The organism is Streptomyces sp. NPDC051219, assembly GCF_040682335.1.
In the GTDB taxonomy this organism is placed as follows: domain Bacteria; phylum Actinomycetota; class Actinomycetes; order Streptomycetales; family Streptomycetaceae; genus Streptomyces.
The window spans coordinates 108,418-209,880 of the sequence record NZ_JBFBAS010000010.1 but is presented as its reverse complement, the minus strand read 5'-3'; the positions used below and the strand labels follow the sequence as shown (position 1 = coordinate 209,880).

97 protein-coding genes, 7 pseudogenes and 1 riboswitch (1 of these 105 only partly in view) are annotated in these 101,463 nt (G+C 68.2%); of the genes and pseudogenes, 54 read left to right on the top strand and 50 right to left on the bottom strand.

All coding sequences use genetic code 11. The annotated features are described in order from the left end of the window. Positions 1-182: 182 nt before the first annotated feature. The 10 genes from AB0M62_RS15145 (at position 183) to AB0M62_RS15100 (ending at position 10,215) form a co-directional block, all read left to right on the top strand. Positions 183-791: a CDP-alcohol phosphatidyltransferase family protein gene (locus AB0M62_RS15145; RefSeq protein ID WP_366074620.1), complete on the top strand. Its 609-nt coding sequence runs from the start codon at positions 183-185 to the stop codon at positions 789-791. Between the two features lie 114 nt (positions 792-905). Continuing rightward, entirely contained in the window at positions 906-3,401 is a 2,496-nt protein-coding gene (locus tag AB0M62_RS15140; protein WP_366074619.1) for a mannose-1-phosphate guanyltransferase, read from the top strand. 97 nt (positions 3,402-3,498) lie between these two features. Next, entirely contained in the window at positions 3,499-4,419 is a 921-nt protein-coding gene (locus AB0M62_RS15135) for a DUF881 domain-containing protein (RefSeq protein WP_366074618.1), read from the top strand. Next, positions 4,416-4,748 carry a small basic family protein gene (locus AB0M62_RS15130; RefSeq protein WP_003970459.1) on the top strand — a complete coding sequence of 111 codons (333 nt, stop codon included), beginning with the start codon at positions 4,416-4,418 and terminating at the stop codon, positions 4,746-4,748. The genes AB0M62_RS15135 and AB0M62_RS15130 overlap by 4 nt, the downstream gene beginning before the upstream one ends. 5 nt (positions 4,749-4,753) lie before the next feature. Continuing rightward, positions 4,754-5,521, top strand: a complete 768-nt coding sequence (locus AB0M62_RS15125) for a DUF881 domain-containing protein (RefSeq protein ID WP_366074617.1) — start codon at positions 4,754-4,756, stop codon at positions 5,519-5,521. 130 nt (positions 5,522-5,651) lie between these two features. Beyond that, complete coding sequence (locus AB0M62_RS15120) at positions 5,652-6,560, top strand: FHA domain-containing protein (protein ID WP_366074615.1); 909 nt, start codon at positions 5,652-5,654, stop codon at positions 6,558-6,560. 17 nt (positions 6,561-6,577) lie between these two features. Continuing rightward, positions 6,578-7,315 (top strand): MerR family transcriptional regulator, encoded by a 738-nt coding sequence (locus tag AB0M62_RS15115; protein WP_366074614.1) that lies wholly within the window; start codon positions 6,578-6,580, stop codon positions 7,313-7,315. Positions 7,316-7,368: 53 nt separating this feature from the next. After that, a complete protein-coding gene (locus AB0M62_RS15110) occupies positions 7,369-7,842 on the top strand; it encodes a bifunctional nuclease family protein (RefSeq protein ID WP_006123076.1) in 474 nt (157 codons plus the stop codon). Positions 7,843-8,010: 168 nt separating this feature from the next. Beyond that, positions 8,011-8,655: a MerR family transcriptional regulator gene (locus AB0M62_RS15105; protein WP_366074613.1), complete on the top strand. Its 645-nt coding sequence runs from the start codon at positions 8,011-8,013 to the stop codon at positions 8,653-8,655. A gap of 54 nt (positions 8,656-8,709) precedes the next feature. Further along, a complete protein-coding gene (locus AB0M62_RS15100) occupies positions 8,710-10,215 on the top strand; it encodes a DNA polymerase IV (protein WP_366074612.1) in 1,506 nt (501 codons plus the stop codon). On the opposite strand, the gene AB0M62_RS15095 is transcribed toward AB0M62_RS15100, so the two are convergent. Then, the gene (locus tag AB0M62_RS15095) at positions 10,104-10,520 is read right to left on the bottom strand and encodes a PRC-barrel domain-containing protein (RefSeq protein WP_366074629.1); all 417 of its coding nucleotides are present in this window, start codon (positions 10,518-10,520) and stop codon (positions 10,104-10,106) included. The two genes, AB0M62_RS15100 and AB0M62_RS15095, sit on opposite strands and share 112 nt — an antisense overlap. Before the next feature lie 101 nt (positions 10,521-10,621). Beyond that, a riboswitch (glycine riboswitch) is annotated at positions 10,622-10,720 on the top strand. A 186-nt stretch (positions 10,721-10,906) separates the two neighbouring features. On the opposite strand from AB0M62_RS15095, the gene gcvP reads away from it, so the two are divergent. Beyond that, the gene (gcvP, locus tag AB0M62_RS15090) at positions 10,907-13,792 is read left to right on the top strand and encodes an aminomethyl-transferring glycine dehydrogenase (protein ID WP_366074611.1); all 2,886 of its coding nucleotides are present in this window, start codon (positions 10,907-10,909) and stop codon (positions 13,790-13,792) included. Between the two features lie 109 nt (positions 13,793-13,901). On the opposite strand, the gene AB0M62_RS15085 is transcribed toward gcvP, so the two are convergent. After that, positions 13,902-14,099 (bottom strand): DUF5999 family protein, encoded by a 198-nt coding sequence (locus AB0M62_RS15085; protein ID WP_366074610.1) that lies wholly within the window; start codon positions 14,097-14,099, stop codon positions 13,902-13,904. 299 nt (positions 14,100-14,398) lie between these two features. Beyond that, a complete protein-coding gene (locus tag AB0M62_RS15080; protein ID WP_366074608.1) occupies positions 14,399-14,986 on the bottom strand; it encodes a hypothetical protein in 588 nt (195 codons plus the stop codon). Positions 14,987-15,469: 483 nt separating this feature from the next. Between AB0M62_RS15080 and AB0M62_RS15075 the strand changes: the two genes are divergently transcribed. Together AB0M62_RS15075 and AB0M62_RS15070 are read left to right on the top strand one after the other, a co-directional pair. Beyond that, positions 15,470-16,999 (top strand): glutamate-cysteine ligase family protein, encoded by a 1,530-nt coding sequence (locus AB0M62_RS15075; protein ID WP_366074607.1) that lies wholly within the window; start codon positions 15,470-15,472, stop codon positions 16,997-16,999. Positions 17,000-17,131: 132 nt separating this feature from the next. Beyond that, positions 17,132-17,911 (top strand): CPBP family intramembrane glutamic endopeptidase, encoded by a 780-nt coding sequence (locus tag AB0M62_RS15070; protein WP_366074606.1) that lies wholly within the window; start codon positions 17,132-17,134, stop codon positions 17,909-17,911. Positions 17,912-18,025: 114 nt separating this feature from the next. On the opposite strand, the gene AB0M62_RS15065 is transcribed toward AB0M62_RS15070, so the two are convergent. Then, positions 18,026-18,847, bottom strand: coding sequence for a PhzF family phenazine biosynthesis protein (locus tag AB0M62_RS15065; RefSeq protein ID WP_366074605.1), 822 nt, complete (start codon positions 18,845-18,847; stop codon positions 18,026-18,028). A 335-nt stretch (positions 18,848-19,182) separates the two neighbouring features. Between AB0M62_RS15065 and AB0M62_RS15060 the strand changes: the two genes are divergently transcribed. Beyond that, positions 19,183-19,617: a hypothetical protein gene (locus tag AB0M62_RS15060; protein WP_366074604.1), complete on the top strand. Its 435-nt coding sequence runs from the start codon at positions 19,183-19,185 to the stop codon at positions 19,615-19,617. Positions 19,618-19,882: 265 nt separating this feature from the next. Here the strand turns inward: AB0M62_RS15060 and AB0M62_RS15055 are convergent, their stop codons facing one another. Next, positions 19,883-20,311 carry a VOC family protein gene (locus AB0M62_RS15055; RefSeq protein WP_366074603.1) on the bottom strand — a complete coding sequence of 143 codons (429 nt, stop codon included), beginning with the start codon at positions 20,309-20,311 and terminating at the stop codon, positions 19,883-19,885. 530 nt (positions 20,312-20,841) lie between these two features. Here AB0M62_RS15055 and AB0M62_RS15050 point away from each other — a divergent pair. Next, positions 20,842-21,264, top strand: a complete 423-nt coding sequence (locus AB0M62_RS15050) for a PadR family transcriptional regulator (protein WP_366074602.1) — start codon at positions 20,842-20,844, stop codon at positions 21,262-21,264. A gap of 102 nt (positions 21,265-21,366) precedes the next feature. On the opposite strand, the gene AB0M62_RS15045 is transcribed toward AB0M62_RS15050, so the two are convergent. Next, positions 21,367-21,795 carry an SRPBCC family protein gene (locus tag AB0M62_RS15045; RefSeq protein ID WP_366074601.1) on the bottom strand — a complete coding sequence of 143 codons (429 nt, stop codon included), beginning with the start codon at positions 21,793-21,795 and terminating at the stop codon, positions 21,367-21,369. 370 nt (positions 21,796-22,165) lie between these two features. Here AB0M62_RS15045 and AB0M62_RS15040 point away from each other — a divergent pair, with 370 nt between their 5' ends. From AB0M62_RS15040 to AB0M62_RS15030, 3 genes are all read left to right on the top strand, one after another. Beyond that, entirely contained in the window at positions 22,166-23,161 is a 996-nt protein-coding gene (locus tag AB0M62_RS15040) for an EamA family transporter (RefSeq protein WP_366074600.1), read from the top strand. A gap of 159 nt (positions 23,162-23,320) precedes the next feature. Then, positions 23,321-24,295 (top strand): EamA family transporter, encoded by a 975-nt coding sequence (locus AB0M62_RS15035; RefSeq protein ID WP_366074599.1) that lies wholly within the window; start codon positions 23,321-23,323, stop codon positions 24,293-24,295. A gap of 628 nt (positions 24,296-24,923) precedes the next feature. After that, positions 24,924-25,226 (top strand): hypothetical protein, encoded by a 303-nt coding sequence (locus AB0M62_RS15030; protein ID WP_366074598.1) that lies wholly within the window; start codon positions 24,924-24,926, stop codon positions 25,224-25,226. Here AB0M62_RS15030 and AB0M62_RS15025 read toward each other — a convergent pair. After that, entirely contained in the window at positions 25,208-25,888 is a 681-nt protein-coding gene (locus AB0M62_RS15025) for a pyridoxamine 5'-phosphate oxidase family protein (RefSeq protein ID WP_366074597.1), read from the bottom strand. The genes AB0M62_RS15030 and AB0M62_RS15025 overlap by 19 nt on opposite strands. A 23-nt stretch (positions 25,889-25,911) precedes the next feature. Here AB0M62_RS15025 and AB0M62_RS15020 point away from each other — a divergent pair, with 23 nt between their 5' ends. Continuing rightward, the gene (locus AB0M62_RS15020) at positions 25,912-27,243 is read left to right on the top strand and encodes an aminotransferase class I/II-fold pyridoxal phosphate-dependent enzyme (RefSeq protein WP_366074596.1); all 1,332 of its coding nucleotides are present in this window, start codon (positions 25,912-25,914) and stop codon (positions 27,241-27,243) included. Here AB0M62_RS15020 and AB0M62_RS15015 read toward each other — a convergent pair. After that, the gene (locus tag AB0M62_RS15015) at positions 27,149-28,228 is read right to left on the bottom strand and encodes a DMT family transporter (RefSeq protein WP_366074595.1); all 1,080 of its coding nucleotides are present in this window, start codon (positions 28,226-28,228) and stop codon (positions 27,149-27,151) included. The two genes, AB0M62_RS15020 and AB0M62_RS15015, sit on opposite strands and share 95 nt — an antisense overlap. A gap of 74 nt (positions 28,229-28,302) precedes the next feature. On the opposite strand from AB0M62_RS15015, the gene AB0M62_RS15010 reads away from it, so the two are divergent. Continuing rightward, entirely contained in the window at positions 28,303-29,208 is a 906-nt protein-coding gene (locus AB0M62_RS15010) for a LysR family transcriptional regulator (protein ID WP_366074594.1), read from the top strand. A 21-nt stretch (positions 29,209-29,229) separates the two neighbouring features. On the opposite strand, the gene AB0M62_RS15005 is transcribed toward AB0M62_RS15010, so the two are convergent. Continuing rightward, positions 29,230-29,697 (bottom strand): pyridoxamine 5'-phosphate oxidase family protein, encoded by a 468-nt coding sequence (locus tag AB0M62_RS15005; protein WP_366074593.1) that lies wholly within the window; start codon positions 29,695-29,697, stop codon positions 29,230-29,232. A 120-nt stretch (positions 29,698-29,817) separates the two neighbouring features. Here AB0M62_RS15005 and AB0M62_RS15000 point away from each other — a divergent pair, with 120 nt between their 5' ends. Beyond that, a complete protein-coding gene (locus AB0M62_RS15000) occupies positions 29,818-30,486 on the top strand; it encodes a cysteine hydrolase (RefSeq protein ID WP_366074592.1) in 669 nt (222 codons plus the stop codon). Here AB0M62_RS15000 and AB0M62_RS14995 read toward each other — a convergent pair. After that, complete coding sequence (locus AB0M62_RS14995; RefSeq protein ID WP_366074591.1) at positions 30,473-30,943, bottom strand: Rieske (2Fe-2S) protein; 471 nt, start codon at positions 30,941-30,943, stop codon at positions 30,473-30,475. The two genes, AB0M62_RS15000 and AB0M62_RS14995, sit on opposite strands and share 14 nt — an antisense overlap. Positions 30,944-31,063: 120 nt before the next feature. Between AB0M62_RS14995 and AB0M62_RS14990 the strand changes: the two genes are divergently transcribed. From AB0M62_RS14990 to AB0M62_RS14960, 7 genes are all read left to right on the top strand, one after another. After that, positions 31,064-31,981, top strand: a complete 918-nt coding sequence (locus tag AB0M62_RS14990) for a HipA family kinase (protein ID WP_366074590.1) — start codon at positions 31,064-31,066, stop codon at positions 31,979-31,981. Then, a complete protein-coding gene (locus AB0M62_RS14985) occupies positions 31,978-32,361 on the top strand; it encodes a DUF3037 domain-containing protein (RefSeq protein WP_366074589.1) in 384 nt (127 codons plus the stop codon). The genes AB0M62_RS14990 and AB0M62_RS14985 overlap by 4 nt, the downstream gene beginning before the upstream one ends. 147 nt (positions 32,362-32,508) lie before the next feature. Next, a complete protein-coding gene (gene fabG / locus AB0M62_RS14980) occupies positions 32,509-33,270 on the top strand; it encodes a 3-oxoacyl-ACP reductase FabG (RefSeq protein ID WP_366074588.1) in 762 nt (253 codons plus the stop codon). Between the two features lie 28 nt (positions 33,271-33,298). After that, positions 33,299-34,060 (top strand): SDR family oxidoreductase, encoded by a 762-nt coding sequence (locus tag AB0M62_RS14975; RefSeq protein WP_366074587.1) that lies wholly within the window; start codon positions 33,299-33,301, stop codon positions 34,058-34,060. A gap of 101 nt (positions 34,061-34,161) precedes the next feature. Then, a complete protein-coding gene (locus tag AB0M62_RS14970) occupies positions 34,162-35,751 on the top strand; it encodes an ABC transporter substrate-binding protein (protein ID WP_366074586.1) in 1,590 nt (529 codons plus the stop codon). A gap of 68 nt (positions 35,752-35,819) precedes the next feature. Continuing rightward, complete coding sequence (gene ung, locus AB0M62_RS14965; protein WP_366074585.1) at positions 35,820-36,497, top strand: uracil-DNA glycosylase; 678 nt, start codon at positions 35,820-35,822, stop codon at positions 36,495-36,497. Positions 36,498-36,602: 105 nt separating this feature from the next. Beyond that, complete coding sequence (locus tag AB0M62_RS14960; RefSeq protein ID WP_366074584.1) at positions 36,603-37,109, top strand: hypothetical protein; 507 nt, start codon at positions 36,603-36,605, stop codon at positions 37,107-37,109. A gap of 496 nt (positions 37,110-37,605) precedes the next feature. Here the strand turns inward: AB0M62_RS14960 and AB0M62_RS14955 are convergent, their stop codons facing one another. Next, positions 37,606-38,121 (bottom strand): DinB family protein, encoded by a 516-nt coding sequence (locus tag AB0M62_RS14955; RefSeq protein ID WP_366074583.1) that lies wholly within the window; start codon positions 38,119-38,121, stop codon positions 37,606-37,608. 158 nt (positions 38,122-38,279) lie between these two features. Between AB0M62_RS14955 and AB0M62_RS14950 the strand changes: the two genes are divergently transcribed. Then, the gene (locus AB0M62_RS14950) at positions 38,280-39,185 is read left to right on the top strand and encodes a Gfo/Idh/MocA family oxidoreductase (RefSeq protein ID WP_366074582.1); all 906 of its coding nucleotides are present in this window, start codon (positions 38,280-38,282) and stop codon (positions 39,183-39,185) included. Here AB0M62_RS14950 and lnt read toward each other — a convergent pair. The 5 genes from lnt to AB0M62_RS14925 form a co-directional block, all read right to left on the bottom strand. Continuing rightward, positions 39,109-40,695, bottom strand: a complete 1,587-nt coding sequence (lnt, locus tag AB0M62_RS14945; protein ID WP_366074581.1) for an apolipoprotein N-acyltransferase — start codon at positions 40,693-40,695, stop codon at positions 39,109-39,111. The genes AB0M62_RS14950 and lnt overlap by 77 nt on opposite strands. Positions 40,696-40,801: 106 nt before the next feature. Continuing rightward, positions 40,802-41,290: a nuclear transport factor 2 family protein gene (locus AB0M62_RS14940; RefSeq protein WP_366074580.1), complete on the bottom strand. Its 489-nt coding sequence runs from the start codon at positions 41,288-41,290 to the stop codon at positions 40,802-40,804. Between the two features lie 158 nt (positions 41,291-41,448). Next, a complete protein-coding gene (locus tag AB0M62_RS14935; RefSeq protein WP_366074579.1) occupies positions 41,449-41,628 on the bottom strand; it encodes a hypothetical protein in 180 nt (59 codons plus the stop codon). 156 nt (positions 41,629-41,784) lie between these two features. Further along, on the bottom strand, positions 41,785-42,657 hold the full coding sequence (locus AB0M62_RS14930; RefSeq protein WP_366074578.1) for an undecaprenyl-diphosphate phosphatase: 873 nt from the start codon (positions 42,655-42,657) through the stop codon (positions 41,785-41,787). Positions 42,658-42,754: 97 nt separating this feature from the next. Then, entirely contained in the window at positions 42,755-43,456 is a 702-nt protein-coding gene (locus tag AB0M62_RS14925; protein WP_366074577.1) for a TVP38/TMEM64 family protein, read from the bottom strand. Positions 43,457-43,505: 49 nt separating this feature from the next. On the opposite strand from AB0M62_RS14925, the gene AB0M62_RS14920 reads away from it, so the two are divergent. After that, the gene (locus AB0M62_RS14920; RefSeq protein ID WP_366074576.1) at positions 43,506-44,231 is read left to right on the top strand and encodes a DNA alkylation repair protein; all 726 of its coding nucleotides are present in this window, start codon (positions 43,506-43,508) and stop codon (positions 44,229-44,231) included. Here AB0M62_RS14920 and AB0M62_RS14915 read toward each other — a convergent pair. After that, positions 44,209-44,361 carry a hypothetical protein gene (locus AB0M62_RS14915; RefSeq protein ID WP_366074575.1) on the bottom strand — a complete coding sequence of 51 codons (153 nt, stop codon included), beginning with the start codon at positions 44,359-44,361 and terminating at the stop codon, positions 44,209-44,211. The two genes, AB0M62_RS14920 and AB0M62_RS14915, sit on opposite strands and share 23 nt — an antisense overlap. Positions 44,362-44,820: 459 nt before the next feature. Between AB0M62_RS14915 and tuf the strand changes: the two genes are divergently transcribed. The 3 genes from tuf (at position 44,821) to AB0M62_RS14900 (ending at position 47,808) form a co-directional block, all read left to right on the top strand. Then, positions 44,821-45,990 (top strand): elongation factor Tu, encoded by a 1,170-nt coding sequence (gene tuf / locus AB0M62_RS14910; RefSeq protein ID WP_366074574.1) that lies wholly within the window; start codon positions 44,821-44,823, stop codon positions 45,988-45,990. A gap of 92 nt (positions 45,991-46,082) precedes the next feature. After that, complete coding sequence (locus AB0M62_RS14905; protein ID WP_366074573.1) at positions 46,083-46,925, top strand: patatin-like phospholipase family protein; 843 nt, start codon at positions 46,083-46,085, stop codon at positions 46,923-46,925. A 34-nt stretch (positions 46,926-46,959) separates the two neighbouring features. Further along, entirely contained in the window at positions 46,960-47,808 is an 849-nt protein-coding gene (locus AB0M62_RS14900) for a fused MFS/spermidine synthase (RefSeq protein ID WP_366074572.1), read from the top strand. Here the strand turns inward: AB0M62_RS14900 and AB0M62_RS14895 are convergent. Continuing rightward, positions 47,770-48,054 (bottom strand): annotated as a pseudogene (locus AB0M62_RS14895) (MFS transporter); the annotation flags it as partial. The gene AB0M62_RS14900 and the pseudogene AB0M62_RS14895 sit on opposite strands and share 39 nt — an antisense overlap. Positions 48,055-48,084: 30 nt before the next feature. Here AB0M62_RS14895 and AB0M62_RS14890 point away from each other — a divergent pair. Beyond that, a complete protein-coding gene (locus AB0M62_RS14890) occupies positions 48,085-49,713 on the top strand; it encodes a recombinase family protein (protein ID WP_366074571.1) in 1,629 nt (542 codons plus the stop codon). Positions 49,714-49,925: 212 nt separating this feature from the next. Here the strand turns inward: AB0M62_RS14890 and repSA are convergent, their stop codons facing one another. The 11 genes from repSA to AB0M62_RS14835 form a co-directional block, all read right to left on the bottom strand. Then, entirely contained in the window at positions 49,926-51,287 is a 1,362-nt protein-coding gene (gene repSA, locus AB0M62_RS14885; RefSeq protein WP_366074570.1) for a replication initiator protein RepSA, read from the bottom strand. Next, positions 51,280-51,705 (bottom strand): ASCH domain-containing protein, encoded by a 426-nt coding sequence (locus AB0M62_RS14880; protein WP_366074569.1) that lies wholly within the window; start codon positions 51,703-51,705, stop codon positions 51,280-51,282. The genes repSA and AB0M62_RS14880 overlap by 8 nt, the downstream gene beginning before the upstream one ends. Beyond that, a complete protein-coding gene (locus AB0M62_RS14875) occupies positions 51,702-53,234 on the bottom strand; it encodes a DNA cytosine methyltransferase (RefSeq protein ID WP_366074568.1) in 1,533 nt (510 codons plus the stop codon). Before AB0M62_RS14875 ends, AB0M62_RS14880 begins: the two co-directional genes overlap by 4 nt. Further along, a complete protein-coding gene (locus AB0M62_RS14870) occupies positions 53,228-53,440 on the bottom strand; it encodes a hypothetical protein (RefSeq protein WP_366074567.1) in 213 nt (70 codons plus the stop codon). Before AB0M62_RS14870 ends, AB0M62_RS14875 begins: the two co-directional genes overlap by 7 nt. A gap of 91 nt (positions 53,441-53,531) precedes the next feature. Then, positions 53,532-53,804, bottom strand: coding sequence for a SpdD protein (locus AB0M62_RS14865; protein WP_366074565.1), 273 nt, complete (start codon positions 53,802-53,804; stop codon positions 53,532-53,534). A 25-nt stretch (positions 53,805-53,829) separates the two neighbouring features. Beyond that, entirely contained in the window at positions 53,830-54,024 is a 195-nt protein-coding gene (locus tag AB0M62_RS14860; RefSeq protein ID WP_366074564.1) for a hypothetical protein, read from the bottom strand. A gap of 6 nt (positions 54,025-54,030) precedes the next feature. After that, positions 54,031-54,696 (bottom strand): DUF2637 domain-containing protein, encoded by a 666-nt coding sequence (locus tag AB0M62_RS14855; RefSeq protein ID WP_366074563.1) that lies wholly within the window; start codon positions 54,694-54,696, stop codon positions 54,031-54,033. An 86-nt stretch (positions 54,697-54,782) separates the two neighbouring features. Continuing rightward, a complete protein-coding gene (locus tag AB0M62_RS14850) occupies positions 54,783-54,980 on the bottom strand; it encodes a hypothetical protein (RefSeq protein ID WP_366074562.1) in 198 nt (65 codons plus the stop codon). 5 nt (positions 54,981-54,985) lie between these two features. Continuing rightward, complete coding sequence (locus tag AB0M62_RS14845) at positions 54,986-55,234, bottom strand: hypothetical protein (RefSeq protein ID WP_366074561.1); 249 nt, start codon at positions 55,232-55,234, stop codon at positions 54,986-54,988. 85 nt (positions 55,235-55,319) lie between these two features. Further along, on the bottom strand, positions 55,320-56,678 hold the full coding sequence (locus AB0M62_RS14840; protein ID WP_366074560.1) for an FtsK/SpoIIIE domain-containing protein: 1,359 nt from the start codon (positions 56,676-56,678) through the stop codon (positions 55,320-55,322). Positions 56,679-56,683: 5 nt separating this feature from the next. Next, complete coding sequence (locus tag AB0M62_RS14835) at positions 56,684-57,028, bottom strand: hypothetical protein (protein WP_366074559.1); 345 nt, start codon at positions 57,026-57,028, stop codon at positions 56,684-56,686. A gap of 200 nt (positions 57,029-57,228) precedes the next feature. Between AB0M62_RS14835 and AB0M62_RS14830 the strand changes: the two genes are divergently transcribed. Next, a complete protein-coding gene (locus AB0M62_RS14830) occupies positions 57,229-57,549 on the top strand; it encodes an antibiotic biosynthesis monooxygenase (RefSeq protein ID WP_366074558.1) in 321 nt (106 codons plus the stop codon). A gap of 2 nt (positions 57,550-57,551) precedes the next feature. Beyond that, the gene (locus AB0M62_RS14825) at positions 57,552-58,781 is read left to right on the top strand and encodes a helix-turn-helix domain-containing protein (RefSeq protein ID WP_366074557.1); all 1,230 of its coding nucleotides are present in this window, start codon (positions 57,552-57,554) and stop codon (positions 58,779-58,781) included. 297 nt (positions 58,782-59,078) lie between these two features. Here AB0M62_RS14825 and AB0M62_RS14820 read toward each other — a convergent pair whose 3' ends face one another. The 6 genes from AB0M62_RS14820 to AB0M62_RS14795 all read right to left on the bottom strand — a co-directional run bounded on the left by AB0M62_RS14820 (position 59,079) and on the right by AB0M62_RS14795 (position 69,243). After that, positions 59,079-59,315: a hypothetical protein gene (locus tag AB0M62_RS14820; RefSeq protein ID WP_366074556.1), complete on the bottom strand. Its 237-nt coding sequence runs from the start codon at positions 59,313-59,315 to the stop codon at positions 59,079-59,081. A gap of 591 nt (positions 59,316-59,906) precedes the next feature. Continuing rightward, positions 59,907-61,658, bottom strand: a complete 1,752-nt coding sequence (locus tag AB0M62_RS14815) for an AAA family ATPase (protein ID WP_366074555.1) — start codon at positions 61,656-61,658, stop codon at positions 59,907-59,909. Between the two features lie 466 nt (positions 61,659-62,124). Continuing rightward, positions 62,125-65,064, bottom strand: coding sequence for a type I restriction endonuclease subunit R (locus tag AB0M62_RS14810; protein WP_366074554.1), 2,940 nt, complete (start codon positions 65,062-65,064; stop codon positions 62,125-62,127). Continuing rightward, the gene (locus tag AB0M62_RS14805) at positions 65,061-66,251 is read right to left on the bottom strand and encodes a restriction endonuclease subunit S (RefSeq protein WP_366074553.1); all 1,191 of its coding nucleotides are present in this window, start codon (positions 66,249-66,251) and stop codon (positions 65,061-65,063) included. Before AB0M62_RS14805 ends, AB0M62_RS14810 begins: the two co-directional genes overlap by 4 nt. Beyond that, entirely contained in the window at positions 66,248-67,753 is a 1,506-nt protein-coding gene (locus AB0M62_RS14800; RefSeq protein WP_366074552.1) for a class I SAM-dependent DNA methyltransferase, read from the bottom strand. Before AB0M62_RS14800 ends, AB0M62_RS14805 begins: the two co-directional genes overlap by 4 nt. After that, positions 67,750-69,243 (bottom strand): class I SAM-dependent DNA methyltransferase, encoded by a 1,494-nt coding sequence (locus tag AB0M62_RS14795; protein WP_366074551.1) that lies wholly within the window; start codon positions 69,241-69,243, stop codon positions 67,750-67,752. The genes AB0M62_RS14800 and AB0M62_RS14795 overlap by 4 nt, the downstream gene beginning before the upstream one ends. Positions 69,244-70,515: 1,272 nt before the next feature. Between AB0M62_RS14795 and AB0M62_RS14790 the strand changes: the two genes are divergently transcribed. Further along, the gene (locus AB0M62_RS14790; protein ID WP_366074550.1) at positions 70,516-70,944 is read left to right on the top strand and encodes a hypothetical protein; all 429 of its coding nucleotides are present in this window, start codon (positions 70,516-70,518) and stop codon (positions 70,942-70,944) included. Between the two features lie 294 nt (positions 70,945-71,238). On the opposite strand, the pseudogene AB0M62_RS14785 reads toward AB0M62_RS14790, so the two are convergent. Next, positions 71,239-71,376: pseudogene (locus AB0M62_RS14785) on the bottom strand (restriction endonuclease); the annotation flags it as partial. An 876-nt stretch (positions 71,377-72,252) separates the two neighbouring features. Between AB0M62_RS14785 and AB0M62_RS14780 the strand changes: the two are divergent. From AB0M62_RS14780 to AB0M62_RS14765, 4 genes are all read left to right on the top strand, one after another. Continuing rightward, entirely contained in the window at positions 72,253-72,741 is a 489-nt protein-coding gene (locus tag AB0M62_RS14780) for a GIY-YIG nuclease family protein (RefSeq protein WP_366074628.1), read from the top strand. A 476-nt stretch (positions 72,742-73,217) separates the two neighbouring features. Further along, entirely contained in the window at positions 73,218-73,637 is a 420-nt protein-coding gene (locus AB0M62_RS14775; RefSeq protein ID WP_366074549.1) for a hypothetical protein, read from the top strand. A gap of 107 nt (positions 73,638-73,744) precedes the next feature. Then, on the top strand, positions 73,745-74,287 hold the full coding sequence (locus tag AB0M62_RS14770; protein ID WP_366074548.1) for a hypothetical protein: 543 nt from the start codon (positions 73,745-73,747) through the stop codon (positions 74,285-74,287). After that, entirely contained in the window at positions 74,284-74,967 is a 684-nt protein-coding gene (locus AB0M62_RS14765) for a hypothetical protein (protein ID WP_366074547.1), read from the top strand. The genes AB0M62_RS14770 and AB0M62_RS14765 overlap by 4 nt, the downstream gene beginning before the upstream one ends. Before the next feature lie 909 nt (positions 74,968-75,876). Here AB0M62_RS14765 and AB0M62_RS14760 read toward each other — a convergent pair. From AB0M62_RS14760 to AB0M62_RS14750, 3 genes are all read right to left on the bottom strand, one after another. After that, positions 75,877-76,536 (bottom strand): hypothetical protein, encoded by a 660-nt coding sequence (locus tag AB0M62_RS14760; protein WP_366074546.1) that lies wholly within the window; start codon positions 76,534-76,536, stop codon positions 75,877-75,879. A 354-nt stretch (positions 76,537-76,890) separates the two neighbouring features. Beyond that, complete coding sequence (locus AB0M62_RS14755) at positions 76,891-77,805, bottom strand: PIN domain-containing protein (protein ID WP_366074545.1); 915 nt, start codon at positions 77,803-77,805, stop codon at positions 76,891-76,893. Between the two features lie 456 nt (positions 77,806-78,261). Further along, positions 78,262-79,926 (bottom strand): serine/threonine-protein kinase, encoded by a 1,665-nt coding sequence (locus tag AB0M62_RS14750; RefSeq protein WP_366074544.1) that lies wholly within the window; start codon positions 79,924-79,926, stop codon positions 78,262-78,264. A gap of 376 nt (positions 79,927-80,302) precedes the next feature. Between AB0M62_RS14750 and AB0M62_RS14745 the strand changes: the two genes are divergently transcribed. Then, positions 80,303-81,388 (top strand): hypothetical protein, encoded by a 1,086-nt coding sequence (locus AB0M62_RS14745; protein WP_366074543.1) that lies wholly within the window; start codon positions 80,303-80,305, stop codon positions 81,386-81,388. A gap of 237 nt (positions 81,389-81,625) precedes the next feature. Here the strand turns inward: AB0M62_RS14745 and AB0M62_RS14740 are convergent, their stop codons facing one another. Continuing rightward, the gene (locus tag AB0M62_RS14740; RefSeq protein ID WP_366074542.1) at positions 81,626-82,873 is read right to left on the bottom strand and encodes a competence protein CoiA family protein; all 1,248 of its coding nucleotides are present in this window, start codon (positions 82,871-82,873) and stop codon (positions 81,626-81,628) included. Between the two features lie 357 nt (positions 82,874-83,230). Here AB0M62_RS14740 and AB0M62_RS14735 point away from each other — a divergent pair, with 357 nt between their 5' ends. Next, positions 83,231-83,740 carry a DUF6650 family protein gene (locus AB0M62_RS14735; protein ID WP_366074541.1) on the top strand — a complete coding sequence of 170 codons (510 nt, stop codon included), beginning with the start codon at positions 83,231-83,233 and terminating at the stop codon, positions 83,738-83,740. A 313-nt stretch (positions 83,741-84,053) separates the two neighbouring features. Here the strand turns inward: AB0M62_RS14735 and AB0M62_RS14730 are convergent, their stop codons facing one another. Both AB0M62_RS14730 and AB0M62_RS14725 read right to left on the bottom strand, forming a co-directional pair. Next, on the bottom strand, positions 84,054-85,157 hold the full coding sequence (locus tag AB0M62_RS14730) for an MFS transporter (RefSeq protein ID WP_366074540.1): 1,104 nt from the start codon (positions 85,155-85,157) through the stop codon (positions 84,054-84,056). Positions 85,158-85,229: 72 nt separating this feature from the next. After that, positions 85,230-86,270, bottom strand: coding sequence for a hypothetical protein (locus tag AB0M62_RS14725; RefSeq protein ID WP_366074539.1), 1,041 nt, complete (start codon positions 86,268-86,270; stop codon positions 85,230-85,232). A gap of 108 nt (positions 86,271-86,378) precedes the next feature. Here AB0M62_RS14725 and AB0M62_RS14720 point away from each other — a divergent pair, with 108 nt between their 5' ends. Then, a complete protein-coding gene (locus AB0M62_RS14720) occupies positions 86,379-86,816 on the top strand; it encodes a DUF4442 domain-containing protein (RefSeq protein ID WP_366074627.1) in 438 nt (145 codons plus the stop codon). A gap of 158 nt (positions 86,817-86,974) precedes the next feature. Next, positions 86,975-87,637: a DedA family protein gene (locus AB0M62_RS14715; protein WP_366074538.1), complete on the top strand. Its 663-nt coding sequence runs from the start codon at positions 86,975-86,977 to the stop codon at positions 87,635-87,637. Between the two features lie 215 nt (positions 87,638-87,852). Here AB0M62_RS14715 and AB0M62_RS14710 read toward each other — a convergent pair whose 3' ends face one another. After that, positions 87,853-89,385 (bottom strand): SpoIIE family protein phosphatase, encoded by a 1,533-nt coding sequence (locus AB0M62_RS14710; RefSeq protein ID WP_366074537.1) that lies wholly within the window; start codon positions 89,383-89,385, stop codon positions 87,853-87,855. A 291-nt stretch (positions 89,386-89,676) separates the two neighbouring features. On the opposite strand from AB0M62_RS14710, the gene AB0M62_RS14705 reads away from it, so the two are divergent. After that, positions 89,677-90,204, top strand: coding sequence for a gamma carbonic anhydrase family protein (locus tag AB0M62_RS14705; protein WP_366074536.1), 528 nt, complete (start codon positions 89,677-89,679; stop codon positions 90,202-90,204). Between the two features lie 175 nt (positions 90,205-90,379). Here AB0M62_RS14705 and AB0M62_RS14700 read toward each other — a convergent pair whose 3' ends face one another. After that, complete coding sequence (locus AB0M62_RS14700; RefSeq protein ID WP_366074535.1) at positions 90,380-92,374, bottom strand: hypothetical protein; 1,995 nt, start codon at positions 92,372-92,374, stop codon at positions 90,380-90,382. An 87-nt stretch (positions 92,375-92,461) separates the two neighbouring features. Continuing rightward, positions 92,462-93,304 carry an alpha/beta hydrolase gene (locus AB0M62_RS14695; RefSeq protein WP_366074534.1) on the bottom strand — a complete coding sequence of 281 codons (843 nt, stop codon included), beginning with the start codon at positions 93,302-93,304 and terminating at the stop codon, positions 92,462-92,464. On the opposite strand from AB0M62_RS14695, the pseudogene AB0M62_RS14690 reads away from it, so the two are divergent. From AB0M62_RS14690 to AB0M62_RS14680, 3 genes and pseudogenes are all read left to right on the top strand, one after another. Beyond that, positions 93,288-93,534, top strand: a pseudogene (locus AB0M62_RS14690) (MarR family transcriptional regulator); the annotation flags it as partial. The gene AB0M62_RS14695 and the pseudogene AB0M62_RS14690 overlap by 17 nt on opposite strands. 151 nt (positions 93,535-93,685) lie before the next feature. Continuing rightward, a pseudogene (locus tag AB0M62_RS14685) lies at positions 93,686-93,812 on the top strand (glycosyltransferase family 2 protein); the annotation flags it as partial. A 182-nt stretch (positions 93,813-93,994) separates the two neighbouring features. After that, entirely contained in the window at positions 93,995-94,756 is a 762-nt protein-coding gene (locus AB0M62_RS14680; protein ID WP_366074533.1) for an acyltransferase, read from the top strand. Here AB0M62_RS14680 and AB0M62_RS14675 read toward each other — a convergent pair. Continuing rightward, positions 94,757-95,026, bottom strand: a pseudogene (locus AB0M62_RS14675) (hypothetical protein); the annotation flags it as partial. On the opposite strand from AB0M62_RS14675, the pseudogene AB0M62_RS14670 reads away from it, so the two are divergent. Continuing rightward, a pseudogene (locus AB0M62_RS14670) lies at positions 95,023-95,505 on the top strand (XRE family transcriptional regulator); the annotation flags it as partial. The pseudogenes AB0M62_RS14675 and AB0M62_RS14670 overlap by 4 nt on opposite strands. A gap of 43 nt (positions 95,506-95,548) precedes the next feature. After that, positions 95,549-96,103: a YbaK/EbsC family protein gene (locus AB0M62_RS14665; RefSeq protein WP_366074532.1), complete on the top strand. Its 555-nt coding sequence runs from the start codon at positions 95,549-95,551 to the stop codon at positions 96,101-96,103. Between the two features lie 349 nt (positions 96,104-96,452). On the opposite strand, the gene AB0M62_RS14660 is transcribed toward AB0M62_RS14665, so the two are convergent. Then, positions 96,453-96,860: a CoA-binding protein gene (locus tag AB0M62_RS14660; RefSeq protein WP_366074531.1), complete on the bottom strand. Its 408-nt coding sequence runs from the start codon at positions 96,858-96,860 to the stop codon at positions 96,453-96,455. 213 nt (positions 96,861-97,073) lie between these two features. Between AB0M62_RS14660 and AB0M62_RS14655 the strand changes: the two genes are divergently transcribed. After that, positions 97,074-97,301: a dihydrofolate reductase family protein gene (locus AB0M62_RS14655; protein WP_366074530.1), complete on the top strand. Its 228-nt coding sequence runs from the start codon at positions 97,074-97,076 to the stop codon at positions 97,299-97,301. A gap of 117 nt (positions 97,302-97,418) precedes the next feature. On the opposite strand, the gene AB0M62_RS14650 is transcribed toward AB0M62_RS14655, so the two are convergent. After that, positions 97,419-98,201: an SGNH/GDSL hydrolase family protein gene (locus tag AB0M62_RS14650; protein ID WP_366074529.1), complete on the bottom strand. Its 783-nt coding sequence runs from the start codon at positions 98,199-98,201 to the stop codon at positions 97,419-97,421. Further along, positions 98,188-98,424, bottom strand: coding sequence for a hypothetical protein (locus AB0M62_RS14645; RefSeq protein WP_366074528.1), 237 nt, complete (start codon positions 98,422-98,424; stop codon positions 98,188-98,190). The genes AB0M62_RS14650 and AB0M62_RS14645 overlap by 14 nt, the downstream gene beginning before the upstream one ends. Before the next feature lie 134 nt (positions 98,425-98,558). On the opposite strand from AB0M62_RS14645, the pseudogene AB0M62_RS14640 reads away from it, so the two are divergent. Beyond that, a pseudogene (locus tag AB0M62_RS14640) lies at positions 98,559-98,988 on the top strand (nuclear transport factor 2 family protein). 674 nt (positions 98,989-99,662) lie between these two features. Next, entirely contained in the window at positions 99,663-100,694 is a 1,032-nt protein-coding gene (locus AB0M62_RS14635) for an aldo/keto reductase (protein WP_366074527.1), read from the top strand. Positions 100,695-100,743: 49 nt separating this feature from the next. On the opposite strand, the gene AB0M62_RS14630 is transcribed toward AB0M62_RS14635, so the two are convergent. Then, positions 100,744-101,463, bottom strand: the 3' portion of a protein-coding gene (locus AB0M62_RS14630; RefSeq protein WP_366074526.1) for an oxidoreductase. Its footprint extends 75 nt past the window's final position; the window shows 720 of its 795 coding nt (coding positions 76-795); its start codon lies beyond the right edge, outside the window; its stop codon occupies positions 100,744-100,746.

Below are 101,463 nucleotides of genomic sequence, written 5' to 3'. Positions count from 1 at the left end.
GCAGGGGGGACCCTGTGGGAGAGTAGGACGCCGCCGAACAATCATTGTGGGAAAGCCCCGCACCTCATGGTGCGGGGCTTTTCTGCGTTCCAGGGCCGGCACCACCCCGTGCACCGGGCACCCCGCGGCTGAAGGTAAGGTCATGGGGCATCGTTGGTACGTTTCCCACTGGAGGCCCCCGGGTGGAGGTCCAGGAGACTCGCGTTCAGACGGACCGGGTCCTCACTATCCCCAACATCCTGAGCATGGCTCGCCTCGCCGGCGTGCCCCTGTTCCTGTGGCTCATCCTGCTGCCCGAGTTCGGCGGACCGAAAAGCGACGGCTGGGCCCTGCTCGTCCTGATGCTCAGTGGAGTGAGTGACTACCTCGACGGAAAGCTCGCCCGGCGCTGGAATCAGATCAGCAACCTCGGACGCCTGCTCGACCCCGCCGCCGACCGTCTGTACATCCTTTCGACCCTCGTCGGACTGACCTGGCGGGAGATCCTGCCTCTCTGGCTGACCGCGGCTTTGCTGGCCCGTGAGCTGATGCTGCTGGTGATGGTGTGGATCCTCCGCCGTCACGGCTATCCGCCTCCTCAGGTGAACTTCCTCGGGAAGGCCGCGACCTTCAACCTTATGTATGCCTTCCCGTTGCTTCTGCTCAGTGACGGCAGCTCCTGGCTCGCCTCACTGGCCGCAGTTTTCGGATGGGCGTTCGCAGGATGGGGTACAACCCTCTATTGGTGGGCAGGAATCCTTTACGTGGTTCAGGTCCGCCGCCTGGTGAAGGCGGACGCTGCAGCCGATTGAGCTCGCCCGCGCGGCGCCGAGCAATGGCCCGAACGCCCGCACTCCCATCTGCGGGTATGTCCGGACGGGCGCAGTCGGCTAGACCGTCGTCTCTTCAAGGAGGACGCTTCCGACATGAAGGCCGTTGTGATGGCTGGTGGTGAAGGCACTCGCCTTCGCCCCATGACCTCGAGCATGCCCAAGCCACTCCTGCCGGTGGTGAACCGGCCGATCATGGAGCATGTGCTGCGGCTGCTCAAGCGGCATGGGCTCAATGAGACCGTCGTAACCGTGCAGTTCCTGGCATCCCTCGTCAAGAATTACTTCGGTGACGGCGAAGAGCTTGGAATGGAGCTCACCTATGCCAATGAGGAGAAGCCACTCGGTACCGCCGGCAGTGTAAAGAATGCCGAGGAGGCGTTGAAGGACGACGCCTTCCTCGTCATTTCCGGCGATGCGCTCACCGACTTCGACCTGACGGACCTGATCAGGTTCCACAAGGAGAAGGGCGGCCTCGTCACGGTGTGCCTGACCCGAGTGCCAAATCCACTCGAATTCGGCATCACCATCGTGGACGAAGAGGGCAAGGTCGAACGTTTCCTGGAGAAGCCGACCTGGGGCCAGGTCTTCTCGGACACGGTGAACACCGGCATCTATGTCATGGAGCCGGAGGTCTTCAATTATGTGGAGGCCGATGTTTCCGTGGACTGGTCGGGCGATGTCTTCCCGCAGCTGATGAAGGAAGGCAAGCCGATCTACGGCTACATCGCCGAGGGCTACTGGGAGGATGTCGGCACGCACGAGAGTTACGTCAAGGCACAGGCCGACGTACTTGAAGGCAAGGTCGACGTCGACATCGACGGGTTCGAGATCTCGCCCGGGGTGTGGGTGGCCGAGGGGGCGGAGGTGCACCCCGACGCGGTGCTGCGAGGGCCGCTGTACATCGGCGACTACGCGAAGGTCGAAGCGGATGCCGAGATCCGTGAGCACACGGTCGTCGGGTCCAACGTCGTCGTTAAATCCGGGGCGTTCCTTCACCGGGCCGTCATCCACGACAACGTCTACGTCGGCCAGCACAGCAATTTGCGCGGCTGTGTCATCGGCAAGAACACCGACATCATGCGTGCTGCCCGTATCGAGGATGGTGCGGTTATCGGTGACGAGTGTCTGGTGGGCGAGGAATCGATCATCCAGGGCAACGTCCGCGTCTATCCGTTCAAGACGATCGAGGCAGGCGCCTTCGTCAACACCTCGGTCATCTGGGAGTCGCGCGGCCAGGCGCACCTCTTCGGAGCCCGCGGGGTCTCAGGGATCCTGAACGTCGAGATCACCCCCGAACTGGCCGTCAGACTGGCCGGGGCCTATGCCACGACGCTGAAGAAGGGCTCCACGGTCACGACCGCTCGTGACCACTCGCGCGGTGCTCGTGCGCTGAAGCGTGCGGTGATCTCGGCTCTGCAGGCGAGCGCCATCGACGTGCGCGACCTCGAGAACGTGCCGTTGCCGGTCGCCCGGCAGCAGACCGCCCGGGGCAGCGCCGGCGGGATCATGGTGCGGACTTCACCGGGCGTGCCGGACTCCGTGGACATCATGTTCTTCGACGAGCGTGGAGCGGACCTCTCGCAAGCGGGCCAGCGGAAGCTGGACCGCGTGTATGCGCGTCAGGAGTACCGGCGGGCCTTCCCCGGGGAAATCGGTGACCTGCAGTTCCCCGCGAGCGTTTTCGATTCGTATACCGGCTCGCTTCTGCGGCATGTGAATACGACCGGTGTGGCCGAGTCGGGCCTGAAGGTCGTCGTGGACGCGTCCAACGGCAGCGCCGGGCTGGTGCTCCCCAGCCTGCTGGGCCGGCTGGGTGTGGACTCCCTGGTCATCAATCCGGGACTCGATGAATCCCGGCCGACCGAGACTCCCGACGCGCGGCGCGCGGGACTGGTGCGGCTGGGCGAGATCGTCGCCTCGGCACGTGCCGCCTTCGGGGTGCGCTTCGACACCGTGGGTGAGCGGCTGTCCCTCGTCGACGAGCGTGGCCGGATCATCGAGGACGACCGGGCTCTGCTGGTGATGCTGGACCTGGTCGCGGCCGAGCGCCGCAGTGGGCGGGTGGCGTTGCCCGTGACGACGACGAGGATCGCCGAGCAGGTGGCGGCGTACCACGGCACCCAGGTGGAGTGGACGACGACGTCCCCCGACGATCTCACCCGGGTGTGCCGCGCGGAGACGACGATCTTCGGTGGTGACGGGCGTGGCGGTTTCATCGTCCCCGAGTTCAGCAGTGTCTTCGACGGGACGGCCGCCTTTGTGCAGCTGATCGGCCTGGTGGCCCGTACGCAGCTCACGCTGAGCCAGATCGACGCGCGAATTCCGCGGGCCCATGTGCTCCGCCGCGACCTGGCGACGCCTTGGGCGGTCAAGGGCCTGGTCATGCGCACTGTGGTGGAGGCCGCCGGAGACCGGTCGGTGGACACCACGGACGGTGTGCGTGTGGTCGAGCCCGACGGGCGCTGGGTGATGGTGCTGCCCGACCCGGCGGAGGCCGTCACCCATCTGTGGGCCGAAGGGCCGGATGACGCGTCCGCTCAGGCCCTCCTCGACGAGTGGTCGGCCGTGGTGGACAGCGCAGGTCACTGACGTGCGATCGGTGGGCCGGACGGCGTCGGAGGACGCTGTCCGCCCCACCGGTGGGGCCATTCGGCGGTAGCACTGCCGACGTGCGACGATGTGCGGCATGTCGCAGCAGCCCCCCGTTCGGAGCACGGCCTCGCCGCCGCCGCGGCCCGACGCGTCCATGTCGCTGCTGACCTACGTAATGGATCACAGTCTCGACGACGGGTACGCCGAGGCGTCCGCGCGCCGCGAGGCGGAGGGCAGTGCGGGCCTTCCCCGCACGCTCCGGGCGAAGCTGGGGCTCGCGGCCGGGCTGGTCCTGGCCGCGCTTGTGGTGACACTCGGTGCGGCTCAGGCGCAGATATCAGCTCCGGTGCTGGCCAAGGAGCGGCAGGAACTCATCGACCGCATCGACAAAGAGACGTCGGCGGCGGACGCGCTGGAGAAGGATGTCGACGGACTGAGTGACGACGTGGCGAGCCGCCGGCGCCAAGCACTCCAGAAGCAGGGTGGAGACGAGGCCGGACTCGTGACCCTGCTGTCGGGCTCCACGGAGGTGCGTGGTCCCGGCGTGAAGCTGGTCGTCGACGACGCCAAGGACGCTTCGCAGGGCGGGGGCGGGCCGAGGGACAGCGCCGGTTTCTCCGACACGGGCCGCGTACGGGACCGCGATATGCAGCGGGTCGTCAACGGCCTGTGGGAGTCGGGCGCCGAGGCGGTCTCGATCAACGGGCAGAGGCTTACCGCCCTGTCCGCGATCAGGGCGGCCGGCGACGCCATACTGGTCGACAACAAGCCGCTCGTGCCGCCGTACACGGTGCTCGCGGTGGGGGACGGGAAGGATCTGAGCACCAGGTTCCAGGACAGCGCCGATGGCCAGTACCTGCATGTGCTTCAGGAGAACTACGGCATCCGCACCGGCATTTCCGTCGAGGCCGAGGTGCGACTCCCGGCGGCCCCGAGCCTGACCGTACGAACAGCAGAGCCGAAGGCCGAGGGTGCCGATCAAGGCGCGGCCGACTCAGGGAAGGGTGCATCGTGATCGCGGTATTGGGCCTCGTTGTGGGAGTGGTGGTCGGACTGTTGGTCCGGCCCGAGGTGCCGGCCGTGGTTGAGCCCTATCTTCCGATCGCGGTTGTTGCGGCGCTCGACGCCGTATTCGGCGGCTTGCGCGCGATGCTCGACGGAATCTTCGTCGACAAGGTCTTCGTCGTGTCCTTCCTCTCCAACGTTGTGGTGGCGGCCCTGATCGTCTTCCTGGGCGACAAGTTGGGCGTCGGCGCCCAGTTGTCCACGGGTGTCGTGGTCGTCCTCGGCATCCGCATCTTCTCCAACGCTGCCGCGATCCGGCGGCATGTGTTCCGGGCGTGAGGCCGATGAGCACCGAACCGATCAACACGGAAGAACCCTCCGAGGAAACGGAACAGACGGGTCGGCAGCGCCTCGTCGCCGGGCTCTGGCCGCCACGTGTGAGCAGGGCTCAACTCATCGTCGCCCTGCTGCTGTTCGTGCTCGGGCTCGGTCTCGCCATCCAGGTGCGCTCGACCAGTGACACCAGCGCACTGCGTGGTGCACGCCAGGAGGACCTGGTGCGCATTCTCGACGAGGTCGACGACCGCACCAAGCGGCTCCAGGACGAGAAGCAGCGGCTGGAGGACCAGCGCACGGAACTGGAGAACAGTTCCGACCAGGCCGAAGAGGCGCGCAAGCAGACGGTGGAGAAGGAAGCGCAGCTCGGCGTCCTCGCCGGAACGGTGGCCGCGCAGGGACCCGGTATCACCCTGACCGTCACCGACCCGAAGGGCCTGGTCGAGGCGGACATGCTGCTGGACGCGATCCAGGAGCTGCGGGCAGCCGGAGCCGAGGCGATTCAGATCAACGACGTACGGGTGGTGGCGAACACCTACTTCACCGACGACGAGGGCGGTGTGCGGGTCGACGGCCGCAAGATCGGTCCGCCCTACGAGTTCAAGGCGATCGGCAGGCCGCAGGACCTCGAGCCGGCCCTCAACATCCCCGGCGGTGTGATCCAGACGCTGGAGAAGGAGCAGGCCACCGCCACCGTGACGCGGTCTCAGAAGATCGTTGTGGATGCCTTGCGGCCGGCGAAGCGGCCTGACTACGCTCGGTCGTCATCGTCGTGAGCCGGGGGCACATGGGGCCTGCGGGAGGCGGGCAGGCGGTTGCGGGGGGTCGACGCACCGGAACTGCAGCGCGTGGTGGAAACTGTCTGGTGGTTACGGACGTTGTGAGTATGTCCGGGTCGGCAGGTGTGTGCATTCAGGGTTCGTCCTGCCCCACGGGCGGGTCTGTTTCGGTCAAGGGGAATCGCCCGTGAAGTTGTTTGCGAAGTTGTTCGGCAAGAGCGCACGCGAAGACGGTGGCAGTGGTACCGCCAGGCATCGTGCGCCGCGTCATGGCGAGGCGGAGGAGCAGGGCGCGGACCGCCCGTTGTTCCGCGATGAGGTCGGCGGCCACGGCGGGGACATTCCCGGTGGCCAGGGCGCGTCTTCTGTTGACCCTGCGGCATCCGGCCGCATAGGTTTCGGGGGACCATCAGCCTCAAGTACGGGTGGAGAGTTTGCCCACGACCCGTACGCATCCAGTGGCCCCGCGGGGCAGCCGTGGCAGGAGGATCCGTCCATGTCGGCCTTGCCGGTTTGTACGAGGTGCGGGCACCGCAATGCCGAGGCCAGTCGGTTCTGCTCAAACTGCGGAGCGCCGCTGCGGGCCGGGCTGACTCCCGAGCGCCCCTCGGAGACGACCTCGACCATCTCCATTTCCGGCCTCGAGGCGTACGAGGCGGAGGCGACGGGTCAGACCGCCGCGCCCTCGCTCTCCCCGGAGGCCCAGGCCGCTGTTGACGCCCTGCCGCTCGGCTCCGCGCTCCTGGTGGTGCGCCGCGGGCCGAACTCGGGCAGCCGCTTCCTCCTCGACAGCGACCTGACCACGGCCGGCCGGCACCCGCAGAGCGACATCTTCCTGGACGACGTAACGGTCTCCAGGCGCCATGTGGAGTTCCGCCGGGGCCAGGACGGCGGCTTCACCGTGGCCGACGTCGGCAGCCTCAACGGCACGTACGTCAACCGTGAGCGGATCGACTCCGTCGCGCTGGCGAACGGCGACGAGGTGCAGATCGGCAAGTACCGGCTGGTCTTCTACGCGAGCCAGCGGGGCATCTGACCCGTCAGGGAAGGTCCATGCTGCGAACACCGACGGGCGGTGCCGGACACGGCACCGCCACCGCGGGCGGACGGCTGGTGAGCATCGGAACGGTGCTCAACCTGCTGCGTGACGAGTTTCCCGAAGTCACCATCTCGAAGATCCGCTTTCTGGAGGCGGAAGGCCTCGTCGAGCCACAGCGCACGCCCTCGGGCTACCGCAAATTCAGCCCCGAGGACGTGGAGCGGCTCGCTCAGGTGCTGCGTATGCAGCGCGATCACTATCTTCCGCTGAAAGTCATCCGCGAGCATCTGGACGCGAAGGCTCGCGGGGAGCAGGTCGGCATTCCCGGGCCGCAGGGCGAGGCGGCGTCCGGCGCGTCCGGTCACGAGCCGGACCTGCCGACCGTCCCTCGGGTGGGCCGGTCGGAGCTGCTCGCGGCGGCCGAGGTGGGCGAGGAGCGACTCGAAGAGTGGGAGTCGTACGGACTGATCTCGGCGGCGTCCGGGGGCGGCTACGACGCCGAGGCGGTCAACGTGGCCAGACTCGTGGCGGACCTGGGCCGTTACGGCCTCGAACCTCGCCATCTGCGCGCCATGAAGGCTGCCGCGGACCGCGAGGCCGGGCTGGTCGAGCAGGTGGTCGCGCCCCTGCGCAGACACCGCAATCCGCAGACCAGGGCCCATGCCGAAGCCACTTTGAAAGAGCTTGCCGCGCTGTCCGTACGCCTCCATGCGGCGCTGGTGCAGACCGCTCTCGGGGTGCGCCTGCACTGACCTCGGGGCAGCCCGACTACCCAAACCTGCCGGGCAGGTCCTAGGGTTGCTGTGTGAACGAGCTCGACGTTGTGGGTGTCCGGGTGGAAATGCCCTCCAACCAACCGATCGTGCTCCTGCGTGAAGTGGGAGGCGATCGGTACCTCCCCATCTGGATCGGACCGGGGGAGGCGACCGCGATCGCCTTTGCCCAGCAGGGCATGGCCCCCGCCAGACCGCTGACCCACGATCTGTTCAAGGACGTGCTGGAGGCGGTGGGACAGGAACTCACCGAGGTCCGCATCACGGATCTGCGGGAGGGTGTGTTCTACGCGGAGCTGGTCTTCGCCAGTGGCGTGGAGGTCAGCGCACGGCCTTCCGACGCCATAGCGCTGGCACTGCGCACCGGTACGCCGATCTACGGCAGCGACGGGGTGCTGGACGATGCCGGTATCGCCATCCCGGACGAGCAGGAGGACGAGGTGGAGAAGTTCCGCGAGTTCCTCGATCAGATCTCACCGGAGGACTTCGGCACCAACAGTCAGTGAGCTTTCCGCCCGGCGCCATCGGCGCATTCGAGTAGCCTTTCCCCGCATGGGGGTACGGGAAACCACTCTCAGGGTGATTATCACTCGGCGTGCCGAGTGTGGCGATCGTTGACGCACCCCTGGTGACTGCCTACCGTCGAGAGGGCAGGTCAAGGACGGAGGGTCGGCGTGAGAAGCAGCGGCGGCGGTACGGCGGGGGGTGCCCCTGGACGAAGTCCGGGGGAGGGCGGGCCGTATCCGCTTCACAGCAATGCGGCCGAATCCACAAGGCGTCAGCAGGGACCGGTGGGGGCGGACGGCGGGCAGGACGCGGAGCAGACCGAGCAGGTCGGGTACCGCGGCCCGACCGCGTGTGCGGCCGCGGGAATCACTTACCGACAGCTCGACTACTGGGCGCGTACCGGCCTCGTGGAGCCCAGCGTGCGGCCCGCCTATGGTTCCGGTACCCAGCGGCTCTACAGCTTCCGGGACGTCGTCGTCCTCAAGATCGTGAAGCGCTTCCTGGACACGGGGGTCGCCCTTCAGAACATCCGGACCGCGGTCCAGCACCTGCGCGCCCGCGGGTTCGCGGATCTGGAGCGGATGACGCTGATGAGCGACGGGGCGACGGTGTATGAGTGCACCTCACCCGACGAGGTGGTCGACCTCCTCCAAGGTGGGCAGGGCATCTTCGGGATCGCTGTCGGGGTGGTGTGGCGGGATGTCGAGAGTGCACTGTCCCAGCTGCACGGCGAGCGCATCGACACCGGCGAGACGCTGGTCGGGCACCACCCCGCCGATGAACTGGCCAGACGCCGCAACAAGGCGGTCTGAGGCCGTGCGCGCGTGACGGGGGCAATGTCAGTGGCGTAGGGCAGCATCGGTGACGTGAGAGCCGCGCCCACAATCCTGCACCTGGACATGGATGCCTTCTTCGCCGCCGCCGAGCAGGCAGCGAAGCCCAGCCTGCGCGGCAAACCGGTGGTCGTCGGCGGTCTCGGGCCGCGCGGGGTCGTCGCCACCGCCTCGTACGAGGCCAGACGCTTCGGCGTGCACTCCGCGATGCCCATGGCGCAGGCCCGGCGGCTGGCGCCCCACGCGGCTTACCTCGTGCCCCGCTTCTCGCTGTACCGCGCGGTCAGCGACCAGGTCATGGAGCTGCTCGGCCGGCTGTCGCCGCTCGTGGAGCCGCTGAGCCTGGACGAGGCGTTCGTCGACCTGGAGGCGGGCGGGTCGGCCGATGACTCGGCGTCCGCGAGAGCGGCGGGGGAGCGGCTGCGTCGGGACATCCTGGCCGTGACCGGGCTGACCGGTTCGGTGGGGCTCGCGGGGTCGAAGATGCTGGCCAAAATTGCCTCGGAACAGGCCAAACCGGACGGCCTTGTGGTCGTCGAGCCCGGAACCGAGCGCGAGCTGCTGGCCCCCATGCCGGTACGGACGCTGCCCGGCGTGGGCCCGGCCACCGGTGAGCATCTGCGGCGTGCCGGCATCACCACGATCGCGGAGCTGGCGGAGGCCGGCGAGGACGAGCTGGTCCGGCTGCTGGGCCGGGCACACGGCGGCTCGCTGCACCGGATGGCACAGGGGCTCGACGACCGGCCGGTGGTCGCCGAGCGTGATGCGAAATCGGTGTCGGTCGAGGACACGTTCGATGTCGACCTGCACGACCGGGGGCGGGTGCGGACAGAAGTGCAGCGGCTGGCCGACCGGTGTACGCAGCGGCTGCGAGCGGCGGGACGGTCCGGCCGTACGGTCGTGCTGAAGGTGCGTCGGTACGACTTCTCGACGCTGACCCGTTCCGAGACGCTCCGGGGTCCTACGGACGACCCCACCGTGGTGCGCGAGGCCGCCGCACGACTGCTCGAGGCGGTGGACACCACGGGCGGGGTCAGGTTGCTGGGCGTGGGTGTCACCGGCCTGGCGGACTTCACCCAGGAGGATCTGTTCGCGCAGGCGGCGGGAGAGCCGGCCGAGCCTGCGGAGGGCGGCGAAGAGGCCGGGAAGGCCGTCGGTGAACTCGTGGAGGGCCCGAACGCCGGGGGCCGGGCCGGGGCACAGGCCGGGGAGGGGCCCGCTCCCCCGTCCGAGCGGCGCTGGCCTGCCGGACACGATGTGCGGCACGCCGTGTACGGGGCGGGATGGGTGCAGGGGAGCGGGGTGGGGCGGGTGACGGTGCGGTTCGAGGAGCCCGGGTCGGAGCCCGGCAGAGTGCGGACGTTCCGGGTCGATGATCCGGATCTGGAGCCCTCGGATCCGCTGCCTCTCGTCGGCCGGGTTGCGGATCAGGCGTCTTCGGTGCCGGCGATCCGGCCGAAGTCGCGGTCCGCGGGGGAGGGGGCGGAGGGCGACGGGGGACCCGCCATCCCTCCGGGGAACGAGACGTCCAGACCATAGTGGTGGTAGAGCTGGAGCTCCTGTTCCGGGGAGAGATGGCGGCCCACACCGAAGTCGGGGGCGTCCTTGATGAGAGCCCGTTCGAAGGGCACGCGCAGGCCGTCCGCGACCACTTCGCTGGGCTCCAGCGGCACGAACGCGTCACGGCTGAACAGTCCAGTGCGTACGGCCGCCCACTCCGGCATGCCGGTGGCATCGTCGAGATAGACCTCGTCAATGGTGCCGATCTTGGTGCCATTACGGTCGAACGCCTTGCGGCCGATCAGGCTGCGCGGATCGATATCGGTCTGCACGGTCCCTCCAATTGGTCGCAACTGCTCCGTAAATACTACAAAAGTGCACATTTGGGGTTGCGGCCACTCGGGGGACCTCCGCAGGTGGCGCTGGTAGGCTGGCTGTCGGCTGCTGACCCCGTGCGGGAGAGTCCTCCGAATGCAGTAGACGGAGGCGCCGAAGGAGCAAATCCTCCCCGGAATCTCTCAGGCACACGTACCGCACGGACGAGGTCACTCTGGAAAGCAGGGGCGGGCGTCGGGCGGTACACACCGGATCCCCTCCTCACCGACGGTGAAAGCCGGCGCGCCTCGGCGGGCCGGTGAAACTCTCAGGTTGAGATGACAGAGGGGGAGGCCGTCCGGGCACCCGCGCCGTGGTGCCCCTCGCAGGTCGCGTCAGACCAGGAGGCCTCCCGATGACCGCCAACCGCATTCCGCTCTCCCAGCTGGAGCGTGGCATTCCCTTCGAGCACCGCCACATCGGCCCCGATGCCGAGGCGCAGGCGAAGATGCTCGCCCAGGTCGGCTACGGCTCGCTCGACGAGCTCACGGCCGCTGCGGTACCCGACGTGATCAAGAGCGCAGAAACGCTCCGCCTTCCGGACGCCCGCTCCGAGGCCGAGGTGCTCGCCGAACTGCGCTCCCTCGCGGAGCGCAACCAGGTGCTCGCCCCGATGATCGGGCTCGGTTACTACGGCACCTTCACCCCGCCGGTGATCCTCCGCAACGTGATGGAGAACCCGGCCTGGTACACCGCCTACACGCCGTATCAGCCGGAGATCTCGCAGGGCCGCCTCGAGGCGCTGCTGAACTTCCAGACCGTCGTCGCCGAGCTGACCGGGCTGCCGACCTCCGGCGCCTCCCTGCTCGACGAGGGCACCGCGGCCGCCGAGGCGATGTCGCTCTCCCGGCGGGTGGGCAAGGTCAAGGAGGGCGTCTTCCTGGTCGACGCCGACACGCTCCCGCAGACCATCGCCGTGATCGAGACCCGCGCCGAACCGACCGGGGTCGAGGTCGTCGTCGCCGACCTGTCCCAGGGCATCCCGGCAGAGGTCGCCGAGCGAGGAGTCTTCGGCGTACTGCTGCAGTACCCCGGCGCCTCCGGCGAGGTCCGCGACCTCAAGCCGGTCGTCGAGCGGGCCCACGAACTGGGCGCGATCGTCACCGTCGCCGCCGACCTGCTCGCGCTCACCCTGCTCGTCCCGCCCGGCGAGCTCGGCGCCGACATCGCGGTCGGCACCACCCAGCGCTTCGGTGTGCCGATGGGCTTCGGCGGACCGCACGCCGGCTTCATGGCCGTACGCGACAAGTTCGCCCGCAGCCTGCCCGGCCGTCTGGTAGGTGTCTCCGTGGACGCCGATGGCAACAAGGCGTACCGGCTGGCGCTGCAGACTCGCGAGCAGCACATCCGCCGCGAGAAGGCGACCAGCAACATCTGTACCGCGCAGGTCCTGCTTGCGGTGATGGCCGGAATGTACGCCGTCTACCACGGCCCGGACGGGCTGCGGGGGATCGCGCGGCGCACCCACCGCTACGCCACGCTGCTTGCCGAGGGCCTGCGGGCCGGCGGCGCCGAGGTCGTGCACGGTGCGTACTTCGACACGCTGACCGTACGGGTGCCGGGCCGGGCCGACGCAGTCGTGGCCGCCGCCCGTGAGGGCGGGGTCAACCTGCGGCTGGTCGACGCCGACCACGTCTCCATCGCGTGCGACGAGACCACCGGCCGCACCGAGATCACGGCTGTCTGGGCCGCCTTCGGGGTCGAGGCCGACATCGAGGCACTGGACGCGGCCGGGGCGGACACGCTGTCCGAGGGCCTGCTGCGGACGGACGACTTCCTCACCCACCCGGTCTTCCACCAGCACCGCTCCGAGACCGCGATGCTGCGGTACCTGCGGAAGCTCGCGGACCGGGACTACGCGCTGGACCGGGGCATGATCCCGCTGGGCTCCTGCACCATGAAGCTCAACGCGACCACCGAGATGGAGCCGGTGACCTGGCCGGAGTTCGCGGCGCTGCACCCGTTCGCCCCCGTGGACCAGGCGCAGGGCTACCTCACGCTCATCCGTGAGCTGGAGGAGCGCCTTGCCGAGGTCACCGGGTACGCCAAGGTGTCGATCCAGCCCAACGCCGGCTCGCAGGGCGAGCTCGCGGGCCTGCTGGCCGTACGGGCGTACCACCGGGCCAATGGCGACACCCAGCGCACCATCTGCCTGATCCCGTCCTCCGCGCACGGCACGAACGCGGCCAGCGCCGTGATGGCCGGGATGACGGTCGTCGTCGTCAAGACCGCCGACGACGGCGAGGTGGACGCCGAGGACCTGCGCGCCAAGATCGAGCAGTACCGCGACGAGCTCGCCGTGCTCATGATCACGTACCCGTCCACGCACGGCGTGTTCGAGGAGCACGTCGCCGACATCTGCGCCGCCGTGCACGACGCGGGCGGCCAGGTGTACGTGGACGGCGCCAACCTCAACGCACTGGTGGGCGTGGCCCGGCCGGGCAAGTTCGGCGGCGACGTCTCGCACCTCAACCTGCACAAGACCTTCTGCATCCCGCACGGCGGCGGCGGTCCGGGCGTCGGCCCGGTCGGTGTCCGGGCGCACCTCGCCCCGTACCTGCCGAACCACCCGCTGCAGCCGACCGCGGGACCGGAGACGGGTGTCGGCCCGATCTCCGCCGCTCCCTGGGGCTCCGCGGGCATCCTGCCGATCTCCTGGGCGTACGTACGCCTCATGGGCGGCGAGGGCCTCAAGCGCGCCACCCAGGTCGCGGTGCTCGGCGCCAACTACATCGCCAAGCGGCTGGAGCCGCACTACCCCGTGCTGTACACCGGCCCTAACGGGCTGGTCGCCCACGAGTGCATCGTGGACCTGCGGCCGCTGTCCAAGGCCACCGGCGTCAGCGTGGACGACATCGCCAAGCGACTGATCGACTACGGGTTCCACGCGCCGACGATGTCGTTCCCGGTGGCGGGCACGCTGATGATCGAGCCGACCGAGAGCGAGGACCTCGGAGAGCTCGACCGCTTCTGCGAGGCGATGATCGCGATCCGCGGCGAGATCGAGCGGGTCGCCTCGGGCGAGTGGCCGGCCGACGACAACCCGCTGCATCACGCGCCGCACACGGCGGCCGCGCTGGGCGGGGAGTGGGACCACGCGTACACCCGTGAGGAGGCGGTCTTCCCGGCCGGCGTCTCGGCGGCGGACAAGTACTGGCCGCCGGTGCGCAGGATCGACGGCGCCTTCGGCGACCGCAACCTCGTCTGCTCCTGCCCGCCGCTGGACGAGTACGACAACTGACGCGTCCGACGCGTCGGCCCGCGGGCGTGCGTCAGGGCCGGTTCGGAGAGTCTCCGGGCCGGCCCTTCGTCGTGCTGTTCGTGGTTCGCAGTACGCCCGCCCGGCGGGGTCAGGCGGCCTTCATGACCTGAAGCGGCCGGTGCGGGGCGATGATCTGCCCGTCCGGCAGCAGCTCACCGGTGTCCTCGAACAGGAGGACTCCGTTGCACAGCAGGCTCCAGCCCTGTTCCGGGTGGTGCGCAACGACATGCGCCGCCTCCCGGTCGGCGGAGTCGGCTGACGGGCACGGTGGCTGGTGCTGGCACATGGATGCGTTCTTTCGCTGCGGTGTAGTGAGTGTCCTGCGGCTCGATGCGGTGTTCATGGCCGCCCCCCGTAATCAGTCGGTCGGTCCGGTCCCCAGTGTTGCCCTACAGGCGTCAATCCGCAGGGATTTCCCGGCAGCTCTGCCTTACTGATTAATGACGCATCACCCGTGCGGACGGTTCAGCTCAACTGCACGGTCTCTTCGGATGGTTCGGAGTGGCCGGACCGGACTAGTCCGGACGGGGCCGACAGCAGGGCGCCCCGCGACCGGGCCCGGTCGCGGGGCGCTGGACTGCCGTGTCAGGCGGGCGAGCCGAGCAGGGGCACCTTGGAGAGGCGATGGGTCAGTACGGGCAGCAGATCGGCCACGCGGTGCGGCCGGTCCGCGGCTATGCCCGGCGGTGCGGGGGCCAGGGGCACCAGCAGATCCGCGGGCGCGGGGCCGCCGGCGGACGCGTCGGCGTTCACCTCGCCGTGCAGCCACAGGGTGAGCATGTAGAGCTCCGGAACCGACAGAAGTCGCGGCTGGTAGTGAGAGGTCATTGTCTCCGCCTGGCGCAGTGCACGTTCCGTCGCGCCGACGTACGGACCCTCGAAGAAGCGCGCGAAGGCCCATCCGTCCGGGGTGAGCATGGTGTCCGCGGCTGCGACGGGGCGGTCGCCGCAATGGATCAGGAAGCGCCATCCGGCGAGCCGGGTGCGTGGCGGCTGGTCGCCCGGCGTGATCCGGTCCAGCACGTGGACAGGAAGCGGGAGTTCGGGGCTCAGCGGGCCAAGGGCGGCGCGGAGAGCGGGGGTGCGGGCTTCGCGGACGGCGGTGGGGGAACCGAGTGCCGCGAGAACGCTGCGCAAGGCGGGCGCGGGAGCCGGGGGGACATGCAGCGGCATGGTGGGACGCCTCTCACTTGGGAGACACGGTGAAGCGTGGCAGGTGCGGACGGCGCTGTCGCATTCTGGGGCCAGAGGGGGGCCGTGGGGCAATGGCCGGGCGCCAACTCTCTGCCTCGTTTGTCGAGTTTATATGACCCGTGTTCACGCAGTGTTTCAGCTAGCTGTCCCGCGTATTGCCGACAAGGCGGAATCGGGCCTCGCTCTGCAGGCATTTCGTCCCGATTCTCGGGCAGCTGTGCGCCCCGACCTGGAGGACTTCGGCTGAGCCGGACGGCCGAAAATCATCGGTACTTTTCACCAGGCAGTTGGAAATGGTAACTGCACATTGCTGCATGCCCGGTGAATGTGCCGGGCCGTTACGATAGGAGAGTAACGGCCGACGGGCCCCCGCGGGGCGTTGTCGATCACTTCGGTGGGCATCATCGACCGTGACGCGAGCGGCCGGCGCCGCTGGCTGCCCACTCGAGGAGGGACGCTTCGATGGGGGAGAAGGTCGTGGCAGGCGGATTCGACCTGTCCGATCGGCAACGCTACCGGCGTAAGCACCATGAGTGTCTGGAGGGACTGGCGCGACTCCTGAAGGAGAAGCGCTTCGACCGGCCGAAGAATCTCATGGGGCTGGAGATCGAACTGAATCTCGCCGGCGCGGACGGCATGCCCAGGATGATGAATGCGCAAGTGCTCGAACGCATCGCCAGTCAGGATTTCCAGACCGAACTCGGAATGTTCAATCTGGAAGTGAACATTGTGCCGCACCGGCTCGGTGGTCGGGTTTTCGATCAGCTCGCCGAGGAGTTGCGCACCGGACTGGCATATGCCCATCGAAAGGCCGGCGAGGTGGATGCCGGCATCGTCATGATCGGAATTCTGCCGACGCTCTCCCGAAACGACCTCGTCTCGGCGAATCTGTCCCACGTCGACCGCTACCTGCTGCTCAACGACCAGATGCGCGCGGCCCGCGGAGAGGACTTCACCCTCGACATCGAGGGCGTGGAGCGTCTGACCTGCACGTCTACCTCAATCGCCCCCGAAGCCGCCTGCACCTCCGTGCAGTTGCACCTTCAGGTCACGCCGGGACGCTTCGCCGATGTGTGGAACGCCGCGCAGGCCGTTGCCGCCCTGCAGATAGCCGTCGGCGCCAATTCTCCCTTCCTGTTCGGACGGGAGCTGTGGCGCGAGTCCCGGCCGCCGCTCTTCCAGCAGGCCACCGACACCCGCCCGCCCGAACTTCAGGCGCAGGGCGTCCGGCCCCGCACGTGGTTCGGCGAGCGGTGGGTGGAGTCGGCGTACGACCTGTTCGAGGAGAACCTGCGCTACTTCCCCGCCCTGCTGCCGATCTGCGACGAGGAGGACCCCCTGAGGGCGCTCGACGACGGCGGCGTACCGAGCCTGAAGGAAATGGTGCTCCACAACGGGACGGTCTACCGCTGGAACCGGCCCGTGTACGGGGTCGCCGACGGCATGCCGCACCTGCGGGTGGAGAACCGGGTCCTGCCGGCCGGACCCACGGTCACCGACGTGATCGCCAACGCCGCCTTCTACTACGGCATGGTCCGGGCGCTCGCCGAGGACTCCCGGCCGGTCTGGTCCCGGCTCCCCTTCGCCGACGCGGCCGCCAATTTCGACACCGCGTGCCGGCACGGCATCGATGCCGAGCTGCGCTGGCCGAGGCGGGGCCGTGCCGGGGGTCTGGCGACCGTCCCGGCCGTCACACTTGTACGGGAGGAGCTACTGCCGCTCGCCGCAGCAGGCCTCGACGCCTGGGGGATCGAGCCGGCGGACCGGGACTACTACCTCGGAGTGATCGAGGAGCGGTGCAGGCGCCGGGTCAACGGTGCCTCGTGGCAGGTGGACACGTACCACCGGGCGCTGGAGGCGGGGCTGGAGCGGGACGTGGCGCTCGCTGCCACGACCCGGCGCTACGCGGAGCTGATGCGTGAGGGGGAGCCGGTGCACACCTGGCCGGCAGGACTCCCCACGCTCGCCAGGACGACGGCCGGCCGCGGCTGAGGACCGGGCCGCGCGAACTGCCGAACGCCAGACCCGGGTCCACGGGGCGGCGGATCGTCGGGCAAGCTGTGACGTCCCCGGCAGCCGAGGGTGTTGCCGAAGGAGGCGGGCGTGCAGGCGGAGGCGGAACGCGTGGCTGAATCATGGCGTGAGGGGGAGGGGGCCCGGAAGATCCTCCGGTCCGAGACGCTGCTCGTGCTGGCGCTGTCGCTCGGCGCGAGCGCGGTGTCGGCGCTGATCAGCTTTGTGGGCTCGCTGACCAAACCGGGCGGTCTGAAGGACCAGGCGGCCACGCTCAACGGCTCGTACGCGCCCGGCCGGCCGTGGCTGGATCTCGCGTGGCAGCTGTTCGGCATCGCGACGGCGCTCGTGCCCGTCCTGCTCGTGGCGCATCTGCTGGTGAGGGAGGGGGCCGGCCTGCGGGCGATCGGGCTGGACCGGACGCGGCCGTGGCAGGACCTCGGGCGCGGGACCCTCGTCGCGGCGGGCATCGGCAGCGCGGGGCTGGCCTTCTACCTGGTCGCGCGGACGGCCGGGTTCAACCTGACGGTGGTGCCGGAGGCTCTGCCCGAGGTGTGGTGGAAGTTTCCGGTGCTGATCCTGTCCGCGGTGCAGAACTCGCTGGTCGAGGAAGTCATCGTCGTGGGCTATCTGCTGCGGCGGCTCGACCAGTTGGGCTGGACACCGACGGCCGCCCTCGTCGCCAGTTCCGTACTCCGTGGCTCGTACCACCTGTATCAGGGGATCGGCGGCTTCATCGGGAACATGGTGATGGGCGTGGTGTTCGTGCTGCTGTACCGGCGCTGGGGCCGCGTGGGGCCACTCGTCGCGGCCCACGCGCTGCTCGACATCGTGGCGTTCGTCGGATACGCGCTGCTGGCCGGCAAGGTGGGATGGCTTCCGACGGCGTGAACCGGTGAACCGGTGAACCGGTGAACCGGTGAACCGGTGGGCCGGGGCGTACGACCGCTGTCGTACGGCCCGGTGCATGCCGGGTGCCGGGAGGTGGGTGCCGGGTGGTGGGTGTCAGGGAGCGGTGAGCAGCTCGCCGTCCAGGACGGTGACCGCGTTGCCGGTGAGCAGCGTCCGGTCTCCCCGCAGTGAGGTCCGAACCAGGCCCGAACGGGCCGAGGCCTGGAGGCCGGTCAGCTCCGTACGGCCCAGCCTCGCGGACCAGAACGGTGCGAGGGCGGTGTGCGCGCTGCCGGTGACCGGATCCTCGTCGATGCCGACGGCGGGGAAGAAGCAGCGCGATACGAAGTCGTAGCCGCGGGCCGGATCCTCGGCCGCCGCGGTGGCGATGATCCCCCGCTTGGAGTGCGCCACGAGTCCTGCGAGATGCGGTGACAGGGCACGTACGGTCCGCTCGTCCGCCAGCTCGATAACCAGGTCGCCGATGGGGGCGGCTGTCGCGTGGGCCGAGAGCACTTCGGTGCCGAGCGCTTCGGCGACACCGTCCGGAATCTCCACCGGGGTGAGCGACGAGGTCGGGAAGTCGAGGGTGTACGCGCCCTCGCCCCGGGGCGTGGCGGTCAGCGTGCCGCAACGCGCGGCGAAGCGCACCGTGCCGGTCCAGAGCCCCGCGGTGTGCAGCACGTGGGCGGTGGCCAGGGTGGCGTGGCCGCACATGTCGACCTCGGTCGCGGGGGTGAACCAGCGCAGGGCCCAGTCGGCCCCTCCGCCGGTCGGCAGGGGGTGGGCGAAGGCCGTCTCCGAGAGGTTCACCTCGGAGGCGACCTGCTGGAGCCACTGGTCGTCGGGGAAGGGGGCAAAGTCCAGCAGCAGGACACCGGCCGGGTTGCCCGCGAACGGGCGGTCGGTGAAGGCGTCGACGATTCGAATCCGCATGGACGTGAACTTAGGGGCGGGGCAACGCCCGAGGCCAAGGCCAATTGCCGATGGGCGGCCTGTTGACCTGTCTCAGCGAAGGCGAACGGGTGCTCGTTAGTCTCACCGAAGGTTGAGTACCGGCTCGGCCGTCGGGCTGGGGGTGCGGTGGAAGCGCTGTCTCGTGCGTACGGCGATGAGGCGTTGACAGCGTTTGAGCTGGACTTTCTCTGCGACGGAGAGCGTCGCAGGCTCCCTCTTGGAGCGAGTTGGCAGGTTCCGTTTGAGGCGATCGATCCTGTCCGGCCGTTCCGCTGGACAAAGGCACTCCGGGCTTCGCCGGCTGGTACTACTCGGTGACCGCGCGGGATCACATGGGCCATGAGTCGTGGTTGGAGCGGGACCGGTTGATCCTGCTCGACAGAGATCCGCAGGTGAGGGCGATGTCGTCGCAGCCCTTCTGGCTGCACTGGCATGACGGTGGACGACAGCGCCGCCATGCTCCCGACTACTTCGTCCGGCTGACCGCGGGGCAGGCCCGGGTTGTGGATGTCGCGCTGAGGAGGACGAGGATCAGCGGACGCGGGAGGCCTTCGCGGCGACCGAACGGGCCTGCAAGGCGTGGGCTGGGAGTTCGAGTGGGTCGGCCGTCCGGATCCGGTGCTCATGGCCAACGTCCGGTGGCGCGCGGTATCGCCGGGCACGCTCTGGTCGGCCGATGGCGGTGGCCGAGCGTCTCTGGTCGTCCGGTGACGGCTAGCACGGTCGCCCGGCTGCGTCGCCCTATCTGAAGGACGGGGTTGCGGGGCTGGCAGATGGCCGAGCGGCCCGCAAGCGGTTGGAGTTCGGGACGGTGGATCCCCGGGTGGTGGACGCGATGCGCCAGGCCATCAAGGAAGGCGTCGACACCTCCACCCGGACGCGTCCTATCTCATCTGGCGGGCGAAGGAGATCCTGGCGCAGGCCGAGACCGAGTCCGAGGACGGACAGGCGGTGGCTCCGTGGCCGTCTTCGTCTTGGCCTTTGGGGACAGGACGAGGACACGTTCGTGGCCCCTCAGTCGAGACAGAACTCGTTGCCCTCGATGTCCTGCATGACGATGCACGAGTCGTTGCCGTCATACAGTAGTCGCACGCGTACCGCGCCGAGCGGGATCAGTCGTGCGCACTCGGCTTCGAGTGTGGCGAGGCGCTTTTCACCAACGAGCCCGGTGCCGACCCGGACGTCAAGATGCACCCGATTCTTGACGGCCTTGCCTTCGGGAACGCGCTGGAAGTACAGGCGCGGACCCACACCTGAGGGATCAACGCAGGCAAACGCTGAACCCTGACGCTCAGGCGGCAGCGAACGATCGTAATCGTCCCAAGTGGCAAACCCCTCCGGCGGCGGTGGTACGACGTACCCCAACACCTCGCACCAGAAACGAGCGACGCGCTCAGGTTCTGCGCAGTCAAAGGTGACTTGGAACTGCTTGATCGACGCCATCGGGCCACCATAGTGGCGCGTGGTGTTCACCGAGACCCTGGGGTGTCATCGCCGCGCTGGTCGAGGTCTCGCGTGACATGAGTAGCGCCAATGGGCCAGTAAACAGGTGCCAATTCGCATGAGAAGGGGCAGCGACCCACCTAAGTGGTCAACCTTCACTGAGACAAACCAGCAGGTCGTCGATCTTCGCTGAGACGAAGCTCTATCAGTGCAGTTGTCTGAGATCGCATCAACCTTCATTGAGACAGGTCACCTGTTTTCGGCACGGATGGGGCATTGTCAAAAATACAGTCCCGATATATCGTTGACGCATCGCAACTGATCACGATGGAAGGAGCGTAGCGATGAGTTCACATGGGCAGGAACGCGGTCATGGGCGCGGCCATGGACACTGCGGGCCCGGACATCAGGGTCGGGGTGAGTTCGAGGGGCGGCGTGCCGCTTTCGGGCCGTTCGGGCCGCCGTTCGGCGGACCCTTCGGCGGCGGGCGTGGCCGGGGCGGACCGCGGGGGAGGGCGCGGCGCGGAGATGTGCGCGCCTCGATCCTCGCGCTGCTGAAGGACCGGCCGATGCACGGCTACGAGATGATCCAGGAGATCGTCGAGCGCAGCGGCGGGGGATGGAAGCCCAGCCCCGGCTCGGTCTATCCGACGCTCCAGCTGCTGGAGGACGAAGGCCTGATCATCAGCCGGAGCGAGGGCGGCAAGAAGCTGTTCACGCTCACCGAGTCCGGGCAGGCCGAGGCCGAAGCCGGTCCGCAGGCGCCGTGGGAAGAGGCGGGGCGCGGTGTCGACTGGGAGACGATGAACGAGATCCGGCAGGCCGGTTTCGGCTTGATGGAGGCGTTCGCGCAGGTCTGGAAGACCGGCACGTCCGAACAGCGCCACAAGGCGGTGTCGGTGATCAACGACGCCCGGAAGAAGCTCTATCTGATCCTGGCCGGCGAGCACTGAGCCGGCCGGCACGAAGGCGCCCCCCGGCAGGTCCGCGGGGCGCTCTCGCCTTTGCCGGAGTCCGGCGCGGGACGGCTCGGACCGCGTCCCCAGGGTGACGGGTCAGGCGACCAGGCCGCCCAGCTTCCGCAACGACTCGTGGAGGGCGGCGGTCGCGGAGTCCTTGAGCTTGCCCGCCATCAGCGATACCGCGGCCCCGGTGAACTCGCCGTCGATACGGACCCGGGTGGCCTCCCCGTCGGGGTCGAGCGAGTAGCGCATGGACAGGTTGACGCCCATGGGGCCCTTCCCGCTCGTGGCGAGCAGCCGCTCCGGCTCGAGTTCGTCGACGGTCCAGGTCACCTCCGCGGGGAAGCCCATGAGCTTCATGTTCTCCTCGTAGGTGGCCGCGACTTGGAGCCTCTCCGGTCCTCCCTTGGGGAAGCCGGTGTGGGTGGCGTTCCACCGGCCGTACGAGCTGAAGTCCGTCAGCTGGGACCAGACCTTGCCGGCCGGTGCCTCGATGCGTGCTTCCGCGCTGACTTCGGCCATGCGACCACCCCTTCGTGTCGGGTCTGACGGTGGCGCGGAACGTATCCGCAGGAGGCGCAACATTCAATACTGATGGACCGTCAGAAATTGCGGCGTCATCCGTGAGGAGGAGGCCGCGCCCTGCCGGCGTGGGCTGGTCGCCGTCGGCCGCCGGCGGCGGACGCGCCGGAGAGGGCGCGGCGGCGGGGCGGCGAGCCGGTCAGAGGGCTCGATCTGCTCGCCGCGCTGGTCGCGGACCGCGGCTGTCGGGCGGTCGAAGTGTTGCGAAGGGCCGGCGTCGACGCGGACGTTCTGGCGGACCGGATCGGGGTGCCGTCTCAACAGGCGTCACGAGGATGACGGTCATGACGAGTGCTGCCATGATGGCCCGATGCAAGCGTCTCGGGGAAGGAGCGCCGGCCTGGGACTCGCCCTGGGATCGGCGCTCGCATTCGGTGGATCAGGGGTCGCGGCCAAGCCGCTGATCGAAGCGGGGCTCGACCCGCTGCACGTGGTCTGGCTCAGGGTGGCCGGAGCCGCCCTCGTCATGTCTCCGCTCGCCTGGCGTCACCGCGGTCTGCTGTTCCGCAAGCCGGCACTGCTGGCGGGCTTCGGGCTTCTCGCGATCGCGGGCGTACAGGCCTTCTACTTCGCCTCGATCTCGCGGATCCCGGTCGGCGTCGCGCTGCTCATCGAGTACCTCGCCCCGGCGCTCGTCCTCGGCTGGGTTCGTTTCGTGCAGCGCCGGCCCGTCACGCGGGCCGCGGCGCTCGGGGTGATTCTCGCCGTCGGCGGCCTGGCCTGCGTTGTCGAAGTCTGGTCCGGACTGACCTTCGACCTCGTCGGTCTGCTGCTGGCGCTCGGGGCCGCCTGCTGCCAGGTCGGCTACTTCATCCTGTCCGACCAGGGCAGCGGCGGCGAAGACGCGGCCGACCCGCTCGGCGTCATCGCCTACGGCCTGCTCATCGGCACCGTGATCCTGACGGCCGTCGCGCGCCCCTGGGGCATGGACTGGTCGGTACTGGCCGGCCGCGCCGACATGAACGGCACTCAGGTCCCCGCGGCGCTGCTGCTCGGCTGGGTCGTGCTGATCGCGACCGTGATCGCCTACGTGACCGGCGTGGTGTCGGTCCGAAGGCTCTCGCCGCAGGTGGCCGGAGTGGTGGCCTGTCTGGAAGCGGTCATCGCGACCGTACTCGCTTGGGTGCTCCTCGGCGAGCACCTGTCGGCGCCTCAGATCACCGGCGGGGCCGTGGTGCTCGTGGGCGCGTTCATCGCCCAGTCGTCGACGCCGAAGGCGAACGCCGGTCCGGTGGCCGCGGGCGGTCCTGGTGTCGAGGCCGACGCCGCGGACGGACAGTTGGCCCTGGGGCGCAGTGCGACGTAAGGTGGCGATCATGCATTCGACCGTGCTTCCGCCGCCTGCCGCGTAACGCGAGCGGCCCCCTGAGGACCGAGACCGGGCTCGGGCAGTCCCCGAGCGGCTCGTCGCTGCCCGCGTACCGAGATCAGCGGCCACCTTTCCTGTCTTCCGCGGAGAAGTCACGTGTCGAACACCTCCCCGTCCACATCCCTGTCCTCCTCCGTCCTGCCCGTCGGGCGGAGCCTGTTCTACCTGGTCGTCGCCGGTGCCGCCTGGGGCACCGCGGGCGCCGCCGCCTCACTGCTGTACCTGGCCAGCGACCTCGGGCCGCTCGCCCTGTCCTTCTGGCGCTGCGCCGGCGGTCTCGCCGTGCTGCTCGCCGTGCAGAGCATGCGGCCGCGAAAGGCTGCCGCGACCGCGGAGCCGCGCGGGCGCCGGCTGGTGCGCATTGCCGTCACCGGGATCACGTTCACGGTGTTCCAGTCCGCGTACTTCGCCGCGGTCCAGGAGACCGGCCTCGCGGTCGGCACCGTCGTCACACTGGGCGCCGGCCCCATCCTCATCGCCGTCGGCGCCCGGCTCGGTATGGGGGAGCGGCTCGGGGCCGGCGGCATTGCGGCCGTGGCCGGAGCACTCGGCGGACTGGTGGTGCTGGTGCTCGGCAGCGGTGGCGAGTCCGTGCGGCCGCTGGGCGTCGCGTACGCCTTGCTCTCCGCGGCCGGGTACGCGGCGATGACGCTGCTGACGCGCTGGCTCGGCCGTGACGGCGGCGGAGCCGACCCTCTCTCGACCACGGCCTGGGCCTTCGGGGTCGGGGCGGTCTGCCTGCTGCCGCTCGGCCTGGCGGAGGGGCTTCTGCCGCACACCGTGGACCTCGGCCGGGTCGTCTGGCTGCTGGTGTACGTGGCGACCGTACCGACCGCTCTCGCGTACGCGCTCTACTTCACCGGAGCGGCCGTGGTGCGCGCCGCCACCGTCTCCGTGATCATGCTGATCGAGCCGGTGAGCGCGGCAGTCATCGCCGTGGTGGTCCTGGGCGAGCAGCTCACCGCGGCCACGGTGGCCGGAACGATGCTGCTGCTCACGGCCGTGGCGGGGCTGGCCCTCGCCGAGGCGCGGACCGCCGCCGTCGCGCGCCAGGCAGCCGCTCCCGCCTGAGGCGCGCGCCAGGCCCGGGCCGCCCGGGCCGGCGCCGCGCCCCGGCCCGCCCGGGCAGTCGCGTCGGTCTGGGCCGGGCGGGCACGGGCGCCGGTCCGATGTACTACGAAAGGGGCAGCGGAACTCCCTTCGTCTTCCTCCACGGCAACCCGGCGTCGTCGCATTTGTGGCGGCACGTGCTGCCCCGCATCGGTGGTCCTGCCCGCCGCCTCGCTCCCGACCTGATCGCGATGGGCCGCTCGGGCAAGCCCGACATGCCCTACCGGTCCGCCGATCACGCCGCTGTCCGGACGCCTGGTTCGACCGGCTCGGGCTGGAGGACGTCGTGCCCGTCGGAATCGACTGGGGCGGGGCGCTCGCGTTCGACCGGGCGGCCCGCCACCCCGGGCGGACACGCGGCGTGGCCTTCATGGACCTGGGACGAGTTTCCCGCCGTGGCCCGGTCGCGCTTCGAGGCGTTCCGGACGCCCGGGGTGGGCGAGACGCTGGTGCTCGACGAGAACGTCTATATCGAACAGGCCTTGAGTCACACCGTGCTGAGCGGGCTGAGCGGTGAGGGCCTGGAGGCGTACCGCCGTCCGTACCCGACCCGAGACAGCCGCCGCCCCTGCTCGAGTGGCCGCGCGCGATGCCGCTCGACGGCCGACCGGCCGACGTGGTCGGCCGGATCGCCGAGTACGGCGCCTGGCTCGCGAGCAGCGAGGACGTGCCCAAGCTGCCCTTGACGTTCGATTCGTCGCCGACCCTGATGATCGGGGAGGAGATGGCCGCCTGGTGCGCGGCGAACATCGCCGGCCTGGAGACCGCACACTGCGGTCCGGCCGCCCACCTGGCGCCGGAGGACCAGCCCGAGGCCATCGCGGCGGCCGTCACGGACCGGGCCGGCCGGCACCGGCTCCGGTCGGGTGGGGCTCAGAGCGTGGTGAGGTAGTCCGGGAGAGCGATGCCCGCGGCGAGAGTGTCCGCCGGGACCGGCTCGCCGTATCCCCGGGTGAGGGGGACGACTCCAGTCCAGTAGGGCAGGGAGAGATCCTCGGGGTCGTCGTTGGGGCCGCCGGTGCGGATCTTCGCCGAGACCTCGTCCAGGTCGAGACGGAGCACCGCGGTCGCGGCAAGTTCCTTGTCGTTGGCGGGGCGGGAGTCGGCGGCGCGGCCGGGTACGACGTGGTCCACCAGGGCGTCGAGGGCCGCCCGGCGCTCCTCCGGGTCGGTGACCTGGTGCGCGATGCCGTGCACTACCACGGAGCGGTAGTTGAGCGTGTGGTGGAAGGCGGACCGGGCCAGTACCAGGCCGTCGACATGCGTGACGGTCAGGCATACGGCGAGTCCGGGGTCGGCCGCCCGGCCGGCCATCCGCAGGGGGCGCGAACCGGTCGAGCCGTGCACATACAGGCGTTCACCCACCCGGCCGTAGAGCGTGGGCAGGACGACCGGCGCGCCGTCGCGGACGAATCCGAGGTGGCAGACGTATCCCTCGTCGAGTATCGCGTGGACGACTTCGCGGTCGTACGAGGCCCGGTCGCGAGAGCGCGTGGGGACGGTACGGTCGGTCGGCTCGTAGGCGGCAGCGGTGTCCGGCATTGCACTCTCCATTGCACTAGTGCATAATTGCGTTTGTGCTAGGAGAGTATCGAATCATCGGGCGTCGCGCATCGGAGATCGCCGCGAGTGTGGAGCTCGGGGTGGGTTCGGGCGATCTGCCACCGGGTCAACTGCTTCCGCCGATGCGCGAGTTGGCTGCCGCTTTGGGTGTCAATCCGAACACGGTCGCGGCCGCGTACCGCACCCTGCGCGAGCGCGGGGTCATCGAGACCGACGGGCGCAGGGGCAGCCGGGTTCGCCCCCGTCCGGCCAGCACTCCGCGAGAGTCCATCCGGGTCGATGCCCCGCACGGCGTACGTGACGTCTCCACCGGCAACCCGGACCCGGCCCTGCTGCCCGCGCTGGGGGACGCACTCGCCGCTGCGGCGCGGCGCAACGCGGACCGGCCCGGACTCTACGGGCAGGAGGCCGTCGTCCCGGACCTCGCGCGCATGGCGCGTGCCGCGTTCGACGCGGACGGCTTGCCGAACGGCCCGGTCGGCGTCACCTCGGGATCGCTGGACGCCATCGAACGCGTGCTCGCGGCGCATCTGAAGCCCGGTGACGCGGTGGCCATCGAGGACCCGGGGTGGGGCAGCCTGCTGGACCTTGTCCCGGCGCTGGGGCTGCGCGCGGTCCCGGTCGCCGTCGATGACGAGGGGCCGCTTCCCGGGGACGTCGACCGGGCGCTCCGGCAGGGGGCACGAGCGCTGGTTGTCACGGACCGCGCGCAGAACCCCACCGGCGCGGCGGTGGGCGCCACCCGGGCCGGGGAACTGCGTACGGTCCTCGCGGCGCACCCCCACGTCCTGCTCATCGAGGACGACCACGGGCACGCCATCGTCGATCTGCCGCTGCATCCGCTCGCCGGAGGTACGCGGCACTGGGCGCTGGTGCGCTCCACCGCCAAGGCCTACGGGCCGGACCTGAGGCTCGCCGTGCTGACCGGTGACCCCGTCACCCTGGACCGGGTGCGCGGGCGCCAGCGGCTCGGGCCGGGCTGGGTCAGCAGGCTCCTGCAGTACGCCGTCGTCGACCTGTGGGCCTCGGGCGCGGTGGATCCGGCGGCGGTGGCCCGCTCGTACGGTGAGCGCCGCAGCGCCCTGATCGCGGCTCTGGACGAGCGCGGGGTCGCGGCCCACGGACGCAGCGGCATGAACGTGTGGGTTCCGGTGCCCGACGAGACGGGAGTGGTGGCGCGGCTCCTCCATGCGGGCTGGGCCGTCGCCCCGGGGGCGCGCTTCCGGATGTCCGCGCCCCCGGGTGTGCGCCTCACCGTGTCGCCCCTGACCGCGGCCGACATCGGGCCGGTGGCCGACGTGCTGGCGTCGGCCGCGGGTCCTGCGCCGGAGCGTCGCTACGACTGATCCGGGCGGCCCGCTTCGGCCGGGCGCCGGTCTTCGGCCGGCTCTGGGTCAGGGCCGCGCCGGCCAGGACGATGGCAGCCCCGACCGGGGTGTTCCAGTTGAGCGCCTCACCCAGGACCAGCACGCCCGCGGCCGTCGCGATGACCGGAATGAAGTACGTGACCATCTGGGCGGTCGTGGGGCCGACCTCGGCGACCATGCCGTACTGGAGGAGCAGGGCCAGTCCGGTACCCAGCGCGCCGAGCGCGAGCACCGCAAGGGTCGGCGCCAACGGGAACGCGGCCGGGAAGCTGGTGAACAGGGGGGTGACGACTGCCAGTTGGACGGTCGCCAGCAGGAGCTGAGCACCGGTCATGGACAGGGCGGAATCGGTGCTGCCGCCCAGCGTCCGGCGCAGATAGATCCAGCCCACCGGATAGCTCAGCGAGGCCAGCAGCGCCATCGCGGTGCCCGTCGCGTCCAGCCCGGAGAAGCCCTGCCAGGCGCCCAGCACGGTCAGCACACCGAGGAAGCCGATGCCCAGACCCGCGACCCTGCGCCGGGTCGGCCGGTCCTCGGAGAGGGCGACCATCGAAAGCGCCATGCCCCACAGCGGGGAGGTGGCGTTGCAGATACCGGCGAGGGTGGAGGGGATCGTCAGCTCGGAGTACGCGAACAGGGAGAACGGCAGGGCGTTGAGGAAGAACGCGGAGACCGTGAGGTGCGCCCAGGTACGGGTGCCGCGCGGCAGCCGCTCCCGCTTCACGGCGATGGCGGCGGCCAGCACCGCCGTTCCGAAGAACAACCGCCCCAGGGTGACTTGGAAGGGCGCGTACGCCTCGGTGCCCACCTTGATGAGGAGGAAGCTGAAGCCCCAGATGAGCGAGAGCACCGCGAACCTGATGCGCCAGTCGACGGACGGGCGCCGGGCCGGAGCGGCGGGGGTGGGGGCCGCCGGAGGGAGGGCTGCCGGAGGCAGCGTGCCGGGCGTGGTGGGAGCGCTCATGACCCTCACGATGACGGTTAGAACCTTGTAGGACAAGCGAGATTTCTTCGCTTCGATGAATTAGCATCGCTTACATGTTGAACCTGGAGCGCCTCCGGACCCTGGACGCCCTCGCCCGCCACGGTTCCGTGAGCGGGGCGGCGGACGGGCTGCATGTGACGACGTCGGCCGTGTCCCAGCAGATGGCGAAGCTGGAACGCGAGGTCGGACAGCAGCTGCTCGCGAAGAACGGCCGCGGCGTCCGGCTCACGGACGCCGGCCGGCTGCTCGCCGATCACGCGGCCCGGATCATCTCCCAGGTGGAGCTCGCCCAGGCCGACGTGGAGGCCCAGCGCGGCCGGGCGGTGGGGGAGTTGCGGGTCGGTGCCTTCCCCACGGCCGCACGTGGGCTGTTCCCGGCCGCGCTTTCGGCGCTGCGGACCGACCACCCAGAACTGACCGTCCGCTCACAGGAGATGGAGCCTGCCGACGGCGTACTGGGCGTAGTCCGCGGGGACCTGGACCTCGCGGTGGTCCTGGACTGGTACAACAAGCGCCTGCCGGTGCCCGGCGGGCTCGTGCGAGCGCATCTGCTGGACGACACCGCGGATGTCGCGGTGCCCGCCGGGCATCCGCTCGCCGGCCGGAAGGTGGCGGACCTCGCGGACTTCGCCGAGGACGACTGGATCTCCTGGCCCGAAGGGGAGTTCTGTCACGAGTGGCTGATGTTCACGCTGCGCGGCGAGGGCGTCGAGCCGCGCATCGCGCACATGGCCGAGGAGCACCACACCCAACTGGCGCTCATCGCGGCCGGCCTCGGCGTCTGTGTGGCGCCCCGTCTCGGCCGCGGCCCCGTACCGGAGGGCGTCCGGCTGGTGCCCGTACGGGACACCGTGCGGCGGCACATCTACGTGGTGTGGCGGGCGGATGCGGATCGCCGGCCGTCGATCCGGGCGGCCGTGGACGCGCTGCGGTGGGCCGGGGAACGGCTGACGGACTAGGTCAACGGGCGGCGAGACCGGCTACTCGGCACTCATCTTCCGGAAGTCCCAGGAGACCACCGCGTCCGGAGTCAGCCGCACCCAGGCATGGCGGCCGTCGTGCGGCATGGTTTCCAGACCGAAGTTCTTCCGCGCGAACAGCTTCTCCGGAGTGTCCAGTTCGGGGCACGGCAGTCCCGTGCGCGGCGCCTCGCCGACGAATTCGGCGGTGCCCGAGAGCTCCACGCCGCGCAGCTGGCCGTAGTCCTCGCCGTCGTCGACCACCACCGCCGTCCTGGGGTCCATGCGGAGGTCCTTCCAGCGCCGGCTGCGGGTGATGGAGTACAGCCACAGGGAGGTGCCGTCCCAGGCGTACCAGAGGGCACTCGCATGCGGCCTTCCGTCCTCGGACACCGTCGCGACCCGGCAGGTGCGCTGTTCGGTGAGGAACGTGTCCAGTTCGCCCGGTGTCATCATGATCCGGCGGCCATGCCGCTGTGTGGCAGCCATCTGCGGCCATCCCCTCCCGGCTGTGAGCTGACTGTGTGTCAGAAAGGATGGGGTCTCTTCCCTCGTCGCGCAATGGTGGCTAACCTCGCGCGCCCGGCCCGGTTGCATCCAGGGGGAGTCATGCCGTCGACGGAAGAGCTCGTGGAACTGCTCGACCCCGCCACCACCGCCCTCCTGACCGTGGAGTGCCAGCAGGGCGTCGTGGGTGAGGACAGCGCGCTGCCCGAGCTCGCCAGGGAGGCCCGCGCCTCGGGAGCGCTTGCCCGGGTGGCCCGGCTGGTCGCGGGCGCGCACCTGGCGGGCGTACAGGTACTGCACGCCGTCGCCGAGCGGCGGCCCGACGGCCGGGGGGCGAGCCACAACGCCCGGCTCTTCCGTGCCGCCGAACGGCTTCCGGTCCAGCAGCTGTCCGGAACCAGGGCCGTCAGGATCGCCGACCCGATCGAGGTGGCGGAGGAAGACCTTGTCGTACGGCGGCTGCACGGACTGTCCCCCATGGCGGGCACCGACCTCGACGCTCTGCTGCGGAATCTGGGCTGCCGGACGCTGATCGTCAGCGGTGTTTCGGCGAACGTCGCCGTGCCCAACACCGTGTTCGACGCCGTCAATCGCGGATACACGGTCGTGGTGCCGTCGGACGCCATCGCGGGGGTGCCTGCCGACTACACCCCCGCGGTGATCCGTTACACACTCGCCCTCGTGGCCACCATCACCACGACCGAGGACGTCATGGCCTGCTGGGCACGACCGCGTCGCGCGGCGGCCGGCCCGCGGATCAGGCGAGTTTGATCGCGTCGCCCTCCACGACGATCGAAGCCGCGGGCAGTGCCTGGGTGGCCGGCCCTGCCTTGACCGACCCGTCCGTGGCATCGAACTTGCTGCCGTGACAGGGGCAGTTGATCGTCCCGTCCGAGATGTCCTTGACCGCACACCCCTGGTGGGTGCATTTGGACGAGAACGCTTTGAACTCCCCCGCCGTGGGCTGGGTGACCACCACGCCCTGGTCGGCGAAGACTTTGCCGCCGCCCTCGGGGATGTCCGCGGTCTTGGCCAGCTCGGTACCGGTGCCGGCACCGGCACCGGCACCGGCGTTGTCCGTGCCATCGGCCGGTTTCGGGGACCCGGTGTACGAAGATCCCTCCGAACCCCCGCACGCGGTGAGCGCGGCGGCGAGCCCGGCGACACCGACAGCGGCGACAACGGTACGGCGGCCCAGCGCCGGCTCGGGCACCTGTGATCCGGTCATGGTGGCTTCCCTTTCCACGGCCGGCCCTCGTACGGCCGGTTCGTGATGTTGTACGAGCGCCTGTGGCCGGCCGTTCAAACACCTGCGAAGTTCTTCCGGGAGTCCCAGTAACCTGGACCGATGCTCTCCGAAGTCACCGCGACCCGCTACGTCACGCCGCTGCGTGAGGGCGGCTCGCTCCCCGGGATCGTCGAGGCCGACGATCTCGGCACGTACGTCATGAAGTTCACCGGGGCGGGGCAGGGCCGCAAGACCCTCGTCGCCGAGGTCATCTGCGGCCGGCTCGCCCGCAGGCTCGGCCTGCGGGTCCCCGAGCTGGTGCAGATGCAGCTGGACCCGGTCATCGGACTCGGTGAACCGGACCAGGAGGTGCAGGAACTCCTCAAGGCCAGCGGGGGCCTGAACCTCGGGATGGACTACCTGCCGGGGTCCATCGGCTTCGATCCGCTGGCCTACTCGGTGGACCCACTGGAGGCGGGCCGAGTGGTCTGGTTCGACGCGCTGATCAACAATGTGGACCGCTCCTGGCGCAACCCCAACATGCTGGTCTGGCACGGCGACGTGTGGCTCATCGATCACGGCGCGACGATGATCTGGCACCACAACTGGCCGACCGCGCGGGCGGCCGCGGCAAAGCCGTACAACGCCTCCGACCATGTCCTCGCCCCCGTCGGACCCGATGTCGCCGCTGCCGCCGCCGAGCTGGCGCCGCGTGTCACCGAGGAGTTGCTGACCGAGGTCGCGGCGGACGTGCCGGACGAATGGCTGGTCGACGAGCCGGGCTTCGACAGCACCGATGAGCTGCGCCGTGCCTATGTCGAGGCTCTGCTGCCGCGCGCGGCGTCCATCCACGACCGCATCACGATCGGCCGGCCACGTGAGGACAAACCGTCGCAGGCACCGGGCTGGCTGACCGGGCGTCCGAGTCCCCGGTCGCACGCGGAGACGGGCGGCAAGATCGACCAGGGTGACATGAGGGGCAAGAGCGGCAGGAGCGGCGAGAGCGCCGAGAACGACCGGAACGGCGGCGGCAAGTGAGCGAGCGGGACGTCTTCGAGTACGCGCTGCTGCGCGTCGTGCCCCGCGTCGAGCGCGGCGAGCAGTTCAACGCGGGTGTCCTGGTGTACTGCCGCGCCAAGTCCTTCGTCGCAGCCCGTACGTACCTTGACGAGGGCAAGCTCCGGGCTCTGGACCCGCAGGCGGACGTGGAGGGTGTCAGGGCCGCTCTGCGTGCCGTGGAGGGCGTCTGCTGCGGTGGTGCGGAGGCCGGTCAGGCCGCGGGTGACGACGCGGGCCGACGGTTCCGCTGGCTGATCGCGCCGAGGAGTACGGTCGTTCAGCCGGGGCCGGTCCACACCGGGCTGACGGCCGACCCCGAGGCCGAGGTGGAGAGGCTGCTGGAGCTGCTGGTGCGCTGAGGAGTGTCGCGGGACCCGTGGGCCGTTGACACCGAGTGCCAGGGCTTCTAGCGTCTCGTCTGCTGAAGCGACTAAGCGGTTGCTCACCGATCGAGCCGCATCGGAACGCATCGGCAGGAGCCGCACCCAAGGGCGAGGAGAACCAGCATGTCCACCACCGAGCAGCGCGTCGCGATCGTGACCGGGGCGGCGCGAGGCATTGGCGCCGCCACCGCCGTACGGCTGGCCGCGGAGGGCCGCGCCGTGGCCGTACTCGACCTCGACGAGGCGGCCTGCAAGGACACCGTCGAGAAGATCACCGCGGCGGGCGGCAAGGCCATCGCCGTCGGCTGCGACGTCTCCGACAGTGCCCAGGTGGAGGCCGCCGTCGAGCGTGTCGCCGCCGAGCTCGGAGCTCCCACGGTCCTTGTGAACAACGCGGGCGTGCTCCGCGACAACCTGCTCTTCAAGATGAGCGACACCGACTGGGACACCGTGATGAACGTGCACCTGCGGGGTGCGTTCCTGATGTCGCGCGCCTGCCAGAAGCACATGGTGGACGCGAACTTCGGCCGGGTCGTCAACCTGTCCAGCAGCTCCGCCCTCGGCAACCGGGGACAGGCGAACTACGCCGCGGCCAAGGCGGGGCTCCAGGGCTTCACCAAGACGCTCGCCAAGGAGCTCGGCAAGTTCGGCATCACCGCCAACGCCGTGGCGCCCGGCTTCATCGTGACCGAGATGACCGCCCAGACCGCCGAGCGCGTCGGCATGGGCTTCGAGGACTTCCAGGCCGCCGCCGCCACCCAGATTCCGGTCCAGCGGGTCGGAAAGCCCGAGGACATCGCGAACGCGATCGCGTTCTTCACCGGCGAGGAGGCCGGCTTCGTGTCCGGCCAGGTCCTGTACGTCGCCGGCGGCCCGCTCAACTGACGCGAAGCAAGGGACTAGGAACAAGATCATGACTGCTCAGGTACAGGACAGCGGAAAGGTCGCCCTCGTCACGGGCGCCAGTCGCGGCATCGGTTACGGCGTCGCCGAGGCGCTGGTCGCCCGCGGCGACCGGGTCTGCATCACCGGTCGCAACGAGGACGCGCTGAAGGAGGCCGTCGAGCGGCTCGGCGCGGACCGCGTGATCGGTGTGGCCGGCAAGGCGCACGACGTGGCGCACCAGGCCATCGCGGTGGAGCGCACCATGGAGGCGTTCGGGCGGGTCGATTTCCTGGTCAACAACGCCGGGACGAATCCGGTGTTCGGCCCGATCGCCGAGCTCGACCTGGACGTGGCCCGCAAGGTCTACGAGACCAACGTGATCTCGGCGCTCGGTTTCGCGCAGCAGACCTGGAAGGCCTGGCAGAAGGAGAACGGCGGGGCGATCGTCAATATCGCCTCCGTCGCCGGTATCTCCGCCTCGCCGTTCATCGGTGCGTACGGCATGAGCAAGGCCGCGATGGTCAACCTGACCCTCCAGCTGGCCCACGAGATGGCCCCACTGGTGCGGGTCAACGCGATCGCGCCGGCCGTCGTCAAGACCAAGTTCGCCGAGGCCCTGTACGAGGGACGCGAGGCGGAGGCGGCGGCCGCCTATCCGCTGGGCCGGCTCGGCGTTCCGGAGGACATCGGGGGCGCCGCAGCGTTCCTCACTTCCGACCAGTCCGACTGGATCACTGGACAGACGCTGGTCGTGGATGGTGGCATCTTCCTGAACGCTGGCGTCGCCTGACCGGTTTAGGTACTAATCGAAGCAAGTGCCCCGTCGATCCTACCCGTTGATTCGGCGGGGCACTGCGGTATGGTCGGCCGACCCGTGGCTGATCGAGGAGCGTGCACGTGTTCAACCGGACCAGACGTCTGCAGACCGCTGCGGCCCTTGCGTCCATATCCCTGCTCACCGGGTGCGGCCTGCTGTCCGACGGCGGCGGCGAGGGTGAGCAGAAGATCACCGTCGGCACGACGAGCGTACCCAGCACGCTCGATCCTGCCGCGGCATGGGACGGTTCGTGGGAGTTGTACCGGAATGTCTATCAGACATTGCTGAGTTTCCCGACCGGAAGCACCAAGCCGCAGCCCGACGCGGCCGAGAGCTGCAAGTTCACCGACGCGGCGAACGAGTCCTACCGGTGCGATCTCCGGGAGGGCATGAAGTTCTCCAACGGTGAGAAACTCGACGCCGCCGCGGTCAAGCACTCGATCGACCGGATCAGGAAGATCGGGTCGAAGGTCGGCCCCAAGGACCTCTTCGGCAGCCTGGAACGGGTGGAGACGAACGGGGACCGGACTGTCATCTTCCACCTGAAGACGCCGGACGCCACCTTCCCCTTCGTGCTCGGCACTCCCGCCGCCTCGATCGTGAACCCGGGCGACTACCCGGCGGACAAGCTTCGCGAGGACGGGAAGATCACCGGCTCCGGCCCGTACGTCCTGGAGTCCTACCAGGAGGGCGGAAAGGCGGAGCTGGTCAAGAACAACCAGTACGACGGCTTCGCCGACCGGAAGAATGACGCGGTCACCATCCGGTACTTCAAGCAGTCCGACCAGATGGTCGCGGCGCTGAAGAAGAAGGAGATCGACGCCACCTACCGCGGACTGACCGCCGACGAGATCGAAGAACTCCAGAACCCGAAGTCCAAGGACAGCGGCATCCAGCTCGTCGAAGCCTTCGGTGCCGAGATCCGTTTCCTGGTCTTCAACCCCAAGGACCCCGCGGCCAAGAATCCGGCCGTCCGCAAGGCCGTCGCGCAGATCGTCGACCGCAGCGCGCTGGTCTCGAAGGTCTACCAGGGCACGGCCGAGCCGCTGTACTCGATGGTGCCCAAGGGCGTGGCCGGACACACCACCCCGTTCTTCGACACCTTCGGCGACCCGGACGTCGGCAAGGCCAAGAAGACGCTGCGGAACGCGGGCATCACCCAGCCCGTGGAGCTGACGCTGTGGTTCACGACGGACCGGTACGGCTCGTCCACCGCTGCGGAGTTCGACGAGCTCAAGCGCCAGCTCGAGGACAGCGGGCTGTTCAAGGTCACCCTGAAGAGCCGACCCTGGAAGGACTTCCAGGCCGGCTACAAGGAGGGCGAGTTCCCGGTGTTCGGCCGCGGCTGGTTCCCGGACTTCCCGGACCCGGACAACTTCATCGCTCCGTTCGTCGGCCCGGAGAACGCCGTCGGCACCCCGTACGACGCACCCGAGATCACCTCGCAGCTGCTGCCGAAGTCGCGCCGGGAGAGCGACCGCGGAGCCGTGAGCAAGGAGTTCGAACGGGCGCAGGAGATCCTCGTCGACGACGTCCGGCTGCTCCCGCTCTGGCAGGGCAAGCTGTACATCGCCGCTCAGGAGGACATCGCGGGCGGAGAGCGGGCGCTCGACCCGCAGACGGTCATGCAGATGTGGGAGCTGTACCGCAAGACCAGCTGGTAGGGCCCGCTGTCAGTGGTCGCCGGTAGGTTCTGGGGAGAAGAACAGATCGCATACCGGAGGTTGTTGACGTGACCGAGAAGCTGCCCCAGTCCTGGCTCGGCGTCCTGGGCGAGGAACTGGACAAGCCCTACTTCCGCGAACTCTCCGAGTTCGTGGAGAAGGAGCGGGCGAACGGTCCCGTCTATCCGCCGCGTGGAGAGGTGTTCGCGGCCCTCGACGCGACTCCGTACGACCGGGTCAAGGTCCTCGTGCTGGGCCAGGACCCGTACCACGGGGAGGGGCAGGGCCACGGGCTCTGCTTCTCCGTACGGCCCGGTGTGCGGACGCCTCCGTCCCTGCGGAACATCTACAAGGAGATGCAGGAGGAGCTGGGACACCCCGTCCCGGACAACGGCTATCTGATGCCGTGGGCCGAGCAGGGAGTCCTCCTGCTCAACGCGGTGCTGACAGTGCGGGCAGGCGAGCCCAACTCGCACAAGGGGATGGGCTGGGAGAAGTTCACGGACGCGGTGATCCGCGCGGTGGCCTCCCGGCCCGACCCCGCGGTCTTCGTCCTCTGGGGGGCCTACGCCCAGAAGAAGCTGCCGCTGATCGACCAGGACCGCCATGCGGTGGTCAAGGGCGCCCATCCCTCGCCGCTGAGTGCGCGGAAGTTCTTCGGATCCCGCCCGTTCACCGCGATCAACGAGGCCGTCGCCGCCCAGGGACACCAGCCCATCGACTGGCGCATCCCGAACCTGGGCTGACCGGCGCAGTGCCGCCGGGGCCGTGCCCGAGCCTGAACCGGATTGTCACAGCCTCCGGCTAGCGTCTGGATCATCGGACTCGGCGTACGGCCCCGGGAGGCAGCAGTGATGGAGCAGCAGGAGTCGTCGGAAGACGTCGTCATGACCCGGATCGGGCAGGCGATCATGCTTCTCCACGGCGGCGACCGCGAGGAGGCGCGCAACCGGTTCGCCGCGCTCTGGTCGGAGATCGGCGAGGACGGCGACCCGCTGCACCGCTGCACCCTGGCCCACTACATGGCCGACACCCAGGATGATGCCGCCGCAGAGCTCGCCTGGGATCTGCGAGCGCTGTCGGCGGCCGACGGGCTGAGCGACGAGCGCGTGGCACAGCACCATGCCACGCTCGCCGTGCGTGCCTTCTACCCCTCGCTCCATCTCAATCTCGCCGCCGACTATGTGAAACTCCGGCGCCCGGAGGCCGCACGGGTTCACCTCGACCGGGCGCGCGCCGCGACCGGCACCCTCGCGGACGACGGGTACGGCAACGGCATCCGCGACGCCATCGAACGGCTGGAGGAGCGGCTGACGGGCGAGCTCGGTCCCGGCCCGGTCCCGGGTCAATTCCCGTAAGTGTCCCGGCAGATACGGGCCTCGGGGCTGTCGGCCGGCCAGCCGCCGTACTGCCTGCCGAGGGCGCAGACATCCACTGCCCCAGCCGGCACGGAAGGCAGCACGCGCCGCGGGGGAGTGACGTCGTGAGCCGGTCGGCGCGGTTCGGCGCGCGGCTGACGCGGCGGCGCGGCGGCGGGTGACCGCTCGGGCGGCGGCGCGACCGGGCGTGAGGACTCCGGCGCCGGGAGCGGGAGCTTCCCGGCTGTGTCCAGCGCCTCACGAGCGGGGGCCTGTACGAGCCTCGGCTCCGCCTCCCGGGTGAGCCTCGGCTCGTGGAGGGCCGGTAAGGGAGAAGGGGCCGGAGCCACGCTCACACAGCCGGAGACGGCCGAGACGGCCATGCCCAGCAGGAGCGTCGTAGTGGTTCGGGTTCGGTGCACCCGCACAACTCTGCTGGTCCCGCGCTCGTTTGCGGGCCCGGCGACCGGAAATGCCCCCGCAAGGGTGATGACGCCTACTCGCCCGTCGCTCCGTCGATCTGCTCCCGGATGAGGTCCGCGTGTCCGTTGTGGCGCGCATACTCCTCGATCATGTGCGTGTACACCCAGCGAAGACTGAACAGCTCCCCGGTCCGGCCGTCCTTGCGGACGGTGAGCTCGTCGAGCGAACGGGGCTCTGCCACCTTGCGGGAGCGGGCGATCTCGGCCTGCCAGGTCGCCTCCGCCTCCGCCCATGTGTCGTTCTCGGTGAGGTGGAATTCGCCGTCCGGGTCCTCGTCGCTGTAATAGACCGGCGAGGGCTCCTCGCCGGCCATGACCACGGCGAACCAGTGACGTTCCACCTCCGTCAGGTGCCGGACGAGACCCATCAGGGAAAGGGCGGAGGGGGCGAGAGGCGTCTGTCGCAGCTGTTCGTCGCTGAGCCCCGCACACTTCAGGGCCAGAGTGGCCCGGTGGTAGTCGAGCCACCCGTCGAGCATCGCGCGCTCGTCGGCGGAGGGGTGGGGCTCATTGCGCTCAGGTGTCGTCATGGCCGCCATCCTGGCCGAACGCCCAGTGCAGCGCGAGAGATTAAGCTTCGAGCGGTCCGGTCCGTATGCTGCCGGTCCGTATGCTGCCGGACAGGGACGCCGGCACTGCGACGGACAGAACGACGACGGACAGAACGACGAGGGACAGGGAGGCACCGGTGAAGGTCGGCTGCATTGGACTCGGCGATATCGCGCAGAAGGCCTACCTGCCCGTACTCACCACACGGCCGGGCGTCGAACTGCACTTGCAGACCCGGACCCCCGCCACGCTGTCCCGGATCGCGGACAGCAACCGTATTCCGGCGGAGCACTGCCACAGCACACTGGAGTCCCTGCTCGCCGAGGGACTGGACGCCGCGTTCGTGCACGCGCCGACGGCCGTGCACCCGGAGATCGTCGCCCGCATCCTGGAGGCCGGCGTCCCCACGTACGTCGACAAGCCGCTCGCCTACGAGATCGACGACTCCCGCCGCCTGGTGGAGCTGGCCGAGCAGCGCGGCACCAGCCTCGCCGTCGGCTTCAACCGCCGCTACGCGCCCGGTTATGCGCAGTGCGCCGAGCACCCCCGGGAGCTGATCCTGATGCAGAAGAACCGGGTCGGGCTGCCCGAGGACCCGCGCACCCTCGTACTCGACGACTTCATCCACGTCGTCGACACCCTGCGCTTCCTGCTGCCGGGCCCCGTCGAGCACGTAGACGTTCGCGCCCGCATCCGCGACGGGCTCATGCACCACGTCGTGCTCCAGCTTTCCGGAGACGGCTTCACCGCCCTCGGCACGATGAACCGGATGAGCGGCTCCGCCGAAGAGATCCTGGAGGTCTCGGGGCAGGACACCAAGCGTCAGGTGGTCAACCTGGCCGAAGTCATCGACCACAAGGGCCAGCCGACCGTCCGCCGGCGCGGGGACTGGGTGAGCGTCGCCCGTCAGCGCGGCATCGAGCAGGCCGTACTCGCCTTCCTGGACTCCGTACGGGCCGGGAAGGTGCTCAGCGCCCAGGACGCGCTGCAGACCCATGAGCTCTGCGAGCGGGTGGTACGGGCAGCCCTCGCGCAGGCCGCCTGAGCGCCCGCACGCCCTCCACCGCGCACAGCACGGCCAGGACGGCCAGCGCCCCGTGGACCGCCCAGTCACCGAACCTGACGTACGGCGTGGTGCCGCGGGCCAGCGGGATCTCGTACACGGCGGCGGCACTGCGGTCCGTGCCCAGTGGAGCGCCGGTGCGCTCGCCGCGCGGCCCGTACACGGCACTGACTCCGGTGAGCGTGGCGTGCACCATCGGGCGGCCGTTCTCGGCGGCCCGCAGGGCGGCCAGCGACGCATGCTGCTCGGGCGCCCAGCTGCTCTGGAAGGTGGAGGTCGCCGACTGGGCGATCAGCAGCTCCGCGCCGTCCCGGGTGAGCCGGCGGCTCATGTCGGGGAACGCGGACTCGAAGCACACGAGCGGGCCGATCCGCGGACCGTCCCCACCCGGGAGCCGCATCACCACCGGCTCCGTGCCCCGCCTGCGGTCCTCGGCGGCCGCCTTGCCCACCGAGGTCGCCCAGCCGAGGAGGGAACGGGCGGGGATGTACTCGCCGAACGGAACCAGGCGCATCTTGTCGTACCGGTCCCCGGTCGGTCCGCCGGGAGCGACGAGCACCGAGCTCTTGAAGATCCCGGGCCGGTCGGATCGCCGGGCGTCCACATTCACCAGCACCGGCGCCTCTACCTCGGCGGCCAGTGCGGAAGTGCGCCGGGCAAGGTCGGGCCGGTCGGCCAGATCCGCCCCCACACTGCTCTCGCCCCACACCACGAGGTCGATGCCCCGCCCGTCCAGCGCGCGGGTCAGCTCCTCACTGCGCGCGAAGCGGCGCTCGGCGGCGTTCACCCCTTCGACGATCCCCGGCTGGACCACGGCGACCCTGATGAAGCCGGACGACTCGGGACGCGGGGCCCACACCGCGACCGCCCCCACCGCGACAGCGCACACCACGATGCCGGCCACCGCCGCCGTCCGCGCCGACTCCACCGCCACCAGCACCGCGACCGCGGTGTTCACCGCGACCACGAGCAGACTCACGAGCCACACCCCGCCGACCGAGGCAGCCCGCAGGGCGGGTGTGACCTCCCACTGGCTGGAACCGAGCAGGCCCCACGGCCCCCCCAACCCCTCCCAGGACCTGACGAGTTCAACCATCAGCCAGCCGGAGGGCAGCACGACGAGAGCCGCCGCCGCCCGGGCGGCGGAGGGCGCCCCGCCCAGCATGTGCCGCACCAGCCGGCCCCACGGCGCCCACAGCAGCCCCAGCAGCGCTGCCAGCAACAGGATGAACACATGCAGATTCGGCACGAGCCAGTGGTGTACGGCGAGCATGAACCCGGCGCCGCCGAGCCAGCCGTCGAGGGCCGCGCGCCGGCCCGAGCGGGCGGAGCGGGCCAGTAGCATCCAGGGCACCAGGGCGACGTACGCCAACCACCAGAGCGACGGGGCGGGGAAGGCGAGCGCGGGCAACGCGCCGGCCAGTACTGCGGCTACCGAGCGCCACCACCGGTTCGTGAGGCGCCGCTGCAGCCACCCGGCCGGAACCCGCATCGCGCGCCTCCTCGTCCCACCCCGCGAGCTGTGTGTTCTACCAGTGTGGGGGAGCGCGGCGATCACCGACAGGGGACAGTAGTACCGGCGCGTGCGCCGCGGCGCGTCAGCCCGCGCCGAGCGCGCCCTGCGTGCGGCGCCACTTCTCGCGGACGACAACCTCGCGCAGGCGCCAGCCGTCGTCCGTACGCGACAGGCCGAAGGTGTACCGGCCGCCGGAGACGAAGTTCGGGGCGGTGGAGCCGGCTGCCCCGTCGCCCGTTCCGCCTTCCAGGCGCATCGGGTTCATGTAGTCGGCCTGGAGCTCGGCGCTGTCCCCGGTGTAACCGTTGAGCTCCTCCAGGCGCAGCAGCCGGTTCACGATCAGATGCTGGCGCACCGGAAAGAGCAGCATCGCCTGCGCCAGCCAGTCCGCCACTTCGCCGGCGCGCCCCTCGATGCCGCCCGCCGAGCGGTAGTCCGCGCGACCGTCCGGTGTGAAGAGGGCCTTGTAGGCGGTCCAGTCGGCGTCGTCCACGGCCACCGCGTAGCCGGTGATCACCGCATCGATGGCCAGCCGGTCCATCACGGTCGCGAGTTCCACACGCTGCGTCATCGGCTCAGTGTGGGACAGACGGAGCCCGGCGCCAAGGGCCGTGCGGCGTGCTCACTCCCCGGAGGGGATCTTCACCCTCCCGTGGCGCAGTGCGGGACAACTGCCGGCCGGCCCGCCGGACGCAGTTCCGCGGTCCGCGGCGCCCGCAGGGCGGGGCCTCAGTGGGCCGCCGATGCCTCACGCTGCCGTACGACCACAAGGAACGCGTCCGACTCGAGGTCCATGACCACCTCGGCCGGTACGCCCTCGCGCAGCAGGTCGGCGGCGTACTCCTCGGCCGGCCAACTTCCCCGCGGACTCCCCGCGGGGAACCGCTCCAACACCACTCGGCCGGTCATCCGGCACCCCCTGCCACTCATCTCCGACGGCTCGGGCGCGAGCCGGCACACACAAGGACAACGACGAACCGCCCGGTGGGGAACGTTGCGGACGGGACCCCACCGGAGCCGAGTTGTGGCCCGCCCATGACACAACGTTGCGCGATGAACGGCCCGTCAGCCGGCCGACTCGCCCGCGTGCGGGCTCAGCGTGTCCGTCCCGACCAGTACGAAGATCAGGATGCCGAGCAGGATCCGGTAGATCACGAAGGGCATGAAGCTCTTGGTGGTGATGAACTTCATGAACCAGGCAATGACGGCATATCCAACACCGAACGCGATGATCGTCGCGAAGACGGTCGGTCCCCAGGAGACATGGCCCTCGCTCACGGACTTCAGTTCGTACGCGCCGGAGGCCAGCACCGCCGGAATCGCCAGCAGGAACGAGTAGCGGGCGGCCGCCTCGCGGGTGTAGCCCATCAGCAGGCCGCCACTGATCGTGGCGCCGGACCGGGACACACCCGGGATCAGTGCCATCGCCTGGCACACACCGAAGATGAGGCCGTCCTTGACCCCTAGATCCTGGAGGGTCTTGCGGTCCCGGATCGCGCGGTGTTTGCCCCCGACCTCGTCACGGGCGGCCAGCCGGTCGGCGATGCCGAGGACGACTCCCATCACGATCAGTGTGGTGGCGATCAGCCGGAGGTCGCGGAAGGGACCTTCGATCTGATCGTTGAGCGTGACACCCAGCACGCCGATCGGAATCGAACCGACGATGACGAGCCAGCCCATCTGGGCGTCGTGGTCCGCGCGCATCGCCTTGTTGGTGAGAGAGCGGCACCATGCCGAGACGATCCGGGCGATGTCCTTGCGGAAGTAGATCAGCACGGCCGCCTCGGTGCCGATCTGAGTGATGGCCGTGAACGCCGCGCCCGGGTCCTCCCAGCCCGCGAACGCCGCGGTCAGCCGCAGATGCCCGCTCGAGGAGATCGGCAGGAACTCGGTGAGACCTTGGACGAGGCCGAGGATGAATGATTCGAACCAGCTCATGTCGGGGTGCGCTCGTCCTTGTGATCGTCGGGCAGTTCGCGTCAGATGCTATGGCCCGTGCAAAGACTGAATGACCGTAGGGTCCCCCTGGAGCGCACTACCGGGAACGCAGGCGGTGCCTTTTGCGCCACGCGACCACCAGCGCGGCCAGCCCGGTCACCGCGATGAAGCCCATCGAGATCAGGAACACGGGCGAAGTCGGAGTCGAGGCCCGGCTGCCCGCCACGACGTACGCGGCGGTGTTGGGAATCGATCCGAGGCCGGTGGCCAGCAGGAACGGCAGCCAGCCCATCCGCGAGACGGCGGCGCAGTAGTTGGCGGCGGCGAACGGCACACCGGGGAAGAGCCGCACCGCGAGCATCGAGCGGAAGCCGTGCCGGCTCAACTGCCCGTCCGCGGCTTTCAGCCAGCCGGCCCGCAGCAGAGGGCGCAGGGCGTCCTGCCCTAGCGTCCGCCCCAGCCCGAAGGCGATGCCCGCGCCGAGTACGGTGCCGGCGAGCGCCGACACCAGACCGAACTGCGAGCCGAACAGGGCACCCGCCGCGAGGTTCAGCAGCGGGCGGGGTACGAAGGCGGCGGTACACAGCCCGTACGCAGCGCCGAACAGCGCCACGGCGGTCGTTCCGGCGACCTGCGGCGGCCAGCCGTCGGCGAGCAGCCGCTGCGGCTCGAACAGCAGCACCATCGCTGCGGCCGACGCGAGGAGCACCAGGAGCAGCGAGAGCCGGGACCACGGGGACAGCAGCGCCCGCGCGCAGCGCACGGTGAGGCCGGCGGGCCGGATGGCGGGGTCGAGCATCCGGGGAGACTAACCGACAATCGAGCGTGATCGCCGTAATGTGAGCCGCATGGGACCGTCAGTGCCGACAGCCCGGCCGATTCCGTCCAGTGAGCTTGCCGACACCGTGCTCGGGCGGCTGACCGCCGTGTATCCCGCCGCAGCCGATCCGGCACGGGCCGAGGGCGCGGCCGCGTACATGAAGGGTGTCGCGCGCTTCCTCGGCATCCGCACGCCGCACCGCCGTGAGCTGTCGCGGACGGTGCTCGACGGACTGCCCCGGCCGGACGAGAGGGACTGTGCGGCGATCGCCTTGCGCTGCTGGGAGCTGCCCGAGCGCGAATACCGCTACTTCGCGGTCGACTACCTGCGCGGCCAGGTGAAGCGGTGCTCCTCAGGGCTGCTGCCGGTGGTGCGGCACCTCCTGGTCACCGACGCGTGGTGGGACACCGTCGACCCGCTCGCCGCGCACACCGTCGGAGCCCTGGTCGCCGCCGACCCGGGCCTCACCCGCGTCATGGACGCGTGGATCGAGGACGACAACCTCTGGATGGCCCGCACCGCGCTCCTGCACCAACTGCGCTTCAAGGCCGCGACCGACTCGGGGCGGCTCTTCGGCTACTGCCTGCGTCAGGCCGGCCACCCCGACTTCTTCATCCGCAAGGCCATCGGCTGGTCCCTGCGGGAGTACGCCAAGACGGACCCGGAAGCGGTCCGCGACTTCGTCGCCGGTGCCCGGGACCGACTGGCGCCACTCTCCGTACGGGAAGCCCTCAGAAACCTGAGCCGTTCGTAGCCGGTAAGCCGCGTCGCACGACCTCGCAGGAAGCGTCGACCACGTCGAGGGACGCGGCGTCCGCCACGACGATGTCGAAGCCGGGGCCGCATTCGATCTGGTCGTAGCCGCCGTTGCGACTGGTGATCACGTCGTTGCCTCCCTGGCCTACGAAGGAATTGCCGTTGGGCGGAGCCGGGCCACCCGTCAGGGTCGGTGAGCCGGTCACTGTGCCCGTACCACCGCGGCCCGTCACACCACCCCAACGCACGCCGCGTGAACCCGTCCGCAGGCGCGGCGAGGCGAGGCGAGGATGTGACCGGCGACCGCGCGGAAAATCGGTCGACGGTCCACCACCGGTCAGCCATGATCAGGGCATGTCCCGGTACGCCTTCCCCGCAGCGCCGTCCGCAGTAGCGGACGCGCCGAAGGCTGCCGCGTTCTCCGAAAACGCCGCGTTTTCCGCGGCTTTCCCCGCAGCGTTCGCTGCCGCAGCGCCCGTCGACGGCGCCCGAAGCTGACCCTTCCCGGATCGTCCGGCGGACCCCACAGGGGGAGGGTCGGCAAGGCCCAGGGGTCTCACACAGCTTCGAGTTCCGAGGAAGGAACCATGCCCAAGACGGCATACGTGCGCACCAAGCCGCATCTGAACATCGGCACCATGGGCCATGTCGACCACGGCAAGACCACTCTCACCGCCGCCATCACCAAGGTCCTCGCCGACCGCGGCGCCGCCGCCTTCGTCCCGTTCGACCGCATCGACCGGGCGCCGGAGGAGGCGCAGCGCGGTATCACCATCAACATCGCGCACGTCGAGTACGAGACCGACACCCGGCACTACGCGCATGTCGACATGCCCGGTCATGCCGACTATGTGAAGAACATGGTCACCGGCGCGGCGCAGCTTGACGGAGCGATCCTCGTCGTCTCCGCACTCGACGGGATCATGCCGCAGACCGCCGAGCACGTCCTCCTCGCCCGCCAGGTCGGCGTCGACCACATCGTCGTCGCCCTCAACAAGGCCGACGCGGGAGACGACGAGCTGACCGACCTGGTCGAGCTGGAGGTGCGCGAGCTGCTCTCCGCCCACGGCTACGGCGGCGACGCGGTGCCCGTCGTACGGGTCTCCGGCCTCAAGGCACTCGAGGGCGAACCCCGCTGGACGGCCGCCGTCGAGGCGCTGCTGGACGCCGTCGACACGTACGTACCGATGCCGGTGAGGTACACCGACGCGCCGTTCCTGATGCCTGTCGAGAACGTGCTCACCATCACCGGGCGCGGCACGGTCGTCACCGGCGCCATCGAGCGCGGCACGGTGCGGGTCGGCGACCGGGTGGAAGTACTGGGAGCCGAGACCGAGACGGTGGTCACCGGGCTGGAGACCTTCGGCAAGCCGATGGACTCCGCCGAGGCGGGTGACAACGTGGCGTTGCTGCTGCGCGGGGTGCCCCGTGACGCCGTACGCCGCGGTCACGTGGTGGCGGCGCCCGGCAGCGTGGTGCCCAGCCGCCGGTTCACCGCGCAGGTGTACGTCCTGTCGGCCCGGGAGGGCGGGCGGACAACCCCGGTTTCCACCGGCTACCGGCCGCAGTTCTACATCCGTACGGCCGACGTCGTCGGCGACGTCGACCTCGGTGCCACGGCGGTCGCGCGGCCCGGGGACACGGTCACGATGACCGTGGAGCTGGGCCGTGACACACCGCTCGAGCCGGGCCTGGGCTTCGCGATCCGTGAAGGCGGCCGCACGGTCGGCGCCGGCACGGTGACCGGTCTGGCCTGAGCGAGGTCGCGCCTGTTCCTCCCCCGGGGTGGGAGGGACAGGCGCCGTCCGTCACACTGCTGCCACCACAAGGAAAACGGAGGGCGGCGGCGATGGGCGACACGGCACTGGTGCTCGGCGGGGGCGGCCTCACCGGCATCGGCTGGGAGTGCGGCATCCTGCACGGCCTGACCGAGGCGGGTGTGGACCTGAGCACGGCCGAACTCGTCGTCGGCACGTCCGCGGGCTCGGTCGTCGGAGCGCAGCTCACCTCCGGCCTGCTGACCACCCGTGAGCTGTACGAGCGTCAGCTCGCCGACGCCACCGGCGAGAGCCTGGCCCGGCTGGGAACGGGCCTGATGGCGAGGTACGCCTGGGGTGTCCTGCGTTCACGTGACGCCGAGGGCTACGGCGCGCGCATGGGAACCATGGCGCTCGCCGCCCGTACTCCCCAGGAGGCCGAGCGGCGGGCGGTCATCGCCACGCGGCTCGTCTCGCACGACTGGCCGGACCGGCGGCTGGTGGTCACCGCCGTCGACGCGCTGACGGGGGAGTTCAAGGCGTTCGACCGGGACAGCGGGGTCGGCCTCGTCGACGCGGTCTCGGCCAGCTGTGCGGTGCCCGGCGTCTACCCGCCCGTCACCATCGGGGGCCGCCGCTGGATCGACGGTGGTATGCGGTCGTCGGCCAACGCCGACCTGGCCGCCGGCTACGGCCGTGTGGTGATCCTCGCCCCCATCACGGCCGGTGGGGGACCCATCGCCTCCGCCCGCGCCCAGGCGGCGCGGCTCTCCGCCGGGGGCGCGCGCGTGCTGCTGCTCACCCCGGACCGCGCGGCCCGGAGCGCCTTCGGCCGCAACGTGCTGGACCCGGCCCGCCGGGCGCCCGCCGCGCATGCGGGCCTGGTCCAGGCGGCCGCGCACGCCGAGGAGGCCGCAGCCGTCTGGGCAGGCTGAGCGGCTCTCGCACCGCGGCGCGCACAATGGTGCGGTGAACGAGCCGATACCCGTGACGCGGGACGTGGACTGGGGCACTGCCAAGTTGATGCCGGACGTGGACCTGCCACGAGCCTGGCTGCTCACGGTGGACGGGGCGCCTCAGTCGTACGTGGACCTGGACGAGCCGACTCACCTTGAATTCGAGTACGCGCAGCGGCTCGCACACGTCGTGGACGGAGCGGCCGCTGCGGGCGACGCCCTGGATCTCGTCCATCTCGGCGGCGGGGCGCTGACCCTGCCCCGGTATGTGGCCGCGACCCGGCCCGGTTCCCGGCAGGACGTCGTGGAGGCCGACCGCGGACTGCTCTCTCTTGTCGCCGAGCACCTGCCCCTACCGGACGGCGGTGCGGGAATCACCGTGCACGGCGCGGACGCGCGGGCGTGGCTCGAGAGCGCCCCTGCGAGGTCCGCGGATGTGCTGATCGCCGATGTGTTCGGCGGCTCGCGGGTGCCTGCTCACCTGACGTCGATCGAGTACGCGCACGCGGCGGAACGGGTGCTTCGGCGGGACGGCGTCTACGCCGCGAACCTCGCCGACGGCGCGCCCTTCAGTTTCCTTCGCTCTCAACTGGCCACCTTCGCAGCGGTCTTCGAGGAGCTGGCGCTGATCGCCGAGCCTGCGGTCCTGCGCGGCCGGCGCTTCGGCAACGCCGTGCTGGTGGCCTCGCACGAGGAGATCGACGTCGCGCTGCTGGCCCGCCGCACCGCGGCGGACGCGTTTCCGGCGCGGGTCGAGCACGGTGCGGCGCTGGCCCGCCTCATGGGCGACGCGCACCCCGTACGGGACGAAGAAGCGGTGCCGTCACCCGAGCCGCCCGACGGGGCTTTCCGTATCGGCTGAGGTGGCGAGCGCCGCGGTCACGTACTTCGTACGGCGGGTCAACTGCCGTACCTCGGGGACCAGGAGCACGGCCGCGGTCGCCAGGACGACCAGCGCGGCGCAGCCCCACAGGGCTTCCTCGCGCCCGAAGAGGGACTCGGCCGGGCCCGCCAGCGCGGTGGCCAGCGGAACCATGCCCACCGAGCCGAACCAGTCGTACGCGGCGACCCGGGAGAACTTCTCCTCCGGGATCTCCTGGTGCATCGTGCAGCACCCCTACGAATGTAACCTTTCTGTATGGCCGATGACCTCGTACAACGAGCCCACTGGGGCAATTTAGAGGGGCAGAACTGGGCCGGGCTGGCCCGGCTGTCCACGGAAGAGACCGAGGGCGAGATCACCTCTGGCGGCGCGTCAGAAATGACCTCACGGTTCGTGACCGGTAGGGACATCAAGAGCACGGAGGAGCAGGAGAAGGACGGCCGTCGATTCGTCGAGGACCGCGGCGGCCAGTACGTGCACACGTACATGGAGCCCGACACCTCTGCATGGAAGCGCAGGCGGGTACGCCTGCCCGATGGCAGCGTCGGTTACCGCGTCGTGCGGCCTGTGTTCGAAGGAGCGTTAGAAGACCTCAAGCGCGGCATGGCACCGAATGGCGAGCGCATCGACGGATTGATCGTCTACGACATCGACCGTCTCACCCGGGACCCCCGCCACCTCGAAGACGCGATCGAGACGGTCGAGCACTACCACCGGCCGATCATCGACATCACGGGCACCCTGGATCTGCTGACCGACAACGGGCGTGCCATGGCCCGTGTTGTCGTCGCCATGGCAAACAAGCAATCCGCCGACACGGCCCGCAGAGTGCGCCGTAATCACAAGGCGCGACGGGACAGGGGCATACCCGTGGGCGGAACGCGCCCGTTCGGATGGCAGGAGGACAAGCGCACCCTGCACCCGACCGAGTCAAAACACCTCCGTGACGCAGCCCAGCGCCTGATCACGGGAGCCAGCTGGCACACGATTGTTGCCGAGTGGAACCGCATGGGGATCACCACGTCTCGGGGCAACTCTTGGACTTGGATTGCCCTCAGGGACGCGATGCGTAATCCGCGTCTGTGCGGCTATCGATCACATAGCGTTGTGGAGTTCGACCAGGAGTCGGGCCGCGAAATCAGGCGCATGGTGATCGCTCGCAACGACGAAGGCCAGCCCATCAAGGGCCAATGGGAAGCGATCTTGCAAGTGGCCGAGTGGGAGGCCATAGACGAGATCATCGGTGAGGGGCCCATGCGCGGTGGCGGAAACAACGCACGCGTCTATCTGTCCACTGGCACTCTCCGCTGTGGCAAAGAGGACTGCGCAGCGCCATTACGCGCGATGAAGGCCGCACCGAGCCGGAAGAAGCCGGAAGGGTACTTCTACTACTGCTGTCCGGCGAAGACCACGGGGAGAGGATGTGGCGGGGTCAAGATCCCAGGACCGGAGACGGACGAGCTGATCAGGAAACTTGTGATTGCCAAGTACGAGGAGGAGGCCGCCGAACGCGAGGCGGTCACGGCGCCGCAGGAGTGGCCGAAGGAAGCCGAACTGGCGAATGTCCGGGAAGACCTTGACGACCTCAAGCAGGCGCGGCGTGGGCGGCAGATCAGTGCTGAGCGGTACTACGCCGACCTTGCCGAGTACGAGGCCGACGAGCGGCGGTTGATCAAGGAACGCAACGCGTGGCAGCGTCGGGCACTCACAGGCCCGGGCAAGCCCGTCGACATCGTCAAGGAGTGGTACAGGGACGGAATCACTCTGGCGGAGCGTCGCGCCTACGTTGAGCAGACACTGACGGCCGTTGTCGTCCTGCCCGTGGGCAGCGGGCACAGGGTGCCCCTGCGGGATCGGTTGGTTCCGCTGTACGCCGAGAGGTAGCCCAGGGAGCGGCCGGGCCCGTCACGCAGCACGGCGATGGTGGCCGGCCCCATCGCGTGTCGTCACCTCCAGTCCGAGAACAGCGTTTATCTGCCGCCACTTCGCCTCAGACCAGCGAGGCGCTTTACGAGCATGGGCACGCGCCCAGGCCATATCTGCATCGTCAACCTGAGAATCATTGGCCGGAGCGGTCGTCAGCGGTCGAACAGCCATCACCACGTCCCGCCTTGGCCAACCGCTTCCATTACTTCGCGCGCGGTTTCGCGGTTGATGCGGATGTCTTCGGCGATGGAGGCGGCGAGGGCGGATTCGCCGGGGGTGTGGCCATGGCCGGCGTAGCGCCAGTCGGCGAGGACGAGGGTGGTGTCCGGGTCGGGCAGGCCGAGGACTGCGCGCTGTTCTCTGGCGCGGTAGTCGGCGCGGACTTGGCGGCGTTCGGCGAAGGTGGAGGAGAAGCGGCGGGACTTGGTGAGGAAGTGGCCGCGGAAGCCGAGCATGTGAGCCCAGGCCCAGAGGCGCCGGTCCGGGTAGAGGGGGTCGAGTTCCTTGCAGGCGCGGATGAGCCTGCGGGCGTGCTCGGGTACACGGTGCTGGTCGAGTTCGGCGAGTTCGCCGATGCGGCGGTCCAGGCTGCCGGTGGTCTCGGCCGCCTTGGTGGCGTACTTGGCGATGTAGGCGGCGACCTTCTGTTCGGTGACGTCGTCGCTGTCGAAGGCCGTGATGGGCCGGACATCGAGCTTGTTGCCCCAGCGCAGCGAGCGGGCGGGCTGCCGGCCGGCCGCGGGCACGGTCACGATGGTGTACGGATGCTTCCTGGCCTCGCGGATCGCGTCGGTGAGGAGTTCGAGCGTGGCCCACCTCGGCGGTTCGCTGGTGGGCCCGTCGGGTCCGTCGATGCGGATGACGGCGTGGAAGTGGATCGCGCCGCGGTTCTGGAACTCCGCGACCTTCCCGTATGACAGCCGGACGGTGGCGGCGAGTTCCCGTTGGGTCAGTCCGGCGCGTGCGGCGATCTCCCGGCGCAGGCGGTTGATGAACCGGTGCCACAGCTCGCCCGCGTGGTTGTTGAACAGCACCGCCCCGGCGTAGTCGTACGTCTCCGGGTCGAGGGCGGTGCCGAGGGTGGGGTCGTCGGCGGTGTGGCGGGTGCCGCAGTGGCAGCGGCCGGTGTCCGGGCGGTTGTGGACCGGGCCGAACGAGGGCGCGGTCAGGGTCGTGAAGACGCGGGGCCGTTCGCGTACGGCGGGCGAGATGTTCATGGTGGTGTCGCCGGCCAGGCCCGCGTGGACGAGGCGGTAGGCGTCTCCGGCGTAGAGGTAGGCGCAGGAGGGGCAGCGGGAGGCGCGGCGGTTGCCGCAGGCGATGCGGAGCCGGCCACCGGGCTCATCCTGCGTGGAGTAGGCGTGCAGGGTCTGGCCGGTGGTCTTGTCGCGGGTCAGGGACCAGCCGGTGAGGTGGATGGGCTGGGCGCATCCGCCGGTCCTCTTGATCTGCTCTTGCCAGCGGTCGAAGTCGGGGGCCGAAGCCACCCTGAGCAGGTCGCACAGGGTGATCGGATCAAGCGCGTCAACCACGGGCGGCCTCCAGCGCGTCGGCGAGGAGCGGGGAGGCGAGCAGCCCGGGGGGCGGAGTCCACAGGCCGCGCGCACCGGGCCACATCAGCGGCCGGGCGAGCGGGACGACGGCGGACAGCCGCCAGTGCCAGAGACCGGGGGTGGACCAGAGCGTGCACCAGCCGTCGTCTACGTGGCAGCTCTCCAGGCGGGTGACCGCGATGACCGCGCCCTTGGGGAACGGGCGGCGCAGGAACGGCCGGCCCAGCGGTGCGTCTTTGGCGTTCGGGTCGATGGTGCGGCCGGCGTGGATGAGGACCAGGCCGCGGTGCTCGGTGGGCCACGTGCGGTTCTCGATCCGCTTGGGGCCGTAGGCGATGGCGCTGGCCCACGGCTGCCACAAGGTCAGTCCCAGGACCTCGGGAAGGGTGGTGTTCATGTGGTCGCCTCCCGGTCCAGGTCGGTGCCGGTGACGGCTTCGACGAGGGCGGAGACGAGGACTTCGGCGACGGGCGGGGTGACGGCGTTGCCGAACTGGCGGACGCGTTCGCGCTTGTTGCCGAGCACGGTGTAGGCGTCGTGGAAGGCCATGGCGCGGCCGATCTCGCACGGCTCCAGCATCCGGAACAGCACGTCCTCGATCGCGGTGGTCGTCCCGGTGGCCAGGGCGTAGCGGTCGCGGGTGGTCAGCGTGCCCACCGGCTCACTGGTGGGCCGGGCGGTGCCCGTGCCGTAGTAGGGCACGAGGAGAGCGCCGTCGATGGCGGGGCCGGTGACGAGCCCGTGGTGATTGCCGGACGCTGTGACGGTGGCCAGCGGATCGGTGACGGGCCGGGCGCGTTCCTTGTCCCCGCCGCCTCGGAGCGGGATGACGTACGGGAGCCAGGCGAGGCCGGTTTCGTTGCGGGCGGTCTGTGTGCGCAGCGGGGCGGTGGCGGGTGCGGCGTGCTTGCCGTCGCGTCCCTCCACCGGGACGAGCAGAGCCGGGATGGCAAGGGCGTCGTTCTCGCGGGTGGTGCGGGTCTGCATCGGTGCGGTGACCGGGGTCGGTTCGGTGCGCCAGGTGCCGTCGGCCGGGACGAGTGCCGGGGTGCCGTACCTGGCCAGTCCGGCGCGGATGCGGGCCATGGTGGCGGCAGCGAGGGGCTCGGTGCGGTCGCCGATGCGCTTGCCCATAAGGGTCCAGTCGATCGCGGTCGCGGCGGGCAGGGCGTCGGGTTCCACGCGGTTGTTGCGGCAGGCGGCGCGGGGGCAGCGGTAGACGTACTGCTGGCGGTAGCGGCCCATGTCCCTGCGAGGGTTCTTGAAGACCTGCACCGCGGCCACGTGCTCCTCGCAGACCGGGCACCAGGCGGTCGGGCGCAGCCACTTGTTCCAGTCCGGGGTGCGGCCCAGGGTGCGGTGCCAGTAGGCGAGGTAGAGGCGGTCGCGGGACTGGGGTGCGGCGACGGTGCGGACCGGGCGGGCGTGCATCGAGTTCAGCGGGATCAGCTTGGTGTCGTAGCCGAGCGTCCGGATCTCGTCGCGCCAGGTCTGCCACAGGTCCCAGGCGCGGACGTCGATGACGTTCTCCACCACGCCGGCCAGCACCGGACGACCGCGCAATGCGCACGAGTCGAGGTAGCGGGGGACGTCCCACATCAAGGCGCGGGAGCGGTCGGCCGCCGGGTCGGGCAGGGTGTCGCCGAACAGGTCGGGCTGTTTGTCGAAGTCGCGGCGCTTGCCGCGGGCGTTGGACCACTGCGGGCACTCGGGTGAGGCCCAGAACAGGTCGGCGGCGGGGAAGCGGGCGACGTCGGCGTCGTGCAGGTCGCCCTGGAAGTGGTCGACGTCGGGGAAGTTGGCGGAGTGCGAGGCGATCGCCCGGTCCCAGTGATTCGCCGCCAGCACCGGGGCGACGCCGGGGACGGTGGCGGAGCCGAGGGAGGAGCCGCCGACCCCGGCGAAGAAGTCGATGTAGGTCAGCACGACGCACCCGCCTGCACCGTCGAGGTGACCCGGGTGGTGGTGACGAGCCAGCGGGGGGCGGTGCCGGTGCCGTGGCAGGCCGGGCAGACCACGGGCAGGGTGGTGCGGGTGCCGTCCGGGTTGCGGGTGCCGGTGGTGACGGCGACGACGGGGAAGCCGTCACAGGTCGGGCAGATCCGCACGTTGGGCGCAGGGCGGTCGGGCATGATGGACGTTCCTTCCGGTTCGTTGGATCGGGTAGGGACTTGGCCGTCCGGGCGGCGGATGCTTGGCGGTTGAGGCCGCCCGGAGGGCCGGTCAGCGCTGGTTGTTCATGAGCGAGCGCAGGACCACCGCGAGCACGGCGAGGGATCCCGCGGTGATGGCGATGGCGAGGAACATCGAGGTGAGCACCGCACCGGTGACCACCACACCGGCCACGACAGCGAGCGGCTTGCTCCTGACCAGCTCCAGCGCGGTACTGGCGGCGGCCGGCCGGGTCGCCGGAGCGGACTCCTGGCGGGTGGCCGGGGCTGCGGCGTGCGTGGGCGGGGTGTAGACGTCCGGGATCGGGTACTTGGGCTTGAACATGCCGGATCTTCCTTTCAGGTTCGGGTCACTTGGTGGTGCCGTTGACGACGTCGACGCCGGTTCGGGTGCCGGATTCGATCGCCGGGGCGAGGAAGGTGTCGGCGAGGAGGAAGCCGCCGAGGAGGAGCACGACGATCAGCCAGGTCGGCGGGCGGAGCATCCTGATTCCGAAGTAGCCGATGAGGGCGACCACGACGATCAGAGGCAGTTCGACGTTCACGACGGGTCAGTCCTTTCCGGTGAGCTGGTGGGCGATGGCGTCGGCCAGCTGGGGGGCGACGCCGAGGCGGGCGCGCAGCGTGGCGGGGTCGATCGGGGTGCCGGTGGCGGTGCGGTGGGTGTCGGCGATCTTGCGGGCGTGGGTCAGCAGTGCGGGAGGCACCGGGGTGGCGGGCGGCAGAGCCGGGACCGGAGCAGTCTCAGGAGCCCGTGTTGGGGCGGGGTCGTCGCGGGCGATGGCGATGTCCGGGACCGGCTCAGTGATCGGGGCGGCCTCTTCGGGTACCTCGGGTCGGCGGTGTTCGGGGGTGTGGACGAGGAGGGTGCCGCCGAGGAAGGCCAGGGCGGGCCAGCCGGCCACGAGGATGCGCAGCCAGTCGGGGACGTCGTGCAGGTCGAGCAGGCCGGCGGTGGCGACGTTGGCGCCCAGTGATGCGGCCAGGGCGACGGTGAACCAGGTCCATGCGGCGCGGGTCGGGCCGCCGTCGGTGCGGAGGATCCGGAGCCGTCGCCAGGCGGCGACGAGCAGGAGGTCGACGCTGATGGGGTAGGCCCAGGCTTTCCAGCCGGCCTGTCCGGCAGCGGCGGCGATGTCGTGCAGGTGGGCGAAGGACAGGGCCCCGGCGATCACGGCTTGCACCAGCACGGCGTCCGGGCGGATCGAGCGGGTCACGGGTCTTCACCTCCTTCACAAGGGGTTTGGGGCCGGGGCCGGGCGGGGCTCACAAGGTCCTGCCGCCCGGGTCCCGGCGTGGATCTCTAGTCGGGGGCTTGGCCGGTGCCGAAGCAGGTCAGGCACAGGGCTTCCTGCCGGTCGGTGCTTTCGCGCTTGCTGCGGGCGCCGACCTTGAAGGCTTCGGAGACCTGACCGGTCGTGCAGTCCGGACACGGCTGCTTCTTCGCGGACTTGCGCGCGGTGGTGGGCTTGCGGGCGGTGGTGGCCTTGCGGGCGGTCATGGCGGTCACCCGGCCTTGGCGGTCTCGGGGGTGGCTGCGGCGTAGCGCTCCAGCGCCGTCACGTAGTCGGCCGCGGCCGTGGCCAGGTCGCGGGCAAAGGCCAGGTGATCGGCGATCGGCACCGAGTCGAAGGCCGAGATGAGCAGGGAGTGGCCCGCACCGTCGAGGGAGAGGATCGGCGGGCGTTCGGCGTCGTAGTCGGAGAGGCGAACCGATGTGGAGGCGTCGGCGTAGAAGCCCATCGCAGCGGTCATGACGATCATTCCTTTCTGTGTTCAGGCATGGCGGGGGTAGGGACCTGGCGCGAAGGCGGTCACGCCGACCGGGTGGAACGAGGACCTACGGGCCGCTCGGGGCCGCCATCGGTACGGCCGCCGGCGCGGGGATCGCGGCCTGTGGGCGGAACGGGTCCAGGGCCGGGATCTGTGGGGTGAGGTGCGCGAACTCGCGGCAGACTGCGGCGACTTCACCGAGCGTCGTCCTCGGTGTGCGGATGCGGGACCAGCCGCCGGAGGAGTCGCCCGCGATGGCGGTACCGGCCCGTTCGGGGGCGATGTTGGTCGCGGCGGTGACGGCGAGTTCGTTGACGTCGCCGAGGCCCATGTCGGCGGTCTGCTTGTCGTTGCAGCGGTGCACCACGCGGCCGGTGAGCTGGGCGCGCAGGGCGGTGGCGCCCTTGCCGAGTTCGGAGCCGAAGCGCTGCCCGCACACCTCCAGGTAGATGCCGACCGCGCGAGCCAGCTGCGCGAGGCGGACCAGCTGGGTGACCATACGGTCCCGCCGTGCGCCGTCCGCTTTGGAGGTGATGAGGAACAGTTCGGCGATCTCGTCGATGAGGACCACGATCGGCACCGGGCGCAGCTTCTTGGGCAGGCCCCAGATGTCGGAGGTGATGTCCTCCAGCGGGGTGCCCGGGGTGATGCCCTGGTGCAGGCACAGCAGGTCGAAGCGGTCTTCCATCTCATCGACCAGGGCATCCAGCAGCCCGTCCGCCTGATCGGGAGTGATGGCCAACGCGGAGAGACGCGGGGCGAAGGGGCTCTGCTCGACACCGCGCTTGCAGTCGATGCCGACCAGCGCGACATCCAGCGGCGCGAGACCTTTGATCAGGCAGCGTTGGTACATCGACTTGCCGGACTTGTTCGCACCCAGGGTGAGGCAGTGCGGGATGTCCTCGTAGTTCCGCACGTAGGGCAGACCGTCTTCCCGCAGGGCGACACTGACGGACAGCGGACCGGTAGGCAGGCGGCGCGGCATCCGTACGCGGTCGAGGACGTCGAAGCCGGTCAGCCGCAGCTCCACCACACCGGGCTTGATCTCCGCCACGTGGACCGAGTAGATGCCCCAGGCGTGCCGCAGCCGTTCGGCGGACTTGACCACGTCGTCCGGAGCCAGCCCCGCAGCGAGCCGCAGGCGAAGACGAAGCCCTGTGGCGGTGGGGCGGATCCCGCGAATCCTCGGGATACCGGGACGGGTCACCGTGTCGCCGGCCGACAGCTTGTGGGCGAACACCCGCCACCACGGCGGAGCAACCGTCAGCTCACACGCCTCCATCGTCCGGCGGTAGGACGACAGGACCCGGCACAGCGCGGCCGGAAGACCGACCAACGTCCAGTACACGGCCGGGGCCTTGACGCGGGCCACCAGGAGCAGGGCGGCGACTATCACCACCAGCACTAAGAGCGTTGCTCCCGACATGGCGGTCATCCCTGGCCGTTGGCGGCGGCCGGAACCTGCGCGGCCATCACGGCGGTGGCGCGGTAGCTGATGCCGTGCCCGAAGTCGTTCTCCCACGGGCGGGCCACCAGACCCGGCAGAGCCACCGGCGCTCCGGGGAACAGGTCCGGCTGAATGCCATCCTCGGCGACCACGATGGTCAGCGCGTCCGGCCGGCCGTCCACGATCACCGCGACATTCACGTTGAACAGCGTCTTGCCGGACTGCTTGTCGACCGCGATCTCACCGGTCTCCCGGTTCTTGACCTTCGGCTCCGGGGTCTGGATGAGCATCACCGTCATCGCGGCGGTGTCCACGGGAATCTGACGCATAATTGGGGCTTTCCCTTCGGGGAGGACGCCCCGGGTGACGCTGCGATCTTGGCGGGCGCACGTTTACCCGGGGCGATCTTGTGTGTAGTGGAGCAGTAACCAAAAGCTACTCACAGAAAAACTGCGAGTCAACAGAAAATCTGTGACTAGTAGAAGTTTTCCGAGTCTGCGATGCTTGACAGCGACACAGAGGAGGAAAGATGGGCAACTTTGGGCTGTTCGTCCGCTTCACGCTCAAGGACGGTGCTGCCGCCGACTTCGACGCGCTGATCCGTGAGACAACGGCGGGGATCCGGGCAAAGGAGCCCGGGACGCTCATCTACGCCTGCCACGAAGTCGAGGGTGCGCCCAACGAGCGGATCTTCTTCGAGCTCTACGAGGATTACGCGGCGTTCGAGGAGCACGAGCGTCAGCCACACACTCGTCACTTCCTGTCCGAGCGGGACAAGTACGTCGCTAAGACGCAGGTTGATCGCATGTCCCCGTACGCAGGCAAGTACCCGAGTAAGGCCCAGAAGTGACCATGAACGACCCTCGTTCCATCGGCCAGCGAGTCAAAGAGCTGCGCCGTCAGGTCGGCATGTCTCAGGCCGATCTCGCCACAGCGATGGGTCGTTCAGAGAGCTGGGTCTCTCAAGTTGAGCGAGGCGTGCAGCCGGTCGAGCGACTGTCCGTACTACAGGCCCTTGCCGACGCACTGGGTGTACCCGTACGGGAGGTCCGTCCAGATGCAGCCGCACCAGAAGAGCCCGAGCAAACTCCTCAGCCGGTCAGTAACGACCTGGACGGACTACGAGTAGCACTCACCGGTCATCCCGCACTCGGCAGCCTCTTCCAGCAACAGCACGGCGGCCCAACGGTGAGCATCGCCGACTTCCGGTCGCAGATCGAAGAGGCCTGGGAACTGGCTCATGCCTCGAGCTTCGCGGCTCTGAGTGACAAGCTGTCGACCCTGCTGCCGAGCATCGAGGCCGCAGTGCGTTACGCGCCGGCCGCCGAGCGGACCGAGTTGCACGCCCTCCGTGCACGGGCTTACCAAGCCGCCGCCGCCAGCTTTGTCCGGCAGGACGAAGCAGATGCGGCATGGGTCGCTGCGGACCGGGCACTCCAAGCCGCCGAACTCTCAGGGCAGCCACTTGAAGTTGTGGCGAGTCTCTTTCGCATGGCACACGCCTTCATCCGGCAGCAGCACACCGAGCAGGCGGAGCAGGCCGCAGCATCAGCAGTCGCTGTTCTGGCCCCGCGTGCAGAGTCGCCCAACTGCCCACCAGAGGAGCTCTCCCTACTCGGGGCGATGAACCTCGTGCTAGCAGTGATCAACGCACGGGAGGGGAAGCGCACAGCGACACATGAGCGCATCAACCTCGCGCGCAAGATTGCGGGTCGGCTCGGCGAAGACAGGAACGACTTCGACACTGAGTTCGGCCCGACAAACGTCGAGATTCACGCCGTGAGCACGGCCGTTGATCTCGGAGACGCTGGCCTAGCCCTGGACGTTGCCGACCAGGTCGATGCAGCAAGGTTGTCGCCAGAGCGCCAAGCCCGTTTCCTGCTTGACGTGGCGCGGGCACACGCGCAGCGGCGACACGTCGGCGAGGCTGTAGCTGCACTCCTTGCAGCCGAGCAACTCGCACCGGAGCAGATCAACTCGCACCATCTTTCCCGTGAGTTGATCCGTGATCTCGTCCAGCTCTCCGGCCCCCGAGTCCCGAAGTCCCTGGTGGAGCTGGCCGAACGGTCCGCCGTCACATAGACCGACCGGCAGCTCACGACCTGGTTGGATCAAGCTGGGCGTCACAGCTCACGGCTACGGCGACGGGCAGGAGACTGACTCGGTTCGCTACACCTCACCAACTACTGCGTGACGCCAGCTGCTGGGCCTGCTGAGCCTCAGAACCCGTTTCTGACGTCGGGTTGTGGATCTCTTGGCGGGCTAGGTTCTGGGGTGGCCGGTTCCGGCGGACGGCGTTGTCGGGAGTGCGGTCGCCGGCTGAGGCCGAGAGTCCGTACGGAGTGAGCAGCCAAGATTCCCGACAGCTTCGGGTTCTCATCATGCGTGGCTATGAGCAGAGCGTCGGAGACGTCCGAGCAGATGCCCCACGAGCGGCGGAACGATGTCGAGGCGGAACGATCCGAAGTCCAACTCGAAGAAAAGCTCCTGGCGGGTGACGCGGAGGCGGACCGATGGCTGGACCATCAGCACCTTGACGAGCTCGGGGCGCCCGTCGCCGCGCGGCGCGGTGTCGGTGGACGGTGTCTCCGGGAGCTGGTCGGGAAGGGCGGTCACGTTGATGCCTCCTCGTTGCGCTGGACCGGATCTATTCTCATCGCTTGTCATGAAGGCGTCAGACAGAGGGGAGCACTGACAGGAGTGAGACCGTCCTCGGCCAGCAGCTCCTGATGGAGATCGCTGAGCACTGCCGCTGAAATCTCCGCCCTCTGCGTTGCGTCGCAGGGACCAAATCCGCGGCCGCCCCGGCTCACTGGGACGAAGACGAACAAGCCGCTTGAACAACCCCCACATCAGAAACGGGTTGTCAGCAGTGCGCGGACAGACTTTCCCTACATCATCAAGAGCCCGCGCACGGCGCGGGCGCGCGCCGCCTCTGCGGCGCGGCCTGCCTCCTGTCTGCGCCCCGGCTGGCCGCGCACGGCGGCGCGCTCGGCGGCTGCGGGCATGAAGGTGGGAGACACCCTCTATGGCTGGGGCGGTCGGCTCCACGGCTTTAGGCAGCCACTTTGGGGCGAGCCTCTAAGATCATGGCCCCAACGTCGTGCTTTAGCGGGCAGGTCCACAGACTGCCCGACGCGCCGGAAGCTTACGGGGCCATGATCACTCGCCCCAAAGCAGCTCCAGCCCAAAGCCGCTCCGCCGACCTCAGCGGGCTCCCGAGATCGCACTCTCGATATCCAAAAGGAGGTCCCTTACTTCGGCGACCACTTCGTCTGCACGCATGTTATTGGAGATGGAGCGAGCCGAGACGCTCTTATACTTGGCCGCCGCCAGTTTCCTGTTCAGGCTAGCCAAAGCTTTCTTCGGTGGGCAGATCCTGAGACGCTCGATCGGATCCGCCCAGATCTTCTCGAAGTCCGGAAGCACCTTTCGGTACACCGTCATTGCATCCATGGTCGCGCACACCATAGCCAATTGCCTACGGTGGATAAATTGCGCCTGAGCATCGACCTTCTGCTCTAGGACTGCTTCCGTGAGGAGCTTATCGACGACCTCGATACTCGCTCCGGAGATTCGAGATATCACGCCCGACAACAGGAAGTAACTTTCGAGTTCCTTACGATTCCAGACATGCCCGCGAATGCCGTTCACTGAGAGCTCGTTCACGACATCGAACACTTGCTCGTCAGTTCGGTTGTCTCGGTCCAGGATTACGTATGTGGTTACGGACTTATCCAACAAATTGTCATTCAGCCACGTGAAGGCTCCAACGTGTTGCCAGTTATCAAAACCTCCCAGCGGAATAACCGCTACACCTTTCTCGCCAGCCAGGTTTGTCGCACCAACCTTTCGCGCAACGTTCCTAAGGACCTTCATGTCCTGACCTTCAACGAATAGTGCAACCTTAGAGCGCAACGCGCGAGCAACACCTAGATTGAATCCAGAACCGAGCTGTTGACTGGCCTGATCGAAGGATTTGGAATCCCGGAGGGACTTAGCCCTTACCTTCGTCCTGTCCACCCAGATAACCGAATCCCGACGCGACTCCGCCAAGACTTCGGGGGCATGAGTGGCCATGATCCACTGTTGAGGACGCGATTCAAGGACATTTACGAGACGCCTCTGAAGGTCGGGGTGGAGGAAGACGTCTGGTTCATCAAGGACAATCGTCTTTGCTGTCCTATTCCGGAACAAGTGAGTTAGGACCTGGAGCCAGATCTGGAGCCCATCCCCTGCCCAAAAGATCTCCTTCTCTGACCGTGTAGCAGTTTCAACAAAGAATAGATCGAGCTCAACAGTCTTGTCGCCGGGGCTAGTAGCCAACTCAAGAGATTCCATCTCTGGCGTGTTATCCAGGATGAAGTCAATTAGCTCTTCATAGGCATCGCGATCCGCGTTCTTCAGATGATAGAGGTGATTCCTGAAGTGTGAGCTAGCCAGACGCGTCGACTGGTTTTCTCTCACGTACTTCTCGGTCAACACTGACTCGCGATGCTGTACGGGAGTCAGCGTAGGCACCACTCCAATAGTAGGACTGGCGGATCGCGCAGCCGAGGCTGTCACAACGAAAGAAGAGTCTGAATTCTGAAGGCAGAAGAACGGCAAATCATCCACAGGCCAAACGGATGTCAGAATTGCTCCGGAGTCAAACGTTACCACCATTCTGCTTTCCGACTCACGAAACTCATGTCTGATATTTTCACCAATAAACCCTGACGGATTGCCGATTGTACTGGAGAGCAGATGCCCCCTAGCCCAGGGGTTGCCGTCGAGACTGAAGCGCTCCGTAGCGTTGCGTCGACGAGCATGATTCACCTGCTCAGCCGCCAAGCGCAAAGCAGAAATAATGGTGCTCTTACCGGCATTATTAGGCCCTACGAGGATGGACTGCCTGCCGAATTGGACATCGAATCTCGAAAAACCTTTAAAGTGCGAAAGCGTGAGCTTCTTCAGCATAGGCGCAATCGTAGGGGGCATCGGCAAGCGGCGTGCGGGATTTTCTGAACTTGCTTCGACATGCTGAGGACCGACCACGAAAGCGAGCAGAGATTCGAACGAGGAGTCTGCCCCAGCATGCGAGTTGCGCGCCTGTTCAGCGGTCGGCCGCACCTCCTGGCGCCCGACAGGTGTGGACCACCAGGAGGCCAACTGACCAACACACGAAGCGCCCTCCCGGGCCGTCCAGGGGCCGTGGAAGGGCGCTCTCAACGATGACCAACGCCGACAACTGCCGACAGCTCAGCAGCAGGTCAGAGTGTTGATTGCTTAGGCGGCCGCAGGTTACGGCCGCCAATGATCGGTTGTGGCTGCACAGAGTGCCGTCCATCCGGGCCAGACAGAGTGAGAGGAGGGCCGGCGACGCCTTCCTATGTCCGCCGACTACCCTCGGAATGGGTCCTTCCCGACCCGGATCAAAGAGCAGCTAGTAGTACTCCCGGATGTATCCCAGTGCCTTCCCGAAGACTTCCTGGTCGCGGATCTTGAACTTGATGTAGAGCGCCTTGCGGAGCGCCTGCTGGACGAGGCGATCGCCTTCGCTGGTGTCCTGCCAGCCGTCGAAGCGGACGGTACGGACGACGGAGTCGATCTCGTCGACGACCTTCTCGGCGATGATCGGGGTCTCCTCGCCCCTGAGCGACTCGAAGAGGTCGGTCAGGGCGGCCTTACCACGCTCCTCGCGGGGCACCTCGGCGGCGGCCTTCTCCGCTGCGACCGTGTCTCGCGCCAGTGCGAAGAGCTCCTTGAGGAACTCCAGCGATGCCTGCTGGGAGTGGGCATACTTCTCCCGCAGAGCATTCAACCGCTGGCCGAGCTCGATGAAGGCCGGGTTGCCGACGTGCTTGGCGATGCGGGTGGTGATCCACTTCTCGACCTCGACAGGGTCGATGCCCTTGCGCTTGCCGGTCATCAGGTCCTCGATAACCTGCGCGTCGAGGACGATGGTCTCCAGGTCAGTGCGGGGGACCTCGACGGTGACGTGCTTGTTTATGAGCTCGAGGGTCTTGGCGCCCAGCGTGTGCCAGACCAGCCGGCCGGTGACGTCGGTGGGCTGCACGGACTGGTATACGTCAGTCAGCCAGCGGTAGTCCGACTCGTACTCGGACAGGATCGGGTCCGGGGAGAGGGTCTCCCACAGCTGGGCGACGACGCTGTACGCGGCTCCGAAGGCGTCACGGGACTCGTCGGAGTCGATCGCAGTCTGCGCCTGGATCAGCCCTTCGTAGCCGCCGACGGTGCGATCGACGCCCGGGAAGAACGTCAGAGCAGCCTCGATCGCGGGGCCGAGCTGCTCGCGCAGGACAGCGATGTTGGAAATGACCTGCTGGACGGACGTGTCGTCGAACTCGAAGGCCTTGGCGACGTCGTCGAAGATGCCGAGGTAGTCCACTATCAGGCCGTGGGTCTTCGCGGGCAGGTAGACCCGGTTGGTGCGGCAGATTGCCTGGAGCAGGGTGTGCTCGCGCAGGGGCTTGTCGATGTACTGGGCGTAGAGGATCGGGGCGTCGAAGCCGGTGAGCAGCTTCGCGGTCACAATGATGATCTTCAACGGGTCGGCCGGATCGTTGAAGCGGGCGGTGATCCGCTCCAGCTCCTCTCGGCCGGGCGTCCACCGCTTCCACGCCAGCTTGTCACCGCGGCCTGCGGACATCACGACCGTGGACACGTCCGGGCCGAGCAAGCCGTCGAGCTCTTTCTTGTATGCCACGCAGGTGGTCTTGTCATAGACCACGACCTGCGCTTTGAAGCCCTGCGGGTCGACCTTGGTGGTGAAGTGTTCGGCGATGTCGGCGGCGATCTTGCCGACTCGGCTGGGGGCCTTAATCAGCGCCTCCAGGGAGGCGGCTTTCTTCGACAGGGTGGTGCGGTCTTCCTCGGTGAGCCCATGCCGGTTGGCGAGCTCGGCGAAGGCCGTGTTGATCGACTCCTCGTCCAGATGGATCTCCGAGAGGCGTGGCTCGAAGTGCAGCGGCAGGGTAGCGCCGTCGCGGATGGAGTCGGAGAAGGAGTAGCGCGAGAGATACCCGTGCTCATCGGCCTCGGAGCCGAACCACATGAACGTGTTGCGGTCGCGCTTGTTGATCGGCGTCCCGGTCAGCCCGAACAGGAACGCGTTGGGCAGGGCCTCGCGCATCTTGCGGCCGTACTCGCCCTCCTGTGAGCGGTGGGCCTCGTCGACCATCACGATGATGTTGTCGCGCGCGTCCAGCACACCGGGTGCTTCGCCGAACTTGTGGATCGTGGTGATGATGATCTTCCGCGCCCCCGCGGCCAGGAGCTCCTGTAGCTCCCTGCGGGACTCTGTGGAGACCAGGTTGGGGACGTCGGAGGCGTTGAACGTCGCGGTAATCTGAGTGTCCAGGTCGATCCGGTCAACCACGATGATCACCGTCGGCGAGGTCAGTCCCGCCGTCGCCCGCAGCTTCTGCGCGGTAAACACCATCAGCAGCGACTTCCCCGACCCCTGGAAGTGCCAGATCAGCCCTTGCTTGATCCGCCCGTGCAGCACCCGCTCCACGATCAGGTTGGTCGCCTGTAGCTGCTGGAACCGTGCGATCACCTTGATCTTGCGATGCTTTTTGTCGGTCGCGAACAGCGTGAAGAACCGCAGGAAGTCCAAGATCGAATCCGGATCCAGAACGCCCTCGACCGCCTCCTTGACCGCTGCGAGGCCCACCTTCACCGGTGTGTAGTCGTCACCGGACTCATCCGCCCGCCACGGTCCCCACAGCTCCACGGGCATCCCGACCGACCCGTAGCGGAACTCCTTGCCCTCAGTGGCAAAATTGAGCACGTTCGGCACGAAGAACGCCGGGACGTTGACCTCGTAGTCCTCCTTGACCTGCGCCGCCGCGTCGATCCAGGAGTACGCCGGCCGCACCGGCGACTTCGCTTCACCCACGACCAACGGGAAGCCGTTACACCAGATCACCAGGTCGAAGCGCCGTTCCAGCCGCCCGATCCCGTAGGTCACCTCGGTGGAGACGATCCAGTTGTTCGCACTGTGCTCGCCGGGGTGATCGAAGTTGATCAGTTTGACGGTCACATGCTCGCCGCCGGGCCCGAACGGCATCGTTTTTTGCCCCGTGAGCCATGCCGCGAACTGCTCATTCGCCACCACCGGATTCGGCGTGCTGCGCGCGGAGATCAGGATCGCCCGCAGCTGGTAAATCACCTCATCTGCCAGACGCGGATCCGCCTCGATGGTCGGATTGAGGCGGATCAACGCCTCCCGCACCTGCTGCTCCAGCAACACCTCATCGGGGCGCCGCGGTAGACGGCTCCCCGGCACGAACCGCACACCGACCGACTCCACCAGATCCCGGACCAAGTCGCGGACGGTGTTCGCCTCGTTGAAGGTCACTGGGCACCCCCGAAGACGGTGTTAGAGATCGCGCTTCGCAGGTCCACGAGCCCATCGAGTTCAGTGATTACGGCAGACTGTGAGCCGCGCATCTCTTGGAGTTGGTCCACGATGCGTTGCTGCATGGTCAACGGCGGAACAGCCAACGAATGCGCTTTCACATCCTTCCCGTTGATCTTCCAGATGCCGTTGGTCGACTTCGCGTTCTGGAGCAACCGCGCATGGGCCGCCTTCGAGTTCCACTGGGCGGCAGCGAACTTTGGCAGAATCCGCGACGGATCGAACCGAAGCCGGATCAGAAGATCGGGATACACGCAGCCCTCAGGGAGAACGCTCGCATCGGCCAGACCTCCAAGACCCGTGAGCCTCTTGTTGCCGTTACCACGCACGATCAAGAAGTCGCCGTCCTGGATGACGAACGCTGCAACTTCGCTCGGAGTCACGTCCATGTACTTCACGGCGTCCCCACCGAGCACATTGCCACCCCTGATTGCACTGATGCTCAGCGTCGGCACACCGCGGCCCTCGTCGTTGGCCGGGGCGGACCTCCCGTTGCGCGGGCCGTCGAGAACAAGGTCAGGGATGGCCTTGAGCGGAAACTCTGAGGAGAGCACCTCCTGAAGCCAGGCTGAGGCCGTCGCCTCAATCCGAACGGCCTGCTCTGCAAGCAGCCTTCGGTGTCGCTCAAGCGCCCAGAGGAGGTCGGCGAGGCGCTGCTGTTCATCGAGGGGAGGGAGGTCAAACTCGTACGCAGCCAGTTCGCCCCAGTTCAGGTAAGGGTTGACCGAGCCACGTGAGTGGGCGATCGCGTAGGCGTGGAACCTCTCGGCCGAGAGAACGAACGGAAGGAACTCCTGCAGGAGCAGGTTCTCGTCGAGGGTCTCCAGCACGAAGGTCTTCTCACCTGTGATCCCTTCGAATTCAGGGACGGCGACTTTGCGAAGGTACGTTCGTCTGGAGACGTAGAGGACGTGTCCGGGCTTGAACCGCTTGTAGAACATCGGCCCTATCGGGTCGCGCCCGATGACGCCCCAGTCGGTAATCGTGAGGCTGCCGCTGGGGATGTGCTCGCCGGCGAGGAACCGCTCTAGGCCAGAGGTCTCGGCGTCGACTCGGTCGGTGACGTGCCGGATCACCTCTTTAAGGGTGACGCGCTTCCAGGAGGTCTTGTCGAGGCTCAGGCTCATGCCAAGGCCTCCGTTCGCATCAGAGACAGGACATCGACGACGGCCGCGTCAGAGCTCTGCGCAGCAGTACGCCAGGCACCGAGGGCCTCGGCGAGGTCGATCTGCTCTCTCTCGCCGCTGTCCATGGTGCCCCCGATGTACGTCGGAATGGCCAGGCTGAAGCCTTTAGCAGCAATCTCATCGAGAGTGGCAACCGTCGCAAACTGCTTGATGTTCGTGAAGCCACGGTAAGCATCGAGGATCTTCTGCTGGTGGGCCTCGCGCAGGAAAGTCTGTCCCTGTTCGCGGGAGACCTCATTGAGGGCGTTGATGAAGAGAACCTTGCCCTGACGTTCTGCGGGCTTGCGCGTCCGCAGGATGATGACGACGGCTGGCATTGGGGAGTTGTAGAACAGGCCCTCGCCGAGACCGAGCACACACTCGACCAGGTCGGACTTGACCAGCTGCTCGCGCATAGCGGCCTCGTCGCGGCGAAATAGGACCCCGTGAGGGAACAGGATCGCGGAACGCCCGGTGATGGGGTCCAGACTCTTGGCGATGTGCTGGAAGAAAGCGTAATCGGCGCGCCCCTGGGACGGTAGACCCCACATGTTGCGGCCGTAGGGGTCCTTGGCGAACGCGTCGCGGTTCCATCCCTTGATGGAGTAAGGCGGGTTGGCCAGGACGACGTCGAAGGTCTGCAGGCCGCCCAGGGCGTTGAGGAAGGCAGGCTTGGTGAGGGTGTCACCATGGACGATACGGCTGTCGGTGACGCCGTGCAGGAACAGGTTCATGCGGGCGATGGCAGAGGTTCCGTAGTTGAGCTCCTGGCCGTACAGGCGCAGGTTTCGCCATTCCTTCCCTTGACGCTTGACCTCGGCTGCGGTGGAGATGAGCATGCCGCCCGTGCCACAGGTCGGATCGTAAACGGACTCGCCGGGCTGGGGCTCGAGCATGAGCGTCATCAAGTGCACCAAGGTGCGGTTGGTGTAAAACTCCTGGGCGGTGTGGCCGGAGTCATCGGCAAACTTCTTGATCAAGTACTCATAGCCCTGCCCGAGCTCGTCCTCGGGCAGGTTCGCCACCGACAGCGTCTTGGTCGAGAAGTGCTCGATCAGGTCCGAGAGGGTCGAGTCGGGGAGCAGGTCCTTGTTGGTCCACTCGCCGTCGCCGAAGACGCCAGGGAGGGTGTCGGGGTTGGCGGACTCAATGGCCCGCATCGCGGCCTTGAGTGCGGTGCCGACGTTGCTGGTGACCTTGCGTAGGTCGGCCCAGTGGTCGCCGGCGGGGATGGCGAAGCGGTGGTTCTCCGGGAGGTCGGCGAGCTTCTCGTCGCCGTACGCCTCCAGGGCGGCAGCGTGCTCCTCGTCGTAGACATCGGAGAGGCGCTTGAGGAAGACCAGCGGGAAGATGTACTGCTTGTAGTCGCCAGCGTCGATCAGCCCCCGCAGCAGCACTGCGGCGCCCCACAAGTAGGACTCCAGTTCCCGCCGGCTGATCCGTTTCGGGCTCGTCGTGGTCATGCGCCCAGCCCCCACTTCGCCAGCTCGGTCTCCAGCGCTGCGCGGGTCTCGCGGGCCTTCGCGTGCGCGGTCTCCAGGTCAGCCGAGGCCTGCTCCAGGGTGAGTTGCTCGCCGACCTCAGCCGGTTCTACGTACAGCGGAATATTCAGGTTCCAGCCGTTGGTCTTGATGTCGTCCAGGGTCGCGACCGCGGCGAGCCCGGGCTGGTCGGCGTACTCCTGATACGCCTTCAGGAGGGTCTCGGCGTGGTCGGGCGCGAGGGTGTTTTGGTTGCGGCCGCGCTTGAAGAGCAACTCTCCGTTGACGAAGAGCACCTTGTCCTGCTGCTCGGCAGGGCGCTGACGGCGCAGGATCAGCACGCAGGCGGCCAGGCCGGTGCCGTAGAACAGGTTGGGTGCCAGGCCGATGACGGCGTCCACAAAGCTGGCTTTGAGGATGTGCTCGCGGACGCGGCCTTCGGCGCCCTGGCGGAACAGGGCGCCCTGTGGGAGTACGACCGCGACCCTTCCTCCGGTGGGTGCGGCAGAGGTGAGCATGTGCTGGGCCCAGGCCCAGTCGGCGTACCCCTTCGGCGGTACCCCGCCCAGCTCATTACGGCCCCACGGATCAGAGGCCCACTGCTCGTGGCCCCAGTTCTTCAACGAGAATGGTGGGTTGGCGATCACACAGTCGAACCTGGCCAGCCGGCCGTGGTCAAAGTAGGCCGGGTCGCGCAGTGTGTCGCCGCGCTCGATGTGGAAGTCCTCCATACCGTGCAGCAGCAGGTTCATCCGGGCGATCGCGGAGGTGGTGAGCACCTTCTCCTGGCCGTACAGCTTGCCGAGCACGGTCTTCGGATCACCGCCACGGGCCTTGATGTGCTGGATGACCTCGATCAGCATGCCGCCGGTGCCGCAGGCCGGGTCGTAGACCGTCTCGCCCTCTTGAGGGTCGAGGATGTTGACCAGCAGCGCGACCACCTCGCGCGGGGTGTAGTACTCGCCGGCCTTCTTGTTGGACTGATCGGCGAACCGCTTGATCAGGTACTCATATGCCTGACCTAGTACGTCGGGGGCGGCCTGGGAGATCGAGAGGGTCTTGGTCGAGAAGTGCTCGATCAGATCGATCAGCTTGCTGTCGGGGAGTTTGTCCTTGTTGGTCCAGGTTGCGCCGCCGAAGATGCCGTACAGCGTGCCCTGGTTAGCCTGTTCAATCCCGCGGAAGGCGGTCTTGAGTGCCTCGCCGACGTTCTCGGTGCGTTCGCGCACGTCTGCCCAGTGGCATCCCTCGGGGATGGTGAACCGGTGGTTCTCCTCGAACGCCGCATATGTGTGGTCGCCACCGGACTCATCCAGCGCGCGGGCGTACTCCTCGTCGTACACGTCGCTGATCCGCTTGAAGAACATCAACGGGAAGATGTACGCCTTGAAGTCCGCCTGATCGATGCTGCCGCGCAGCAGATCAGCCGCCTTCGCCAGGTACGACTCCAGCTCCCCTAGCGTCAACGGCATCGGAAGCTCTTGCTCCCCGACACCGACCGCACTCGACCCCACTCGATCACTGCTCGTTTCCACACTCGGCCTGCTCGGCTCGCGGGACGGCGAGCCCGCGTCGGAGCCTAACTGGATCCGCCAGGGCTGTACCAAGTACATGTCGAAATTGCGTCCTCCTGATCCGAGCCACGACATAGATCAACTGATGCACGTCGGGGGATGAACGCACCTAAAACTGTTCAAGTCACCACAAGAGCGACTGGTCCCACCGGTTCCCGTTCCCCGAGCTGGATGCTGACCGGGCGCAGTGGGAGGCTCGACAATCCCGCTGCGTGGACTGGACGCGATCCGTATCAGCTCCTTGTTGAGTGAGGAGGGGCCCGCCGAGGATGAGGTCGCCGACCACAACGACTACCCCTTCGGAACGAAGCGGGCGGGAGCGGGAGGAGCTCGCTCAGCGTGTCCACGACGGGAAGTCCATGAAGTATGCCGAGGGCGTCGGTAAGTAGGGGGAATCGCCCGCGCCAATGGGCGCTGAGTAGTCGTGGACCATCCGTGGACGCGGCCAAGCTTTCCAACATGACATTGGCCCTTGACCAGCAACGTTGTCGGAGTCCCAAAGGGCCTCCGGAGCCGTGTGCTCAGGTTCGAATCCCGCCGAGAGGCACTTCGCCCCACGGTCGCTCATCCTTGATCGTCCCGTGCCGGAACAGGCACCGCTTCGGGAACCGGGCGCCGCGGCGGGCGTCGGGCGCTTCCAGTCGTCCCTGTCGAATACGTGTGGAAGCAAGTCCAACTAGGCCCAACTGCAACGATATTCGCCCCGGTCATGCGGCTACTGAGTCGTGAGCGTCACCGCGCCTTGCGGCTGTTGACGTATCGTCACAAACCGTCCGCGACCTGCAGGTTCCCACTCGCATAGGGCACCACTCGCTCGAACTCCACCGGCCCGCCCTGCCCTACGGGCACCACACCAAACGGCACCGCTGCTGGGACCACCTCAGGCGGACTGGCAGGAACAGGCGCCACCTCGGCGGGATCCGGCACCACAGGAGCCGTTCGCTGCAGCCACCATGGGGCGAGCCTCGAAGATCGGGGCCCAGATCGGGCTATTGCGGGCATGCGAGGAGCCGGCCTGATTCGCGGCCAGCGTGCGGGCCCCGATCTCTCACCCCATGGCAGCTCCAGCCCAGAGCCGCTGCACCGGCCTCGCGGTAATATGCCGCATCACTCGAACAAGCGTCTAGAGGCGAGAATGCCTAACCGAGAACGACAACCGGAAAGAGGCGCATGTTGGGTCGCACCGCTGTCATAACGGCCGTCGCGGCCGCCAGTCTCATGGCGAGTGCCTGTGGCGGCTCTCTTGAGGCCGCCGAGCCGAAGCCGACCGAGGTCTCTCAGAAGACTGAAACGACTCAAGCCGACGAGCCAGTCCCGAGCGAAACCGAACTCGACGCCGACGTGGATGTTGTGCGCATCACGCCATCCGACGAGGACCCGAACTACGCGGTGGGCGTAGTCAAGGTCAAAAACCGTGGAGATTCTTGCCCGGTCGGTGCTGTGACGGTCCTCTTCTACGACGAAAACGGCCATTTCTACACAGAAGGAGTAAACCACTTCATGGAACTCGGCAAGGGCAAGACGGCCACCGTCAAAGTAGAAGCCTTCCGTGTCGGCAAGGCCAAGAAGGCAGAAGTGGTCGAGGTGGTCTGCCAGTAGATGTAGGCCAGATGCCCGGAAGCCGATCGGTGATTCCCAAAGCTCGGCAGCCAGTCCGTCTAACCAAGGTGGCGTTGACGATCACCACCACAGGCAGGTTGTCTGTGAGCACGATCAAGGGCACGGCGGCATTGACGGCAACGAGGACGGACACCAGCAAACCGCCGCGGGCGACGACGCCCACAGCAGCGGTGCCATGGCCCCGCCTCGCGGGTGTTATTGAGCCCAGGCCGGAGACTCACATCCGCCGCTCCCCAGTCCGCAGCTTCCAGCTGTGCCGCCGATGAGGCGGGTTCACATCCACGGGGCCGGCCCGGTACGCAATGCCCAGGCGGCAAGCCCCTGCTCGTCGACACAGCAAATGCCGTGTTGTGCCGCGTACTCGGCGGCTGGACGCGTGAAGGAGCTCGTGGTCACAACTGCGGCTACCTGCCCGCCGCTGCCGGCGCCGCCCCGTTCACGGAGGAGCCGGAAAGCGGTATAGACCGACCTCTGGGTCCGGCGGGCCGTCCATGCCTAGATCTCGACGCATGGTCTCGCGGAGGTTGGCGTTCGTGCGCCAGAGCTCTGCCCTTGATCGCAGGTAGGCATCGCTCCTCACGTCAGGGACGTCGATGAGCACATCTCTCATAGTCGTGAGCGCATCGCAGGTGCTCACCGCCAATTGAATGATCTCGGCTGGCGCAGTCAAGGACAGGCTTTGACGGAGTCGCCATATGCCTGAGCCATCGAGTGCCTGGTGGAGCAGGCCGTAACGGACCTCAGCCGACGACGCATCACCTTGGAGGATCACGGACCTCATGTCAGAGTGACTCTGGCTCAGAGCCATGAGGAACTCGGAGTACACGCCTCTGCGAGTCTGTGCGGTCTCCTTCTCTCTGTCGCGACGCCAGCGGATCCGCTCAGCGATCAAGGCAGAACTCACACCGACGATGGCACCAGCCAACGTGCTCAGCGGAGATATCCAGTCCACCCCCAGAAGCTAGCCCAGGTGGCTGGCCATGCCTACGGCACCTAGAGGCGCTCATCCAAGACCGAGGAGTCGGCCTTCCCTGTCGAATGCGCGTCGAAGTCTTGGGGGGCAGCAGGGGTCAGGGTTCCGTTTTCCCATGTCAGTAGCTATCTGTAGCAACTGAGGCCCAGCGCCTTCTAAGGGCCTGGCCGGTGGCAGAAGCAGCGGACGCCTCGACGCTTATGAGTTGGCTGTATAGGGAAGTAGCCTGCCCACAGTAGATCGGCTTCGGGGAGGCGTCAGTGCACTCTGCTCTCAGCCGCCCAACGCGGTTGTGGTCAGCGGCCGAAGTGTTGATGCGTCCGTGTCCGGTTCCTGCCGCCGCTGGCGTCTACGGCTGGCACTTTGACGAGGCCCCCGCTCCGGGCCTGGTTGCTGGGCGGCTGCTCTACGTCGGTATCGCTCCGCGGCACATGTCCAACCGGCGAAGTACTCAGAACCTGCGGAGGAGGGTGCGGTACCACTTCCGGGGCAACGCCGCCGGCTCGACGCTACGGCTGACCCTGGGCTGCCTCCTCGGGTTGGAGTTGCGTCGTGTCGGCAGCGGTGGGCGAATGACGTTCGGCCGTGCCGGAGAAGCCTCCCTCACGGAGTGGATGGCGAAGCACGCTCAAGTGTGCTGGCTGGAGCACGAGGAGCCCTGGACCATGGAGTCGGATCTGATAGCAAGGTTCGACGTGCCGCTGAATCTGGATCAGAACCGGCACAACGGATTCCACGCCACCCTCAGCAAGCTCAGATCTGATGCCCGCGCACGCGCTCGGGAGTTGCCCATCACCGCGTAGACGGAGGAGTCGTGCCAGATCCGTGCCAGATCGACCGGTCAGCCACGGTCAATCGGGGTGTGCAGGGTGCTGACGGACATGGATGGACTCAGACCCGTTGTACGCCGCTTGACCAGCCAAGACCAGCTTGTGATCGCTACCAGGCTTACAAGGCAGCGATCCAGCTCCCAAGCTAAGATCACGGCCAGCCCCTACGGCATCGTCGTGAGACCGAACGAGCATCTATCAGTTCATGGACCAGCCTTGGGCGGTGGGCTTGACGTAGTCAGACGTGTGCCACCCCCAACGGGACCTTGACTCTGGCACAGCACGACGAAAGCGATGTAATGTGCCCCCACCTGCGCACCCTTGGGGGGATCATGCACATTCGCACCACCGTAGCCGGGCTAGCGCTTGCCGGAGCGCTGCTGTCCGGCTGTAGCTCTACCGGCTCCAGCGACACCGCGTCGAGCGCATCGCCAAAGGGCACGAGCTCTGTGGCCACGGCCTCGGTCGAGAAGCCGGACGTACTGACGGCGCAGCAGGCCGTAGCAGCGCTGGAGAAGTCCATCCCGGAATTGAAGCTCGTCCAGGACTACACCGAGGCCAACGACCCGAACCACCTGCTCGGGCGGCCGGGCGGCTACACCAGCAAGGCCGCCTTCTCCGACAGCCGTGTCTCCTCCGCGGACGTCGAGGGCCTGGGCAAGGAGGCAGTTGAGCGCGGCGGCAGCGTCGAGGTGTTCAAGACCGCCGAGGAGGCGAAGGCTCGGGCGAAGTACATCGAGACGATCGCCAAGTCCATGCCCGGCGCGACCGAGTACCACTACATCGCCGGCGGCATCCTCGTCCGTGTATCGAACCTGCTGACACCCACCCAGGCGCAGGACTACGAAGCGGGCGCCAAGAGCCTCTGACTTGCGAGGTACGAAGCCCTCGCTGTCAGTTGTCCGATTGCTCCGCCACCAATCGCATTGGAGGCTCTTCGCGGTTTGAGCAAGCTGAACCCAAGGGGGGAAGGGCTATGCAAGAAGATGAACTGCGCCGGCTCGAAGTGCAGTTGCAGCAAGTGCTAATCGAGTCAGGCTTCGAGTGGCTAACGGACGCCGTAGAGGATTCAGCTGCAGCGGGCGTACCGCAGGAGAAATTGCTCAGGCGACGACGGCAGTTGCGGCGCCCAGAAAGCGTCGTCGAGGAAGGGATTCCTGAGGAGCCTGAATACACGACCGTGTCCGATTACACGCAGCGTCAGTACCGGGCTGGACAGCGTACCGGCAGCGTGGTGATTTCAACACGCCCAATGCACACGCGTGAGCGTATCGATCTACTCCTCGATGCACTACATCGAATGTTCGTGGAACTGCCCGAGGTAGAGGAAAGTACCTTGTCAGTTCTCGGAGAGGGGGACGAGCGACGGCCTCCTGTATTCAGAGTTGCTTTCGTCCCAGCTGACACCGACCGACGTCGTTCTGCGCGGGAAACAGTGCTCTCACGAGAACGTGCTGAAATTCACCGCCGAGGCATCTCGCAAGTCATCGACGCCGTGCGGGAAGACATCAGCGGATGAGTAGTATCGACGACCTTCTCAACGAGGTGAAGTGGCTGATCGCTGCTCGGAGCCTCTCGTACACGTCTGCTTCTGACGCCTGTGACGTTTACGAGGGATTCTTGTTCTCCTTGGTGGTCAGTACCGCGAGCAAGTGGGGCGCGCAAGTGCACTATGAGGACGTGCACGGCAACACTGTCCAGGACCTCTTATTCCGCACCGGCCCGGGGCAGCTCTACCAGAAAACAAAACCGTTCACCCACGCCGTGATCGAGTTCGATCGTGCCCCAGCTTTGGAAGCTCATGTGGGCGTGCGAGTCCAAGGGGGATCCGGGGTGCTCCATGAGTGCGACGTTGTCGTACTGCAAGCGGACGAGGCCGCGCTGAGCCGTCGCGAGAGCGTCGCGCCGCGCGGCAGCAAGTGCCTCCTTGCGATCGAATGCAAGTACTACACCACCCACTTGGGAATTGAACTTGCGCGCAACTTCGAAGGGCTACACGCGGACCTACGGGCGCAGCACGAACTGTTCGTCTCCAACACGAGTGCACCCAATGTTCTGCGGTACTTATCCGCACGCAAGCGCGAGTACGAGCCTCTAGTAGCTCCTAGCGCGCCTGACCGCGTCCAAGAGGTCCGATCTCAGATTCGCCGGGCCTTCAAGGCTTACCTCAGCGGGTACACGGGTTCAGCCCTTATCTGAGGGCTTGCAATAACCGCTTGCTGACATCCACACCTGACATCAACGGCGGCAGACAACAGCAACTTCGAGCAACCCTGGTGACCTGACATCCTGCGCGTCCGAAGCCCGTCGGACCTGGCTGGATCGAACTCCTAAAGCGGGTGTCAGCCCACCTGGCCCGGCTCGAACGGGCTGGCCCCCTCCACAACGGGCCGGTGCTGCGGGTCTACAGCTGCCGGCCGACGCAGGCAGGGCGATAGTAGAGGAGCGTCGTGGGCTCGCGCACTGCGGTTTCCCGCACGCCTCCAGGTGGAGCGGGGAACCGCGGTCGACGACGGTCCCGTCTGGGGATACGCCGCAGCACGCCAGGGCGCCGTTTCGCCTGTTCAGAGCAATGAAGCGGCTCTGTATGCCCGCCGTACGGACGCCGGCCGATACGGTCACGGCATGCCGACTCATCTGCTCCCCAATGAGCGCGTTCCGAGCGGAGAGGCCATGGCCGCCTTCATAGCCCACTTGCGTGAGGACTACGCCCTGCACGCCGAGGAGTGGAGAACTGCACGCTGGACGACTTCTTGGAGTCTCTGGGAGATCGCGGATGCGCCAGGCTGGTATACCCACCGTGGGCAGGAATGCCCTCAGAGGGCGACTGGACATTCTTCGCCCTGGCACTCAGTGCCGCCCGCGTCTACGAGTGATCGCGTGCCCTCCGCGTGCCGGAACCGACGGCGGCCAACAGTGAGCGGCGGGGAACGGCGGAGAGCCGCCCAGGAACGCGCAGGTCACCGTCTTCCCAGGTCAGGGACTATGCGGTTACGCGATCTGCCAATCTGGTGCTTCAGATGTCCCTGGCCCGGCACCTGACCCGGGCCATTGAGACTCCATTGACCTCCCGCCGTCACCCGGCTGCGGGTCCGCACTTCGACTCGGCTACCTGACGTCCGTGCTGCCGGGGGTCCACGCAACAGGGAGTGATCCCTCTCGAACGTAGAGCACCCGACTGACGTTCTTGCCGTGCGGCACAGCAAAGATAACGTTTCCGGTGCGGCACGACCCCGCTGGGAGATCTTCATCTTCCGTCGGGTACAGAGGGCGCGGGAAGCCCGGGAGGTCTTCATCGAACGGGCTGACAACAGTCCCGTCCGACAGTTCAAGCAGCCAGCGCCAGACTGCAATGCTGGTGACGTCTTCTTCGCCCTCGTCCACGGTTCCACCGTCGTAGCAGACCTTGGCCTTGAGCGCCGACCACGAGTAGCGACCCTTGAGATAGTCGTACAAGGCTTCTGGGGTGTCGTCGCCTGACGCGATGTTGCTCTTGTAGCTCAGCACCGTCGTGTTGCCATGGTTGAGCGGCACCGTGGGGTCAATCTTTGAGTCGTGCTCAAAGTCGTAGGACTCCCCAAACTTGAGGGACGCCGCCAGTCGGACGGTGCCTGCTGCATCGGTCGCTGTGGCGCCCGGGTCCTTTGCAGTGTGCGGGCTGGCGCTCACTGAAGGAGCAGTATCAGCTCCCGTGGTGTCGGCCGTTCCGCCGCAACCCACCGTCATCAGGATTCCTGCGATCCCCAATATGCGCGCAACCTTCGACATACCCCACCCCTGGTTGACTTGTGCCGCCTAAAAAATGATTAAAGCGGCGGCATCGTACAGGGGGCCATCCCCAGCGGGTATCGCCCCCGGGCGGGGCCCGGTAGCTAAGCTTGCTGCTACACGCCTGGAGGAACGCGATCACTCGCCCCATGGCAGCTCCCGCCCAAAGCCGCTACGCCGACCGCGTGAGCAGGCGCGACGCCCTGCTGGCCGGGCCGTCTGTGGGCCGTTCGAGGTTGGTTAACTATGACAGAGGGCAACTGCGAGTGACCCGGCCGCTCACCCCTCTGACCTGGGCGCCCCAAGTTGATCTGCGACACTGGATGAACCATGCCTGTACCTGGAGAACTAGCGTCATGAGTCGTTGACGCTTGAATCCACCTGCCCACACACGCGGCCAGCTGGCACCTCAACCCCGCGTTCCTTGGACGGGGGATTCTTCTTGCTGGCCTTGTGCTGCTCAGGTTCGTCGCCGACCGGCATGCTCAGCTTGAGGTCACGCAGCCCCGCAACGCGTGCCCGGGCTGCCTGGCCGGTGTCGTAGGTGAGTACCGTCACTTCGCGCCCCGACAGCGGCTTGATGGCCAGCGCCCTGTCCACAATCTCGTCATCGTTGATTGGCAGCCGCACATGACCCGGCGGATCAAACAAGAGCTGTACGGTCACTTCGCCGCGTCGAAGGCCGGTGGTTCGCAGTTCCTCGGCGTCAACCTCACGAAGCACGGCATGCTCCGTGCTCTTCTGGAAAAGCCTATCCAAAACAGCCAATGTGTACCGCGCCCGCCATCGCGCCTGCGGGGCCTTGCTCTCCTTGAGTTGGTCGAGTTCATCCACCACGACCATCGGCACCATGAGGTGAACGAACGCCCCTCGTATGCCTAGTAGACCAGAAAAGTCGGTATCTTCCAGCTTGTCAGGATGATGGATGTAGAAACTGCTGTCAGCTACCACAGGAAGCCCGCTGAGTTGCCACTGCTGCAACTCCTGTCCGAGCGTCTCAGCAGCAGCCGTGAAAGCCGCCGTCCGCTGCCGAATCTCGGCACTTACCAGCTGGTTCACGAGGCGCTGAGTCGTCCCGATGGTGAAACTGTCCAGCCCCGCAAGCAACTGGTCGTGCCGCTTGGTGAGAACAAGTCGGTCAAGGTCAGCGCTGCTGATGAGCGCGTCCAGCCGATCAACGGCATACGCTGCCCAGTCTAGGTAGGCCAACAGCCGTTCGTAGTACTCGTGCGGGCCGCCGGGGTGGAGGTTCGAGACCTTCTGGCACACCTCGCTAAGCGTCTTGTACAGGTGCTTCCGGTCAACGCCGGGCAGTGGGCTTACAAGCATCCCCGTACTGTGGCACCTTACGGGTGCTGCCCGCACGTAGAAGGGACTTACGCCTGGTGCTGAGCGGTGCCAAAGCAGTACCGCGACCCAAGCCAAGGTTCCGGATCATTCTCTGGTTGACAGCGGCTCGGGTCGAGCTCGCAAGAACAGCAAGAGAGCCAAGGCTTCAGGTACGCCGCAGGATAGAACTCATAAGGCGCTGATCAGCGGCTGTGCCCGTACAGCAGCGCAGTACACAACCACGCACGCTGACCGCAGCCGACCCGACAGAGCACCTGGCAGCCGGACAGCCACCCCTGGACGGTACCGAACACAGCCGACGATCGAGCTCGGCACCAAGGGGAAGTGCCAGACGAGACAGCAAGTGCGCTGTTCTGCCGTGGGGATGATCGCTCATCAGGCTCCGACGTGCTCTGTAAGGCAGACGTACATCGGCGGCAGCTCGTCGTCGAGACTGCTGTAGTCGAGGATCGCTGGGTACGTTAGACGGGTGCCCGGATAAAGAGGCGCGCACTGTTGCGGAGTGTCGGAGAAAACACTTGAACTGCCATCCACGTGAACAGCTTTCGCGTCGCCGGCGCCCAACAAGTCGGCGCCGCACTGATACCCGGGGGCATTCATGAGGAGCGCGCCGTTGCGACCGGTCCCATCACTGCTGCCCGTCCAAGCGATGCAGTAAAAGACACCGGCGTCACCGCCAGTTTCCGGCTGGGAAACGAGGTGAACCTTCTGCATGGAAACGGGACCCCCACACAAAGAATTAATGTCGGAGACATACCACGGGGCGCCAGGTGCGCAGATCGCGGCCTTGGGTTCGCAGCTTGGGTCGCCCTGAGGAAGTTTGTAGGTGACGGGCAGGCATGTGGCTGACGTCCCAGAGTTCGGCAACCCATTCTTTGACGCGGGACCTGAGCCCGTAGTGCCTGACGGCGATGAGGTCGGCGCCGGGACTGGTCGATTACCGCCGTGGAATGGGGGGGATGATGATGCGGACCCGGACCCCAATGTGCTGGATCGCTTGTCGGGCGGTGCCTGTCCGAGGAAGGCGTAGGCAGCTCCTACGGCTACGGCGAGTGTGGTGACTCCGATGGCGGCAAGGAGCCCGGCGTGCCGGCGGCTAGTGCTTTGTTGGGCACGTGTCCATAGCGCGTCATCCCAAGCGGGCATGTGCCACTGGGCGGCCACGAGGTCCCCGACAACCGTGGGCATGTCCACACTTGGGGACAGGACACTCGTGGCCTGGGAGGCGAGCAGCGCGGTGCACTCCTCGGTAAGCGTGGCGGCCGTGGGCCGGTCACGAGGTTCTTTGGCCAGCGCGGATGTCACCAACGCGAGCAGGTCGTCGGGCATGCCGGTGATATCTGGCTCGCCAGACATCACCCGGAAGGCCACCACGTCGGGGGCCCCGGTGCCGAATGGCAGGCGGCCTGTGGCCGCGTAGGCGATCAGGGCTCCCCATGCAAAGACATCCCCGGCGGTGCCCGCCGCGCCAGTTCGGTAGTACTCGGGGCTAATCCATCCAGCCGTGCCGGTCATCACGCCCGTGCGGGTTACCGAGGTGCCGTCAAGAGCGTGGGCGATACCAAAGTCGAGCACGCGCGGGCCATATGGAGCGAGGATCACGTTCGCCGGTTTGACGTCGCGGTGCACCACCCCGGCCTCATGTATGGCCGTTAGTGCCGCTGCAGTGCCGGCCGCAAGGGCGTACAAGTGAGCCCCGGTGAGCGGGCCGTCCGTGGTGATGTGCTGACCAACGGTCGGGCCAGGGACGTATTCGGTGGCCAGCCAGGGGGTGGCAGCGTCGGTGTCAGCTGCGAGCAGCGGTACCAGACACGGACCAGAGACGCGCCGGGACAGCTCAACTTCTCGCCTGAACCGAGCACGGAACTCGTCGTCGTCGGCCTGGGCAGGATGAATGAGCTTGAGCGCGACGCGGCGCCCCTCGGGGCCTAGAGCGGCGTAGACGGTCCCCATCCCGCCTGCACCGAGACGACCGATGATCCGGTAAGGGCCTACGCGGCCGGGGTCGCCAGGGTGGGCGGGATGGACACGCGTGGGCAACGGGGCTCCTAGCAAATCAGGATCGGGACATCCTGCACCGTACGGGCATGGCCGACGTGCCGGGCGGGCTTGCCACTTTTTACCGGCCCCCACCGCCACAGCGTTGAAGCGATACCTCGTCGTCGAGCACGACCTGGGGGTCGACCAGCATGCAGACCCCAAGCATGACGTGGTCTCCGGGATCAAGTGCCGTGACGGCTGCGACGGCAGCACTGACGGCAACGAGGGCACACGACGACAGCCGTCAGCAGCGCCCAGCGGCATCGGCGCCCAGCGGTCAAAACCATCTGTATGGCTGTGTTGCCAGCATCTTCTAAGCACCTACCACGTCAAGTCAGGTGCGAGGCCGTGGGCATGGCGTGCACAATCCATGCCCATGAAGACTGATCGACCGGTCCGCCGGTTCGGATCCGAGTTCGTGGTCGAGCAGCGCCGTCGGTATGGCGCGCGGCCGCCGGAGGGCAGGATGCTCTCTTACGACCTGGCGGTGGAAGAGGAGTACGAGCCCTGGCGGTCCTGGCTGGACAAGCAGCTGGCGCTCCTCCCGAACAAGACCGCTGACGCGGTGGCCGCGAAGCTGTGGCGTGATCAAAACTTCTGGCCCGACATCATCGAGCTCGCCGCCGGCGCAGCCCTGCGTGCCGGTGGCTTCGAGGTCCAGCTGGAGCGACGCTGGGGCGAGCTGACCCCAGACTGGACGGTCATCGACGGGGACGGCAAGCCGGTCGCCCTCGTGGAGGTGCTGACGTACAGTCCGCCGAAGGACACGTACGGGAAGATGAAGGCGTGGCACAACCTGGTGGAACGCATCAAGCAGATCCCCGTCCCCGTCGTTCTGACCGTCGCCGGAGACGGCAACCGGCCACTGCCCGCCCCCGATGCTGGAACCGCAAAGAAGATCACCCAGGACCTGCGCCGGACCCTTCTCTCACGTCTGCACCAGGACGCCTTCAACAGCCAGGGCTATACCTTCCTGCTCCAGGCGGACCGGCGCACGGGCCGGACGATGCAGCCTCCGGGGATGCGCACCATCCTGGTCCCGCCGAGCAGTATGGCGGGCATCGTCTCCGCCCGGCCGTTGGCCAACGGCATCGACGAGAAGGTCAGCAAGTATCGCGAATTGGCCGACGAGGCTGGTCTACCCCTGATCGTGGCCGCCGGCGCCCACAAGTTCACCGGTCTCGGAGTGCAGCAGCTCGATGATCTACTTAGCGGCGCGTCCACCATGACCGTCCAGTTCAATTACGGCGACTCATTCATACACGAGCCGGTCGTCTTCGGGCTGGGTAACCCTCCGCGGTGGACAATGCCCTCGGAACTGGCTGGCGTCCTGTGGGTGGACAACACTTTTCCCTTCACTACCCAGTGGCGGCTCAACCGCGATGCCATGACCCCGGCACAGGCTGATCTGGTTACGAACCTGGGACGAGGGAACGGACAGTTCGACAGTGTGACTGGTTAGCACGGAGCCTGGAACAGATGTAGTCCATGCGCGAACGCCTTCGGCCACCCGACAGTCGAGACAATACGGGTGACCGGCTATCAGACGCACTATGGAGGAACTTGGCAGCCACTTGAAGGATGCCTGGACAAGGGACAGTTGTCCCCGAGCTCAGCTTGCGCAGCTCCGACCAGCAGTCGATCAAAGCCATGGAACTCCCTAAGATCCTCACGATCCTGACATCCTGGGGTATCCGTCTTATCGAGCGGCGGCCACCGTCAGCAGCGTTGACCACGGTGCGAGCGGGTGTGACAGTTGCCCGGTCGAAGTTACACAGCAGGTGTCGGCGGTTCGAACCCGTCTGCGCTCACCAGCTCCGAGGCGTAAGGGCTTCACCGCGCCCCGACGAGGCGATGGCACCGATGACAGCGGTGTGACGACGCGGGTCCCCTCCGGGGCGGAACGGAGCAGAGCGTCTCGATCAGGGTTAGTGGCCACGAACATGACCAGTCGGGAGAAGAGCTGCCAGTCGACCCTAGAGGGGTCGGGATGAATTACTCCGTATGGTCTGCCGTCGACGCAGACCGGCACTCCGCATGCCCAGTTCCCCGCGACCCATTGGGGCTTAAATGTTGGTTCCTTCCCCGTCTCGGTGCGTATCAACTGTGCAACCGCGGAGTGGAGATTCCGCCTTGTGCACTCGGAGAGGATCCCCTGCCACTCCTGGACCAGGAAGCGGTTGGCCTCGGGCCACCTGCGGGCACGCCATTCCAAGCTCTCCCGGGCCTGCCGTTTACGACCCTTGCGTTCGACTTCGCCGAATCGTGCGGCGGCGGCGATGTGATGCGGTGAGCTCCACACCTCAGACCAAGAGCAGCGGCTCAAATAGAGGCGCTCCGCCGGCTTGTGGGCCATCACGCAGCCCTCGAGGACCTGGCGAACGAATGTCGGCAACGTGCTTTCTAAACTGCGCCAGTGGCCGTGCTCTCCCAAAGGGCACTGCCAGTGCCGCTCATGCACGTCGCACGCTTCGATCTCAAAGCGTGCGAGTCCTGCAGCGACTTGCCAGTCCGCTTCATCCGTAGTGGGAGGATTCACCACGATAGAGAGGGCGGCGCCGAGCCAAGGATGCAGGCGCGTGGACACCCAGCAGATGCCAACGCGATCGTCAATGATGCGCCGGGTGCGCTGCTGGATCTCCTCGATGCTGACTGGGGATAGCTGCGCCTCCCACGCCATCCGGATAGTGCTGTTGTGTGAAGAGGACAACACATCCGCGCGCCAGTTTCCATCTGGGCCGGGAACCTCTAACTGTGCCTGGTGACCTACCGCGCGGATGGCAGTGGCCAACTCCAGCTTCAGCAGGTGATGCTCCAAGGACTCGCCCGCCATTGCGCAGGTAGGGGCACCTGGGTCGTGTGCGAAGAATCGTGCTCCCCGAGGTGAGACCTTCGCGTGTACGCGGTGTGCACACTCCGGGCAGGCAAGGTCGACCCGCGGCCGCACTCGGTGCGCTGCCTCCCAAGACCACGCACACCCGAGATCCGCCAGCGTCGCATCCCGCCCTGCTCCGGATGCAGGGCAGTCAAGGACAAGTCACGCCCCCTTCTCTCGCCAACGCGATGGGCTGTAGGCCCTCACAGCTTGTCCGGTCTCGATCACGAAGGAAACCCCAGAAGGGCCAGCTCAAGCAGTCACATGCGAGTACATCGTCTCGGTGCCCTCTCAAGGCTCGGCCGGTAGCAGAACCCCGAGGGCGCCTCGACTCATATGGAACGAGGCTGGGGCCCCGGCCGCAAGGGCTCGACCCACGAAACCCAACGAACTCCCACGCTCCACCAACAGGCTACGTACGCTGCAGGGGTGAGGGCTTCAGAGATCATGCGACGTATCAAGGGCTTCAGCACACCACTCGGCGGTCTGGATTGGGAGGCGCCCGTGCCTCAACGGGTCGTCGCCAAAAGGGTCCTCGTATACCTGGAGGATCGAAGGGTCTTAACGACTGAGCGCGGGTTCGCGGAGTCACTTCGAGACCCGGAGCACTGTGTCGCGTCGGTGCTGCAGATACGGGAGATGTTGACCCAGATCCTGATGGAGCCTGATACAAGCGAGGAACTTGCCGACCATCTCAAGGTGATGCGTGCCGCGTGCCGAAGATACCTGAACCGCGTCGGAACCAACGACTCAGTAGGGCGTCAGCCGACTCGCCTGCGGAGCGCTTCGTACGGCGCCGCCCTGGGTGAGCTCCGCGCAGTATTCGGTATTCAGCTTGGGGTGATTGCTACACGCTACAAGCTTGAGCTCTCGGGCGGACTGGAGGCCCTCCTACCCGCTGCTGACTCCGATGACGATGATGCAGACGCCCGGTTTTAGCGAGACAGGCACTCGAGTAGCCATCCGGGAACCGCGGCCTTTCGTGGACTGGGAAGGCGGCACCCAGCGCCGAAAGCCGTCTGACCCACTGAAACCGCCTCAGCCGAACCGGCCTCCGGAGCTGTTGCAGTACAGCAGCGAAGTACAGCAACCACCGGGACCGCAGCCGACCGCCACCAGCCCATCGCACACGACTAACCAGCCCAACAGACCTCAGCGACCGCCCTGCCGGTAGTTCGCATCGAGAGGGCCAGCCCGTGCCACAAGATGCCAGTAGGAGCGGGGGGCTTGGGGCTTCCCAGAGGCTGCCGGCTCAGACCGACACGTGCAGCCCCGCCGGCCGTCGCATCCGGACCTGTCGTCGCGTCAATCTAGAGGGGCAACACCTATCGAGGTGCTGCGTCGTCATCCACGAGACGCCGAACACCTCGATCGCGACCCCGCTGACGAACATGACGGCGGCCAGACCGCCCACCGGCAGCGGGATCGCCAGCGCCGCCGAGGGCAGGGCGAGCGGAAAGACACAGAGGCTGCCCGCGAGCAGCAGCCGGCGCGGCTTCCAGCGCATCATGAGCAGCGCGCCGCCGAGGGTGCCGACACCGAACGCCGCCAGGGCCAGACCCCACGGGCGGGCGCCGCCGAGTTCGTCCCGGGCGACCAGCGGTCCGTACACGGACTCGGCGGCAGCGACGACGGCGACGACCACCGAGAACTGCATCACGATGGTCCACAGCCAGGTCCGGCCGATGAACTCCTGCCAGCCGTCGCGCAGATCGGCGAGCATTCCGCCGCCCGGCTCGCGCGACGGGATGTGGCTGACGTCGAGGAAGGCGCGCAACAGGCCGGCGACGGCGAAGGCGGCGGCGTCGACGGCCAGGACCCAGCCGGGGCCGATGGCCGCGATCATCGCGCCGCCGAGGGCTGCGCCTCCGATTCCCGCGCCGTGCATGGCCATACGGAAGAGGGCGAAGGCGCGGCCGGCCTGCTCGCCGCTGACGCTGGAGAGCAGCATGCCCTCCGCGGCCGGGTTGAAGAACGCCTGGCCGGTACCGCACAGCGCGGTCAGCAGCATCATCTGCCACAGCTGCGGGTCGCCGGTCAGGACCAGCAGCGCGAACGCCGCCTGGGAGACGCAGTTGAGCGCGTTGGCGGCGACCATGACCCGGTGCCGTGGCAGCCGGTCGGCAAGTGCGCCGCCGATCAGCAGGAACAGGACGAGGGGCAGCGTGCGGGCCGCTGCCACCAGACCGACGTCGCCGCCGTCGCCGCCCGCCTGCAGGACAGCGAACGCCGCCGCGATCAACGCACCATGGCTGCCCAGGTTCGTCACGACCGCGGCGGCGGTCAGCAGGCTGTAGTTGCGGCCCGCCCATTCGGGACGGCGGCGGGGGCGGCGGAGTACGGCGGCAAGGGTCACCCCGGGACTATCCACGCCGCCGCCGCGAATTCCAAACCGGTTTCCGGACGAGCGGTTGTCGCTCGCCTGCGGTCAGCTTGCGGTCAGCCGGACCGTGCCCAGGATCTTCTGGATGGTCGCGTCCGGCACCTCGTCCTTGACGCCCTTGGCCCCGTAGAGAACCCAGGTCGCGAAGTCGCCGTTGGCGGTCTTGAAGGTGAAGGCGATCGACTTGCCGTCGGAGTCGCACTTGGTCTTTTTCGTGACGCCGGGCGCGGTGGCCGCCACGACATGGCCCTTGAGCCCTGACGTGCTGGTGAAGGCCTTGGCGGGAGTGAGTTTGACCGTCTTCTTGGGCATCTCCTGGGCGTATGCGCCCCACACCCATGTGCCTGCCTCGTTGCGGGCGGCCTCGGCGGTGTTCTTGGCGCCCTGCCCGCCCTTGGTGCCGGTGCCGGCGAGGCTGGTGGTCTCGGTGTTTCCGTCCTTGTCGGAATCGTCGGTGCACCACTCCTCCTTGAGGAAGGCGGGAGCCGACATGCTGATCATGGGCGCGCCGTCGTCCTTCTTGGCGTCCGCGAAGCCCGTGTACGTGTCCGGCGTCTGAACCTCCCACTCCGGCGGAACGTCGAAGGCCGTTCCGTATTTGGGGTTCACGACGACCTTCCAGCCCGCGATGAGCGGCTTCTCCGATCCGGTGCTGCCGTCCCGGGGGTTGGCGGCGGGGGACGACGGCGTGTCGCCGGCCGGCTCGGACGGCGACGCCGACTGCTTGCCGTCGCCTCCGGCGGTGTCCACGTCGTCGCCATTGTCCTTGAAGACCAGAACCCCGGTCACCGCCGCGACGACGACCACGACGGCCGCCGCGACGATCGCCACTGTGGTGGTCTTCCGGCCGCCGCCCTGGGGCGGCCGGGGCGTGCCCAGCGGAGTCGTCGGGACGTTCCACTGCGGGTTCGTCGACTGCTGGTAGGGACCCGGCTGCTGCGTGTAGCCGGGCTGCTGCACCGGCTGATGCGGATAGCCGGGCTGCTGATACGGATTCGGCTGCTGGTAACCCGGCTGCTGGTACGGATTCGGGTTCTGGTCCTGCGGGTTCTGCTCGCCCCCGGGCGGCTGCTGTCCTGGCCACATGGCGAGTAACGATAGAGGTGCCGCGCCACACGGGCTACGGCCGCCCCTCCTCAGGGATGGCCAATGGAGCTACCGGTGGGTAACATCTTGGCCATGAGCGCAGACCAGATGTCGATCGGCGAGATGCTCGCCGCCACGGTGCCGATGGCCCGCACGCTGAACCTGGAGTTCCTCGAGACCACTCCGGAGCGGGCGGTCGTGCGGATGCCGGACCAGCCCGACTTCCACAACCACGTCGGCGGCCCGCACGCCGGTGCCATGTTCACGCTCGCGGAGTCCGCGAGCGGCGCGATCGTCCTGGCCGCCTTCGGCGACCAGCTGTCGCGGGCAGTGCCGCTTGCCGTCAAGGCCGAGATCGGCTACAAGAAGCTCGCCATGGGCGTCGTCACCGCCACCGCCACGCTCGGTCGTCCGGTGGCCGAGGTGGTCGCCGAGCTCGACGCCGGCGGCCGCCCGGAGTTCCCTGTGGCCATCGCCATCCAGCGCGAGGACGAAGCCGTGACGGGTGAGATGACCGTCGTCTGGACCCTGCGCCCGAACTCCTGACCTCCGCCACGCACGCTGCGTCGCAGGGCGTCCCCTCTGGGGGCGCCCTGCCACGTTTTCCGCAATCGGCCTGCCATCGCGTGAACGGGTAGGCTGCCCGCCGTGCGCCGTCGGGGCGCGCGACGGGGCAGAGGCCCATCGAGCGGGAGGAACCGGCGTTGCACATCCAGGAGTGGCTCGAGACCGTCCCCGCGGTCAGCATCTACATCCTGGTGGGGGTGGTCATCGGGCTGGAAAGTCTGGGCATCCCGCTGCCGGGTGAGATCATCCTTGTCAGCTCGGCGCTGCTCGCCTCGCAGCACGGGGACGTCGATCCGGTGATTCTCGGGGCGTGCGCCGTCGCCGGCGCGATCGTCGGCGACTCGATCGGCTATGCGATCGGGCGCAGGGGCGGTAAGCCGCTGCTGGAGCGACTCGGGCGCAAATTCCCCAAGCACTTCGGCGAGCAGAACATCGCCATGGCCGAGCGGTCCTTCGAGAAGTGGGGCATGTGGGCCGTCTTCTTCGGCCGGTTCGTCGCCCTGCTGCGCATCTTCGCCGGGCCGCTGGCCGGTGTCCTGCGCATGCCGTACTGGAAGTTCGCCATCGCCAACGTGCTCGGCGGCATCCTCTGGGCGGGCGGTACGACCGCTGTCATCTACTACGTCGGAGTCGTGGCGGAGGCCTGGCTGAAGCGGTTCTCGTGGCTCGGCCTGGTGCTGGCCGTGGTGGTCGGTGTCACTTCGATGCTCGTCATCAAGAGCCGCGCGAAGAAGGCCGCGGCGACCACGGATCCGGCGCAGCCGGCAGCCGAGCGCGAACTCGCCCCGGCGGCGGACTGACCGCCCGGCCCGCGGGCGCCGCTCTTTCAGGCCGGAAGTGGAGCTCTCTGATCCTCCGGGCGCAGGGCACGACGATCTGCCCTCGGTCGGCCGTGGGGCGCCGGGCGCGCTCTTCGCGGCCGACCGGACCGCCGCGGAGTGGGAGCGGTACGGCTCGGGCACGGCCGGATGTCCGTCGTCGGCTCCCGAGCGGACCCGTCGCTCCCTTGCTGTTCTCAGGCCGCGGGCGACCGTGTGCCGTCGCGGCTGAGCCCGGAGGGCAGGACTCGGGCGATGAGCAGCGCGACGTCGTCGTGGTCGCCGGGATGGCGCAGCGTGTCCAGGAGCAGCTCGCACGTTCCGTCCAGGGAGCGATGGGGGTCGTCCAGAAGGGCGAGCAGGGTGTCCAGGGATGTGTCGATGGGCCGGTCGCGCCTCTCGATGAGCCCATCGGTGTACAGGAACAGCTGATCGCCCGGGTGCAGGGCGAGCGTGGTGGTGTGGAAGTCGGCCTCGCCGACGCCCAGTGGGGTTCCGGTGGGCAGCTCGAGCAGTTCGTGCTTGCCGTCGAGGCGGAGAAGGGCCGGGGGCAGGTGGCCGGCGAGGGAGAGGCGGCACTGCTCGCTGTGCGGGTCGAAGACGGCGTAGACGCAGGTCGCCATGGTGTCCTGCTCCAGGTCTTCGGTGATGCGGTCGAGCTGCTGGAGAACCTGGGCGGGGTCGAGGTCGAGGCCGGCCAGGGTGCGGGTCGCGGTGCGGAGCTGGCCCATGGTGGCGGCGGCGCTCACGCCGCTGCCCATGACGTCACCGACGACGAGGGCGGTCTTGTCGCCACCGAGCGCAATGACGTCGAACCAGTCCCCGCCGATCTCGCTGGCCGCTCGGGCCGGCTGGTACCGGGAGGCGACATCCAGCCCCGGCCGCTGCGGTGGCGAGCGGGGGAGCAGGCTGCGCTGAAGGGTGAGCACGGTACGGCGTTGTTCCTGGACGGCACGGTGCCGCTCGGTCACGTCCACGCTGGAGGTCACCACCCCGAGCACCTGCCCGTTGGGCGCTTCGAGGCGGTGAAAAGAAATCGACCAGGCATGCTCGTTGTCCGGGTCGGCCGGGGTGCGGCCCACGGTGTACTGGTCGATGACAGGGGTGCCAGTAGCGAGAACCTTGCTCATCGTCGCTTCGAACGACTCGTCCAAGAAGGGCAGCACTTCGTGGACGTGCCGGCCCACATGCTCGGCGGCGGGTACGCCGTTCATCCGTTCCTCGGACGGGTTGACCGAGACGTACCGAAGGTCGGTGTCCAGTACACCCAGTCCGATCGGCGACTGGGACACCAGGCGGGCGGACAGTGCCAGGTCCCGTTCGACCTGCCGCAGCGTGGCCTGATCCGCGGCGAGACCGAGGGCGTAGTAGTCCCCCTCGTCGTCCTGCAACCGCATGTTGCGGAACTCCACCAACCGCGTGCTGCCGTCCTTGTGCCGGACGGGGAGGACTCCGGCCCAACTGTCGCCGCTTTCCATGACCTGGGCGAACAGATCCAGCACCAAGTGCTGGTGCTCGTGATGGACCAGCAAGGGGGCGGCGAACCCGCCGAGGGCCTCCTCTGCGCTGTAGCCGAACAGGTCCTCGGCCTGCGGGCTCCAGAGATCGATCCTGCCCTCGGCATCGAGGAGAACGGCTGCCACGCTCAGCACATCGAGGAGGCCACCAGACGCGGTGGGAGCGACGCCCGCCGTGTCGGGACGGGCCTGGAACGACTCGGCTGCACACATCCCAGGCCCTCCTCACTGCACGCGCCGCCACCCATGGGTGTCAGGGCGCCGGCCCGAGCCCGCGGCTCGGCTTGCGTGACTCTGCCTTCCCCATCGTCTCCCTCCAGGGGGCCCTCCCGCAGCTGTGGCGGTCACGAGCCCGGCAGCCACCGACACGGCACCGGACCAGGGGGCCGGCGCGAAGGAAGGCCCTGGCACTGCCGACGATCACGACTCGACCCAGCTGCGCTCACTCATGGCCGACCGATTAACGTGTCATCGGCCGCGACGGGCGAATGAAGGGGAGTAGCGATGGCGGAGGCTTTGATCACAGGTCTGGGTAACCATGTGCCGAAGCTGGACTCGCAGGCGTTCGCCGCCCCGACGTCTGTCGTGATCGGCGACGTGACGATGGCGGCCGGATCCAGCGTCTGGTACCACGCGGTGCTGCGTGCCGACTGCGGCCCGATCGTCCTCGGCGCCGACAGCAACATCCAGGACAACTGCACCGTGCATGTCGACCCCGGTTTCCCGGTCACGGTCGGCGCACGGGTGTCCGTCGGGCACAACGCCGTCCTGCACGGATGCACAGTCGAGGACGACGTCCTGGTGGGGATGGGGGCCACTGTGCTCAACGGCGCGCACATCGGTGCCGGTTCCCTGATCGCCGCCCAGGCCCTGGTGCCCCAGGGCATGCGCGTACCGCCCGGATCGCTGGTCGCCGGTGTGCCCGCCAAGGTCAAGCGAGAGCTGACCGACGAGGAGCGGGAGGGCATCAAGCTCAACGCGGTGATGTACCTGGAGCTGGCCAAGGGCCACCGCGAGGCGCTCGGAGGCTGAGGCCCCGTACAAGAGGTCCGGCCGCTCCTGCTCCCTTGCCGCTGCGCCAGGGGCGACACGCCGGGCTCGCCCCACCACGGGGTGACGTCGCCCGGCGAGCCCCTCTTCACTGTCCCGGCGGCCGGGGGTCCGCGGCCAACGGACCCCCGGCCGGTTCAGAAGGTGACGATTACCCTCAGGAGGTGACGACCAGCGGCGCGCAGGCAGGATCCAGGCGCAGCCGGGCGAGGTCGCGGCCCGCCAGGGCCCAGGCGTTCCAGCTTCCGGGTTCGAATGCGAGTTGGGGGTTGGTGTACCACTCGTCGCCGAGCCCCGTGGCGATCAGCGCGGGATCCGCGAGGCCGGGGCCCAGCTGGTGAACGTTGCCGCCGCTGAAGTACGTCGAGGTGAACACCTTGTCCTGGTGCACTTCGATCTCGCCGTAGCCGGGCAGCGTGCCCTTGTCGAGGACCTGCCGAGTCTGCAGGTTCATCGTGAACCAGCCGGCGTTGCGCTTGAAGACGCCGTACAGGATGCCGTTGTGGACCTTGATGTCCTGGAGCGTCTGGTTGCCCGGCACCGGGTCGGACTCCCACTTCACCGTACGGGTCGCCAAGTCGAACGCGGCGACGCTGGCCGAGGTTCGGGTGGGGGTGGTGCCCCCTCCGCCCCGGACGTCGCCGCCCAAGTAGACGATGCCGTCCGGGCCGAGGCTGAGGCTCATCAGGCTCTGGTCGCGGATCACGTCCACGTACACGTCCTTCACCGCCGTGTCGGGGTCCACGACGGACAGCGCGCCCTTGAGGTTGGCGCCAAGCGGCGCGGAGGCCACCAGGAGCTTGTCGGTGGCCGGGTCGTACTCCAGGTCCCACGGCCGCTGCTGACCGTGCCCCAGGTAGCCGAGGGAGCGCAGGGGGGTCTCGGGGGTCTGCGCGTCGAGCTCGACGATCTGGCCGCTCGGGTACATCGCCGCGTAGATCTTGTCCCCGCGACGGGCCAGCGCCTTGGGCTCACCCGGGACCCAAATCCGCTTCTGGGCGCCGGTGGTGGGGTGGTGGACGGTCACGGAGTAGTGGCCGCCGACCCAGACATTTCCGCGGTCCGCGTCCAGCAGCATCGACTGGGGGCGTTCCGACCCCGGGGTGAGGCCCGCGTCGAGCAGGTCGGTGTACTGCGACTGCCCGGTATTCACGTCCATCGTCCACACCCCGCCGCTGCCGGTGAAGCCGGTGAGCGTCGTGCCGTCGAGGACCAGGCTGCGGGTCTCCTCCCCGAGTCGCGGGGTGCCCACCTCCACCAGGGGCTCACCGGTGCGGTAGCGGTAGACCGTGCCGTTCGGACGGGTGGAGAAGTACGCGGTGTAGTCCGGGGCCAGGCCGATGGCGTCGACCGAATTGGTGCCGAGGTCGACCTTCCGCAGGTCGGTGCCGTCGGTGCGCAGGTCGTACAGCGTGTTGCCGCTCGCGGCGCGCACCCGCGTGCGGCCGAGGGAGACGGTTGAGAAGCCGGTGCCGCCCTGGGCCAGTACGCGGACCGCGCCGGTGGACCGGTTGATCGAGATGAGCTTCCCCGTGTCGAGCAGGCCGGCGTAGACGTGGGTCGCGTCGGCGGCCACGGACCGCACATAGCGCTCGTTGGAGTCGAGCACCCCCAGGTTGCGGGTGGCGCCGCCGGCGGGGTTGTACTCCCACACCTTTCCGTCCGGGTACGTGCCCGCGTATATCTTCCCGTCCGGGGCGGCTGCGAGGCTCCAGATGAAGCCGCCGTTGGCTCCGAAGGAGGCCAGGCGCGTGACCTTGCCGGTCGCGGGGTCGAAGCGGTAGAGGTCGGGCACGGGGTAGGTGCCGATGTATATCTTGCCGTCCGAGACGGCGGTGGCCCACGCGCCCTCCGGCGCCCCCTCGGCGGGGCCGTCCGGGATCGGCGTCTGCCGCACGACGGTGCGCGTCGCGAGGTCGAACTCGGCCAGCACCGGGGGCTTCAGGCCGCGGGTGACGACGTATCCGCGCCCCGCGTGCACGGCGGCGCCGACGAGCGCGCCGGTCAGCGAGGCAGGGCCGAAGCGCTCCACGCCCGGGCCGCTGCAGTCGGCAGATTCCGCCTCAACCGCGGGCGCCGCTGCAGCGGGCGGCGTGTGCGACAGGACCGCGAGCAACGCTGCGAGAAGGGGCAGGAGCCAGCGGCGTCTCATAAGGCCTCCAGAGAAATCCATCGATAGGTTCCGGACCGCAAAGGGGTCCTGAAGTGGCATCAAAGAGTGGAAGTCGAGGCTGAGCCGTCAACTCCGCCACTCGCTGCGGAGCTTAAGGCCCGGATCGGAATGCCTCGGCACGCGGTACCCACCACGCCCACCGGCACCGTGAGCACGCTCCATCACAGGGAGGTCAACCGTCCCCGGACCGCGTGCGGCGAACCGGACGTGGCGCACCAAGACGGGCCGCAGCAGCCGCTGCTCGTTCTGCCGCCGCATGGACTGCGATGGAATGGTGCGGCCTCCGCGCGCAGCGCCGGGGCCCGTTCGGCGCCCGTCGATCGTGGCCGTACGGCTGTTGGGGGCCGCGCGGATCAGGGCGTCGGCGGTCGCCACCGTGCCGGGCGCGTCGAGGTTGACGGCCAGGACCGGGACGGTGATTTCCTTCGCGCGCTCCGCCACGTCGGTCACCGGGACGCAGTGATTCGGCTCGTCCGGGACGTGCTTCATCAGCATCCGCAGCGCCATCTCCTTGACATGGCGCACGACTTCGGGATCGACCTCGGCGAGGGTGCGGCTCGGGCCTGGCACCCACTGGACGAAGCCGTCGAGCCGGCCGGGGATGTCGCCGGCCGCGAGCGCGTTCAGTTGGGCCTCGTGGCGCGCCGACAACCAGGGGTCGCTGATGTCCGGTTCTCCGAGCCCACGACCGCTGACGACCAGCGCACGCACCAGCGTGGGGTGCTCCAGCGCGGTGTCGACCGCGATCAGCGCGCCCACCGAGATGCCGACCAGGACCGCCGGTCCGCCGAGGTCGAGGTGGCGCAGCAGCGCGGCGAGGTCGTCGGCCTGGCGGAACGGCTTGCTCGCGTTCGCGGAGAATCCATGGCCACGGGCGTCCGGGGCGATCACCCGGTTCGTGCAGCGCATGGTCAACGATGCCGCCGCGCGCGGCTTCGCAGAGACGATCCCCAACCCCGCGCACCAGCGCGCCTCACTGGTCCCGGCTCACCGACGACGGCCTCGCCGCCATCACCGCCGTGACCACCCGCGAGCACGCCCTGCTGCGCCAGGTCGGCGACGACCTCGCCGACGCCGACGTGGCGACCTGTGCCCGGGTGCTGAGCCGGATGCTGGAACTTTTCGACGACGTCGAGGTGGTCGGCACGCCACCGTGCGTGGTTCCTGCTTGCGGGTGGCCCGTTGCACCGGTGCTGTGCGCGTCGAAGGACGGGGATTTCGGCACGGGCGGTTGCGTATCGGTCACCTTCCAGGTATCGGACGAGTCAATCAGCGGAGTTCCCTTGGCAGTCGATCTGGTTCTGCTGGCTGCGCCGGACCCCGGACCCTGTACCTGGCCCTGGCCGTTCCGCATGATCGCGCGTCGCTCAAGGCGTTCGCCAAGGCGATGGCCGGCCTGCCGTGGGTGCTGCATGAGTGAGTCAGCGTTGCGGCCATGCGCACGCCGGCACCGGCGCAGGTGGTCACCGAAGCAGGGGACGGGCACCCGTGCGGCACGACGGACACCCGTGCGGCGCAACAAGGCGAAACCTTCCAGGGCCAGTACAACCGGCCGGGGTGGCGGGCGCGGGCCGCGGGGCGGACGAGTACCGTGTGCGGGTGCCGAAGAACCGAAACACGTTCTCATCGCTCGCCGCCTGGCGGCGCCGCGCCGTGTCCCACGCCGTCCACCGGGGCTGGCAGTGGATGCAGCAGGCCGGCGCGGTGACCGCCGACCGTCCGGGACGGCTGCGCTTCGGGCGCATCGGCGCCGGCACCCGGCTGGCCTTCCCACAGGGGACGGTGTTCGGCGAACCGTGGATCCACCTGGGGGATCACTGCATCATCGGCGAGCAGGTCACTCTGACGGCAGGCATGATGCCCGGCCTGGATCTCGGCGCCGAACCGATACTTCTGCTCGGCGACGGGGTCGTACTCGGCCGAGGCAGCCATGTCATCGCAGACACCCGCGTGACGATAGGCGACAACACCTACTGCGGCCCGTACGTCTACATCACGTCCACCAACCACAGTTACGACGATCCCCACGAGCCCGTCGGCAAGCAGTGGCCGCGCACGGATCCGGTGGAGATAGGCCCGGGCTGCTGGCTGGGCACCGGCGCCGTGGTGCTGCCGGGAGCGCGGCTGGGACGCAACGTCGTGGTGGCCGCGGGCGCGGTCGTCCGGGGCCAGGTGCCCGACCACACCGTGGTGGCCGGGGCGCCCGCCCGGATCGTACGCAGCTGGGACCCGGAGGCCGGCTGGCAGCCGCCGCTGCGTACACCGCCTCCCGTACCGATACCGGAGGGTGTCACCCCGGAGCAGCTGCTTGCCCTCGCCGAGCTCGACGCGGAGCCGGCGTCCGGCTGCGGCGCGGCCTGATCAGCCCGTGGCCAGAAGCACCGTTCCCACCAGTGCGAGGCCGGCTCCCGCCGCCTGTAGGCCCGCAGCCGTTCCTCGAGCACCCCTCGGGCTGAGTGCCGTCACCACTGGGTAGAGCGAGGCGAGAACGGCGGCGACGGTGATCGGGCCGTGCTGGGCGGCGATGGAGTACGTACCGTTCGCCGCGACGTCCGCGAGGCCCACGAAGGCCAGCGCCGGGAGCGAGGCGCGGATGACGCCCCACCCGCCGCCCTCGGGCAGGGCGCGCCCGGGCCGGGGTCAGCCGCGGAATGATCATCCAGATCGAGCAGGCCCGTACCAATCCGAGTGTCGGCACCACTGTGAAGCTCGCCGACGCCCTCGGAGTCAGCATCAGCACACTCCTCGACTACGAACAGGGCCCCCAGGTCCGGCTCGTGCCGGCGGACCAGGCCGTGCGCATGTGGTCCACCGAGGCCGGGAGTCACACGACGCTCCTGGTGGGCACGGAGAAGCGCGGGCCTCTCGAACTCTGGCGTTGGCGGCTGATGCCCGGGGAGGCCAGTGCCTCGGACCCGCACCCCTCCGGGACGGTGGAACTGCTGCATGTCACCGCAGGCGAACTCACCCTGCTTGTCGACGGCGAACGGCATGACGTGCCGGCCGGAACCTCGGCGACGTTCGAGGCGAATGTTCCGCACTCCTGCCGCAACGACGGATCGGAGGTGGTTGAGATGATCATGGCGGTCTCCACCCCGCCCGTCCGATGAGACAGTCAACCGGGTTTCCTCCGTGCGCTGTTAGCGTGCGGGTATGCGCGCTCCCCTCGGACACTTCGACGACGCCAGGCCCGCCCCCGACTGCCTCGAACTGCTGACCCGGCCGGTGGCCGACGCGGTCCGCGCCTGGCGCGGAACCGTCCCGGCCGAGCAGATCATCTACGTCGACACCGATCCGGCCATCGCCGACACGGCCGCGTTCGTCGAGCACTACGGGCGGGATCTGCTCGACCGGTCGGCGAACTGCGTCGTCGTTGCCGGAAAGCGGGGCGGCGAGTCGACGCTCGCCGCGTGCGTGGTCCCCTCTGCCGGACGGGTCGATGTGAACGGTGCGGTCCGCCGTCAACTCGGGGCCCGCAAGGCCTCCTTCGCCCCGATGGACACCGCGGTGGAGCAGAGCGCCATGGAGTACGGGGGAATCACGCCGCTGGGGCTGCCGGCGAACTGGCCGCTCCTCGTGGACTCCGCCCTCGTCGACATTCCGCACGTGCTGATCGGCAGCGGCCGACGCCGGGGCAAGATCATCGTGCCGGGCAAGCTCTTCGCGGAGCTTCCGGGCGCGGTCGTGCTCGACGGTCTGGCGATCTGAGCTCGTCCGGCTGAGATCGCCCCCGCCCGGACCGGTGAAGGGTTTGGCCGGCAGCAGATCGGACCAAGTCTTGACTCGGGCCAAATACGGAGGAAACTGTTAATACACCGGAAAACCGGAGAGAGCCACATTCGTTGACGGAGACGTCCGTCAACCCACGTGACCCTTTCATCGGCTCTGGCCAGGCCCCCGGCAGCTCTCTTCGACACCGGAGCGACAGCGACGACTGAAGCTCATGGCATCGAATGACGAACTACCGGGGACTGTCTTGTGCCCGGGCGGATTCGTTGGCTGACACGCATCCGCAGTGCCTGTCAGGCCGCCGCCCAGCCGGCGGCAGGCCGGGCTCTCAGCCCAGCCGCGGGATCTCGATCGCCGGGCAGCGGTCCATGACCATGTCGAGACCGGCCGCGCGGCTGCGTTCGTACGCAGTCTCGTCGATCACCCCGAGCTGGAACCAGACAGCGCTGGCGCCCGCGGCCACTGCCTCGTCCGCCACGGGCCCGGCCAGATGGCTGTTGACGAAGACGTCCACCACGTCCACCGGGAACGGAATTGCGGCGAGCGAGGCATAGCCCTGCTCGCCGTGCACCGTCTCCGCCTTCGGGTGTACGGGCACGACGCGCTTGCCGAAGCGCTGCAGCACCTCAGCCACGCCGTAGGCCGCCCGTGACCGGTTGTTGGACAGGCCGACCACCGCCCACGTGTCGCCGTGTTCCGTGAGTATCTTGCGGATGGTCGCGGCGTCGCCGTGCATTCCCAGCCTCCTGCGGGTCGGAAGGTCAACTCTGTCCGCAACAGCCACCGCCCTCCGGGGATTCCCCCGCCTCCTACGGCATGATCCGTCGGGTTTGTCGGAGGACTCGAGCGGGCCGGTGGCCACGGCGGAGGATCTCAGAAGAATCCGGACGGAGCTGTCGATCCGGCCGCCCCTCGTTCGACGCAAGGGTGAGAGCGGAGGTCGCTCCCCATGCCGGTGGTCGACGGCACGGACGTGCGCCTTGGCGGAGGCCCGGCCACCATCCAGCAGTACCTGCGCGCCGGGCTGGTGGACGAGCTGCGCATCGCCATCGTCCCGCTCCTCTCCGGCCACGGGGAGCGACTCTTCGACCACCTGGGAGACGGGATCGACGGGTACCGGGTCGCGGAACAGGTCGGTTCGGCAACCGCCACTCATGCCCGCCTGATTCGCCGCTGACCCGTCCCCTGGGGGATTGCCCGGTGCCCCGAGGCCTTCGGTCCCGGCCGTGCCGGTTCACGTACTGCCGCGAGTACTCGGCCCGGCATCCGGTCGCCGGGGCGTGGGCCGTGGCACTCAGGGCATGGCGCTGAGGGGGAGGAGCTGGGGACGTTTCGCGGTGCGGTTGTCGCCCGAGGACTGACCGCGCAGGCGGCGTCCGAGCCAAGGGCCGAGGAATGCCGCCGCCCAGCGCAGCTCGGCAGCTGCGGCTTGCCGGCCCGCGGGGACCGCCTGTGGCGGCAGCGGGAGTGTCCAGGCGTCGTCGCTCCCGGGCAGGGTGAGGGCTTGGGCGACGGCCGCGGCGATCCGTTCGTGGCCGAGGGGGCTGGCGTGGAGTCGGTCCGCGCTCCACAGCCGTGGGTCGGTGGCGACGGCCTGCCGGGCCGTTTCTGCGACCGAGACCCCGTGACGGTCGGCCGCAGCACGAATGCTGTTGTTGAGGTCGAGCACGCGGGACCTGACCGGCCGGGCGAGAGGCGCGATCTTTCCCACGTCGGGGAACGTCAGGGTCACCACGTGTGCCCCGGTGGCCGTGAGCGCGGCGAACATCTCTTCCAGGTGCCCGGCCACCGTCGCGGCGTTGAACCGGGGCCGGAGCAGATCGTTGATCCCAGCGACGACGGTGACGAGGTCGGGGCGCAGGGCCAGGGCGGGCCCCAGCTGCTCGGTGCGGACCTGGGCGGCGACACGTCCTCGGACGGCCAGGTTGGCGTACAGAAGCCGGGGGTTGACGGCCGCGAGGTGCTCGGCGAGCCGGTCGGCCCAGCCCCGTAGGCCTACGGTGTCGTCTCCGTCGCCGAGCCCTTCGGTCTGGCTGTCGCCCATGGCCACGTAGCGCAGGTACTCACTGCTCGGCACTAGTCGTCTGCCTTTCCCGCAGAACGGCTGCGATCCGCAGGCACCAGTTCCGGTGGCCCTGCTCGAAGGCCAGACCGCGCAGGCATGTCAGGTACGGCCCGATCCGTTCGCCTCGGCGGAGGAACTCCTCCTCGTCCGCATCGCCGTCGAACGCCTTCGCCAGCTGGTAGCCGCTGTACTCGCCGTCCAGCAGTGCCGCCAGCACGGCATGTCTCAAGGCCATCGAAGCAGCCCCTTCCCATTGCTCGTCTTCCCATTGCTCGTCCGCCACTGCATCATACTCAAGGAAGTGACTAGTCATATTCTTGAGTGCCGGGGGCCCTGGAGACTGGAGCGGCGATGGAGACTGGAGGGGCGATGAAGGCTGCTGAACGCTTCCGCAATGCCGTGGAAAGCGCGATCCCGCCGCACTGGAGGACCCTTCACCGAGGACATCCGCTTCTACAGCCCGGTGAAGTTCACCCCCTTCGAGGGCAGGCCCATGGTGCTGGGACTCTTCGGCGTCCTCATGCGCACCTTCGAGGCCATCCGCTACATCGGACATCTCGAGGGGGCGGTCGAGACAGGTGCCGACGGCGAAGAAGCTCAGTCCGTGATCCTGCCTTTCCGGGCCGTCGTGGACGGCAAGGAGATCCACGGCATAGACGTGTTGCAGTTCGATGAGATGGGCCGGGGCAAGGAGTTCACCGTGATGGTGCGTCCCCAGTCAGCTGTACATGCCTTGGGTCAGGCGGTACTTGCCGGTCTGGTGGCCGACGGCCTCGTCCCCGAGCCGGCCGGCAACTAGGGTCTCGCACCGTTCGCGTCGTCGCACAAGCTCACGCCTGTCGCTGCGACGGACCCCGGAACATCCGCCGGCAATGGGCCAAGCTGTCCTTGCAGGCCAACCAGCGCATGCGGGGTGACGGCCCTTGGGTCCGGGCACGGACGGCTCGCCACACTGGCGGAACCTTTCCATCGAACAGATGGGTGACCCGCGTCGGCGCAAGAGCCTGACCGCCTACCTGGACAGGCTCTCGTGAGCCACCTGAGGCCAAGCCCCTCGCGGGACGTACTCCCGGACCGGGCGGAGGCGCGCAAGCACCTGCCATGAGCCGAATCCGCCGGTACGGGGTGCCCGCGCGTACCCGAGCGAAGGCCGTTGGCCGGATCACCCAACGCGGTGACCCGGCCAACGGCCTTCCTTTTGCCCCTGAGCCGCCTGTGGGCGCCCCAGTGTCCACCGTCCTTTGCTCGGGTCTATCCGCTATTGGTTGCTTGATGCCCTACCGTTCCGCGTGGCGAGTTTTGCGGAGGACCGATGGACATCACGGTGCTGATCAGACCCTGAGGTGATCGTGATGGCGGCCCCCTCCGGGTAACCGGTCGCCGGCACCGGGTGGACGGCATCGACCCCGTCCACCTGGGGGAGCCGGTGCTGCTGCAGCTCTCCACGCCCGACCTACGGAAGGTACGCCTCTCATGAAGCGCAGGATCCTCGGTGGCACGGGCATCTCGGTCAGCGAATACGCGCTGGGGGCGATGATGTTCGGCGCCTGGGGCAACCCGGACCAGCGTGAGTCGGTCCGTATGATCCACCGGGCTCTGGACGCGGGCGTCAACTTCCTGGACACCGCGGACATCTACAGCAAGGGCGAATCGGAGGAGATCGTCGGCAAGGCGCTGAGGCGCCGCAGGGACGACGTCGTGCTCGCCACGAAAGGCCACACCGCGATGGGCGAGGATCCCAACTGCAGCGGAAACTCCCGGCGCTGGCTGACCCGTGCCGTCGAAGACAGTCTGCGCCGCCTGGGCACCGACCACATCGACCTGTACCAGGTCCACCGCCCCGATCCGGCCACCGACATCGACGAGACCCTGGCCGTCCTCTCCGACCTCGTACGCGCGGGCAAGCTGCGCGCCATCGGGCACTCGACGTTCCCCGCGGAACAGATCGTTGAGGCCCAGTGGACGGCCGAGCGGCGCGGCCACATCCGCTTCCGCACCGAGCAGCCGCCGTACTCGATCCTGGCGCGGGGCGTCGAGGCGGCCGTGCTGCCGACCACCCAGCGGTACGGCATGGGTGTGCTGACCTGGGGTCCGCTGAGCGCCGGGTGGCTCTCCGGCAAGTACGCCAAGCCGTCGGACATCGACCTCACGGCAGGCGGCGGGCGGGCGGCTCTCGAGCAGCACAAGTTCGATCCGTCCCTGCCGGGCAACGCCCGCAAGCTGGAGGCCGTCGGCGAGCTGACGAAACTGGCGGACGAGGCGGGCCTGAAGCTCCCGTACCTGGCGATCGCCTTCGTACGGGCCCACCCGGCCGTCACTTCGGTGATCATCGGGCCGCGGACTCCCGCCCACCTCGAAGACCTGCTGGAGGGCGTGGACGTCGAGCTGAGCGATGACGTGCTGGACCGGATCGACGAAATCGTGCCTCCGGGCACTGACCTGAACCGGGACGACTTGTACTACACACCGCCGGCCCTGTCCGACAAGTCCCTGCGGCGCCGCTGAGGCCGGTCCCGCCGAGCCGGCCCTCCTCTTCGTCATCCCCCGGGGCTGGTCAGGTCGTCTTGATCTGGCCTCCGTCGATGAGGAATTCGGCGCCGGTGATGTTGCCGGCGCGGGGGGAGGCCAGGAAGACGACGAGGTCCGCAACCTCGTGGGGTTCGGTGATCCGTCCGGTGGAGATGCCCATCTGGCGGGGAACGACCTCGTTCAGGGCCTCATCGGCGGTACTGCCGGCGCCTGCGGCGACGGCGTCGGCGAAGGCACCGGGGTCGGTCCAGAACGGAGTGCGGACGGGCCCTGGTGCGACGGCGTTGACGCGTACGCCACGTGGGGCGAACTCCTCCGACAAAGCCTTGGTGAGGTTGCTCAGTGCGGCTTTGGCCGCCGAGTAGTCCACCACGGTGGGGAACGGCAGCCGGGCATTGACGGAGCTGATGTTGACGATCGCCCCGCCGCCGTCGGCCAGCAGATGCGGCAGGGCAGCACGGCTGGCACGGACCGCGCTCAAGAACGTCAGGTTGAGCGCCCGCTCCCATTCCGCGTCATCGATGTCGAGGAAACTGGCGCGTGGGCTGGCGGCGCCCACGTTGTTCACCAGCACGTCGACCCTGCCATGTCGGTCTGTGGCGGCCTGGATCAGCAGGTCGGCACCGTCGGCGCGGGCCAGGTCGACGGGGACGAAGGTGACGTCATATCTTTCGCGCAGGTCAGCCAGCTGAGGAGTTTCACTGCGGCTGCCGACGACGATACGGGCGCCTTCACGGCCGAGTGC

Bases quoted from the DNA above. Each gene is read 5' to 3' on its own strand.
- AB0M62_RS15140 (WP_366074619.1), top strand. From the start codon at position 906: ATGAAGGCCGTTGTGATGGCTGGTGGTGAAGGCACTCGCCTTCGCCCC.
- AB0M62_RS15135 (WP_366074618.1), top strand. From the start codon at position 3,499: ATGTCGCAGCAGCCCCCCGTTCGGAGCACGGCCTCGCCGCCGCCGCGG.
- AB0M62_RS15125 (WP_366074617.1), top strand. From the start codon at position 4,754: ATGAGCACCGAACCGATCAACACGGAAGAACCCTCCGAGGAAACGGAA.
- AB0M62_RS15115 (WP_366074614.1), top strand. From the start codon at position 6,578: ATGCTGCGAACACCGACGGGCGGTGCCGGACACGGCACCGCCACCGCG.
- gcvP (WP_366074611.1), top strand. From the start codon at position 10,907: ATGACCGCCAACCGCATTCCGCTCTCCCAGCTGGAGCGTGGCATTCCC.
- AB0M62_RS15085 (WP_366074610.1), bottom strand. From the start codon at position 14,099: ATGTGCCAGCACCAGCCACCGTGCCCGTCAGCCGACTCCGCCGACCGG.
- AB0M62_RS15080 (WP_366074608.1), bottom strand. From the start codon at position 14,986: ATGCCGCTGCATGTCCCCCCGGCTCCCGCGCCCGCCTTGCGCAGCGTT.
- AB0M62_RS15075 (WP_366074607.1), top strand. From the start codon at position 15,470: ATGGGGGAGAAGGTCGTGGCAGGCGGATTCGACCTGTCCGATCGGCAA.
- AB0M62_RS15065 (WP_366074605.1), bottom strand. From the start codon at position 18,847: ATGCGGATTCGAATCGTCGACGCCTTCACCGACCGCCCGTTCGCGGGC.
- AB0M62_RS15055 (WP_366074603.1), bottom strand. From the start codon at position 20,311: ATGGCGTCGATCAAGCAGTTCCAAGTCACCTTTGACTGCGCAGAACCT.
- AB0M62_RS15045 (WP_366074601.1), bottom strand. From the start codon at position 21,795: ATGGCCGAAGTCAGCGCGGAAGCACGCATCGAGGCACCGGCCGGCAAG.
- AB0M62_RS15040 (WP_366074600.1), top strand. From the start codon at position 22,166: ATGCAAGCGTCTCGGGGAAGGAGCGCCGGCCTGGGACTCGCCCTGGGA.
- AB0M62_RS15030 (WP_366074598.1), top strand. From the start codon at position 24,924: ATGCCGCTCGACGGCCGACCGGCCGACGTGGTCGGCCGGATCGCCGAG.
- AB0M62_RS15025 (WP_366074597.1), bottom strand. From the start codon at position 25,888: ATGGAGAGTGCAATGCCGGACACCGCTGCCGCCTACGAGCCGACCGAC.
- AB0M62_RS15015 (WP_366074595.1), bottom strand. From the start codon at position 28,228: ATGAGCGCTCCCACCACGCCCGGCACGCTGCCTCCGGCAGCCCTCCCT.
- AB0M62_RS15010 (WP_366074594.1), top strand. From the start codon at position 28,303: ATGTTGAACCTGGAGCGCCTCCGGACCCTGGACGCCCTCGCCCGCCAC.
- AB0M62_RS15005 (WP_366074593.1), bottom strand. From the start codon at position 29,697: ATGGCTGCCACACAGCGGCATGGCCGCCGGATCATGATGACACCGGGC.
- AB0M62_RS15000 (WP_366074592.1), top strand. From the start codon at position 29,818: ATGCCGTCGACGGAAGAGCTCGTGGAACTGCTCGACCCCGCCACCACC.
- AB0M62_RS14995 (WP_366074591.1), bottom strand. From the start codon at position 30,943: ATGACCGGATCACAGGTGCCCGAGCCGGCGCTGGGCCGCCGTACCGTT.
- AB0M62_RS14990 (WP_366074590.1), top strand. From the start codon at position 31,064: ATGCTCTCCGAAGTCACCGCGACCCGCTACGTCACGCCGCTGCGTGAG.
- fabG (WP_366074588.1), top strand. From the start codon at position 32,509: ATGTCCACCACCGAGCAGCGCGTCGCGATCGTGACCGGGGCGGCGCGA.
- AB0M62_RS14975 (WP_366074587.1), top strand. From the start codon at position 33,299: ATGACTGCTCAGGTACAGGACAGCGGAAAGGTCGCCCTCGTCACGGGC.
- AB0M62_RS14955 (WP_366074583.1), bottom strand. From the start codon at position 38,121: ATGACGACACCTGAGCGCAATGAGCCCCACCCCTCCGCCGACGAGCGC.
- lnt (WP_366074581.1), bottom strand. From the start codon at position 40,695: ATGCGGGTTCCGGCCGGGTGGCTGCAGCGGCGCCTCACGAACCGGTGG.
- AB0M62_RS14940 (WP_366074580.1), bottom strand. From the start codon at position 41,290: ATGACGCAGCGTGTGGAACTCGCGACCGTGATGGACCGGCTGGCCATC.
- AB0M62_RS14935 (WP_366074579.1), bottom strand. From the start codon at position 41,628: ATGACCGGCCGAGTGGTGTTGGAGCGGTTCCCCGCGGGGAGTCCGCGG.
- AB0M62_RS14930 (WP_366074578.1), bottom strand. From the start codon at position 42,657: ATGAGCTGGTTCGAATCATTCATCCTCGGCCTCGTCCAAGGTCTCACC.
- AB0M62_RS14925 (WP_366074577.1), bottom strand. From the start codon at position 43,456: ATGCTCGACCCCGCCATCCGGCCCGCCGGCCTCACCGTGCGCTGCGCG.
- AB0M62_RS14920 (WP_366074576.1), top strand. From the start codon at position 43,506: ATGGGACCGTCAGTGCCGACAGCCCGGCCGATTCCGTCCAGTGAGCTT.
- tuf (WP_366074574.1), top strand. From the start codon at position 44,821: ATGCCCAAGACGGCATACGTGCGCACCAAGCCGCATCTGAACATCGGC.
- AB0M62_RS14905 (WP_366074573.1), top strand. From the start codon at position 46,083: ATGGGCGACACGGCACTGGTGCTCGGCGGGGGCGGCCTCACCGGCATC.
- AB0M62_RS14890 (WP_366074571.1), top strand. From the start codon at position 48,085: ATGGCCGATGACCTCGTACAACGAGCCCACTGGGGCAATTTAGAGGGG.
- AB0M62_RS14880 (WP_366074569.1), bottom strand. From the start codon at position 51,705: ATGAACACCACCCTTCCCGAGGTCCTGGGACTGACCTTGTGGCAGCCG.
- AB0M62_RS14870 (WP_366074567.1), bottom strand. From the start codon at position 53,440: ATGCCCGACCGCCCTGCGCCCAACGTGCGGATCTGCCCGACCTGTGAC.
- AB0M62_RS14865 (WP_366074565.1), bottom strand. From the start codon at position 53,804: ATGTTCAAGCCCAAGTACCCGATCCCGGACGTCTACACCCCGCCCACG.
- AB0M62_RS14850 (WP_366074562.1), bottom strand. From the start codon at position 54,980: ATGACCGCCCGCAAGGCCACCACCGCCCGCAAGCCCACCACCGCGCGC.
- AB0M62_RS14845 (WP_366074561.1), bottom strand. From the start codon at position 55,234: ATGACCGCTGCGATGGGCTTCTACGCCGACGCCTCCACATCGGTTCGC.
- AB0M62_RS14840 (WP_366074560.1), bottom strand. From the start codon at position 56,678: ATGTCGGGAGCAACGCTCTTAGTGCTGGTGGTGATAGTCGCCGCCCTG.
- AB0M62_RS14835 (WP_366074559.1), bottom strand. From the start codon at position 57,028: ATGCGTCAGATTCCCGTGGACACCGCCGCGATGACGGTGATGCTCATC.
- AB0M62_RS14830 (WP_366074558.1), top strand. From the start codon at position 57,229: ATGGGCAACTTTGGGCTGTTCGTCCGCTTCACGCTCAAGGACGGTGCT.
- AB0M62_RS14825 (WP_366074557.1), top strand. From the start codon at position 57,552: ATGAACGACCCTCGTTCCATCGGCCAGCGAGTCAAAGAGCTGCGCCGT.
- AB0M62_RS14815 (WP_366074555.1), bottom strand. From the start codon at position 61,658: ATGCTGAAGAAGCTCACGCTTTCGCACTTTAAAGGTTTTTCGAGATTC.
- AB0M62_RS14805 (WP_366074553.1), bottom strand. From the start codon at position 66,251: ATGAGCCTGAGCCTCGACAAGACCTCCTGGAAGCGCGTCACCCTTAAA.
- AB0M62_RS14800 (WP_366074552.1), bottom strand. From the start codon at position 67,753: ATGACCACGACGAGCCCGAAACGGATCAGCCGGCGGGAACTGGAGTCC.
- AB0M62_RS14795 (WP_366074551.1), bottom strand. From the start codon at position 69,243: ATGCCGTTGACGCTAGGGGAGCTGGAGTCGTACCTGGCGAAGGCGGCT.
- AB0M62_RS14790 (WP_366074550.1), top strand. From the start codon at position 70,516: ATGTTGGGTCGCACCGCTGTCATAACGGCCGTCGCGGCCGCCAGTCTC.
- AB0M62_RS14780 (WP_366074628.1), top strand. From the start codon at position 72,253: ATGCGTCCGTGTCCGGTTCCTGCCGCCGCTGGCGTCTACGGCTGGCAC.
- AB0M62_RS14770 (WP_366074548.1), top strand. From the start codon at position 73,745: ATGCAAGAAGATGAACTGCGCCGGCTCGAAGTGCAGTTGCAGCAAGTG.
- AB0M62_RS14765 (WP_366074547.1), top strand. From the start codon at position 74,284: ATGAGTAGTATCGACGACCTTCTCAACGAGGTGAAGTGGCTGATCGCT.
- AB0M62_RS14760 (WP_366074546.1), bottom strand. From the start codon at position 76,536: ATGTCGAAGGTTGCGCGCATATTGGGGATCGCAGGAATCCTGATGACG.
- AB0M62_RS14745 (WP_366074543.1), top strand. From the start codon at position 80,303: ATGAAGACTGATCGACCGGTCCGCCGGTTCGGATCCGAGTTCGTGGTC.
- AB0M62_RS14725 (WP_366074539.1), bottom strand. From the start codon at position 86,270: ATGTGGCCAGGACAGCAGCCGCCCGGGGGCGAGCAGAACCCGCAGGAC.
- AB0M62_RS14720 (WP_366074627.1), top strand. From the start codon at position 86,379: ATGTCGATCGGCGAGATGCTCGCCGCCACGGTGCCGATGGCCCGCACG.
- AB0M62_RS14710 (WP_366074537.1), bottom strand. From the start codon at position 89,385: ATGTGTGCAGCCGAGTCGTTCCAGGCCCGTCCCGACACGGCGGGCGTC.
- AB0M62_RS14705 (WP_366074536.1), top strand. From the start codon at position 89,677: ATGGCGGAGGCTTTGATCACAGGTCTGGGTAACCATGTGCCGAAGCTG.
- AB0M62_RS14700 (WP_366074535.1), bottom strand. From the start codon at position 92,374: ATGAGACGCCGCTGGCTCCTGCCCCTTCTCGCAGCGTTGCTCGCGGTC.
- AB0M62_RS14695 (WP_366074534.1), bottom strand. From the start codon at position 93,304: ATGCGCTGCACGAACCGGGTGATCGCCCCGGACGCCCGTGGCCATGGA.
- AB0M62_RS14665 (WP_366074532.1), top strand. From the start codon at position 95,549: ATGCGCGCTCCCCTCGGACACTTCGACGACGCCAGGCCCGCCCCCGAC.
- AB0M62_RS14660 (WP_366074531.1), bottom strand. From the start codon at position 96,860: ATGCACGGCGACGCCGCGACCATCCGCAAGATACTCACGGAACACGGC.
- AB0M62_RS14655 (WP_366074530.1), top strand. From the start codon at position 97,074: ATGCCGGTGGTCGACGGCACGGACGTGCGCCTTGGCGGAGGCCCGGCC.
- AB0M62_RS14645 (WP_366074528.1), bottom strand. From the start codon at position 98,424: ATGGCCTTGAGACATGCCGTGCTGGCGGCACTGCTGGACGGCGAGTAC.
- AB0M62_RS14635 (WP_366074527.1), top strand. From the start codon at position 99,663: ATGAAGCGCAGGATCCTCGGTGGCACGGGCATCTCGGTCAGCGAATAC.